The sequence below is a fragment of the Streptomyces sp. NPDC003077 genome, from assembly GCF_040611095.1.
GTDB lineage: Bacteria > Actinomycetota > Actinomycetes > Streptomycetales > Streptomycetaceae > Streptomyces.
On record NZ_JBEXNM010000032.1, the window covers coordinates 1 to 90,168 of the forward strand.

Genomic DNA, 90,168 nt, shown 5'->3' on the forward strand with positions numbered 1-90,168 from the left:
CCGCGATCGGTGCACCGCCCGCGCGAGCCCACCCCGGCCGGCCCGCCGCCCAGCCCCCCCCACCCGGGGGCGCCGGGGGGCGGCGCGGGGGGGGCCCCCCCCCCCCCGGGGGGCCCCCCCCCCCGACTCCCACCCCCACCGGGAACGCCCACCTCCCCACCCCCCACCTCCTCCCCCGCCCCCCGGCCCGCTTCCTCGGCCGGGAGCGGCAGCTCGCGGCGCTCTCCGGCGTCCTGGCCCACGACCCGCCCACCGGTGACAGCCCGCTGGCCGTCGTCACCGGCCCGGCCGGCGTCGGCAAGACCGCCTGCGCCGTCCAATGGAGCCACCTCCACGCCGCCGCCTTCCCCGACGGGCAGCTCTTCGCCGACCTGCATGGTTTCGGGGACGGTGACGAGGCCCGGCCGATCGACGTCCTGCGCGACTTCCTCCTCGCCCTGGGCACGCCCCCGGACCGGGTGCCCTCCTCCGCGCCCGCGGCCTCCGCCCTCTTCCGGTCGCTGGTCGCCGGGCGCCGGATGCTGGTCGTCCTCGACGACGCCGGCAGCTCGGCCCAGGTGCGCCCGCTGCTGCCCGGCGGGCCGCACTGCGCCACCGTCGTCACCAGCCGCACCCGGCTGGACGGGCTCGTCGCCACCGACTGCGCGCGCCCGGTCCCGATCCAGCCGCTCGGCGCGGACGAGGGCACCGCGCTGCTCGGCGCCGTCCTCGGCACCGACCGGGTCGCCGAGGAGCCGGACGCGGCCCGCGAACTCGTCGCCCTCTGCGACGGCCTGCCCCTGGCCCTGCGCGCCGCGACGGCCCAGCTCACGGCCCGCCCGCGCTGGCGCCTGGCCCGGCTCGCCGCGGCGCTGCGGGACGAACGCCGGCGGCTGGCGCTCCTGTCGGCCGAGGACACGGGGGTGGCGGCGGCGCTGCGGATGTCGGTCGCCCGGCTCTCCGCGGACGACGCCCGCCTCCTGCGCGCGCTGGCCGCCAGCGGCGGCGGCCGGCTCAGCACGTCACTGGCGGCCTCGCTCGCCGGGGCCGACGCCGACCGCATCCAGGACGGCCTGGACCGCCTCGCCGACATGCACCTGGTGGACGAGGAGGCCACCGACGTCTACACGATCAGCTCCCTCACCCAGCTCTTCGCCCGGGACGAGGGGGGCTCGGCGGACCGGAAGAAGGAGGAGTGACCCTGGGGGCGAGTGACCCCGGGGACGAGCGGGCGGTGACGGCCGGGGCCACGGCGAACGGGGGGCCACGGCGAGCGGGCGGGGCGGCCGGGGCCCGGGCCTGGGCGAACGGGCCGGGGACGACTGGGGACGGCTGCGGCCAAAGAAGCGCCGCCCGGGGCCGCCCGCGGCCAAAACCAACGGACCGGGGCCCCGCAGCCAAAGGCGGCCGGAAACAGCAGCCAGAAGCAGCGGCCAGGAACAGGGGTAGCGCGGACTGAGCGGGGACTGAGCACGGCCTGACCGGGGGCTGACCTCCCCCACCACCCCCACGTTAGGCGGGCGTTAGTGACACACCAACGCCCCCCGGCAGTCTTGTGGACGTACCGAGCACAGCACCCCAGTCGTCACCGCTCACCACACCCAACGGGGGACCCGCCATGCCGCGCAACGCCGCCACCGCCGACACCACCACCGCCGCCACCGCCGCACCCCGCGGCCCCCGCGCCCGCACGCTGCGGATCGCCGCCGCCGGCCTGACCGCCGTGGCCGCCCTCTCCCTCACCGCGTGCTCCGGCCAGGACACCACCAAGCCCGCCGCCTCCGGCACCCCCGCCTCCACCACCCAGGAGGCCACGCCCACACCCCCGGCACCGGCCGCCCAGGGCACCGGCGGCGCGCAGGCCGACGGCCGGCAGCAGACCGGCGGCCAGCACAAGGGCGGCGGCGCGGGCAGCCAGGCCTCCGGCGGGAACCACGCCGAGCAGGCGTCCACCGGCCACGGCACGACCGCCAAGCCGGGCACCCCCGCGGCCGGCGGCAAGGGCTCCGGCACCGCCACCACCCAGCGCGCCACCTGCGACCCGTCCAAGGTCACCATCGTCGCCAAGACCGTCAGCCGGCCGATCAACCACCTGCTGATCCAGGCCACCAACACCTCCGGCAAGAGCTGCGACCTGTACGGCTCCCCGTTCCTGAAGTTCGAGGACGCCCAGGCCCCGATCGCCCGCCTGGAGGGAAGCAAGCCGCAGGCCGTGGTCACCCTCGCCCCGGGCCAGTCCGGTTACGCCGGCCTCATGACCTCCTCCGGCGACGGCTCCGGCACCAACGGCCGCGACATGAAGAGCCTGACGGTCTACCTCTCCAACCGCGAGGGCAACGGCAGCGCCCCCGGCCAGGCGAACGTCGCCCTGCCCGGCGGCTCGGTCTACATCGACAGCTCCGCCTGGGTGACGTACTGGCAGCAGAACGTCGGCGACGCCCTCAACTGACGACGGACCGCGCCCCCAACCGGAACCCGCACCGCGAACCGGCCCAACCACCCCGCCTCCGCCCACGATTGGCCCCACCCGGCCCGGGTACCCGACCCGAGGACCGGCCGGAAAGCCAACCATGTACGGAGGCGGAACCATGGGCATCGGATGGTGCATCGGTCTGCTGGCGGTGGGAGGAATCCTCACCTTCGCCGTGGACTGGGACCTGGCCGGGGTCAACGTCCACCTCGTCGGCCTGATCCTGATGGCGGCCGGCATCATCGGCATCGCCGCCTACGTCAGCATCTTCAAGCGCCGCCGGGTCCAGCCCCCCAAGCCCGGAGCCCCGGTGGTGGAGGAACACCACCGCATGCACTACGAGGACTGATTGATCACCGGTCAGCAAACGACCACCGGCATCGGGAACGACCACAGGCGACAGAAACGACCACCGGCAACACGAAGGGCCGGGCCACCGCGACAGTGGCCCGGCCCTTTCGTTCACATGCGAGGACGCTGATACGAGCGCCCAGCGGAGCGGAAGGGACGGAAGGCCGTGGCCCTCACTCCCCCTCGGCACCCCCGCTGTCCATCCCCGCCAGCACCAGCCCCAGCCGCCGTTCGCCGTCCGGGACGACGCGGATCGGGACGCCCCAGTCCTGCTGGTGGACGTGGCAGGCCGGGTACTCGATCGACGGGTCGTCGTCGCAGGAGGCGGCCATGGCGGAGACGTGCAGGACGCCCTCGGTGACGCCGTCGGCGAGGACGAGTTCGCGGGTCAGGTCGGTGTCGGCGCCGTCGCCGGAGGCCAGGAGTTCGGGCGGGGTGGCGCTGACCAGGAGGCGGGTGGACGGGCCGTAGCGGGTGTCCAGCTTCTGGCCGGCCGGGGCCTGGAAGACGACGTCCAGGCGGAGGGTGCCGGGGCCGACCTCGGTCGCCGCGCGCTGGGTGCGGTGGGCCACCGACGCGACGCGGACCGCCTCCTCGGGCAGGCGGAGCCGGGTCAGGCGGTGGCGGGCCGACTCGACGACGACGATGTCCTCGTCCACCAGCACCGCGTCCGAGGGCTCGCGCAGGTCGGTCGCCAGGGTCGTGACCTCGCCGGTCGCCGGGTCGTAGCGGCGCAGCGCGTGGTTGTAGGTGTCGGCGATCGCCACCGAGCCGTCCGGCAGCGCCGTGACGCCCAGCGGGTGCTGGAGGAGCGCCTGCTCGGCGGCGCCGTCGCGGTGCCCGAAGTCGAACAGGCCCGTGCCGACCGCCGTGTGGATCCGCCCCTCCCGGTCGAGCCAGCGCACCGCGCTGGTCTCCGAGTCGGCGATCCACAGCCGATCCTCGGTCGCGGCCAGCCCGGAGGGCTGCGCGAACCACGCCTCCTCGGCCGGGCCGTCCACCAGGCCCTCGTTCGTCGTACCGGCCGCGGCCCGGACCGTGCCGTCCTGGGGGTCGTACGTCCACAGCTGGTGGACGCCGGCCATGGCGATCCACACCCGCCCGTCGAAGTACGCCACGTCCCACGGCGAGGACAGGTCCACCTCGCGCGCCGGGCCGGAGGTCGGTGAGCCCTGCCACCACTGGCGTCCGGTGCCCGCGACCGTCGCCACCTCGCCGGTGGCCGGGTCGAAGGTGCGCAGCGCGTGGTTGACGGTGTCGGCGACGATCACCAGACCGTCCCCGCCCTCCCCGCCGTCCGTGGCATCCGTCGAGGGCAGCAGCGCCAGGCCCTGCGGCTCGCTGAACGCGGCGCGGTCGGCCGGGCCGTCCACGAGCCCGCGCTCCCCGGTGCCGATCCGGCGCAGCACCCGCTCCCCGTCCGCGTCCAGTTCGACGAGCTGGTGCCGGGTGGAGTCGGAGACCAGGAACGTGCCGCCGGGCAGCCGCAGCGCCTTGCCGGGGAAGCGCAGGTCGCTCGCGACCGGCTCCGGCGGAACGTACGGCCCGTCGCCGCGCCGCAGCGTCCCCTTGGCCTCGTGCTCGGCCTCCAGCTCCTGGACCAGCTTCTCGATGGCGTGAGCGTGCCCCTCGCCGGCGTGCTGGGCCACGACGTAGCCCTCAGGGTCGATGACGACGAGCGTCGGCCAGGCCCGGACGGCGTACTGCTTCCAGGTGGCCAGCTCGGGGTCGTCCAGGACAGGGTGCTCGACCTCGTACCGCTCCACCGCGTCGACGACGGCCTGGTGCTCCGCCTCGTGCACGAACTTCGGCGAGTGCACACCGACGATCACCACCGTGTCCCGGTGACGCTCCTCCAGCTCGCGCAGCTCGTCCAGGACGTGCAGGCAGTTCACACAGCAGAAGGTCCAAAAATCGAGGATGACGATGCGTCCCCGCAGGTCAGCGAGGGACAGTTCCTTGTTGCCGGTGTTGAGCCAGCCGCCCTTGCCGATCAGCTCGGGGGCCCGGACGCGTGCGCGGGAAGCCATGTACGCATTCAACGTCATGGTGGCGCCGTGGCATTCCAGGGGGGTGTGGTGTTCGGCCACGGGAGGGAGGGGCGGGGGTGACGGGTGGGGCTCAGGAGGAGGACGGGAAGACGATGCCCCCGGCCGGGGTGGTCACGGTCGGGGGTGTCGTTTCGTACGGCGGGTACGGGCCCGGGGTCAGAAGGCGCCCGGGCCCGGAGGGAACCCGGGATCGGAAGGAACCCGCGTTCAGAAGGCGCCCGGGTTCAGAAGGCCCCCTCAGAAGTCCAGCAGCTCCCCCGGCAAGTCGAAGGTCTTGCTCTTCCCGCTCGTCAGGTCCACGCGGGTGACGGTCTTCTCGGTGAAGACGAGCCAGCCGGAGGGGGTGTGGCGGATGCCGAGGGAGTCGGGGAGGTCGGGGAGCTTGGTGCGGTGGAGTTCGCGGCCGGTGGTGGCGTCGAGTTCGACGAGTTCGGTGTGGCCGGCGGTGGCGATGGCGGCGACGACGGAGTTGCCGGTGGCGGCGACGCCGTCCACGCGTCCGCCCTGGGCGGTGAGGACGCTGTGGTCCGCGTGCCGCTCCAGGGTGACCTTCAGGGCGCCGGAGCCGGCGGGCTTGTGGGTGCCGGCGAGGACGGGGTGGCCGTTGGGGCAGGCCAGTTCCTGGACGTCGGCGCCGGAGGGGGCGGTGATCGTGCGGGTGGCGCCGTCGGTGAGGTCCAGGACGGTGACGGTGGTGCCCGAACCCGAGCGGGCCCCGAGGCACACCTTGTCGGAGGCGGCGGGGTCGGAGGCGGTGAGGGTGATGGTGCCGGGGATCTTGGCCTCGCGCTGGGTGGTGCGGTTGGCGGCGTCGCGGATCAGGACGCTGGTGTCGCCGCCGGAGCCGCCCTGGCGCTTGCCGGGCAGGCCGGCGACGGCGGCGATGCGGGTCTTGCCGGGGACCAGGTCGCGCAGGCCCTCGGTGTCGCCCTTGCCGTCCAGGGTGTGGTCCTTGCGGTTGACCTCGTAGAGGCGGTCGGGCTTGCCGTCCTTGCGGGGGACGGAGAGCAGGCGGCGGCCGTCGGCCAGCTCGGTGATCTGCGGGCTGATCACCTCGTCGTCGTCCTCCTGGGTGGGGACGGCGACCAGGCTCTCGGCGGTGGCCTTGCCGGGGTTGATGCCGACGACGGTGACCAGGCCGGAGACCTTGGCCAGGGCGAAGGTCTGGGCGCCCTTCCAGTCGGTGCCCAGTTCCACGCCGCCGGGGCCGCCGCATCCGGTGGTCAGGGCGGCGGTGGCGGTGGTGGCGAGGGCGGCGAGGAGGAGGGCGGTGCGCCGGGGGGCGCGGCGGGGGGTGGCCATGGTGGGTGTCACCAGTCCTTCATTGCGTCGGTGGGGGACATCCGGGCCGCGCGGCGGGCGGGGGCGAGCGCGCCGGCGGCCACCACGAGCACGGTCAGGGCCAGGAGGAGGGCGAGGGTGCCCGGGGCGGGGAGGAGGACCCAGCCTTGTACGTAGGGGGCGAGGTCGGGGGTGCCGCGCAGGAGGGCGGCGCCGGCGGCGCTCAGGCCCGCGCCGAGCACGGTGCCGAGGACGGCGGCGATGGCGCCGACCAGGGCCATTTCGGTGATCAGCAGGCCGAGGACGGCGCGGGTGCGGAAACCGACGGCCTTGAGGATGCCGATCTCGCGGGCGCGCTGGCGGGAGAGGGCGCCGGTGACGGTGACGGCGCCGGCGAAGGCCAGGACGCCGAGGACGGCGAGCAGCAGCAGGCCGGCCACGCGGATCAGTTCCAGGACCGAGGGCAGGGCGCTGAGCTGCTGTTGCAGGGTGGTGGCGGGGTGGCCGCGGTCCTGGATGGCCGCCATCACGCCCGGCACGTCGGCCGCCGTCTTCGCCACCACGGTCAGCTGGTCGTAGCCGGTGGTGTGCACGTAGTCCTTGAGCGGGACGCCGGAGCGCGCGGCGGCCCAGCGGATGACGGTCGCGTCGTCGGCGTACGCAGCGTCGGGGCCGTCGAGCTGCCAGCTCGGGTCGTACAGGCCGACCACCTTGACGTGGTCGGTGGCGCCGGTCCCTTCGCCGGGGCGGACGTAACGGGTGGTCTCCACCTCGATGCGCTTGCCCAGCGCGCTGCTCAGGTCCACGCCCTGGGAGACGGCGGGCAGGACGGCCTCGCCGGGCTTCAGGGGGAACAGGTTCTCGCGGACGGACTTGGTCACCGGCGGGGTGAGCGCCGCGCGGTAGGTCGTCGCGTAGAGCAGGGCGGTGTCACCCGCGGGCACGTCGAAGGCGAAGGAGACCTGGGCCCGGTGCTGGACCTCGGCGACGTGCGGCAGCTTCGCCAGCCGCTGTTCGGTGCGGTCGGTGAGCTTGGGGGTCTCGGGCCGGTCGTCGGCGCGGTCGACGGTGATGCTGCGGTTGGCGACGCTCTCGCGTACGCCGCTGTCGGTGGCGCCCTGCGCGCGGTCGGCGATGCCCATTGCGCCCAGGCACACGGCGGCGGCCACCGCGACCATCGCGATCAGTCCGAAGAGGCGGCGGCGCAGGGCGCGGATGTTGGCGAGGGCGAGTCGGAGGAGGTTCACGGGGTGGTCTCCGTCTCGGGGTCCTGAGCGGTGGCGGTGGACTCGCGCCGTTCCGTGGCCGGTGCCTGGGTGGCCAGGCGCCCGTCCTCCAGCCGGTGGACGGTGTCGGCGAGGTCGCACACCGTCTGGTTGTGGGTGACCAGGACCACCGCGCGGCCCTCGTCCGCCAGCTCGCGGAAGAGGTCCAGGAGCAGGCGCTCGCTGTCGGTGTCGAGGTTGCCGGTGGGCTCGTCGGCCAGGACGACCGGCGGGTCGTTGATCAGCGCGCGGGCCAGCGCCACGCGCTGCTGCTCGCCGCCGGACAGTTCGCCGGGCTGGTGGTCGGCCCGCTCGGCCAGGCCCACCCGGGCCAGCAGGTCGCGGGCCCGCGCCTCGCCCTCGCGGTGGCGGCCGGTGAAGGGCAGCGCGACGTTGCGCAGCGCGGAGTGCTGCGGCAGCAGGTTGTAGGACTGGAAGACGAAACCCAGTTTGGCCCGGCGCAGATCGGCCAGGGCCGCGTCCGGCGACCCGGTGGTGTCGGTCCCGTCCAGCAGCACCTGCCCTTGGTCCGGCGGCGTCAGCAGCCCCAGGATGTGCAGCAGCGTGGACTTGCCCGAGCCGGAGTGCCCCACCAGTGCCGTGATCTCACCGCCGTGCACGGCCAGGTCGACGTCCCGCAGGACATCGACCCTCTTCCCGCGCAGGGAATAGGACTTGCCCACCCCCACGGCCTTCAGCAACGCGCTCACGAACCCTTACTCACTTTCCTTGTCCTCCGCGGACCCCGCCGGCAGGGCGTGCAGCGCCCCCTGAAGTTGCCGGTCCAGTGTCCACACCGCCCAGGTGGTCTTCAGGTCGCAGCCCGGGTCGTCCCCGCCGATGCGGTACAGGTCGGGCAGGCCGGGGCAGCCCCGGTAGGGGGTGATGCCGCGCCGGAGGGCGTCCCGCATCGCCGCGTCGGTCTTCCCGTTCCCGGCGCCTTTGTCGTCCGTGTCGTCCGTGCCGTCCGCGTCGGGATTCCCGCCGAGCAGCGCGTGCGCGCGGGCGACCAGCGCGTAGTCGTACACCGAGGTCAGCCGGTCGGGGTTGGCGGCCCAGTCGGCCAGCGCGTCCGCGGTGATCCACGACGGGACGGCGTCCTCCACCCCGGCGTCGTGCAGCCCCACCACCACCGTGGCCGCCGCCGCGACCCGCTCGGGGGTGTCCAGCCGCCAGCTCGCGATCTGCGGCGCCTGGACCGTCACGCCCGCGTCATGGCAGGTCAGCGCGGTGCGCTGCCACTGGGTGGCGTTCTGCTCGGTGACCTGGCGCGGCAGCACGGTCGCGTCGGCGCACAGCTTCCCCGCCGCCTCCGAGGTGTCCTGGTCCCCGGCGACCGCGCGCAGGGCGGCCCGGTTCAGGCGCTCGGCGCCGTCCCGGCCGGCGTCGGGGGACTTCTCCTCCCGCTCCAGCGCGGTCAGCAGCTTGGGGTCATCGGTGCGCCAGCCCGCCACGGACCGCAGTCGCTCCACGAACAGGGACGCGTCCGGATTGCCCAAGTAGGCAGACGGGTCGCGGACCGTCCCGTCGTCCAGCTGGTTGCCCCCCAGCCGCTTGCGGACCGCCGCGAACGCGGACGTCGGCGTGCCGGCCGCCTTCAGGACGTGCACCAGATAGAAGAGCTGCTCGTAATCGAGGGCCTCGGTGTTGTGCGCGAGGACCTGCTCCCAGGCCGTGCGGTCCAGCGCGGGCCGCCGCCCGGCCGCCTCCTGCACCAGGACGTAGCCGTAGGTGTCGCGCAGCCGCGTGGCCCGCGCATCGGGCGCCAGCTCCGCGAAGTCGTCCATGCGGGGCGCCTTGGTACGCGTCAGCGCCTCCGGCACCGGGGCACCCAGCAGGTGCAGCGAGCGCGCCAACGCCCCGGCTTCCTCGAATTCCCGTGGCTTACCGGCCAGCGAGCGCAGCCAACGGACCGTCAATTCCTTTTCGTCATCGGGGAGTTCTTTGAGTTTTCCCAGAGCTTCCAGGACTTCCAGCGCGGCCCAGGTTGCGCCCAATCGCTGCGCGTCCCCGTCGTCCCCCAGAACGGGATCGGCGTACCAGCCGCCCTTTTTCCGCAGCTTTTCGACGTCCCGCGCGTCCTTCGCGCCCAGGACCTCACTCACCCCGCCCCGCAGCAGCGGAATCAACCAGTAACGGCCCCACAACGGCGAGGCCTCCAGCGCACCGTTGCGGAAGGAGGACACCCGGGCACCGGCGGAGCTGATCTTCGGTTCCGATCCGAGTGCGGAAAGGGTGCGCAGCGCGTAGGACTCGGCTTCCGGCCCGGCGGGTTCCTCGCGGAGGAACGGGTGGTAATACAGCCCGTTCTGTTCGCTCACCAAAACGTCGAATTGCCGGGCAGCGGCCGGGTTCTTCCCGGCGCCATCCGGCGAGGCACCACACGAGGCGACGAGTACACCGCACAATGCCGCTCCGACGATTCGCGGAGCCAATGCCCCGCGTCGTTTCACTCCCCCGAACTTCACCGAACGCCCCCGTGCGTCGTACCCATCCGTGCTGTCCGTGCCGTTCCGCTGTCGTTTACGTGCTGTCGTGCCGGTGCTTGTTACGTAGCTGTCGTGCCGGTGCGTGTTGCGTACCGTCGCGCCGATGCGCGTTTCGCGGCGCCGGCGCCGCACCGCGCCGCCGTTTCCCTGCCGCGCTCCGCCGCGCCGATGTCCTCGTCGATCTTCTCGTCGCACTTTTCGCCGTCTTGCCACGGAGGGCACTCCTCATGCCGAGGGAGTGCCCTTTTCTTTTTCCGTGGGGGGAGGACGCCGAGCCCGCCGGGCCCTGGCGGTACGGCGCCCTCCCTCAGCTCACGCGACGGCCGACCGTCAGGCGGCGCCCGCGTACACGCACTTCTCGCTGACCTTGATCTTGCTGGTCACCTGGGCGGAACCGCAGCTCTTGGTCGAGACGTAGACCGTGCTCTTGCTCGGGCGCATCTGGCCGTGCGTGTCGGAGATCTTGGCCTTGGTGTTCTTCCACCGGACCTCGCCCATCGACTTGCTCTTCATCGTGAGCGTCGCCTCGGGGTTCTTCGAGATCTTGATGGAAACGCTGACACCGTGCGCGGCCAGCTCGGCGCGGTTCTGGATCCACTTCGCCTTGGTCGGCTTCGAACCGCTCATCTTGGTCGAGGCCTTCCAGTCACACGCGTTCACGTAGAAACCGCAGTGCCAGGCGTTGACCGAGATCTTGTTGCCACCCGGAATGCCCCAGGAACCGGAGGCGGAGGTGGCCTGCGCGGGCGACGCGGCCAGCACGAGAGCCCCGGCCGCGAAAACGGCGGCGCTACCGGACAGCAGGCGCGAGCGTATGCCCATCTTCATTGAATTATCTCCCCGTCGTTACCAACAGCCCCGAGGTCCCGGGGCCACGCGCACCCCGACCCGGTTTTCCGGAGCAACCTTCCGAAGCAACCGGGAGCGGCATGCGCGCGTCATTTCTACGTGCTGGTGATCTCGCTACGCAATCGAGGACGGCGGCACCAAGCGTGAATTGGGTCACAGCCGCAAGACGCGGTCCAGGTATGGACTAATTCCACAAAGCGCCGACCCGTTAGCGATTTCCCAACTGCCTTTTTTTATCGGCAAGTTACGACGCCGAGCGGCGATAGGCACCGCACCACTACGCATCGCTTTTCCCCATCCCCGCACATTCACCCCATGGAAGAGAAAGCGGTAAATCAACCGGTACGAGCGCCGGAAAGCCGTACTCGGGCCGATATACGACAAAACCCGGGTCCCGGCCAGAGGGGGTGAGGCCGGAACCCGGGGAGGAAACCCGGGCACGCACGGATGGGGCCATACGTGCCCGGGAGATACGTGTCCGGGAGAAGGGGCGGTGCGCCGGCTGATGGCGCGGCGGGTCAGGGAGCGGACGGGCCGACCCCGGCGGGGGTCAGCGGGAGCTGCACCAGCTCGGACGCCGGGTCGTACTGCTCGGCGCCGACGTGCTTGTCCGACGGGCGGGTGCGGCCGTTGATGTCCTCGGTCACGTCCGGGTACGAGCCCGCCGCGCGGGCGATGGCGGCCACCTTCAGGGAGTCGGCGGTCAGCCGCCGCACCCCGTGGTCGTCGGCCTTCAGCTTCGGGTCGGCCTTGACGAACCCGTCGGCCGGGATGTCGCCCGGCTTGCCGGTGGCGCCGCCCCAGAAGACGTTGCCCTCCCAGGTGAAGCCGTTGCCCTGGGTGATCCGCACGGTCTTGCCGCCGGTGCCGAGGATGAGGTTGTTGGCGATGGTGTTGTCGGACGCCGCCACGCCGCGCGAGTTCGTCCGCAGCACCTCGGCGTCCCGCCCGACCAGCGTGTTGAAGGCGACCAGCACGCCCGACGACGCCTCGTGCGCGTCGTCACCGGTGCCCAGGACGAGCTGTCCGGTGCCGTCCAGGTAGTTGTTGAGGACCTTGTGACCGGCGCCGTAGACCTGGAGCTTGGCCGCGCCGATCAGGAAGTTGCCGCTGACGGTGTTGTCGTTGCCGGCGCGAAGGGTCACCGAGCCGCGGGTGAGGTCGGTGAAGGTGTTGCGCTTGACGGTGTTCCCGGACGCCTTGACCGAGACCGTCTCCTCGTCCCCGTTCGTCTTCGTGAACAGGTTGCCCTCGATCACGGCGTTCGCCCGGATGTGGCCCTTGTCGCCGTACCCCAGGCGGATCGCTTCGCCGCCGTTGTCGCCGGTGAAGGCGTGGTCGTAGAAGTAGTTCTGGTCGACGCGGGTGCGCTGGGCGTAGTGCGTGTCGTCCGGGCCGTCGACCTGGAGGAAGACGCCCTGGGACTTCTTGTGCCGAAAGGTGTTGCGGTCCAGCCGCACGTCGTCGCCCTCGACCGCCACCCAGTTGTTCTTGGTGGTGGGCTCCTCGAACTCGAAGACGTTGCGCGTCAGCCGCACCCGCGAGGCCGAGCCGGGGATCAGGAGCTGGTCCCGCTGCCGGAACTCGAAGCCGGTGATCGTGATGTACGACGCGTTCCCGAACGTGAAGGTCTTCGCGCCCTTCAGGATCGCCTTGCCCCGCGTGGCGGCGGCGATGGTGATCGGGGCTTCCTTGGTGCCCTTCGCATCGATCTTCACGGCGGAACCGAAGGTGTACGTGCCGTCGGCGAGCTCGATGCGGTCGCCGGGCTGGGCGTCCTTCACCTTCGCCGCGAGGTCCTGCACGGACGAGACCGTGAAGGTCCGACCGGCCGGAGCGGCGGCCCGCGCCTTCGCGGTGGCCGGTGTCTTCGCCGTGGCCTGCGCCTTCGCGGTGGCCTGCGTCTTCCCGGCGGCCTGCGCCTTCGCGGTGGCCTGCGTCTTCGCCGTGGCGGCCGTCGCCTGACCGGACGCGGCGGCGGCCGGCAGCGTGCCCGCCGCCAGGGTGCCGGCCGCCACGGCGCCGGTGAGCAGCAGCCGGGTCATCCGCCCGGCCGACCGGCCTTCGTCGTTCCGGTTGGCACGCTGCGAGTGGGTCACGGGTCCCCCTGAGTGGTGACGACGAGCAGGACGAGCCCCGACCGCCCGCCCCCGGGGCGAAGCGACCCCGGGCGCCGTGCTCATCCGGCGCCATGGGTCACTGGGGGCGGGTGGCCGGTGCAACGGGACCAGTTTTGGGGCGGTGGCTAACGTCGTGCTGACGTTTGGCTGATGGGGTGGCGCGCAAGCACGCGGAACCGGGATGACGTCCCCCAGCACCCGCCCACAGAGAACCGGCGCCTACAACACCCGATCCCGCAGCACCGGAAAGTCCTCCCGCGTCTTCGCCACCTTCGCCGGGTCGAGCTCCGCCGTCAGGACCTCCTCGTACGGGCCCGCCTCCGCGACGACCTCGCCCCACGGGTCCACGATCACGCTGTGCCCCGCCTGCTCCACGCCCCCGTTCGTCCCCGCCGTCCCGCAGGCCAGCACGTAGCACTGGTTCTCCACCGCGCGCGCCCGCGCGAGCAGCGACCAGTGCGCGCGGCGCCGGGCGGGCCACCCGGCCGGAATCACCAGCATCTGCGCCCCCGCGCTCGTCAACTGCCGGAACAGTTCGGGGAACCGCAGGTCGTAGCAGGTCGCCAGCCCCAGCGTCGTCGTGGGCAGCGGCACCGTGACGACGTCCTTCCCCGCGCCCATCAGCACGGCCTCGCCCCGGTCGAAGCCGAAGCGGTGGATCTTCCGGTAGGCGGCGGCGAGTTGGCCGTCCGGGGAGAAGACCAGCGAGGTGTTGTAGAGGGTGCCGTCCGGGTCGCGCTCGACGAGGGAACCCGCGTGCAGCCAGACGCCCGCGTCACCGGCCGCGGCGGACATCGCGTCGTACGTGGGGCCGTGCAGCGGTTCCGCCGCTTCCGCGAACGACTCGAAGGCGAAGGCTCCGACCGGCCACAGCTCGGGGAGGACGACCAGATCACTGCTCGCGCGCTCGCGAATCAGCGAACCCGCGCGCTCACGGCGCGAGATGACGGACTCGTCCGGGTCCACGTCGAGCTGGATCAGTGAAGCGCGCACAGTACCACCGCCATAGCTTCCGAGCCGGTCGGGCGTCAAAGTTCCACCTACGATGGTCACCCGAAAGCGCTGCCGGGGTGCCCGTGCGCAGCGTAACTTAACTGCACAGAGCGCAGCCCACGACTTCACCGCACCGAAAACGCACCGAGCGACGCACCGCGAAAGGCACCGAGCGACGCACCGCCGCCCGCACCGTTCACGACCGGAAATCGCCCGGCCGCCGACCGCCACCGTCATCACAACCGAACCCACCGCACCACGCACCACCACGCAGCACGCCACCGCACCGCTCACCACCACGCCACGCCACACCACACCACGGCAACAGATCGCAGCACCGAGCCGGCAACGGCCCGTGTACGAACCGTTCGAGGGGTCCCGTGATCGTCCATCCCAGTCTTCAGTCCTACGCCGACGCCTGGTCGCACTCCATCGACGCCATATCGGAGCTGGTCAAACCCTTGGTGGAAGGGGAATGGAGCAGGCCGACGGAACTCCCGGGGTGGTCGGTGCGCGACATCGTGTCGCACATCATCGGCCTGGAATCCGAGATGCTCGGCGACCCGCGGCCGATCCACTCCCTCCCGCGCGACCTCTTCCACGTGAAGACGGACTTCGCCCGCCGGATGGAGCTCCAGGTGGACGTCCGCCGACACCACACCGGCCCGGAGATGACCGCGGAACTGGAGTACATCGTCCTGCGCCGCAAGCGCGCCCTGCGCGAGGACACCCGCGACCCGGAAACGGTGGTGCGCAGCCCCCTGGGCGAGGACCGCAGCCTGAAGTACATCCTGCGGCAGCGGGCGTTCGACGTATGGGTCCACGAACAGGACCTGCGCCGCGCACTCGGCCACCCCGGCAACCTCGACTCCCCCGGCGGCCAGCTCACCCGCGACCTGTTCCTCCTCGTCCTCCCGAAGGTCGTCATGAAGGACGGCGGCGCGCCCGCCGGTTCCAGCATCGTGTTCGACGTCAGCGGACCGCTGGAGTTCATGCGGACGGTCCGGGTGGACGAGACCGGCCAGGCCACGCTGGACAGCAGCGTCTCCCTCGGCCCGACCGCGACGATCGCCACCGACTGGGAAACGTACCTCCGCCTGGCCTGCGGCCGGGTCAAGCCCGCCGCCGTCGCCGACCGCGTCAAGATCGAGGGCGATCGCGATCTGGCCCAGGGAATCTTGGACCGGTTCGCGTTCACGCCGTAGGGGGTGGTCCCGTAGGGGACGCGGGACGGGCAGGGCCCGTAAGGGAGGCGACGGGCTGGGGGTGCGCCCGTAGGGGACGGGACGGGCATGGCCCGTAAGGGACAGGACGGGCCAGAGATGGCCCCCTATGGGACGGGACGGGCCCGGCCCCTCCCAAAAACCGGACGAGGCGGGCCCACCCCTCCCGGAAACCGGACGAGGCGGGCCCGCCCCAAACCTCCCCCCCACGGGCTCACACCGGCACGTGCACCGTCTCCACCCGGCTCGCCACGATCCGCTCCCGCTCCCGGCTCACGGCCCGCTTCCGCAACCGCAGGATCTGCGAAACGCCCAGCGCCTCCAGCACGAAGACCGACGCGAAGGCCACCCGGTAGTTGTCACCGGTCGCGTCCAGCAGCACACCGATCGCCAGCAGCGTCGCGATCGAAGCCGTGAAGCCGCCCATGTTGACGATGCCGGAGGCGGTGCCCTGCCGCTCCGGAGGGTTGGCCGGGCGCCCGAAGTCGAAGCCGATCATCGAGGCCGGTCCGCAGGCGCCGAGCACCACACACAGCGCGATCAGCAGCCACAGCGGCGCGTGCGCACCCGGCCACAGCAACGTGGCCGCCCAGAAGACCGCCGTCACGCCCACCGTCCCAAGCGCCAACGGCAGCCGCGCCGCATGGTGCCGAGCGATGATCTGCCCGTACACAAGACCCACCGCCATATTGGACAGCACGACCAACGTCAGCAGCTCGCCCGCCTCCCCCCGCGACATCCCCTGCGCCTCGACCAGAAACGGCAGCCCCCACAGCAACAGGAACACCATCGCCGGGAACTGGGTCGTGAAATGCACCCACATCCCCAGCCGCGTCCCCGGCTCGCGCCACGCGTCGGCGATCTGCCGCCGCACGAAGCCCCGCCCGGCGGGCACGGCGGCCGGCGCCGGCTCGAACCCCTTGGGGTGGTCCTTGAGGAAGACGAGCATCAGGACGAGCACCAGCACGCCCCCCGCCGCACTCCCCGCGAACGTCGGCGTCCACCCGAAGGCATGCAGCAACCGGGCCAGCACCAACGTCGAGACAAGATTGCCCGCCATCCCCACCAGCGCGGCGACCTGCGCGATCAGCGGCCCGCGCCGAGCCGGGAACCAGCGCGCGCCCAGCCGCAGCACACTGATGAACGTCATCGCGTCACCACAGCCCAGCAACGCGCGGGAGCCGAGCGCCGTGGCATACGAAGCGGACAGCGCGAACCCGAACTGCCCCAGCGTGTACAGCACGACGCCGATCGCCAGCACCTTCTTCGTCCCCAGCCGGTCCACCATCAGACCCACCGGAATCTGCATCCCGGCGTACACCAGCAACTGGAGGATGGAGAACGTGGACAGCGCCGAGGCGTTGATGTGGAACCGCTCGGCCGCGTCCAGCCCGGCCACACCCAGACTCGTCCGGTACGTGATCGCCACGAAGTAGACGGCGACACCGAGCCCCCAGACGCCCACGGCCCGGGGGCCGCCGGGTGGGTCTCCGGGCAGGGATATGGAACTGCTGCTCTTCGCACTCATCGGGACTCCCCCTGCGCCAGGTTCCGCACCCAGCTCACGTGCCGGTGCACGGCGTCGGCGGCGGCCTCCGCGTCCCCGGCGCGCAGCGCGTCCAGGATCTCCCCGTGCTCGGTGATGTTCTTGGCGATCCGGTCCGGGTGGGCGTGCATCACCGCGACGCCCATCCGAAGCTGCCGGTCCCGCATCTGCTCGTACAACCGGTCCAGGATCTGGTTCCCGGCACTGCGGACGATCGCCGCGTGGAAGCACCGGTCCGCGACCGACGCAGCCGCCAGATCCCCGGCCGCCGCCCGCTCCCGCATCAGCTCAAGCTGCTCCTCCAGCTCCTTGATCAACGCCGCCGGCGCGGGCACGGCCTTCCGCGCCGCGTGCATCTCCACCAGCAACCGCGTCTCCACGACATCCGCCACCTCCTGCGCGGACACCGGCAGAACGAGCGCCCCCTTCTTCGGATAGAGCTTGATCAGCCCCTCCGCCTCCAACCGCAACAACCCCTCCCGCACCGGCGTCCGCGACACCCCCACGGCCTCCGCCAGCTCCCCTTCGGTGAGCAGCGTGCCGCCGTCGTAGCGGCGGTCGAGGACGGCTTGTTTGACGTGGGTGTAGACGCGTTCGGCGGCAGGGGGGCGTTTGGTCATGGGTACAGGATAGATACAAGAGGGATGCGTGGGTAGCGGTGTCCGGTGCGCGTCCCCATGACAGCAGCCGGACTTACACGGACACCGGACTTACGCGTACAACCGACGGCTTTCCGTCACCACACGACCGCGAACAGCGAGCGGCAACCCCATTGACACCCCCTGCCGTTAGGGTTTCCCCGTGGCAACCCTCGCGCTCTTCGGCACCGACGACCTCACGGTTCCCGGCTCTCTGGAAGAGGCCGTGGAGCACGGCGAGGTGTTCACGCGCGAGTGGGTGGTCGAGCTCATCCTCGATCTCGTCGGGTACACCCCCGATCGCGATCTCGCCGCCTTGCGGCTCGTCGAGCCGGCGTGCGGCGCGGGAGCGTTCCTCGTGCCCGTCGCCCGGCGGCTCGGGCTTTCCTGCCGGGCCCACGGCCGCCCGCTCACCGACGCCATCAACGCGATCCGGGGATTCGATCTCCTGAACCGTCACGTCCTCGACGCCCGCGACGCACTGCGTGAGGAATTGTCGCGGCAGGGCTGGAAAGAAACGGCCATCGAAGCCGTCCTGCACACCTGGGTTCGTAAAGGCGACTACCTCCTCCAGGGATACCGTGACGACAATCCGGCCGACTTCGTCGTCGGCAATCCGCCGTACGTACGCATAGAGGACGTCCCCGACGACCGCATGGCCGCTTATCGCGATGCGTGCGTCACGATGGGCGGCCGGGCCGATCTGTATATCGGTTTTTACGAGACGGCCTTGCGCGGTCTGCGCCCCGGCGGGCGGCTCGGGTTCATCTGCGCCGACCGGTGGATGCGCAACCAATACGGCCGGAGACTACGACAGCTGATTTCCGACCGTTACAGCATGGACCTCGTCCTGACGATGCACGACGTGGACGCCTTCCACGAACAGGTCTCCGCCTACCCGGCCGTGACCGTCATCAGTAAAAAGGCACAGGGAGGCGCGGTCGTCGCGGATACGACACGCGCCTTCGACGCGTCCGCGGCCGGCGATTTCCTCAGCTGGGTCCACCGGAATGACGAAACGGGAGCGGAAGAGGCCGCCTATCAGGCAGCCCGCCTGCCGCACTGGTTCTCCGGCGGTGATTCCTGGCCCGCGGCATCACCGGCGCGCCTCGCGCTCCTGGAAGACCTCGGTGAACGATTCGGTCAGCTGGAAAACCCGAGCAGCCGCACCCGGGTCGGCATCGGCGTCGCGACCGGAGCCGACAAGGTCTTCCTCACCGACGACGCCGAGCTGGTCGAGCCGGACCGGCTGCTCCCCATGGCCATGGTGCGCGACACCGTCAGCGGCCACATCGACTGGAGCGGCACCTACCTCGTCAATCCCTGGTCGGCCCAAGGCGACCTGGTGGACCTGGCGCACTACCCCCGCATGTCCGCGTACCTGCGGAAACACGGCAGCGTTCTCAAAAAGCGGTACGTGGCGACGAAGCAGCCGACGCGTTGGTACAAGACCATTGACAAAGTCGACCACGCCTTGCTCCGCACGCCCAAACTGCTATTCCCCGACATGAAGTTGTCGATTCACCCGGTACTGGACGAGGGCAACCTGTACCCGCATCACAACCTCTACTACATCGTGTCGGACACCTGGGACTTGTCGGTACTGGGCGGCCTGCTGCTGTCCAAGGTCGCCCAGGCTTTCGTCGAGGCCTACGCGGTCAAGATGCGCGGCGGTACGCTGCGTTTCCAGGCCCAGTACCTGCGCCGCATCCGCGTTCCGGACCCGGCGCAAATCACTCCCGAAGACGCCGAAGCCCTTTCCCGGGCCTTCCGCAATCGTGACGTAGAAGCGGCCACACAGGCCGCCCTACGGGTATACGGACTCACCGAACTCCCCGACTAGGAGGAAGAAAACTTGACGGTCACCCGCCAAGATTTCGAAGACGCCGTTGCCCAATACTGGGGGAAGAAGAGAACACAGAACGACCTGTCGGCCATCAGGGATGCGGTCAGCACCGGAACCGCGGGCACAGTACGCGGCGGAAAGCATTTCGACCCGATCGCCGGGTTGATCGCCAAGTTCTTCCTCGACGCCGGATACCCGAAGGAATCCATCCGCGTCGACCAGGGCTTAGAGCTCCCCGGCTATTACCGCCCCTTGAAGAAGTGGGACATAGTGGTCGCCCATGAAGGGCACCTGGTCGCCGCATTCGAGCTGAAGGCCCTCGGCGGCCCCTCCTTCGGCAACAACTACAACAACAGGGTCGAGGAGGCCCTCGGAAGCGCGGTGGACCTGCGGCGCGCCGCTCTCGCCGAGCTCTTCCCCGGCTCCCGACCGTGGCTCGGGTACTTCTTCATCATGGAGGACCACGAGAAATCCCGGAGTCCCGTACGCCTCGCCAACCATTCGGCTTTCGCCCCGGAGGCCATCTGGCAGGGCACCTCTTACCAGGACCGCTTCGCGATCTTCTGCCAACGGCTCGTGGACGAACGGCTCTACAACGCGGCGTGCTACATCACGTCCTCCGAGCAGGACCCCGGCCCGAAGGAACCTGCCGAGCTGCTGGACTGGCGTCACTTCTCCGCCTCGATCACGGGACGCCTTGCGGAACTGAAGGCGCTCGGGATTCCGTGGTCGGATGGCCCGCCGTAGTCGGAAGGCCACAACCCCTACTGACCACCATCTGGGCATCCCCGTTCAGGTATCGGCCCAAATCGGCCGGGACCTGAGCCGCGCTGTTGCCGCAGTACTTCGCCGTGTTGCCCGAGCACAGGGGGTACGGACACGGCCGCACCCTGTGGCGAGCCGCCATGGCCTGGGGCGTCACCCACGGCGCCGACTACCAACTCCTCCAAACCGAAACCCCCAGAGCCTCCGACCGGCTCTGCCAGGCCGAGGGCCTGACCTCACTCGGCTTCGTGATCACCACGTTCTGACGGCGCGGACCAGCGACATCGTTCACGCCGGCTACAGGCGCTGAAACCCGGGTGTCGCCTTGCCGCAGTTGCATTCCGCAGAGCCAGGCCAACAGGCGTCGGCCGTTGTCCGCCCCGCCGGCCGCCTTGTTGAGGGTGCGCCTCATGGAGGGCGCGAGGAACCCATCCCATAAGGCCTCGGTTACCGCTGCCGTACCGAGAAGGTGCGACAGGAGCAGGTTCTTCGTACCACCGGCCCTTCTCCTCGGTTACCCCACAGAGCCGCAATGCCCGCGGTGACGTCCAGCCCTGCATCGCCACTGGGTGCCGCGTTGCCCGTCACAACCCCTCGCTTATATATGCTCCACTTGCACGTACGCTTGTTGAGCACCTTGCGCCCGGCCACCGATAACCGGCCGGGACGATCACCCGAACGCCGATCGGCTTGCCCACGGGGACCTCGCGTCGGCCGATCGAACGCGAATCGAACTGATTGGGGAACGGGAGGTGCCGGGAGAAACGCCCAGGTCGGGAAGCGTCGGCCCCGCGCGTGCGGGGATGATCCGCCCCAGCGTTGTTACCTGAACGGCTTCAACATGTCGGCCCCGCGCGTGCGGGGATGATCCCCCGACGCTGCTCGCCAGGGCGCCGGCGGGGCCGTCGGCCCCGCGCGTGCGGGGATGATCCGGCGGCCACGCCGGACCGGCCTTCTCGGTGCCGGTCGGCCCCGCGCGTGCGGGGATGATCCGCTCGGCAACGAGTTGAGGGACGGCTGGCTCGGGTCGGCCCCGCGCGTGCGGGGATGATCCGGTCAGGGTCGCCAGGATGGGGGCCGGGCCGGTGTCGGCCCCGCGCGTGCGGGGATGATCCTCCGTAGACGCTGACGGCGACGCCACCGAGCGCGTCGGCCCCGCGCGTGCGGGGATGATCCCACGCTCCCGGCGGGGCGAGGTGCTGACGCTGCGTCGGCCCCGCGCGTGCGGGGATGATCCGTCGTCGTAGGTCATCAGCCGGAGACTAGCCACGTCGGCCCCGCGCGTGCGGGGATGATCCGGCTGCCGCGCGCCTCAACGGCGTTCTCGCCAAGTCGGCCCCGCGCGTGCGGGGATGATCCGTCGACTGCCGCGTACAGCCCGAGCGCGGGCCGGTCGGCCCCGCGCGTGCGGGGATGATCCGGTCCGCATGTGTGCCTCCGTGGCGGCGCGGCCGTCGGCCCTGCGCGTGCGGGGATGATCCCCTCTCCAAGGATGACTACTGCGATGTGTGCCGGTCGGCCCCGCGCGTGCGGGGATGATCCCACCCTCGTTAGCCCGTTCTGCGTGTCCGGTGCGTCGGCCCCGCGCGTGCGGGGACAGTCCGATCGGCCAGCTCACCGCGTATCCACGCGCCGTCCCACTGACCGACGTTCTGCGGTTGGCCGTGCTCCCCTCCCGTTCCTTCCTCCAGCACGTTCAGCCCCGGCCGCAGGTCGGCGGCTCGCAGCATCTCGGCGACGGCGGCCGGCATGGAGGACGAGGAGGTGGGGACGCCGGTGCCGTCGGGCTTCCCGTCGTCGAGTTGCGTCACCAGGACGGCACGTGAGTTGACCAGCCGCTCCCACTTGCGCGGGGCTCGATGCCGGTCAACTTTGCGGTATCCGCCGCTTTCGCGCACCCACACCACCTCCGGAACGAACCCGGCCCGGGGCGTGGACAGGAACACCTCGTGCCAGCGGTCATCAATCGTTCCGGCGGCGTGGAGTTCGTTGACGAGTCGGGTGTAGGGGTCCACGTGTGTCCCTCGGTCTCCCGCGTGCACGGCTGGCCCGCGCTTCAACCGCGAGCTTGTCCTCCTTGGAGGCTCCCGCTCGTCACGGCAGATCGGAAGGATTCCCATGCCGCCACCCCAAAATGAAGTATTGGCCCATGAACATCCTTGGAATCTCGAACGGCTACAAGGCCCGGTACGTTCACAGCAACTTCTATACATTCGAGCTCGGCGCTGCTGTAACTCGACTTAACGAAGCTCAGTGGATACACGCTTCAGGTTTCCTCACGAATCCGGTGAATAAGGTCGACGCTCGAACGCTCGGAAAGAGCCAGGTGCACTGTTCCGTCGAAGAGCTCGCCGTGCAAAGCGGCTTGCGCCTCACTTTCCAGCCAAACCGTGCCAGATGTGCTGTCGGCGTACACCACATCGATGGCATCACTCTCCGCGAAAGAGACGATGCTGAAGGCACCGGGCATGCCCGGAAATGCGCCAGCGCTGAGGGGTAGTACTTGGAGCCGTACGTTGGGCTTGTCAGCCATCTCCAGCAAGTGCCTGAGTTGTTCACTCATGACGGCACAGCCCCCGACCTGCTGACGAAGGGCGGGCTCCCACACAACCGCCCAAAGCGACAACGGCTTGTCCCCGCTGAGCCTCGCCTGCCGGTTCTGCTTGATCTCAACCGACTGCTTAATGAGGTCAGCATCCATTCCGATCGCCTGCCCCCCGCCTAGGGCTGCTGTGTAATCAGGCGTCTGCAGCAGGCCGGGCACAAGGCTCAACTGCCACGACCTGACCCTGACAGCAACATCTTCCATGCCGATGTACTCAGCAATATCCGCCTTCTCTGGATACTGTTTCCACCAGCCCTTGGCTTTACGTCGCTCGCGATCGAGTTTGGCCATATGCAGGAGACCAGCGACCGTATCCGGATCCGTCACCTCGTACAGGTGGCACAGCGCACGCACATCCGGGTCTCTCACCGGGACCAATCCGCGCTCTATTTTGGCAACTTTGGGCACGGAGGCAGTCAGCGCCTCGGCAGCAGCCGCCTGGCGCAGCCCGCGTGCCTCGCGCATGCGCAGCAGTTCACCGCCCAACCGGCGTCCGAGCACCGTTGACACTGACGTTCCCCGATCCGGCCGGTTGCCCGCCATCACGCGCCTCCCCTGCTGGCAGTTGCCTCAGTCTGCGACGGAGAGAGATCGGCACACAACTCAGTTCGCAGAAATTTTTCTGCCCGAACCACTTGCTGCCCGCGTGATCGAGTCACTACGGTACGTGGTCAACCGCTCGCTCAGCGAGCCCATTCGGCACCCTCAGTGGAGGCGATGAGCCATGGCCGTTCCCCAACTCATCCGGGAAGACACGCTCGACTACACCCCCACCGCCCGCAGCGTGACCCTGGCCCGGCGGAGAGTGGCACGGCTGGTCGCGGAGTGGGGGATGGCGGAGCGGGCCGGGGATGTGGGGCTCGTGGCGTCGGAGTTGGCGTCCAACGCGTTGCTGCACGGGTGCCTGCGCGGGCGGTTGTTCCGCGTACGGATCTGCGCGCGGGGGCGGACGCTGCGGATCGAGGTCAGTGATCCGCGCGGGGAACGGCTGCCCCGGCAGCGGCCCGCCGGGTGCGTCGGCACGTCGGGTTACGGGCTGGTGCTCGTCGGGCAGCTCGCGAATCGGTGGGGCATCGAGGAGCGGACCGTCGGGAAGACGGTGTGGGCGGAATGGGACCTGGGGCCGGAGGAGGACATCAGTCCCCCGCAGCCGGAGACCACGTCCTCGGCCGCCCCCTCGCCCCCGTCCCTCAGCCCGCCATCCGCCCCGCCGCGATGAGCCGTTCCACGACCTGGGCGTGGGCCGGGGCGCAGCGCGTCAGGGACTGTTCGCGGTCGAACCAGGCGTATTCGGCGATCTCGCGGCCCGGGCGCGGGGTGATGTTCTGGGGGCCGCCGGTGAAGCAGGTCATGTGGAGGCGGCGGCCGTTCTGGCCGTGGGCGACGTCGTGGATGGTGAACGCCTCGGTGAGGGAGGTGGCGGGGATGGTCAGGCCCAGTTCCTCGGCGAGTTCGCGGGAGAGGGCTTCGGCCGCCGTCTCGCCGGGCTCGTACTTGCCGCCGGGAAGGTAGAACGTGTCCTTGCCGTGGGTGCGGACGCTCAGCAGGCGGCCGTGGCGCACATGGAGCCAGCTCACGGACTTCAGCGGCGCGGCGCGTTCGAGGGTGATCACGATGTGGCCGGTGTCCTCGTCGGGGTGCCGGTCGCGCTCGGTGAAGCCCATCAGCTCGTAGAAGCGGCGGGAGCGGGCGTTGCGCTCGTACACGTCGAGGGTGAGGGCGCCGTGCAGGGCCGCGGCGTGCTCGATCAGGGCGCGGCCGGTACCGCGGCCCTGGGCCTCGGGGGCGACGAAGAGGCCGCCTATCTCGGAGCCCAGCAGGCCGAGCAGGCCGACGACGGTGCCGGACTCCTCGGCGACCCAGTTCTCGGCCTGGACGAGGTAGATCTCGCGGAGCTTCCGGAGGCGGTCGCCTTCGCCCTCGCCGTCGATGAAGGGGTGGGCCTCCTTGGAGGCCCGGGACCAGAGATCGACCACGGCCGCTTCGTCGGTGGGCCGGTAGCGGCGGATGGTCATCTCGTTGCGCATGGGATGACGGTAGGCAGTTGTTCTGTGACCAGGCAAGTTCTTATACGTCCCATACTTCCGGCGCAGTCTGTGTACGACCTGAGAGGGACATGAGTGAGTACCTGACGCTGACGCGGGACCCCTGGGACGCATGGCGTAATGGAGATCGAGAAGCCGTCGCGGCTTCCGTGTCATACGTAGGGGAGAAGAGATGGAGACCAGGACGAACGCCGGCCGGCGCGTACGCAAGGCCGTGGTGGTCGCCCTGATCGTGGCCGGGCTCTGGGCGGGCACGGCGGTGACGCGCGGCATGGCGCGCGGGGAGGACGGCGCGCCGAACGGGCCGATGGGGCACATCAGCCGCGCGGTGCAGGTCATCCGGGGCTGACACCCGAGGAGCAATCGTGAGGGCCTGGGGCCGGGGATCTTCCCGGCTCCGGGCCCTTTTCCGTTCTCCGTGTCGTTCCCCGTGGCGGCGCTTCCGTTCTCCGTGGCCGCGTTTTCGTTCTCAGTGGACGCGATCGACGGCCATCAGCACGGGAGGTCCCAGTGCGGACCGTCCGGGCTGCCCAACCACACCACCTGACGCTCGGTGGTCGCCGTCACCCCGAAGCCCGTGTGATCGGGTTTCCCGGCTCCGAGCCAGCGGGCCCACGCCTCCTCGACCTGGCTCCACAGGCGCAGGGGGCCGTCCTCGTGCACCGTCCAGCCGGAGCCGTCGGGTTCGAGCCACGCCTGTGAGCCGGTGGCCACGTCCCACAGGATCACCGTGCCATCGGAGCAGCGCATCAGTACGGCGGACGGTGCGCCGAGCTGGGCGACGAGGTGGCCGACGGGCTCTTTGAGGAGATCGGGACCGATGTCGGCAGGGCGCGTGTGGCCGGGGTGGCGGTGGAAGGTGGGGTGGGGCGGAGGCTGGTGGGGGCGGGCGGACATGTAGGAGATGGATTCGCCGACGTCGACCAGGCGCCCGTGCGCGGTGCCGGTGTCGTCCACGGTGAGGTGGAGCAGGGCGAAGGCGCCCAGCCAGCCGCCGAGGGTGGCGGTGATCGTGCCGCCGTCGCGGAGCTGGAACAGCCAGGACGGGGGCAGGGAGCGGATGGCGCAGGTGGCCACCACCGCGTCGTACTCGGCGTCGGCCGGGTGCCCGCGCAGGCCGTCGCCGGTGGCCAGGTGTGGCGCCGGATATCCGGCGGCGGTCAGGTGGCGGGCCGCGCGAGCGGCCACGGCCGGGTCGTACTCGACGCTGGTGACGTTCTCCTGGCCCAGGCGGTGGCACAGCAGGGCGGTGGAGTAGCCGGTGCCGGTGCCGATCTCCAGGACCCGGTCGCCGGGCTTGATACGCACGGTCTGGAGCATCCGCACGACCAGGGAGGGCTGGGTGGAGGAGGAGGTGGGAACGCCCTGGACCGGGCCGGTGGCGTCGGCGGCGTGGTGGCCGTCCACCTGCGTGACCAAGGTGCGGTCGGAGTGGACGGTGCGCAGCCAGTCCTCCGGATTCAGCTCGTCGCGGCGTACGGGGGTGTAGCCGTATCCGGTGGCGTCGTGGCGGAAGTAGGCGTCGTCGATGAAGAGTTCGCGGGGGACGGCGGCCACTGCGGCGCGCCAGGCCGGGTCGACGGGTTCGTGGGGGTTGGTGATGCGGTCGGCCAGTTCCCGCCGGGCGGCGGAGCCGATCTCTCTGGCAGTGGTGGTGTCGGTCGTCATGGCGGATCTCCCGCGTACTGGAGCTCGTCGGCCAGGGCTTCGGCGATCTGCCCGGTGATGGCGGGCGGGAACCACGCCCACTGGCCGTTCGGATTGCATTCGTACAGCCAGGCCCGGCCGTCCGCGTCCACCCCGAAGTCGAACGCTCCGAAGACCAGCCCGAAGGCGTCCAGATAGGCGCGTACTCCCTTGGCCAGGTCCGGCGGGGTGTCGATGAGGGTATAGCGCAGGGACTCGTAGTGCCGACGCCAGTCCAGCCCCGGAGCGCCCTCGATGCGCACGGTGAACAGCCGCTGACCCACGGCCGTCAGACGCAGGTCGGTGACCGCGGGCACGCGGCGCTGAAACAGGTGCGCAGTGTGCCCGACCCCCTCGTCCAGGTCGGTGGGGGCGGCTTCTTCCACCCAAACGGTGAGCATGCGGTCGTCCACGCTGACGTAATCGGTGTGGAAGAGAGGCTTGTAGATCACCGAATCGTGTGCCTCGGCGAAGGTGCGGGCGTGCTCGGGGTCGTTGGTGACGAGCGTGGGCGGAAGGCGCAGCCCGCACCGGGCGGCGGTGGCGAGTTGCGCCGGCTTGTACTCGGCGTCCCGGTTCCGCCAGGGATGGTTGACGTAGTGAGCGCCAGGCAGCGCGGCCAGAACGCCGCCCAACCCGTACCGGGCCTGTTCGACGCACCAGCGCGCGTCCTGCCCGGCCATGGCGGCGGAGGGAGCCGCGTACGCGCGCGGTCGGCGCCAGTACACAGCCCGCACCGCTGCGAGATCGACTTCCCGAGTGGCGGTGCGGACGCTGCCGACAAGTCCGGTCTCGTCCAGGTGAGCACCCAAAGCAACCTCTGCCGGAAAGTCGCCCGGGTCCAAGCGGACGACTGGGACCGCGCGCCGGTTCAACTCCTCCACCACGACATCGGCCGTCGCGTCACGGAGCCGGGTGATCACCAGGACCGGTGGGGTCAATCACTGTCCCCTTCCTGATCCGAGCCCTGGTCCCAGTCTTGCCCGTCCCCGCTGGTCGTGACGTCCGTCTCGTTCGAGGTCTCGGATGCCTTGTGCTTGTCCAGTACCGGCACCAGCCGCCCGTCCGGTCCCCGGTACACCGCGATTTGCCGTTCCGCGTCCAGCTCCAATGTGGTGGGCACGACCACCGACCGGGGGTACGGCCTCATCCGGGACAGCCCCCACGGGGCCACGGTCTGCTCGCTTGACATGGCGATGCCTCCAGTGCGTTAAGGATCTACCACGCAGTGTGACCGGAGGCGGCTGTCCCTGACAGGTGATTAGATCGGCACTCTGGTTCTTCCTCCAGCGCAGGGAAGCACGGGAGTGCGCACAAGAGCATCGATGCACTGGCGTACGCGACCCGGGCTGAGCCCACCCGCACCGCGAAAGCCGGAGGCCCGGCGGCACAAGCCGCCAGGCCCCAGCCCCTACACCCGGCGTGCCTGAACGTTCCGCCCAGGCCACCGGACGAACAGCCCTACCCCCAGGTCATCAACCTCTTCGGCTGCTCCAGCACCGCCGCGATGTCGGCGAGGAGGCGGGAGCCCAGTTCGCCGTCGATCAGGCGGTGGTCGAAGGAGAGCGCCAGGGTGGTGACGTGGCGGGGCTTGACCTTGCCCTTGTGGATCCAGGGCTGGAGCTTGATGGCGCCGAAGGCGAGGATGGCGGACTCGCCCGGGTTGAGGATCGGGGTGCCGGTGTCGATGCCGAAGACGCCGATGTTGGTGATGGTCACCGTGCCGCCGGACATGTCGGCCGGGGAGGTCTTGCCCTCGCGGGCGGTGGCGACCAGGTCGCCGAGGGCGGTGGCCAGTTCCGGGAGGGTCTTGGCCTGGGCGTTCTTGATGTTCGGGACGATCAGGCCGCGCGGGGTGGCGGCGGCGATGCCCAGGTTCACGTAGTCCTTGCGGACGATCTCCTGGTTGGCCTCGTCCCAGGACGCGTTGACGTCCGGGTTGCGGCGGATGGCCAGGAGCAGCGCCTTGGCGACGATCAGGAGCGGGTTGACGCGCAGGCCGGCCATGTCCGGGTCCTGCTTGAGCTCCTGGACGAGCTTCATGGTGCGGGTCACGTCGACGGTGACGAACTCCGTGACGTGCGGCGCGGTGAACGCCGAGTTCACCATGGCCTGGGCGGTGGCCTTGCGGACGCCCTTGATGGGGATGCGGGTCTCGCCCAGGACCGGGGCCGCAGGCGCGGGAGCGGGGGCGGTGACGGGCTCGGCGACCGGGGCCGCCGCCGGGGCGGGGGCCGCCGCGGCGTGCACGTCCTCGCGGGTGATGATGCCGTCCGGGCCGGTGGGGGTGACGCCGGCCAGGTCGATGCCGAGGTCCTTGGCGAGCTTGCGGACGGGTGGCTTGGCCAGCGGCCGGGCGCCGGGGGCGGCGGGGGCTGGTGGCGCGGCCACCGGGGCCGCGTGGCCGTTCATCTCGGCCTGAATGGCCGCCGCCGCGGGCGTGGCCTCCGGGGCGGCCTGGCCCTTGCGGGCGCGGCGCTTGGTGGAGGACTGGGCGACGCCGTAGCCGACGAGGACGGCCTGACGGCCCTCGGGCTTCTCCTCGGCGGGCGCGTCCGCGGCCGGAGCCGGGGCGGCCTCGGGAGCGGGGGCGGCGGCCGGCTCGGCCGGGCCCGCGCCCGGCGTGGTGTCCACCGTGATGATCGCGGTGCCCACGTCGACCGTGGCACCCTCCTCGAAGCGGATCTCGGCGACCTGCCCGTTGAAGGGGATCGGCAGCTCCACGGCGGCCTTGGCGGTCTCCACCTCGCAGACGACCTGGCCGTCGGTGACGGTGTCGCCCGCCTGGACGTACCACTTGAGGATCTCGGCCTCGGTGAGCCCCTCGCCCACGTCGGGCATCTTGAACTCGCGGAAGCGCTCGGCGGTGTTCGCAGTCATGGTCACGAATCTCCTCAGGCCTCAGTACGCGAGCGCGCGGTCGACGGCGTCGAGCACCCGGTCCAGTCCGGGGAGGTACTCCTCCTCGACGCGGGACGGCGGGTAGGGCGAGTGGAACCCGCCGACGCGCAGTACGGGCGCCTCCAGGTGGTAGAAGCTGCGCTCGGTGATCCGCGCCGCGATCTCCGCGCCCGCGCCGAAGAACACCGGGGCCTCGTGGACGACGACCAGCCGGCCGGTCTTCTCGGCGGAGGCCTGGACGGTGTCGAAGTCGATGGGCGAGATGGAGCGCAGGTCCACGACCTCCAGGGAGCGGCCCTCCTCGGACGCCGCCGCGGCGGCGTCCAGGCACACCTTCACCATCGGGCCGTACGCCGCCAGCGTCAGGTCGCCGCCCTCGCGTACGACCTGGGCCTTGTGCAGCGGGGCGGGGATGGCCTGGGTGTCCACCTCGCCCTTGTCCCAGTAGCGGCGCTTGGGCTCGAAGAAGAGCACCGGGTCGTCGCTCTGGATGGCCTGCTGGAGCATCCAGTACGCGTCCGAGGCGTTCGCCGGGGAGACGCATTTGAGGCCCGCGACGTGCGCGAACAGCGCCTCGGGGGACTCGGAGTGGTGCTCGACGGCGCCGATGCCGCCGCCGTAGGGGATGCGGATGACGACGGGCAGTTTGACCTTGCCCAGCGCCCGGGCGTGCATCTTGGCGAGCTGGGTGACGATCTGGTCGTAGGCCGGGAAGACGAAGCCGTCGAACTGGATCTCGGCGACCGGGCGGTAGCCGCGCAGGGCCAGGCCGATGGCGGTGCCGATGATGCCGGACTCGGCGAGCGGCGTGTCGATCACGCGCTCCTCGCCGAAGTCCTTCTGGAGCCCGTCGGTGACGCGGAAGACGCCGCCGAGCTTGCCGACGTCCTCGCCCATGACGACGACCTTGGGGTCGGCCTCCATGGCCGTGCGGAGCGAGGCGGTGATCGCCTTGGAGAGAGGCATCTTGGTGACGGCCATGATCAGTTGCCCTCCTCGGCGAACGAAGCCTGGTACGCCGCGAACTGCGCGCGCTCCTCGTCGACGAGCGCGTGCCCGTCGGCGTAGATGTTGTCGAAGATCGACAGCGGGTCGGGGTCCTTCATCGACCGGATGACGTCTCGGGTGCGCTGCCCCAGCGCCTCGCTCTCCTCGTCCACGGCCGCGAAGAAGTCGGCGTCCGCCAGCTTCTCCGCCTCCAGGTAGGTGCGCAGCCGCGAGATCGGGTCCCGGGCCTCCCACGCCTGGCGCTCCTCGTCCCGGCGGTAGCGGGTGGGGTCGTCGGAGGTGGTGTGCGCGCCCATGCGGTAGGTGAACGCCTCGATGAACATCGGGCCCTCGCCGTTGCGGGCCCGCTCCAGGGCGGCGCGGGTGACGGCGAGGCAGGCCAGCACGTCGTTGCCGTCCACCCGGACGCCGGGGAAGCCGTAGCCCTGGGCGCGCTGGTAGAGCGGGACGCGGCTCTGCCGCTCGGTGGGCTCGGAGATGGCCCACTGGTTGTTCTGGCAGAAGAAGATCACCGGCGCGTTGTAGACGGCGGCGAAGGTGAACGCCTCGGCGACGTCGCCCTGGCTGGTGGCGCCGTCACCGAAGTAGGCGATGACGGCGGAGTCCGCGCCGTCCTTGGCGATGCCCATCGCGTACCCGGCGGCGTGCAGCGCCTGCGAGCCGATGACGATCGTGTAGAGGTGGAAGTTGTTCTCGTGCGGGTCCCAGCCGCCGTTGTTCACGCCGCGGAACATGCCCAGCAGCGTGGTCGGGTCCACGCCGCGACACCAGGCCACGCCGTGCTCGCGGTAGGTGGGGAAGACGTAGTCGTCGGGGCGGGTGGCCCGGCCGGAGCCGATCTGGGCCGCCTCCTGGCCGAGCAGCGAGGGCCACAGGCCCAGCTCGCCCTGGCGCTGGAGGGTCACCGCCTCGCCGTCGAACCGGCGGGTCAGCACCATGTCGCGGTAGAGGCCGCGCAGTTCCTCGGCGGTCAGGTCGATGGTGTACTCGGGGTGCTCGACCCGCTTGCCCTCGGGGGTCAGCAGCTGGACGGGCTGGTGCTGCTCGTCGGCTGAGGCCTTGGCGGTCTTCGCGGTCTTCGCCGACGAGGTCTTCTTCGCGGCGGCGCGCTTGCCTCCCGTGCGGGCGGTTTTCCGCGCGGCAGTGCTCTCCACGGTCACGTGTTGCTCCTCCGTCTGTCCGGCCCCCGGGGTCCGCCGGTGGCCGCAATGCGGCTCACCCGATTCCGATTCGGCGCACGGGGTGGGTGCGAACGCGTCCGGATCCGGGTGGAACAAAGCGTCCCGGAACAGTGGCCCGCTCTTCGCAAGATACCCACTGCCGGAGCCTAAGTGGAAACGGCCCTGACCTGCGATTTTGCTTGGATTTCCAAGTAAATCGCGAGAGTGGGAACAACTCCTGGTCACAGCGTTGCAGGCCGCCGGGACAACGGCACGTTATATCGGTTACCTGGAGCACGGGAAGACTTCGTATGTGAGACTGGGAAGGTGCCCGTAGACGGAAAAATCACTGTTTTCCTGCTGGATGACCATGAAGTCGTCCGGCGGGGCGTCCACGAAATGTTGACGGTCGAATCGGACATCGAGGTGGTCGGCGAGGCCGGTACGGCGGCGGACGCGCTGGTCAGGATCCCCGCGACGCGCCCCGACGTGGCCGTGCTGGACGTCCGGCTGCCGGACGGCAGCGGCGTGGAGGTGTGCCGCGAGATCCGTTCGCGGGACGAGAACATCAAATGCCTGATGCTCACCTCGTTCGCGGACGACGAGGCCCTTTTCGACGCGATCATGGCGGGTGCGTCCGGGTACGTCCTCAAGGCCATCCGCGGCAACGAACTGCTCTCCGCCGTGCGCGACGTCGCCGCCGGAAAGTCCCTGCTCGACCCGGTGGCCACCGCCCGCGTGCTGGAGCGGCTGCGGGCCGGCGGCAGCCGCGGCGACGACCGGCTCGCCCAGCTCACCGACCAGGAGCGCAGGATCCTGGACCTCATCGGCGAGGGCCTGACCAACCGCGCCATCGGCGCCCGCCTGCACCTCGCGGAAAAGACCATCAAGAATTACGTCTCCAGTTTGCTGTCCAAGCTCGGCATGGAACGGCGCTCGCAGGCGGCGGCGTATGTCGCCCGCCTGAAGGCGGAAAGGCGCTGAGAGGGGACGGCGGTGCGCGTGATGAAGAGAGGACTTACCCGGGCTTCCGAGGAACTCTTAGGTCTTCCTAGGACTTCCCCTCGGATCACCTCTCGGCCTCTTGGACTCCCGGACTCTTGGGCTCTTCGGTTCTTCGCTTCTCGGAAGAACCGAAGAGCCCTTTCTGTAACCACGGAATTCTTGGGAATGCAAGAGTCGTGCGGGAAGTGGGGGAGGGGATTCCGCCGGAGTGGGGGTGAAATGACCTGATGTCGGGTTGGGGTGAGGGTGGGGCTTGCGGACCCTGGATGGCCCGCAGGGCTTCCGAGTCGGCGGCGTCGAGGCACCTAGTGGGCACACCGCTCTCGGCACCCCCCATACGACGCGCCACTCAGGCGATGTGGCAGGCGCTCTCACACAAGGTCCCGGGCCGCGTCACCGACGGACCGAGGCTGATCGCCACCCACTCGATGACCTTGGCTCGGCGCAGCGTCTCCACCTCGGCCGTCGGAGAACGCAGAAGCTTCCCGTATCCCTTCTTTTCCATGCGGAACTGTGCTGCCATGTGCCACCAGGTCAACTCGAACGCGCGTGGGGGCAGGCATGGAGGTGCGAGGTGTACAGGGATCGATCCACTTCGACGACGGATGGATCACCATCGTGAAGAAGGCATTCGGGGAGCGGCCGGTGGAGCACCGGATCAGCGTGCGGGATGTCTCCGGCACCACGTTCAAGCCTGCCACGCGGCTGTTCCACGGCTATGTGCAGTTTCTGCTGCCCGGGGCGCTCGCCGCGCCCGAGAAGAAAGGGCTGGTGCTGGGCGGCCGTCCGCCCCAGGACGACCGCAACAGCCTGTCGATCCCCTACCGCTCCAATGACACTGCAGCCAAGCTCGTGGCTGCAGTGGAGGAGGCACGGGGGCGGCTCGGCCGGTGACTCTGCCGTCGGCGACATCGGCCCCCGTGTCGGCCCATATGTCGGCCGGTGGCCCTGTACCCGCCCCGTACCGCCGCATTCGGGACCAACGTCCCGTCCCCGTGGGGCGGGCGCCCCTACTTCGCTCCCGCGGGCCGGGAGAAGGTACTCCCATGGCCCCCGACGATCACCGCTGCCGCGCCCTGGACCTGCTCAGCCGCACCGCCTACGGCCGGGTCTCGGCCAGCCAGCGGGCGCTGCCCTTCACCACCGTCACCCGGCACCTGGTCGTGGACGGACGGCTGCTGCTGCGCCTGCACCGCGGGCACGGGTACCACCCGGCACTGGACGGCAGCGTCGTCGCGTACGAGGCCGACAACGTGCACGAGGCCGGCGCCGACACCTGGTCGGTGCAGTGCACCGGCACCGCCCGGCTGGCCGACCCCGGCCCCGCCGAGCTGGCCCGGTTCGGCCCGGCCCCGCGACTGGCGGACGGGGAGCCGTACGACGCGGTGCACTTGAGCGTCGAGCCGCTGCTCGTCAAGGTGCATCGCCTGCACGATGCCCCTGTGTTCCGATACGCGCACTCTGTGTGACCGTCGTCATCTAACATCTGGCGGGTGCCTGGCTCATCCGCCGTACGCGTACGGGAGACGCCGCCCGACGGCCGCTCCCTCGGTTCACTGCTGCGCCGTTACGAGCACGCCGGGGAGCCGCTGACGTGCGAGCCGGTCGCCGAGGGGCTCCTCAACCACGGCTACCGCCTCGCCACCACCCGCGGCCGGTTCTTCCTCAAGCACCATCTCGACGGGGACCGCGCCGCCATCGTCCGCCAGCACCGCGCCACGCTGCGGCTCGGCGCCCTCGGCCTGCCGGTCGCGCCGCCGCTGGCCGACGCCGACGGGCAGACGGTCGCGGTCATCGGCGGGCGCTGCTACGCGCTGCACCCCTGGGTCGAGGGCCGGCACCGCGACGGGGCCGCGCTCACCCGCGCCCAGTCGCGGCGGCTGGGGGCGCTCCTCGGGCTCGTCCACGTCGCGCTGGAGCAGGTGATAGCGGCCGATCCGGAGGCGCCCGGCCCGCCCTACGAGCACGCCTGCGCGGACCCGGCCCGCACCTTCACCGTCATCGAGGAACTGCTCGCCCTGGCCCGCGCCGCCCGTCCGCGCACCAGCTTCGACGAGCTCGCCGAACACCGCCTCCTGGAACGCCGCGGCCTCCTCGAACGCACCGCCCACCTCCGCCCGGCCGCCACCGCCGAACCCGTCACCGGCTGGGTGCACGGGGACTTCCACCCGCTCAACCTCCTCTACCGGGGCGCCGAGCCGGCCGCGATCGTCGACTGGGACCGGCTGGGCGTCCAGCCCCGCGCGGAGGAGGCGGTCCGCGCCGCCGCGATCTTCTTCGTCCGGCCCTCGGGGACGCTGGACCTCCCGAAGGTCCGCGCGTACGCCGCCGCCTACCGCCGCGCCGCCCGCGCCGGGGCGGCCGAGCTGGCGGCGGCGGTCCACCGGGTCTGGTGGGAGCGCCTGAACGACTTCTGGATGCTCACCTGGCGCTACCGCCGAGGCGACCGCCGCGCCGACCCCCAGTTCCCGGCCGCCGCCGCCCTCGTCGTCTGGTGGACCCGCGAGTACGAGGCGGTGCGGGAGGCGTTCACGGGGTGAGGGGGGCGGGTGGGGAGGGGGCGAGGGCCTCGGGGCGGTCGGTCGTCGCATTCGGTCACACGCGGTCAGCCACGGCACTTGGCTGCCGGGCGGTGGGCCGTCCGGTCCGGTTTCAGGGCGGTCGGCCGCGGCACTTGGCTGCCAGGCGGTCGGCCGCGCTATCCGGCTGCCGGGCGGTGGGCCGCGACATCCGGCTGTCGGGCGGTCGGCCGCGACATCCGGCTGTCGGGCGGTCGGCCGTCGATATCAAGCCCGTCCGGCGATTGAGGACAACGCCCCCGGCGTTCACCGGCACCCGAAAACGATCCCGCACCCGGACACACGGGCCCCGGAAACGCCAACGGGCGGCCCGCCCGCGAACCCGCGAGCCGGACCGCCCGTCAAAACCCTTCCGGTCAGCCTCCCTCGGTACCGGCGACGGTGCCGGTGCCACCCTGGCCACCGTCCCCACCGGTGTTCCCGCCCGTGTTCCCACCCGTCGGCGGCTTGTCACCCCCCGGGTCCGTCGTCGGATCCGTCGTCGGCTGGCCCGTCGGCGCCGTCGGCTGCCCCGTCGGCGCCGTCGGCTCCCCCGTCGGCTCCGTCGGCGGTGTCGTCGTCGGGTTCGTCCAGCGCGGCGACGGGCGGTAGGTGTACGACGGGCGGTGGGTGTACGTCCCCGAGCCGTCGTTGCCCGTGTTCCCGCCCGGCTGGGTCTCCGTCGACGCGGACGGCGACTCCGTGGGCGGCTCGGTGGTCTTCTCCTCCGCCGTCGCGGTGGGCGCCTTGGTCTTCTCCGGCTGCTTCTGCTCCTTGTCCGAGCCGAGCTGGTTGAACGCGACCGCCGCGCCCACCACGATCGCGATCACCGCGAGCGCCGCGAACAGCCAGATCCGGCCGCGTCCGCCGCCGCCCTTGCCCGGGCGCGGCCCGCCGTCGAAGCCGCCGTCACCGGCGCCCATGCCGGGCGGCAGTATCGGCTGCGCGGCGGTCTGGCCGTGGTCCGGGTGCGGCAGCGCGGTGGTGGCGGCCATGCCCATGGCCGGGGAGTGGCCGCGCTCGTGGGCGGCGACCGGGCCGGTGTCCCAGGTGCCGGTGTGGGCGCCCTGCTCGTGCAGCATCTGGAGGGCGTACTGGACCAGGCCGCGCATCTCCTCGGCGGTCTGGAACCGGTCGTCGGGGTCCTTGGCGAGCGCCCGCATCACCAGGCCGTCCAGCTCCGGCGGCACGCCCTGGGCGACCTCGGACGGCGGGATCGGCATGTCCTGGACGTGCTGGTAGACGACCGACAGCGGCGTCTCGCCGGTGAACGGGGGGCGCAGCGCGAGCAGTTCGTACAGCAGGCAGCCGGTGGCGTACAGGTCGGAGCGGGTGTCGACGGTCTTGCCGAGCGCCTGCTCGGGGGAGAGGTACTGGGGCGTGCCCATGACCATGCCGGTCTGCGTCATCGTGGAGGCCGCGCCGTGCAGCGCGCGGGCGATGCCGAAGTCCATCACCTTCACGGCGCCGTTGTTGGTGATGATGACGTTGGCGGGCTTGATGTCGCGGTGGACGATGCCGTGCTGGTGGCTGTAGGCCAGCGCCTCCAGGACGCCGGAGACGATGATCAGGGCCTGCTCGGGCGGCGGCGCGTCCGCGTTGAGCAGCAGGTCGCGGATGGTGCGGCCCTCGACCAGCTCCATGACGATGTAGGGCACGGTCTGGTGGCCGACGAGGTCCTCGCCGGAGTCGTACACCGCGACCACCGCGTGGTGGTTCAGGCCCGCGACGGACTGGGCCTCACGCGTGAAGCGGGCCTTGGACACCGGGTCCTCCGCCAGGTCCGCGCGCAGCAGCTTCACGGCGACCGTCCGGCCCAGGCGCACGTCCTCGGCGGCGAACACCTCGGCCATGCCGCCGCGGCCGAGCCGGTGCGTGAGCCGGTAGCGGCCGTCCCCGACCAGTCCGCCGTTGCCCCACATCTCCGGTGCGTCCGGGACGTTGGAGCCCCCCGCGGCGTCAGGATCGGACGGGCCCTGGGGGCTCTGCGTCGGTGCCATCGGTCCTCGCCGTCGAATCAGTTCCGCATTGCAGCGGTAAGGTCTCGGTCTTCGCTAGAGCACGCTACAGGCTCTGCGATGGCCTCTGGTCCCTGATGGACCGGCCGTCGGGCCTTCCCGTACCGAGTGTCGCAAGTGTCGCCTGTGAGGGGTGACGGAGCGCACGGGGGGCAGGGGCGGCGCCCGGTGGCGCGGCCCCGGCGCCTCATTGTGCCGAGAGATTGTGCCGAGCCCGTGACGGGATCTTGCACATCTGGTCACGGAACGGGCATCCGGCTTGACGTGTCACTGCCCTGGGGCAGACTTGGCCAGGAAATTCGGACACTGATCGGTTACTGATCGGAAAACCGGCCCGGAGAACGGTCTGGGATCGAGCCGAGACCGAGCCGGGAGGGGGCCGGGCACGGTCCGGAAGCGGCACGGGAACGGCCCGGAAGCGACCCGGGAACGGGCCCGGGACGGTCCGGGAGCCGATCCGTATCGGACCTCCGTCGGATCGCTCCGGCCCGCCATCGGATACTGATCACGACAGGTCTCCACCGAGTACGGGGCACAGCGCGCCGCGGCGCGCCTCAAGGGGGAAGCGGAACGATGAGCCAGGACGGCGCTCAGCAACACCACGAGGGCCGTTCGGTCGGCCACGGGCGCTACCAGCTCCGTGACCTCCTCGGCGCCGGCGGCATGGCCTCGGTGCACCTCGCGTACGACACCGTGCTGGACCGCGAGGTCGCGGTGAAGACGCTGCACACCGAGCTGGGTCGGGAGCCCGCCTTCCGCGAGCGGTTCCGGCGCGAGGCCCAGTCGGTGGCCAAGCTCGCGCACACCAACATCGTCTCGGTCTTCGACTCCGGCGAGGACGAGCTCGACGGCGCGATGGTGCCGTACATCGTCATGGAGTACGTCTCCGGCCAGCCGCTGCGCTCCGTGCTGGACGCCGACATCGCCGAGCACGGCGCGATGCCGGCGCAGAAGGCGCTGAAGATCGCCGGCGATGTGCTGGCGGCGCTGGAGGTCAGCCACGAGATGGGGCTGGTCCACCGCGACATCAAGCCCGGCAACGTGATGATCGCCGCCAAGCGCGACGTGGTGAAGGTCATGGACTTCGGCATCGCGCGGGCCATGCAGTCCGGCGTCACGTCCATGACGCAGACCGGCATGGTGGTCGGCACCCCGCAGTACCTCTCCCCCGAGCAGGCGCTCGGCCGCGGCGTGGACGCCCGCTCCGACCTGTACTCCGTCGGCATCCTGCTCTTCGAGCTGCTGACCGGGCAGCTCCCCTTCGACGCGGACTCCCCGCTGGCCATCGCGTACGCGCACGTGCAGGAGGAGCCGCCGGTCCCCTCCAGCATCAACCGCTCGCTGCCACCGGCCGTGGACGCCCTGGTGGCCCGCGCGCTGAAGAAGAACCCCAACGAACGGTTCCCGACCGCCGAGGCCATGCGGGACGAGTGCCTGCGGGTCGCGGGCTCCGCGTCGTCCGGCAGCACCCCGCTGATCATCAGCGAGGGGCCGCGGGCGCGCACCAGCGGCGCTTCGGTGTCCTCGGCGGTGTTCCCCTCCGCGCAGGGCGCCGCGCCGCGGACCCCGCCGCCGCCGAACGTGCAGACGCCCTACCAGCCCACGCAGGCGGCCCCGTCGTTCGGGCCGGGCCCGGCGGCCGGGCCGGCCACGCCGCCGCCCGCCAACGGCCCGTTCCCGCCCTCCACGCCGACTCCCGGACCCGCGCCCGCGCCGTTCGGCAACGGGTACCGGACGCCGCCGCCCTACACGACCCCGCCCCCGGCGCCCGCGCCCGCCCCGATCCCGACGGTGCCGGTCGGCGCGCCAGTCGGCGGGCCGGTCGGCGGGCCGGTCGGGGGGCCGCCCGGCGGCCGGTCGGGGAGCGGGAAGAGCAACACCTCGGTCATCGTCGCCTGCGCCGTGGTGGGCGTGATCGTCGTCACCGCCATCGCGCTCGTCATCGGCCTCAACACCGGGGGCGGCGGCGACAAGCCGCTCGTGAAGCCCACCACCACGTACACCGTGTCGCCGGGGGAGTCGGTCAGGCCCGAGGACAAGACGGCCACGGTCCCGCTCAGCAAGTGCACCCAAGCGGATCAGTACCGCCGGGACGACACCAGGGTCTACATGCCGTCGTTCTTCGGCAAGAACCTCGGCTCGGTGAAGAAGTGCCTGGAAGCGGCCGGCTGGAACTACACCGTCAAGGAGGTACCGGACTCGCTGTGGGAGAAGAACGCCGTCGTCAAGCAGTACCCGGAGGCCGTCGACCCGTTCGACCCGAAGGGCGGCGACATCATCGAGCTGACGGTGTCCAACGGCCGGAGGCCGTGAGCGGCTGAGACCGCCCACGGGCCGGTCGGCCCAACAGGCCGGTCAGCCCACGGGCCGGTCAGCCCGCGGCCCACGGCCCACGGTCTCCCGGGCGTCCGCCCGGCGGTCGTGTGCCGGTTCCGCCGAGTACGGGTACGAGCGAGGGCCCGGCGCGCGGGTGCGCGGCGGGCCCCTCCGGGTGTTCGCGGGTTACAGGTACGGGCCCGAGCGGGCGCCGCCGTGGCCAGGGCCCCCGTCGCTCTCCTCCGTCGGCACGGCGCCCGGCGGCAGGGCGCGGCGCATCTGCTCCAACTGGGCGCGGGCGGCCATCTGCTGGGCGAACAGCGCCGTCTGGATGCCGTGGAACAGTCCCTCCAGCCAGCCGACCAACTGGGCCTGGGCGATGCGCAGTTCCGCGTCCGTGGGCACCGACTCGTCGGTGAAGGGCAGGGACAGCCGTTCCAGTTCCTCGACCAGTTCGGGAGCCAGCCCGTCCTCCAGCTCCTTGACCGAGCTGGAGTGGATCTCCTTGAGCCGCACCCGGCTCGCCTCGTCCAGCGGGGCGGCCTTCACTTCCTCCAGCAACTGCTTGATCATGCTGCCGATGCGCATGACCTTCGCGGGCTGTTCGACCATGTCCGTCACGGGCACCTCGCGGGACTCGTCCTCACCGTCTCCGCCACCGGATCCGGTGGTGCCGAGAGCCATCCCGTCCGGGCCTACCACCAGGACGTGTGGGCTCTCCTGCGACCGTTCGTTCATCGGCATATCCATGCGGGCCATTCTCTCGTACAGCTGACTAGGAACGGTTGTGCCCCCGCACGCAGTTGATCCACCCTTCCGGCGGGACGCAATACGGGCCGTGCGGGTGGGAGCGCGGGGCACGAAGGGGCCGAGCGGGGCACGTCATCCCGGGTTGGCGAGCGGTGCGGCCGGGGCGGCGCTTCACCGGGTGCGGCGGCGCAGGCGGAGGCCGAAGTAGGCCAGGCCCAGGCCGGTGAGGGTCAGGCCGGCGCCCAAAGGGAGGACCCGGTGCACCCGGTTGGCGGAGCGCCCGAGCGCGTACGGACGGACGGCCCCGGTGTCGCGCGCCGCCGCGTGCTCCCTGGTCGGGCCGCGCGAAGGCGCGACGGAGGTTTGCAGCGGCGGCAGCGCCGCATACGGGCGCGGAGCCGGCCGGGCCGCACCGGCACCTGCACTGGCGCCGGGCCGCGGCGCCAAGGGGACGGAAGGCGGTCGCAGCGGGGGCGCGGCGAGGATCGTGGGGAGGGAGGGGGTGGGGGTGGGCGAAGGTCCCGGGTCGGGGGTGGGTGAGGCGGGCGGGGGTGCTTCGGCCAGGGGGCCTTGGTGGCCGGGACGGTCGGGGTGTCCGGGGCGTCCGGAGTGGGCGGACGGGCCGGGGGCGGGGGAGAGCGGGCCTCGTCCGGGGGGTGTCGGGGCGTCCGGCCCGTTCGAGGGGGACGGGTCCCCTGAGGGGGGAGACGGATCGCGGCGGCCGGGGTGGTGGCGGCCTTCTCCGGCGTGGTTTCCGGCGAGGGAGGTGTCGGGGTGCCCGTCGGCTTCGTCGTTCGCGTGGTGCCCGTCGTTCGCGTGGTGCCCGTCGTCCGCGTGCTCGTCGTGCGTGGGGGCGTCGTGCGTGGGGGCGATGACGGGGACGGGCGTCAGGGGAAGGCCCAACGCCGGGGCGGCCATCGCGGGGAGGGCGGCCGGGACGGGGAGCAGCGCCGCGGCGAGGATCGTCACCGCCGCGGCGCGCGAAGAGAGTCCCGCGCTGATGCCCATGACCCTCCCGTACCACTGCTCCGGCTCCCGGACCGGACCACCGGGGGCCTGCCCGCCCAGCGTCACACGGGGCGCCGGGCGCGGCATCCGGGGCGGGGCGGACGGGGGAGTCGGACGCGTGGCCTGTAGGCACGTGCCTGGAGGCACGTGCCTGGAGGCACGTGCCTGGAGGCACGTGGCCTGGAGGCACGTGGCCTGGAGGCACGTGGCCTGGAGGCACGTGGCCTGGAGGCACGTGGCCTGGAGGCACGTGGCCTGGAGGCACGTGGCCTGGAGGCGCGTGGCCTGGAGGCGCGTGGCCTGGAGGCGCGTGGCCTGGAGGCGCGTGGCCTGGAGGCGCGTGGCCTGGGAGGCGCGTGGCCTGGAGGCGCGTGGCCTGGGAGGCGCGTGGCCGACAGGTGCCCTCAGCCGGTCGTCAGGATGACCTTGCCGATGTGGGTGCTGGCCTCCATCACCCGGTGGCCCTCGGCGGCCTGGGCGAGCGGCAGCGTCCGGTCGACGATCGGGCGGACCTGACCGTTGGCGATCAGGGGCCAGACGTGTTCCCGTACGGCCGAGACGATGGCGGCCTTCTCCTCGACCGGGCGGGCGCGCAGGCTGGTGGCGGTGACCGCGGCCCGCTTGGTCAGCAGCGCGCCGATGTTCAGCTCGGCCTTCGCGCCGCCCTGGAGGCCGATGATGGCCAGCCGTCCGCTGGTGGCCAGCGCCTGGACGTTCCGGTCCAGGTACTTGGCGCCCATGATGTCGAGGATGACGTCCGCGCCCCGGCCGCCGGTGGCCTCGCGCACCTCGGTGACGAAGTCCTGCTCGCGGTAGTCGATGAGGATGTCCGCGCCGAGTTCGGCGCAGCGGGCCAGCTTCTCGGGGCCGCCCGCCGTCACCGCCACCTTGGCGCCGACGGCCTTGGCAAGCTGGATGGCCATCGTGCCGATGCCGCTGGAGCCACCGTGCACCAGCAGGGTTTCACCCGGACGAAGGTGCGCAACCATAAACACATTGGACCAAACGGTGCATACGACCTCGGGCAGCGCCGCGGCCCCGATCAGGTCCACACCCTCCGGAACGGGCATGACCTGGCCCGCCGGCACCGCGACCCGCTCCGCGTACCCGCCGCCCGCCAGCAGCGCGCACACCTCGTCGCCCACCGACCAGCCGTGCACGCCGGGGCCCACGGCGGCGATCCGGCCGGAGCACTCCAGGCCCGGATACGGGGACGCCCCGGGCGGCGGATCGTAGAAGCCCTGGCGCTGGACGACGTCGGCCCGGTTGACGCCGGTGGCCACCACGTCGATCAGGACCTCGCCCTCGGCCGGCCGCGGATCGGGGACCTCGGTCCAGACGAGGACTTCGGGGCCACCTGGTTCGGGAATGGTGATCGCTCGCATGTGCGCGAGGCTACTCCGCCGCGTCCGGTGGTGCCGGGGGCGGCGCCCGGCCGGTCCGGATCGGTTCCTGGGCAGTCTTGCTCGGTTGCTGCTCGGTTTTCGCTCGGTTTCCGCTTCGTTCTGCTCGGTTCCTGCCGGGTTCCCGCTTCGTACCGCTCGGTTCCTGCCGGGTTCCCGCCCCTTCCGCTCGGTTCGGCTCCGGCTCCGTCCTGGCGCGCTCCGTCCTGGCGCGCCGCCTCCGGAGCGGGTCAGTCCTGGGGCCGGCGGACCCGGGATATCGGGGACATCGAGGCGACGCCGTGGCCGGGGAGGCCGGGGTGGGTGCCGGGGCCAGGGCGGGGCTCGTCCTCGTCCTCCGTGGGAGCGGCGCGGACGATGGTGATCAGCCGGTCGGCGGTCTGGAGCGGGCTGGCCGCGGGGTCGTCGTAACCGAGCAGCCGGTGGCCGCGCAGCACCGCGACGATCAGGTCGTCCGTCTCCCGGACGGACTTGCCGACCTCGGAGCGGACCACCGGCCGTTCGACCAGGTCGAGGCCGCTGCCCTGCTGGATCAGGTCCTCCATGACCGTCCCGGCGCTGGGGCTGTGCACCGACAGGCCGAGCAGCCGCCCGGCGGCGCTCGCCGAGGTGATCACGGAGTCGGCGCCGGACTGCCGCAGCAGCGGCGCGTTCTCCTCCTCGCGGACGGCGGCGACGATGTTCGCCTTCTTGTTGAGCTGCCGGGCGGTGAGGGTGACCAGGACGGCCGTGTCGTCGCGCTGGGTGGCGATGACGATCTGCCGGGCGCGCTGGACCTCGGCCCTCAGGAGGATGTCGCTGCGCGTGGCGTCACCCAGCACGCCCGCGAACCCCTCGGCGAGGGCGACGTCGATGACCTTCGGGCTCGGGTCCACGATGACGATGCGGTCGCGGGTCAGCCCGGTCGCGCACAGGGTCTGTACGGCGGACCGGCCCTTGGTGCCGAACCCGACGATGATGGTGTGATCGCGCAAGGCTTTCCTCCAGCGGTTCAGTCGCCACTGCTCGCGGGTGCGCTCGGTGAGCACTTCGAGCGTGGTGCCGACCAGGATGATCAGGAACAGCACGCGGAGGGGCGTGATGAGCAGGATGTTCAGCAGCCGGGCGCCGTCCCCGTAGGGGACGATGTCGCCGTATCCGGTGGTGGAGAGGGTGACGGTGGCGTAGTAGACGCAGTCGAGGAAGTCGACGGTGTCGTCCGCGTTGTCGTGGTACTCGTCCCGGTCCACCCAGACGATCAGCACCGTCACGACGAGGACGAGCAGCGCCATCAGCAGCCGGCGCACCACTTGCCGCAGCGGGGCGACCGGGGCCCGGTGCGGGATCCGCACGCGGCGGGACAGATCCTCCGGGGTGTCCCGGGCCGCGGCATCGTGCAGGGGCAGCTTCACGCGGGGCCTCCGGGGGAGGGGGTGGTGCGGCTTTCGGGCTTCTCGTCGGGGGCGGGTTTCCGGTCGGGGGCGGGGCACCCGGGACGTTTCGCATCGGGGGCGGGGCGCCGGTTCCGGCTCGGCTCCTGGCCCGGGTCCGTCCGCCGGCCCCACTCGCACTGGTCGTTCCAGTCCGCCGACCAGGGGAGATCGAGGATGTCGGCCTCCTGGCCACGCGCCGTGCCGCCCGGGGGGACGACGGCCAGCGCGTCCGCCACCGCGACCCCGCGCAGCATCGCCGGACCGTTGAACCGCAGCGGTACGGCCACCACCCCCTCCCGCACGTCGTCGCGGTAGGCCACCGGCACGAGACGGGTGTCACGGGGGTGGCCGGGCACGGCGGTGGTCAGCGGCGCCTTGTAGGAGTCGGGCTGCCGACGCGCTCCCAGCGTCCGCAGCAGCGGCTCGGCGAGCGTGACCAGCCCGGACACGGCGGCGAGAGGGTTGCCCGGCAGGCCGACCAGGTGCTGGTGCGCGCTCAGCCGGGCCAGCAGCATCGGGTGCCCGGGGCGCACCGCCACGCCGTCCACCAGGATCTCCGCCCCCAGCCGGTCGAGCGTGGCGTGGACGTGGTCCCGGGGTCCGGCGGCCGTACCGCCCGTCGTGATCACCAGGTCGGCGGTGGTGGACGCGATGGCCTCGTACAGCGCCTCGGCGTCGTCGGCGAGATGGCGGGACGGGGCCGCCTCGGCGCCCAGCGCGCGCAGCCAGGGACCGAGCATCGGGCCCAGCGCGTCCCGGATGCGGCCCCCGCGCGGCAGCCCCTCGTGCAGCAACTCGTCACCCAGGACGAGGACTTCCACGCGGGGGCGGCGGTGCACCACCAGTTCGTCGTAGCCGGACGCGGCGGCCAGGCCGAGGACGGCGGGGGTCACCAGGGCGCCCGCGGGCAGGAGTTGATCACCGCGGCGGCACTCCTGGCCGCGCGGCCGGATGTCCTGCCCCGGGGGAGCGGGGTCGTGGGCGTGCAGCCGGGCGGTGGGGGCTGGGGCGCCTGTGCCGGGTGCGGTCGTGTCTTCGGGGCCGGGTGCGCGTCCGCTGTGGGGGCGGGGTGACGGCTCGCCTCCGTGCCGGGAACGGGGTGAGTGCTCGCGGACCTCGCCGTGTTCGCTGCGCAGGACGGCGGTGGCGCCGAACGGGACGCGGGCCCCGGTGGCGATGCGGATGGCGTGGCCGTCCGGGAGGGGCGCGGTGGGTTCGTGGCCGGCGAGGATGCCGGGGTCGTTCTCGTCGTCGGTGGTTTGGGCTTTGGTGGTCCGGGTTTCGGGGGTCCGGGTTTCGGTGGCCCGGTTCTTGGCCGGGGTGTCGGGGTCGTCCGTGCCGGGGGCCTCGTCGTCGTGGGCGGGGCCGACGATGTGCCAGGGGCCGGGTCCGGAGACGGCCCAGCCGTCCATCGCGGAGGTGTCGAAGGGCGGCAGGTCCGTCAGGGCGGTGACGGGCTCCGCGAGCGTGTGGCCGAGCGCCTCGTCCAGCGGACAGGCCGCCGCCTCCAGCGCGCCGTACGCCGCCCGGGCCGCCACGGCGCGGGCGTGACGCCATGAGACGGGGGCGGGGCGGGCGGGGGCGGGACTGTGGTTGGGGCTGGGGTTGGGGATCACGGGGGCGTCGGGGGGTGCGGTGGTTCGGGAGGGGCGGTTCGTTGGGGTGGGGTGGGGGGTGCTGGTGGGGGTGTTGGTGGGGGTGCCGGTGGGCCTGCCTGCGGGCCCGCCGGTGGGCCCGCCGTTCAGGAACGGGAGGTCGTCGTCGAGGTCGTCGTCGGCGAAGTGCTCGTCGGCGAAGTCGTCGTCCGCGAAGTGCTCGTCGGCGAACGCGTCATCGGCCTCATCGTCGAGTCCGATGATGAGACCGGTGTCGCGGCCGAGACCGGTGCCGAGACCGGTGCCAAGGCCAGTGCCGAGGCCGGATGTCTGCCTCTTCTCCTTTTCCGGCGTCCCGGACCGTTTCTCCTGGTCCGACGTCCCGGACCGTTTCTTCTTCTCCGGTGCCGTGGCCCGTCGCGGCTCGCCGGGCGGTTGCCGGTGCGCCCGGCCGTTTGCCGTATCCGGCTGCCCGTGGGCCCAGTCGTCGGTGTCCGGGTCCCAGGGGAAGCCCGGCACCGGTTCCGGCAGACCGTCCTTACGGCGGGCGGCCGGACGGTCCTCCTCGGGGTCCCTGGCTACCGGGCGCCGGCGCGCGCTGCTGCCCCGTTCGCCGAAAAGGTCGTTGACCAGCGCCAACGCATCGTCGAACTCGCCGTCATTCATGGCCCTGATTCGCTTCCGGCTGCACGTCGTGAGGTTGTCCGTCCGTGGGCTTCCCGGGGGCGCCCGGTGGGCCGTCCGACGCCGTACCCGCCTCCTGCCCTTCAGCGGCCCACCGATTGGCCAACGCCGCCAGGACGCCCGCCAGTTCCGACACCTCCCGGCCCTGCTGGGCGGCGGCGTAACCGACCAGGAAGGTCGTCAGCGGCGCGGCCGGGCGGGCGACGCCGTGTGCGGCGTCACGCGCGAGGTCGAGAAGTGCCGCCGTGTCCACGTCGAGCTCGATGCCCAGCTCGGCCTTGGCTGCGGTGATCCATTCGTCCAACACGCTTCCATGCTCCCTGATGCGGCGGCGCGCCGTGCTCAGGTCCTCCCAGGTGTCGCAGTCGAAGGCCGCCGTGGCCGTGGGGTCGGGAACGCGCCGGAGCGCCAGCCGGGCCGTCAGCGCCCGGAGGGGGAGGCCGTGCAGGGTCCCGTGCTCGGCGCGGAGCGCCGCCAGCTCACGGTGCAGGGACGCGGAACGGTAGGCGGCGACGAGCGGCTGGTCCCGGCCGTGGGCGTCACGCAGTAGCGCGCCGTCGGGGGTGGTGGAACGGCTGGGTAGCGGGGGCGTGCCGGGGCTGCGGTCGTGGTGCCGGTCGTGGTCCTGGAAGGGCCTGCGGTTTTTTACGGGTACGGGGACGGGGGCGCGGTGATCATCGCACCCCGAGCCGGGCCCCTCTCCGATCCCGAACCTCGCGTCCGGGCCGGGGACGACCGCCGCGAGCAGGCTCCGCACCGTCCCACGGGTGAGGAACGGCAGGTCGGCGGAGAGAACGAGGACGACCGGGGCCGAGGTGTGACGCAGACCGGCGCCCAGCGCGGCGAGCGGGCCGCCGCCCGGTGGGTCCTCCCGTGCGTGGACGACCTCGCGGACGGTGGGCCGGGGCGGCCCGACGACGACGGTCGTCGCCGCGTCCGGGCAGGCGGCCAGCACCCGGTCCAGGAGGGGGCGACCGCCGACCGGCAAGGCCGGTTTGTCCGCACCGCCCAGCCGCTTCGCGGCGCCCCCGGCCAGCACGAGCGCGTCGTAGGGGTCGTGGTCGCTCATCCGGCCAGTATCCACCGCCGTGCGCCGGAGGCCGGGGGGTGGCCGGGGGTGGCCGGGGGCGGGCCCATGGGCCGCGTCCTCGTCCCGGGCCCGTATCTCTGCCGAGTGGCGGACGACGGGCCGGACGCGCACCGCCCCGGCCCAGCCCAGCCCGGACCCACCAGCGCCCACGTCAGCCCGCAGCACCGCCCCGCCAGGCCGCCGGACGGGCCCAGCGCCGCCCCCTCAGCCCCATAGGCCCCCGACGATCACAGCCCCCGCAGCAGCAGCGCCGGCCGTTCCACGCAGTCGGCGACGAACCGCAGGAACCCGCCCGCCGTCCCCCCGTCGCACACCCGGTGATCGAAGGTGAGCGACAGCTGCACCACCTGACGCACCGCCAGCTCACCGTCCACCACCCAGGGCTTGGGCGTTATTCGGCCCACACCGAGCATCGCGGCTTCCGGGTGGTTGATGATCGGCGTCGAGCCGTCGACGCCGAAGACGCCGTAGTTGTTGAGGGTGAAGGTGCCGTGGGTGAGCTCGGCCAGGGTGAGCAGCCCGTTGCGGGCCGACTCGGTCAGGCGGGCGATTTCCTCGGACAGCCCCTCCACCGTGCGGGCCTGGGCGTCGCGCACCACGGGCACCACGAGTCCCCGGTCGGTCTGTGCCGCGAAGCCCAGGTGGATGCCGGAGAGCCGGACGATCTCGTTGGTCTCCGTGTCGACGGTGGAGTTCAGCATCGGGTAGCGCGCCAGCGCGGCCGTGCAGACGCGGGCGAGCAGCGCCAGGAGGGAGACCTTCGGGGCGCCGGGAACGTTCATCGCCTTCCGCGCCGCGAGCAGTTCGGTGGCGTCGGCGTCGACCCAGCAGGAGGCGTCGGGGATCTCGTGGCGGCTGCGGCGGAACTTCTCCGCCGCAGCGCCCCGCATCCCCCGGAGCGGGATGCGCTCGGCCTCGCCCGGCAGCCGCCCGTAGGTGACCGGCTGGCCGGCCGGTTCGGCGACCACGGTTGCGGTGCCCGCCGCCATCGGCGCCCCGGTCGGCGCGGACTCGCGCTCCCGGGCCGCGCGCTCCACGTCCGCGCGCAGGATCAGCCCCTCCGGGCCGGTGCCCCTCACGTCCCGCAGGTCCAGGCCGTACTCGCGGGCGAGTCGCCGGACGAGGGGGGAGATGACGGCGACCGCCCCCCGGACGCCGCCTCCGTGCGGGGCGGTGCGGCTCGCCGGTGCGGTGACCTGCTGCACCTCCGGGGCTATCGCCGCGGTGCCGGACCAACGGGTGGACGGCGCCTCGGGCGCGGTCGGCCGGGCGGTCTCTCCAACTGGGTGGGGAGCCACCGGCCGGGTCCGGCGGCGGCGCCCGGTGGCGGCCGTGGTCCCGTAACCGACGAGCACGTTCCCCGACCCCTCGTCCGCGGAGGTGCCCGCCGTCCCTTGAGGCGCGCGCCCGTTCACCGACGCTCCACCGGACGCGGCCCCGGCACCCCGTACGGCCGTCCCACCGGACGCGGCCCCGCCGCCCCCACCAGAAGCAGACCGAACGCCAGAAGCAGCCCCGACACCGGAAGCAGACCCAACGCCGGAACCAGCCCCGACCGCCCCACCAGAGTCGGCGGCCCCACCGGCCACGCCTCCCGACGGCTCCCCGGGCGGCATCGCGCTCTCGCCGACCGCCACCGTCAGCAGGGGCGCCCCGACCGGCAGCTCCTCGCCCTCGTCACCGAGCCGTGCGGTGACCACGCCCTCGTAAGGGCACGGCACCTCCACCAGCGCCTTGGCGGTTTCGACCTCCACGACGGTCTGATCGACCGCCACCACCTCACCGATCTCGACCAGCCATCGCACGATCGTCGCCTCGGTGAGCCCTTCGCCCAGGTCGGGCAGGGCGAATTCACGGACCTCGGCCATCACGAGCCGCCCCCTTCGGTCCAGTCCGATTCCCACTGCAACCGGGCCACCGCGTCCAGCACGCGGTCCACGCCCGGCAGGTGGTGCCGTTCCAGCATCGGCGGCGGGTACGGGATGTCGAAACCCGCGACCCGCAGCACCGGCGCCTCCAAGTGGTGGAAGCAGCGCTCCGTCACCCGCGCGGCGATCTCCCCTCCAGGACCGCCGAAGCCGCTCGCCTCGTGGACGACCACCGCCCGCCCCGTACGCCGGACGGACGCCACGACCGTCTCGTCGTCGAAGGGCGTCAGCGACCGCAGGTCCACGACCTCCAGGTCCCAGCCCTCCGCCGTGGCCGCCTCCGCTGCCTCCATGCAGACGGGGAGCGAGGGCCCATAGGTGATGAGCGTGGCGCTGCTACCGGGGCGCCGGACCTCGGCCCGCCCTATGGGGGCGACGGGCGCCGGGTCCTCGGGGGACCAGTCCGCCTTGGACCAGTACAGGCGCTTGGGTTCGAGGAAGACCACCGGGTCGTCGGAGGCGATGGCGGCGCGCAGCAGGCCGTAGGCGTCGGCGACCGTGGCGGGCGTGACCACGTGGAGGCCGGGCGTCGCCATGTAGTACGCCTCGGAAGAGTCGCTGTGGTGCTCGACGCCGCCGATCCCGCCCCCGTAGGGGATGCGGATCGTCAGCGGCAGCGGCATGGCGCCCCGGGTGCGGTTGCGCATCCGGGAGACGTGGCTGACCAGTTGCTCGAAGCCGGGGTAGGCGAAGGCGTCGAACTGCATCTCCACCACCGGCCGCAGCCCGTACATGGCCATGCCGACGGCGGTGCCGAGGATGCCGGCCTCGGCCAGCGGCGTGTCCGTGCACCGGTCGTCGCCGAACTCCCTGGCCAGGCCGTCGGTGATCCGGAAGACGCCGCCCAGGGTGCCCACGTCCTCGCCCATGACGTGGACGGACGGGTCCTGCGCCATGGCGTCGCGCAGCGCCCGGTTGAGCGCCTGGGCCATCGTGGCGGGTTTGCGCCCGGTGGTGGACGGGGTCTTCGTCGTGGACGTCGTCATGGTCATGGCCGGGCCTCCCGTCCCGGGTGCGCCGCGCCCCGCGCCTGGGGGACGGCCTGGACGCGCGCGCCGCCTCGGGTCTCGCCGCCGTAGGGGTCCCGCGCGGGTGCCGTGTCGCCCGTGGAGCCGTGCGGGCCGTCCCCGGCGTGGACCTCCTCCTCGGCGGCGAGTTCGGCCCGCAGCAACGCGGCCTGCTCGCGCAACTGGCCGGTCTGCTCGGCGTAGACGTGGGCGAAGAGGTCCATCGGGTCCAACCGCGGATCCTGGTGCATGCGGGTGCGCAGGTCGGCCGCCATCTCCTCGGCCTCCTTGCGCACGCTCGCCGTGAACTCGTCCGTCAGGAGGCCGCGTGCGGTCAGTTCGTGTTCCATCAGGGCTATCGGGTCGTGTCCGCGCCACGCCTCCACCTGCTCGTCGGTGCGGTAGCGCGTGGCGTCGTCGGCGTTGGTGTGCGCCTCGACGCGGTAGGTGACGGCCTCGATCAGGGTGGGGCCGCCGCCGCGGCGCGCCTGCTCGACGGCGGCGGACAGCACCTCCAGGACCGCCGGGGCGTCGTTCCCGTCCACCAGGCGGCCCGGCATGCCGTACCCGACCGCCTTGTGGGCGAGGGTGGGCGCGGCCGTCTGCTTGGCGAGCGGCACCGAGATCGCGAAGCCGTTGTTCTGCACCAGGAAGACGACGGGGGCCTGCCATACGGCGGCGAAGTTCAGCGCCTCGTGGAAGTCGCCCTCGCTCGTCCCGCCGTCGCCGACCAGCACCAGGGCCACCACCTCGTCACCCTTCAGGCGCGCCGCGTGGGCGAGCCCGACGGCGTGCGGGAGTTGGGTGGCCAGCGGGGTGGACAAGGGTGCGACGCGGTGGGCGTAGGGGTCGTACCCGGTGTGCCAGTCGCCGCGCAGCAGTGTCAGCGCCTGCACCGGGTCCAGCCCGCGCGCCACCGCCGCCAGGGTGTCGCGGTAACTGGGGAAGAGCCAGTCCTGCTCCTTGAGGGCCAGCGCGGCGGCGACCTGGCACGCCTCCTGGCCGGTGGACGAGGGGTACACCGCGAGCCGGCCCTGCCGGGTCAGCGCGGTGGCCTGGGTGTTGTAACGGCGGCCACGGACCAAATGGCCGTACAGGTCGGTCAGCAAACCGCTGTCCAACCGCTCGGCGGCGTCCGTGCCCAGCACGCGGTGGGGCTCCGGGTCGGGGAGGAGGGCGGTGGCGTCCGCGCGCGGCTTCCAGGCGGGAGGCGGCGCGAGCCACTGTTCCCTGCTCCTGCTGCCGCCGGACTGCTCAAGAACCGTCATGACGAGCACCTCCTCGTTCGGAAGGGGTGGGCGCGGGGCGCCGCGTGGGGGTGGTGGCGGGCGACGGGCGGGAAAGATGCGAGAGACGAGGGCCGGTCGGCCCTTCCCTACCGATTGTTCGGTCGTTGGCACATTTTGGCTACAGGCGGCCCGAGGCTGTGGACAAACGGTTCTGCAAAGCCTGAGATGCATACAGGGCGTCCATAAAGGGGAGGCGGGACGGTATGCCGGACGAACAGATGGCCACCTCCGGTGCGCACCCTCCCGTACGCCCGTTGGACACCATCGACCGCGCGATCCTCCGTATGCTGCAGACCGACGGACGGGCCTCCATACGCTCGGTGGCCGAGCGGGTCCACGTCTCGCGCGCCAACGCCTACGCCCGGATCAACCGCCTGATCGACGACGGCGTGATCCGCGGCTTCAGCGCCCGCATCGACCAGGAACGGGCAGGCCAGGGCGCGTCCGCGTACATCACCTTGAGAATCGTCCAGAACTCCTGGCGCACGGTGCGCAAGCGCCTCGAAGCGCTCCCCGGCGCCGCGCACATCGCCCTGGTGGGCGGCGACTTCGACGTCCTGCTGCTGGTGCACACCAAGGACAACCGCGAGCTGCGGGAGCTCGTCCTCAGCCGGATCCAGTCCATCCCGGAGGTGCTGGGGACCCGCACGCTCCTGGTCTTCGAGGAGTCGGATCTCAGCCCGGAAAACCCGTGAGGGGGACGGATTTATCCACAGGGAGCCGTCCCGGGGACGGAACCGGGGGTCGCGCCGGAGGCGGGCCGGACGTCAGCGGACGGCAGGTCGGGAGCGGCAAGACCGGCCGCCGGCCGCCAGCGTGCCGGGACGAGGGCGGAACGAGGACGGAGCCCAGGCCGGACGCCCCCGATTCCCCACGGAAGCCGCCCGCAGCCCCCTACGTCCCCGAACCCCTCAGGCCCGCAACCCCGCGAACGCCGTCCGCACCACCGCGTCGGCGATCTCCTCGCTGCTCGCCGAGCCGCCCCTGGACGGCCGGTACCACTCCACGATGGAGTTGACCATCCCGAACAGCAGGCGGGTCGCCAGCCGGATGTCCACGTCCGGGCTGAGGTCGCCGTCGGCCGCCGCTTCCTTGAGCAGGTCCGCCACCCGCTGGTCGAACTCGCGGCGGCGTTCCATGGCCCAGCGCTCGGTGTCCGTGTTGCCGCGCACCCGCAGCAGCAGCGTCACGTAGGGCAGCTCCGCCACCAGCACCTCGACCTCGCGGCGGGTGACGTACTCCAGGCGCTCGATCGCCCGCCCCTGCACGGCACCCGGCTCGTCCAGCACCGCGAAGAGGCCGTCCAGCGCGCGCCTTATGGCCCGCTGCAGCAGTTCCTCCTTGCTGCGGACGTGGTGGTAGATGGAGGACTTGGAGATTCCGGCGGCCTTGGACAGGTGCTCCATAGAGGTGCCGTCGTAACCGCGCTCGTTGAACACGTCGACGGCCACCGCGAGCAGCGAGTCGGGCGTGTAGGTGTCGCGCTTGGCCATGGTCATGATTAGAGCACCCGCTTCCGCCCGCGCGCACGGCGCCGCAGTTCCCGGCACGGCACGTACCGTCCACCGCCGTACTGGCGGCTCAGCGCGGTCAGGACCGCGCACACCCAGGGCGCGCCGAGCCGGTCGAGCCACTCGAAGGGCCCGCCGGGGTAGTTCACGCCCCGGCGCATGGCCGTGTCGATGTCCGCTTCCGCGGCGACACCGCGCGCCCGGGCGTCCACGGCCAGGTCGATGATCATGGCGACCGTACGGGCCACGACCAGGCCCGGCACGTCCTCGATGACGCTCACCCGTTTCCCGAGCGCCTGGAAGAGGCCCACCGCCTCCCGTACGTCCCCGGGGAGCGCGGAGTCGGAGGGCGCCAGCGCGATCCGGGACGCGGACCGGTAGTCGAACGCCAGGTCGAACTGGATACGGCGCCCGGCGGCCTCCCCGGCGGGCGATCCGTCCGCCAGGGCGAGCACCGCGCCCCCGGGGAGCCGCAGCGAACCCCCGGGCTCCTCGCCGTCCCGCTCCCGTACGACCTTGATGCCCGCCTCCTCGATCAGCGCGGGCAGCTCCCCGACGGGTCCCGCGCCGCCGTCCCGTACGACGACCACGGCGGGTGGCGGGCACGGCTCGGCCGTCGCCGGCTCCGGGCGGGCCGCGCCCTCGGCGTGGTCGTACCAGCCGCGTCCCGACTTGCGGCCCAGCAGCCCCGCCTCCACCAGGCGCCGCTGCGCCAGAGAGGGCGTGAACTTCGGGTCCTGGTGGAAGCCCTCCCACACGGAGCGGGTGACGGCTTCGTTGACGTCCTGCCCGATGAGGTCGGTCAGTTCGAAGGGCCCCATCGGAAAGCCGCCGCCCTCGCGCAGCACGGCGTCCAGGGTGGCCGGGTCGGCGGCGTTCTCCTCGTACAGGCGCAGCGCCTCGGCGTAGAAGGGGCGGGCGAGGCGGTTGACGAGGAAGCCGGGGGTGTCGGCGCAGCGGACGGGCGTCTTGCCCCAGGCGGCGGCGGTGGCATACGCGGTGTCGGCCGCGGCCGGGTCCGTGGCGTACCCGCTGACCACCTCCACCAGGGGCAGCACGGGCGCCGGGTTGAAGAAGTGCAGGCCCACCAGGCGCCCCGGGTGGCGCAGCGCGCCCGCGACGGCGGTGACGGAGAGCGAGGAGGTGTTGGTGGCCAGCAGGGCGTCCTCGGCGATGACCGCCTCCAGGGCCGCGAACAATTCCCGCTTGACGTCCAGCCGTTCCACGATCGCCTCGGCGACGAGCGCGGCACCGGCGAGGTGGGCGGGCTCCGTCACCGGCACGAGCCGGGCGCGGGCGGCGTCACGGTCGGCGGCGGTCATACGGCCCTTGTCCACCAGGCGGTCCAGGCGGCGGCCGATCGCCGCGGCGGCCTCGGCCGCGCGGCCCGGCGCCGCGTCGTAGAGCCGCACCGGATGGCCCGCGACCAGCGCGACCTGGGCGATTCCCTGCCCCATGGTGCCGGTGCCGACGACGGCGACGGTGCTGCCCGGATCGATGGCTGTCATGGCGCGGGTCCTCCCCGACGGAAGTTGTCCACAGGTTCGGGGACGGCCCTTGCCCCGACCGATCGTTCGGTTACTCTAGCTGCGTTGCCGTTGTCGTCCCAGTCCCCGACGTATCCGTCCGCAGCGGATTCCCCGGATCCCCGCAGCGGGCCGACGTCCTCGCACCCTCCCTTGTACCGGCCCGGCTCGACGAGGAGTTGGTCATCAATGGCCGCCGCACCGACCACAGCGAAGCTGTTCGACAAGCACCGCCCGACGCTCGACCAGGCGCTGGAGGCCATCCGCACCCGCGCCTACTGGTCCCCGTACGCGGAGCACCCCAAGGCGTACGGCGAGACCGCCGCGCCGGACGGACAGGCCGCCTTCGACGCGCTGCGCGACCAGCGCTTCGCCCTGGACCAGCCGGGCACCGACGACTGGGTCGGCGAGGAAGTCTCCCCGTACGGCCCCGCGTTGGGCATCACCTACCCGCACCCGGACGCGGACCGGCTGCTGCCCGCCATGCGCGCGGCGATGCCCGCCTGGCGGGACGCCGGGCCGCTGACCCGGGCCCTTGCCTGTCTGGAGATCCTGGCCCGGATCAACGCCCGCTCCCACGAGTTCGCGCACGCCGTCATGCACACCAGCGGCCAGGCGTTCATGATGGCCTTCCAGGCGGGCGGCCCCCACGCGCAGGACCGCGGTCTGGAGGCGGTGGCGTACGCGTACGCCGAGCAGGTCCGCACCCCGGAGGCGGCCAACTGGTCCAAGCCGCAGGGCAAGCGTGACCCGCTCAACCTCAGCAAGTCCTTCACGTCCGTCCCCCGCGGCGTCTCCCTGCTCATCGGCTGCAACACCTTCCCCACCTGGAACGGCTACCCCGGCCTGTTCGCCTCCCTGGCGACCGGCAACGCCGTCCTGGTCAAACCGCACCCGCGCGCCGTCCTGCCGCTCGCCCTCACCGTCCGGGTGGCCCGCGAGGTCCTGAGCGAGGCGGGCTTCGACCCCGACCTGGTGTGCCTGGCCGTCGACCGGCCCGGCGAGGGGCTCGCCAAGACGCTCGCGGTGCGCCCCGAGGTGCGCCTGATCGACTACACCGGTTCCACCGCGTTCGGCGACTGGCTGGAGGCCAACGCCCGCCAGGCGCAGGTCTTCACCGAGAAGGCCGGCGTCAACTCCGTCGTCATCGACTCGACGGACGACTACAAGGGCATGCTCGGCAACCTCGCCTTCTCGCTGTCCCTGTACACCGGCCAGATGTGCACCACCCCGCAGAACCTCCTCATCCCCCGCCAGGGCATCACCACCGAATCCGGCCCGAAGTCCTACGACGAGGTGGTCGCCGACCTCGCCGGCGCCGTCGGCAAGCTGCTGGGCGACGACGCGCGGGCCAACGCGCTCCTGGGAGCCGTGGTCAACCCGCAGGTCAAGGAGCGCATCGACGCGGCCCCGAAGCTGGGCGAGGTGGCCCTGCCCTCCCGCCAGGTGACGAACCCGGAGTTCCCGGACGCCACCGTCCGCACGCCCGTGATGGTCAAGCTGGACGGCGCCCGCAAGCTCTGGGACAGCCCCGGCGCCGACGCGCCGTACCTGTCGGAGTGCTTCGGCCCGATCTCCTTCGCGGTGGCCGTCGACTCCACGGCGGACGCGGTGGACCTGCTGCGGCGCACCGTCCGCGAGAAGGGCGCCATGACGGTGGGCGCCTACACCACCTCGCCGGACGTCGAGCGGCTGGTGGAGGAGGCGTGCCTGGAGGAGTGCGCCCAGCTCTCGCTCAACCTGACGGGCGGGGTGTACGTGAACCAGACGGCGGCGTTCTCCGACTTCCACGGCTCGGGGGGCAACCCCGCGGCGAACGCGGCGCTGTGCGACGGGGCCTTCGTGGCGAGCCGGTTCCGGACGGTGGAGGTGCGTCGGCCGGAGTGATCACGTAGGTGCGATGTGCCGGGCGGGGCGCCCGGGATCGTGTGCCCCGCCGGGACGCTGCCGCCTGCCTTGCGACGACACCAGGGTTGCTCCCGGGTGGTGGCCGCGCGGCGTCTTCGTCTCACGCCGCCAACGGCCCGACGGCCCGCGTCCGAAGCACTCCCGTCGGGCCGTCGGGCCGTCGGGCCGTCAGGCCGTTGCCCCTCCACCTCAGGCCGCCATCGGCGTCCCGTTCCCCCGGGACATCCAGTGGAAGAGCCCCATGGCGACACTGGTGGCGAGGTTGAAGCTGGACACCTGGGGCCGCATCGGCACCGCGACCAGGGCGGTGGCCCGCGCCTTGAGCTCCGGGGAGATGCCCTGCCGCTCGGACCCGAAGGCGAGCACGGCGTCGTCGGGGAACGCCATCGTCCGGATGTCGGCACCGTCGGGGTCCAGCGCGTAGACCGGGCCGGGCGGCAGGTCGTCCGGCTCCACCCGGCGGACGGCGGTGGCGAAGTGCAGCCCGGCCCCGGCGCGCACGACGTTGGGGTGCCAGGGGTCCTGCGTCCCCGTGGTGACGACACCGGTGATGCCGAAACCCGCCGCCAGGCGGACGACGGCGCCGATGTTGCCGAGGTTGCGCGGGTTCTCCAGGAGGACGACGGGGGCCGGGCGGGGCGAGCGCCACAGGGCGCCCCGGGTCTCCTCGTCCGCGGGCCGGGTGGCGAGCGCGGCGACGCCGGTGGGGTGGGTCCGGGGCACCAGCGCCCGCATGACCTGCTCCGGGACCTCCACGGCCAGCGCGTCCACGGACGCCCGGACGTCCTCGGCGAGGCCGGCCGCCAGTTCCAGCAGCCCGGCCTTGTCCGTGGTGATCACCTGTCGCACGTCGCCGCCGAAGCGCAGCGCGTGCTTGAGCGCGTGGAACCCGTCGAGCAGTACCGCGTCCGGCCCCTCCGCGCTCGCGCGCCAGCCCCGCTTCAACGCGTCCAACGTGCCGTTCTCCTTCATGCCGTCCACTATCTCCTGCCTCGTACGGCACAGACGCACCGGAGGGGCGGGACGGCCCGCGTTCCACCAGGGGGCGCGACCAGCCCGGCAGACACCCGGTGGTCGGCTTCGCACGCGTCCCGTTCCCCGGAGTGCCCGGGGCCCGGTCAGCCGACGGTCGCCCGCGTGCCGTCGCCGCCGTCCTGAGGGGCGTTACGGGCCGGCCCGTCGACGCCACGAGGGGCTGACGGCACCCGTACGTCCGTCCCTCCTGGCGCGCCCCCGGCACTCCCGCCGCCCCGGCCACGGCGCAGCCGGTTCCCCACGCGCGCCGCACGGGCGCCCAGCCTGGTCAGGAAGGCGGTCGGCAGGAACACCGCGTCGGCCGCGACCATCGCGAGCGAGAAGAACGGCAGCCCCAACAGGAACGCGATCGCCAGGTGCTCGCCGATCATGGCGACGAGCAGCACGTTCTTCAGGCGCCGGTTGAACACCGTGAAGGGGAACGCCACCTGCACGATCACCGTGCCGTAACTGAGCAGCATGATCAGCAGGCCGTTGCCCGCCAGCGCCCGGGACAGATCGGGCCACGGCGAGAAGTAGTCCAGGTGCAGCGGGTAGTAGACGGCGGTGCCGTCCTGCCAGCGCGAGCCCTGGATCTTGTACCAGCCGGCGGTGGCGTAGACGAGGCAGACCTCGACGAGGATCACCAGGAAGGCACCGTTGTGGACGAGCTTGGCCAGCATGTCCAGCACCGCCCGCGGCTCCCCGGGCGCGTACCGCTCGGCCAGCCACCACACGGCGTGGACGGCCCACAAGCCCCACAGCGCCAGGCTCCACCCGACACCCGGGCACGGCCCGTGCGCGAACCAGGAGAGCCCGTACGCGCCCCCGAATTGCGCGGTGGCCAGCACGAGGCCGAGCACGGCCCACAGGACGATGCCGGGCAGGTCCCGCCCCGGACGGGTGCCCCCTCCAGGTGCCTCGGCCGCGCGGCGGGCGCGGCGGGCGTCCAGGGACCACACCTGGCCGCACCGGGTGAGGACGAGGTACATCGCCATCAGGTGGATGACGTTGTCGCCACCGTCACCGGCGTAGATGCTGCGGTTCTGGAGCGAGAGCACGCCCACCATGAACAGCACGGACATCGTGCGGGTGCGCCAGCCCACCAGGAGGAGCGCGCTGGAGACCACCGCCAGCCCGTAGACGGCCTCGAACCACGCGGTCGAGCCGGACCAGGGCAGGACCGAGAAGGCGTGGTTGTTGTCGAGGAACGGGCGTGCCAGCTCCAGGCTCCACGGCCCGTCCGGCCCGTACAGCTCGCGCCGGTGGGGGAACTCGCGCAGCAGGAAGAGCAGCCAGGTGGTGGCGAACCCGATGCGCACGACGGCCGTCTGGTACGGGCCCAAGGCGAGGGTGCCGACGCGGGCGAAGCCGCGGCGGATGGCGCGCTCGATCCGGGTTTCGTCGGGGAGGGGGGCGGCCTCGGGGGCGCGCACGGGGGGCTTCCGGGCGGGGGACCCGTTGGGCCCCGGGACCCGCGGGCCGCCGACGGCGAACGCCGAACCGGCGGCGCTCGGAGCGCCCTTCGGGGCCGACGGACCGTCGAAGGCGGGCATCGGGTGGTGACCGTCCGGCGTGGCCCGGGGCGGCTGCGGCGGAGTGCTCACTGGTGCGTCGCCCCCTCGGGCAGGTCGGCCGCGGTGACCGGCCACCAGGGCACGACGCGGTACACGGGCTGGGTGGCGACCTTCTCGGCGCTCCACGGCGGTGGCCCGACCGGCGTCGTCATGGAGCGCACCTGCACCCGCTCGACCGCGCCGCCGGCCGCCCATTCCGCGCCGAGCCGCGCCATGACGATGCGCCGCACGTAGCGTTCGGAGAGCCGGCCGCGCGGCCCGGTGGCCCGGTTCTGCGCGTCGTGCGAGGTGACGAAGAACTCCCAGGCGCGGCGCAGCACGTTCTGCTGGGTGTGGCTGGGGAACAGGTTGTGCCGGATGGCCTGCCCGTCGCGCGCGGAAAGGTCGGTCCAGCCGGTGGTGCGTGTGCCGCCGTCCCGGGTGCGGAGCTGGGCGCGCGCCTGGACCGCGATGTTCTGCTGGAGCGGGTTGGGCGCGAACAGCTTCCAGTTCTGTTCGTACTCGGGGTAGACGTAGTCGCCTATCTCCTTGCTGTACTGCTTGCTGACCGTGTTCGGCGGCGCGACGTGCAGGAACGTCATGCCCAGGTGGATGGCGAGCGCGAGGGCGACCGCCCCGGCCGCGACGACCACGATCACGCGCGAGGGCAGCGAGAGCGCGACCAACGGCCGCGGTTCGTCCCCGTATGACTGCATTGGTGCCCCGTTCACAGAATCCCGTACGGCTCCGCGCCGCCCCCGGAACCGTACCTAGCGGACCCCATCGGACACACCCTGCTCCGGGTTATCCACAGGCTTGACACCCGCGCCACCGCCGACCCACCATTGAACCGAACGATCGGTCGGTCGGGAGCGAGGGGGCACACATGACGACGACGATCGCGCCGGACGAACCGGGACAGGAAGCCCTGGCAGCCGTCTTCGAGGCGACCGTGGCCGCCGACGAACGCGTGGAGCCACGCGACTGGATGCCGGACGCCTACCGCTCGTCCCTGATACGGCAGATCGCCCAGCACGCGCACTCGGAGATCATCGGCATGCAGCCGGAGGCCAACTGGATCACGCGCGCGCCGTCCCTGCGCCGCAAGGCGATCCTGATGGCCAAGGTCCAGGACGAGGCGGGACACGGCCTGTATCTCTACAGCGCCGCCGAAACCCTCGGCGCCGACCGCGCCGACCTTCTGGACAAGCTCCACTCCGGCCGCCAGAAGTACTCCTCCATCTTCAACTACCCGACCCTGACCTGGGCCGACGTCGGTGCCATCGGCTGGCTGGTGGACGGCGCCGCCATCACCAACCAGGTGCCGCTGTGCCGCTGCTCCTACGGCCCCTACGCCCGCGCCATGGTCCGCGTCTGCAAGGAGGAGTCCTTCCACCAGCGCCAGGGGTACGAGCTCCTGCTCGCCCTCAGCCGCGGCACACCGGCCCAGCACGCCATGGCCCAGGACGCCGTGAACCGCTGGTGGTGGCCCTCCCTGATGATGTTCGGCCCGCCGGACGACGAGTCGGCGCACTCCGCCCAGTCGATGGCCTGGAAGATCAAACGGCACTCCAACGACGAGCTCCGCCAGCGGTTCGTCGACATCTGCGTCCCCCAGGCCGAATCGCTGGGCCTGACCCTGCCCGACCCCGACCTGACCTGGGACCCGGAGCGCGAGCACTGGAACTTCGGCCCCATCGACTGGGACGAGTTCCGCGAGGTCCTCAAGGGCAACGGGCCCTGCAACGACCAACGGATCGGCCAGCGGCGGCGGGCCCACGAGAACGGCGCCTGGGTCCGCGAGGCCGCCGCCGCCTACGCGGCCAAGCACGGAGAGGCGACCCGATGACCACGACCCTCTCAACGAGGCCCGCACAAAGGAGGGTCCACCAGTGACCACCCCCGGACCCGACACCCCCAAGGGCCCGGACCGGCCGGACGCGCCGGCCCCGGCGAACCCCGACCGCCCGGATTCCCCGGCCCGGCCCGGTTCCGACCGCCCGCAGGCACCGGCCTCGTCACAGCCCGCCCCCACGGAGCCCCGGCCGCAGACCGCCGCCACCGGCCAAGGCGACCAGGGCGACGACCCAGGCACCCCGGGCCGCACCGAATGGCCCCTGTGGGAGGTCTTCGTCCGCAGCCGCCGCGGCCTGTCCCACACCCACGCCGGGAGCCTGCACGCCCCCGACGCCCAGATGGCCCTGCGCAACGCCCGCGACCTCTACACCCGCCGCTCCGAAGGCGTCTCCCTCTGGGTGGTGCCCTCCACCGCGATCACCGCCTCCTCCCCGGACGAGAAGGACCCGTTTTTCGCCCCGGCCGCCGACAAGCCCTACCGCCACCCGACCTTCTACGACATCCCCGAGGGGGTGCGGCACCTGTGACCACCGCCGCCCCGTCCACCGCCCTCGCCCTGGCCCTCGGTGACGACGCCCTCGTGCTCTCCCACCGGCTGGGGGAATGGGCGGGCCACGCGCCCGTCCTGGAGGAGGAGGTCGCCCTCGCCAACATCGCCCTGGACCTGCTCGGCCAGGCCCGCGTCCTGCTCTCCCTCGCCGGCGACGAGGACGAACTGGCCTACCTGCGCGAGGAACGGGCCTTTCGCAACCTCCAGCTCGTCGAGCAGCCCAACGGCGACTTCGCCCACACCATCGCCCGCCAGCTCTACTTCTCCACCTACCAGGAACTCCTCTACGCCCACCTCGCCCAGGAAGGCGGCCCCCTCGCCCCCCTGGCCGCGAAGGCGCTCAAGGAGATCGCCTACCACCGCGACCACGCCGAACAGTGGACGCTGCGCCTGGGCGACGGCACCCCGGAAAGCCGCACCCGCATGCAGCGCGGCCTGGACGCCCTGTGGAAGTACACCGGCGAACTCTTCGCCCCCCTGCCGGAAATGGACCTCCCCGCCACCCTGCGCGACGACTGGACCGCCCGCGTCACCGACGTCCTCACGCGCGCCACCCTCCACCTGCCCCAAGGACCGCGGCAGGCCGCCTGGGCCGCGGGAGCCGGACGGCAGGGCATCCACACCGAACCGTTCGGACGGATGCTCGCCGAGATGCAGCACCTGCACCGCAGCCACCCGGGAGCGACATGGTGACCGCCACCTCCCTCGAAACGCGGCTGCGCGAACTGGCCGGCGCGGTGCCCGACCCGGAGCTGCCCGTCATCACCATCGCCGAGCTGGGCGTCCTGAGGGACGTACGCCTCACCGCCCCCGGCCACGTCGAAGTCGACCTCACCCCCACCTACACCGGCTGCCCGGCCGTGGAGACCATGTCCGCCGACATAGAGCGCGTCCTGCGCGCGCACGGCATGGCGCGGGTCGAGGTCCGCACGGTCCTCAGCCCGCCGTGGAGCACCGACCACATCACGGACACCGGCCGCCGCAAACTCGCCGAGCACGGCATCGCCCCGCCCCGCCCCGGCCACCTGACCGGCGGCGGACACGCACCCGGCCCGATACCGGTCGGCCTGGCCATCCGCTGCCCGCACTGCGGATCCACCGAGACCACCCTGCTGAGCCGGTTCTCCTCCACCGCCTGCAAGGCACTGCGCCGCTGCACCACCTGCCGCGAACCGTTCGACCACTTCAAGGAGTTGTGATGTTCCACCCGCTCCGGGTCGCGGCGGTCGAACGGCTCACGGACGACGCGGTGGCCGTCACCTTCGACGTCCCACCCCACCTGCGCGACACCTTCCGGCACACCCCCGGCCAGCACATCGCCCTGCGCCGCACCGTGGACGGCCGGGAAATCCGCCGCACGTACTCCGTCTGCACCCCGGCCACCGCCGACCCCGTCCTCCAGGTGGGCATCCGCCTGGTCGAGGGCGGCGCCTTCTCCCCGTACGCCCTCAAGGAACTGGCGCCCGGCGACACCGTCGAGGCGATGGCCCCCGCCGGACGCTTCGTCCTGGAACCCCGGCCCGGTCACTTCGTCGGCATCGTCGGCGGCAGCGGCATCACCCCGGTCCTGTCCATCGCCGCCACCCTGCTGGCCCGCGAGCCACGCGCCCGGTTCTGCCTGGTGCGCAGCGACCGGACGGTGGCCTCGTCGATGTTCCTGGAGGAAGTGGCCGACCTCAAGGACCGCTACCCGGACCGCTTCCAGCTCCTGCACTCCCTCTCCCGCGAGGAACAGCAGGCCGGACTCCCCACCGGCCGGCTGGACGAGCCCCGGCTGCGCGCGCTCCTCCCCGCGCTGCTGCCCGTGGCCTCCGTGGACGGCTGGTTCCTGTGCGGCCCGCACGGCCTGGTGCAGAACGCGGAACGGGCCCTGCGTTCCCTCGGCGTCGCCCGGCAGCGCATCCACGAGGAGATCTTCCACGTCGACGACGGCACCGCCCCACCGGCCTCCGCCTCCGCGTCGGCCCCCTCCATCCCCCCGCGCGCCTCGCTGGCCGGCACCGTCACCGCCACCCTGCACGGGCGCTCCGGAGCCTGGCCGGGACGGGACGGCGAGACGCTGCTGGAGACGGTGCTGCGCCACCGCGCCGACGCCCCGTACGCGTGCAAGGGCGGAGTCTGCGGCACCTGCCGGGCCTTCCTGGTCGACGGCGAGGTGCGGATGGACCGCAACTTCGCGCTGGAGGACGAGGAAGTGGCCGCGGGCTACGTACTGGCCTGCCAGTCGCACCCGGTCACGGAGGAGGTGGCGGTGGACTTCGATCGGTGAGGCTCGGTGAGGCGACGCCCGGGGGACGGTGCGGGCCGGGGGACAGTCCAGGCCGGGGGGCAGTGCGGGCCGGGGACGTCGAGCTCCGACGGCTGAGGCGGCGCCCTGTGCCCGGGTGAGGCTGGGGCGGCCGGGCTCCGAGAGAGGCCGTCCGACGGCGAACGCGGCGCACAGCATGTGCGCCCAGGGCCGTTGGACCCGTGCGCAGGCTCCACGAACGGACCGGCGCGCGCACGCCCCCCTACGTACGCGCACCCTCCTGGGCGCTTGGGGCGGGCAGGCGCCACCCCGTGCCCACAGGCCCGCACACGTGCCCCGCGCACCCGTGAGCGCGAGCCGTAACCGGCGTCAGATGACCGTGCCCGTGCCGCCCTTGCCGTCCGTGACCGGCCGCCCCGCGGCCTCCCACGCCTGCATCCCGCCCTCGACGTTCACCGCGTCGATGCCCCGCTGGATCAGGTACTGGGCGACCTGGGCGGACCGCCCACCGACCCGGCACATCACATAGACCTTGCCGCCCTCGGGCGCCTGCTCCACCAACTCGCCGTAACGGCCCACGAAGTCGCTCATGGGAATGTGCAGGGCACCCTCGGCGTGCCCCGCCTCCCACTCGTCGTCCTCCCGCACATCCAGGAGGAAGTCATCGGAGGTAAGAGCGTCGACACCGACCGTGGGCAGAGAACCGAAATCCATGGCTCGACGCTACCCGACAAGCTGTGCGAGATATGCCTCGCGCTCCGCGACATCGGCGAGCAGCTTCTCGGCGATCTCGTTCAGCAGCGCGTCCGGGTCGTCCGGTGCCATCTTCAGCATCGCCCCGATGGCGCTGCCCTCCAGCTCGGCGGCCACCCCGGCCAGCATCTCCTTGCGCTCCGCCAGCCACTCCAGCCGCGCGTACAGCTCCTCGCTCTCGCTCGGCCGCTGGTCGCGGTGCGCCGGACCGGCCTCCCACTCGTCCGCCAGATCCCGCAGCGCCGCCTCGTTCCCGCTCGCGTACGCCGCGTTGACCCGCACGATGAACGCCTCCCGCCGGGAGCGCTCCGCCTCCTCGCGCGCCAGGTCGGGGTGGGCCTTCCGCACGAGGTCGCGGTAGGTCCGGCGCGCCTGGTCGCTGGGCCGCACCTTCTCGGGCGGTCGCACCTGCTGCTCGGTGAGCATCGCCTCCGCCTCGGGGAAGAGTCCTTCCGACCCCACCCACCCGTGGAAGAGCTCCTCCACGTTCGGCATCGGCAGCACGGCGGCCCGCGCCTCCCGGGCCCGCCGGATGTCGTCGGGGTCTCCCGTACGGGCGGCGACCGCCTCCGCGATCCGCGCGTCCAGCTCGTCCAGCCGCGCGTACATCGGACCGAGCCGCTGGTGGTGCAGCCGAGAGAAGTTGTCCACCTCCACCCGGAAGGTCTCCACCGCGATCTCGAACTCGATCAGGGCCTGCTCGGCGGCCAGCACCGCCTGGGCCAGCCGCCGCGTCGCCGCGTCATCGGCCTCCCTGGCGTCGGTGTCCGGGGCCTCGACGCGGCCGGCCGGCCCATCCGATCCGTCCTGCGCGTTCTCCGCTTGCGAGTTCGTCACCCGGCCACCCTACGACCCGGGGGGATGGGGGTTGGGGGTGTGGTGGGGGGTGGGGGCGTTCGATGTTCTCGCCGTCTTCGATGTTCTCGCCGTCTCGGGGGGGGGGGGGGGGGGGGGGGGGGGGGGGGGGGGGGCCGCGGGGGGGGCGGCGCGGGGGGGGCCCCCCGCGGGGGGGGCGGGGGGGCGGGGGGGCGGGGGCGGGCGGCGGGGGGGGCCGTTCGATGTCCCCCCCCCCCCCGCCCCCCCCCCCCCCCCGGGGGGGGGGGGGGGCCCCTCCCCCTCCCCCCACCCCTCCCCGCCCCCGCTCACCCCACCCCCTCACCCACCCACCTCACACCCCCATCTCCCCCTCGATCCGCCCCTCGCGTATCGCCGCGACCAGGTCGGCGTGGTACGACTCCGTGCGGTCCGCGTACGCCACCGCGAAGGTCGTCAGCGCGTCATCCAGGGCGGTGCTCTTCCCGCAGTACCCGGCGACGGTGCGGGGGTCGGCGCTGTGCGCGTGCGCCCGCGCCAGCAGTGCCCCGGTCATCCGGGCGTAGTCGTCTATCTGGTCGGCGGCCAGCACCGCCGGGTCGACGCTGCCCTTGCGGTTGCGGAACTGCCTGACCTGGAAGGGAATCCCCGCGCCTTCCCGTCCCCGGGCCGTGCTCCGCCCCGCCGCGCCGCCCTGCTTCCTGCCGCCGCCGACGCGGCCGGCACCCGTGGCACCGCCTACCGCCTCCGCGTCCTCCGGTGACGTGCCCGTCCGCGTGCTCGTCCGCGCGCCTTCCGCCTCCGATTCCCCCGTCCGCCCCTTCCCCCGAGACCCGCCCGCTTGCCCGCCGTCCGCCCGTCCCTCCCGTATCCGTACCGTCGTCCACCCCAGCAGGGTGTCGCTGACCACCTGCATGCGGCGCTGGCCGAGCACCACCCGGCGCCCCTCGTGCGCCACCGCCGGCACCGGGAAGCCGGTCTTCTCCACGTACGGGGCCAGTGCCGAGCCGCGTACCTCCTTGACCTGGAGCACCAGCGGCTCCCCGAGGTGATCCAGCAGCAGCACCACGTACGAGCGCAGTCCCACGCTTCCCGTGCCCACCACCCGGAAGGCCACGTCCTGCACGGTGTACCGGGCCAGCAGCGGCAGCCGGTCCTCCGGCAGGGTCTCCAGGTAGGGGCCGAGCGAGCGGACCACCGCGGCGGCCACCTCGTCCGGCACCCGTCGCAATATGGGCGGCGCGTCGACGAATCGCCGGCCGCCCCCGGGTATGGACTCGGTGGCCTTGGCCGCGAACCGCGCGCTGGTGTTCTTCCGGGCCTTCTGCGCCACCTGCTCCAGCGTGCCGGCCAGGTCGCGGGCGTCGGCGTAGGAGACGAGCCGTTCGTCGGCGATCGCGTTCCAGGCGTCCGCGGCCGGCATGGTCGCCAGCAACCGCATGGTGCGCCGGTAGGCACCCGCCGCGTCCCGCGCCGCCTCGACGCAGCGCTTCTCGCCGACGCCCGCCTCCCGGCCTGCCAGGACCAGCGAGGTCACCAGCCGCTTCAGGTCCCACTCCCACGGGCCGTAGACGGTCTCGTCGAAGTCGTTGAGGTCCATCACCAGGCCGCCGCGGGCGTCGCCGTACAGACCGAAGTTGGCCGCGTGGGCGTCCCCGCATATCTGGGCGCCGATGCCCGTCACGGGGGCCGACATCAGGTCGTACGCCATGAGTCCGGCGGTGCCGCGCAGGAACGCGAAGGGGCTCGCGGCCATCCTGCCCACCCGGATGCGGGCCAGTTCCGGTATCCGGCCGGCGTTGGACTCCTCGATCATCGTCACGACATCGGGCCGCCCCGTCTCGGGGCCCAACTCGCCCAGCGTGTCCCGGGGCACCCGCTCGCGCAGGGCCTTCCCCGCGGCCTTGCCCTCGGCCGGCTCGTCCTCCCGCCGCGTTCGCGGCTTGCGGGCACCGGCTCCGCCGGCCCGCTTCCCCCCGGATTCCGAGGGCCGCGCGAACCCCGGTACGTACGGCAGTCGTGTCACCGCGCGCCACCTCCCCCTTCGGCTGTGCGCCGGTTCTTCCGTTCGCTGCCGACGGTACAGACAGGCCCCACCGCCCGGCAGGGCCTGTGGACAACTCGGGTGAGGGCCTTGGCACACAGTCGCCAAGGCCCTCTTGATCTGCGGTTTCAGGAAAAAGCGCGCGGCAGCGTCAGACGCCGACGGCCTCTTCCATCTCCTCTTCCGCGTCCCCGTCGCCGGTGTGGCCCTTCGCGTCCGCGCCGGCGGCGTGCCGCCGCTTGCCCACCGGCGCCGTCGCGGCCACCGCGGCGTCGGCCTGGGCGTTCGCCGCCGTCTCGGCCTGGGCCCGGCGCCGCCGTGCCTCGGCCAGCCCCGCCACGCCGATCACCACGGCACCCGCGACGAGCCACAGCACCAGCGTCCAGACGTGTCCGGCCAGCCCGTGCCCGTCGAAGTAGACGTGGCTGCGGACGCCCTCGACGAAGCCCGCGCCGTTCCAGAAGGAGTGCAGCGCCGCGAAGAAACCGTTCTGCATCTCCGGCCGGAAGACCCCGCCCGCCGTGGTGAAGTTCAGCATCACGAACAGGGCCATCACGCCGAGCGTCGTCCACCGCTTGAGGAAGGTGTGCAGCCCCGTGCCGATCAGCAGGATGCCCGCCGAGTACAGCCACGCCATGCCCCACAGGCCCCACAGGCCGTGGTCCACCAGGTGGAAGAGCGGCCCGGCGAAGAGGGTGCCGATGATGCTGACGACGAAGGAGGTGCCGACCGCCAGCGCCGCCCGCAGCCGGATCGGCAGGGTGCCACCGGCGCCGCCGATCACCGCGACCGAGGCGTAGGAGCCGATGCTGATCGCGACCATCAGGAAGAACAGGCCCTGGGCCGTCGGATCGTCCTTCGCCGGCGGCGCCACGTCCGTGATCTTCAGCGGCGCGCCCTGCTGGGCCGCGATCGGCGTGAAGATCTTCTCCACGACGGTGGCCGTCGTGTCGGAACCGGCCGTGGCGACGACGAGCTCCGGCGCCGCCCCGGCCGCACCGGACCGGGCCCCCGCGGCCTTCGCGTCCATCACGTACGCGCCGAAGATGTCCTGGTGACGAAGCTGGTCGACGGCCTGGTCACGGCTGTCGAGGGTGCGTACGTCCAGTTCGTCCCCGGCCTTGTCGTTGATCGTCTGCGCGAGCACCTGCGCGCTCGGACCCGGTCCGACGACCGCGACCGGCAGGTGGTGCGGCTCGGGATGGGCGAACGCTCCCAGGTACGCCAGTCCCATGCCGACGCACATCAGCAGGGGAGTGATCAGGTGGGTCAGGACGTGCCGCAGCGCGGGGGCGTGACCGGGTCGGTGGTGATCGGGACGTCGGTCCGAACTCATGGGGAAGGCCTTCTCAAACTAGACGCTCGACAGTCAGGTAGTTGGCTTATACAACTCTCACTTCACGTTGTACTGTACAACCACTTCTAGGAAAGGCGGTACCGTGGCCAACCGGGACGAGTCCATCGAAACCATCCAGCAGGAGATGACCGCGTTCGCCCGGCGCGCCCGCGCCACCGCCGCGCGGATGCACCCCGAACTGTCCCTCGTCTCGTACACGCTGCTGGCCCACCTCGACGACCAGAAGGGCTGCCGCGCCACCGACTTGGCCGCGCACTACTTCCTGGACAAGTCCACGGTCAGCCGGCAGATCGCCGCCCTGGAGAAGCTGGGCTTCGTCGAACGGCGGCTGGACCCGCACGACCACCGCGTGCAGGTCCTGCACCCCACCGAGCAGGGCGCGCAGGTGCTGGCCAACGTCACCGCCAGCCGCCGCCAGGCGTTCCACGAGCGCCTCGGCGACTGGGACGAGGCGGACCTCGCCCGCTTCGCCACCTACCTGAGCCGCTACAACAGCGCCCAGGAGCGCCTGGGCTGACCCCTCAGCCCAGGCGCTCCGCACCGCCCCGCGGCGTCAACGGCCCTCATCCGCTCACGCCGCCCGCCCGGCCCCCACCCCTTCAGGCCCGCGCCCGGCTTCCCCTCCCCGCCAGGTCGGCGGGCGGCTACGCCGACGCCCCGGCCGCCTTCGGTGCCCGGCCCGCCAGTACCGCCACCACGGCACCGGCCGCCAGCGCACCACCGAGCCACATCGCCCCGCTCACGCCCCACCCGTCGGCGGCCAGGCCGCCCGTCAGCGAACCCAGCGCGATCGCCAGGTTGAACACCGACACGAACAGGGCGGACGCCGCCTCGCGCGCCTGGGGCACCGCCGTCATCAGCCAGGTCTGGCTGCCGACCGACACCCCTCCGTACGCCAGCCCCCACACGACCAGCAGGGCGCTCGCACCGGCCACGCCCACCCCCAGCACCGGCACCAGCAGCACCGTCCCGGCCAGCACCGCGCTCAGGGTCAGGAGCGTCCCGCGCGGGGACCGGGCCGCACCGTTGCCGGAGGCGAAGTTGCCCGCCACCCCCGCCACTCCGTAGGCCAGCAGCAACATGCTGATCAGTGCGGGAGCGGCACCGGAGATCTGCTCCAGCACCGGCCGCACATAGGTGTACGCGGCGAAGTGGCCCGTCACCAGGAGCGCCACGACGATCAGACCGGTGGCCACCCGCGCGTCCCGGACGAGCCCGAGCAGCCCGCCCATCCGTACGGCCCCCTGGGACGGCAGTTTGGGCAGGAGAACGGCCATGCCGACGGCCACCACCGCCGCCAGCACGCCGGTCACGACGAACGCCATCCGCCAGCCGACCGCCTCGCCGACGAACGTGCCCGCCGGCACGCCCAGCACCGAGGCGACGGCGACCCCGCTGAAGATCAATGACGTGGCCGCGGCCACCGACCCGGCCGGCACCAGCCGCACCGCCAGCCCCGCCGCGAGCGCCCACACCCCGCCCATGCCCAAGCCGACCAGCACCCGCGCCAGCATCATGACGGCGAACCCGGGCGCCGACGCCGCCAGGAGGTTGGCGCCCGCGAGCACCACCATCAGGACGCACAGCACGACGCGCCGGTCCCACCGCGCCACGGCCGGGGTGAGCACCGGCGCGGCCAGCGCCGCCACCAGACCGGTGACCGTGAGGGTCAGCCCCGCCGTGCCCCCCGTGACGCCCAGCGCGCCCGCCATCGGCGTCAGCAGCCCCACCGGCAGCATCTCCGACGTCACCACGGTGAACGTGCCGAGGGCCACCACCCCCACCCCGGCCCACCGGGCCCGTGCGGGGGCCGCTTCGGCGACGCCCGGTTCGTTCGTTCCCCGCGTCTCAGTGCGGTCAGACTTCAGCATGGGTCCATGCCACCGCCCGGCCGGACCGGGAACAACGGCGATGTTCTCAGCCTTCCATTAGCGAGATTCATCGATCTCCGGCCAAGGGCTCCCACCCCCGTCACGCCCTGCCCCGACAACCACCGCGAGAGGAAACCCGCATGAGCGCCCCCGCGAACGGCCCCGCGACCGACGCCATGCGCGACTCCGCGAGCGCCCCCACAAGCAACGCCCTACGCAGCCCCACGCCCGACCCGACGGACACCCCTCCAACCACCACGGGGAACACCACCCCGAACACCCCGAACACCGCGGACAGCGCCCCGCCCAACGTCCTCCCCGGCGGCTTGGAGATCCGAGAGCTCGAATGCTTCCTCGTCCTCGCCGAAGAGCTCCATTTCGGCCGGACCGGCGAGCGCCTGTACGTCTCCCAGAGCCGCGTCAGCCAGCTCCTCCGCGCCCTGGAACGCCGGATCGGCGCCCGCCTGGTGGAGCGCACCAGCCGCCGGGTCCGCCTCACCCCGCTCGGCGAGGACTTCCTGGGGTCCCTCCGCCCCGCCTACGAGGCGCTGCGCGCCACCGTCGAGGCCACCGCCACCGCCGCCCGTGGCATCGAAGGCCGGTTGCGCCTGGGCTTCCAGGGCACCGTGGACGACCGCATCCTGCGGTCGATCACGGCCTTCCAGCACCGCCACCCCGGTTGCGTCGTGGAGGTCAGCGAGATCCCGTTGCACGATCCGTTCGGTGCGCTGCGGCGCCGGGAGGTGGACGCATCCGTCGTCCTGCTTCCCATGAGGGAGCCCGACCTCGTCCTCGGGCCGGTGTTCTCCCGGCAACGGTTCACCTTGGCCGTTTCCCTGGAGCACCCCTTCGCACGCCGCTCGGTGCTCGACGTGGAGGAGCTGGCCACGGTGCCGCTGGTGTCGATCGACGAACCGGCCCCGGAGTACTGGCGCCTGGCCCAGGCCCCGAACGCGACGCCGCGGGGCCGCCCGATCCCGTCCGGCCCCCGCGTCCGGACGCTCCAGGAGGGCCTGACGCTGGCCGCGACACGGAGCGGGGGCATGCTGCTGTGCCGCCCGACCGCGGACTACCACGCCCGTCGCGACCTGGCCTTCGTGCCGGTCACCGGTCTGCCGGACTCCCGGCTGGGGATGGTCTGGCACCCGGCCCACGAGACCGCGCGCATCCGCGCCTTCGGCGCCACCATCGCCGAGGTGAACGGCACCGGGTCCACTGCCGGGCCCGCCGCAGCCGACGCCTATACCCCCCGCAGCCACCACGAACCCGCTCAACGCTGACCCAAGCCCACCTTCGGACAGCCCCGGCCGACTCGCGTCCCGTTCCGGCCCCCACCGTTCATACCCTCATGACGAAAACCGACCGGGTGTGACGTACCCCTCACTCACCCGCCCACCAGCCCCCGCCCGGGCCCCAGCCCCGGCGACGCACCCGAACAACGCGAAACCCCCGGTCCGGATATCTCCGGACCGGGGGTCTCATCTGTGCGCGAGGGGGGAGTTGAACCCCCACGCCCTTTCGGGCACTGGAACCTGAATCCAGCGCGTCTGCCTATTCCGCCACCCGCGCATTGGGTGTTGTCTTCTTGATTCTCTCACGAACCTCGGGCTGTTCTGTCCGGTGTTTCGCGGGAGCGCCTTCCGACATGCAGAACATTAGCACGGTGCGGAGGGTGTCTTCACCCTCCTCCCCCTCCGCCCCGCTCGAAGCCCGAATCGAAGCCCGGCTCGAAGCCACGACAGAAGGCCAGGTCGCAGCCCTCTTCCGGACGGGCGTACGGGTCGGCCACCGGTCCCGTAGCCGGTCCCCACCGACGTCCGGGCGGAACACGGACGGATCCCGGGCGGAACACGGACGGATCCCGGACGGAACCCGGACGGAACGCGCGAACAACCCCTCCCGGGGACACGCCCGCGAATCCACCCCGGTACCGCCCCCGACCCCACCCGGAAATCCCCCCGGAAACATCCCGGAGCCCGATCCCCGAAACATCCCGGACGCCACCCCGGAAACCTCCCGGAACCCGGGGCACGCACCACGCCCCGCGCCCGTCCCGTTCCGGCCCCCGCCCCACCCCGTCCCCGCGCAACGCCTCGCCCCCACAACGCGCCGCCCCCTGCGGCACCGCTCCCGCCCTCTACCGCACCGTCCCTTCTCTCCCTCTTTCCACCGGCCCGTCCACCGCCGGGTCGCCCCGCCGGAAGGGTCGGCGCGGCGGTTGCGGGACACTGTGAGGGGGGCACATCTACGATCGCAGGAACGCGTCTCCCGGTGGTCGACCGGCGGCCGAACGGCCCCGGGCCCCGCGAGGACGCGAGGGTGCACGGCCGGGAAAGAGCGGCGGCCGGGCACCGGCCCGGCAGCACCAGCAGTGAGATCAGCGGCACCAACGTCGAGCAACCAGTGAGGGGCGACACTCGTCCTCAGGGCGGGAAAGGGGAACCAGCCGATTTCCCGAGGCGTGGATACGATCAGTAAGCAGTATCAGGACGAGCATCAGGACGACCCTGACGAAGACTGAGGAAGGAGGTGCCCCGTGGGAGTACTGAAGCGCTTCGAGCAGCGACTCGAAGGTCTCGTCAACGGCACCTTCGCCAAGGTGTTCAAGTCCGAGGTGCAGCCCGTTGAGATCGCCGGCGCGCTGCAGCGCGAGTGCGACAACAACGCCACCATCTGGAACCGCGACCGCACGGTCGTCCCCAACGACTTCATCGTCGAACTGAGCACCCCCGACTACGAACGTCTGAGCCCGTACAGCGGCCAGCTCGGCGACGAGCTCTCCGGCATGGTCCGCGACTACGCCAAGCAGCAGCGCTACACCTTCATGGGCCCGATCAAGGTGCACTTGGAGAAGGCCGACGACCTGGACACGGGGCTGTACAGGGTGCGCAGCCGCACGCTGGCGGCGAGCACCTCCCAGCACCAGCCGCCGGGTCAGCCCGCGGCGGCGCAGCGGCCCACCGCGCCGCGCACCCCGCCGCCCGGCGGGCACGTCAGCCCGCCCCCCATGCCCGCGTCCCCGCCGCCCGGCGCGCCCGCCGCGTACCGGCCGGCGTCTTCCGGGGCGTCGTCGTACGCGCAGACGAGGCGCTGGATCGAGATCAACGGCACCCGCCACCAGATCTCTTCGCCCTCGCTGGTCCTGGGCCGCAGCACCGACGCGGACGTGCGGATCGACGACCCGGGAGTGTCCCGCCGTCACTGCGAGATCCGGGTCGGAACGCCCTCGACGATCCAGGATCTCGGATCCACCAACGGGATCGTGGTGGACGGGCAGCACACCACCCGCGCTACGCTCCGCGACGGCTCGCGGATCGTCGTGGGCAGTACCACCATCGTTTACCGGCAAGCCGAAGGGTGAAGCGGGGGCAATGTCAGAGCTGACCCTCACGGTCATGCGGTTGGGTTTCCTCGCCGTACTGTGGCTGTTCGTCATCGTGGCCGTACAGGTCATCCGCAGCGATCTGTTCGGCACCCGCGTGACGCAGCGCGGCGCGGCCCGGCGGGGCGGACAGGAAACGCGTACGCAGCGACAGGCGGCTCCGCCGCAGCAGCGCCGCCAGGAGAGCGGGCGCGCCGCCAACCGGCAGCGCCGTGGCGCGCCCACCAAGCTCGTGGTCACCGAAGGGTCCTTGACGGGCACGACGGTCGCCCTGCAGGGGCAGACGATCACGCTGGGCCGGGCGCACGACTCCACGATCGTGCTGGACGACGACTACGCCTCCAGCCGGCATGCCAGGATCTACCCGGACCGTGACGGCCAGTGGATCGTCGAGGATCTCGGGTCCACCAACGGCACGTACCTGGACCGGACCCGACTGACCACGGCGACGCCGATTCCGCTGGGAGCCCCGATCCGCATCGGAAAGACCGTCATCGAGCTGCGGAAGTAGTACGACAATGAGCGAGCGGAGCGAGCGAGCCGCGGCGGTCCACTCGACGGACCCGAGCGTGCTCCCGACCGGAGGGTGGGCACCGTGCGGATGTATCCGGAGCCGACGGGCGAGGTGCGCATGAGTCTGTCACTGCGCTTCGCCGCCGGATCGCACAAGGGCATGATCCGGGAGGGCAACGAGGACTCCGGTTACGCCGGCCCGCGCCTGCTCGCCATCGCCGACGGCATGGGCGGCCAGGCCGCCGGCGAGGTCGCCTCGTCCGAGGTGATCTCCACGCTCGTCCAGCTCGACGACGACGTTCCCGGTTCCGACATCCTCACCTCGCTCGGCAGCGCCGTGCAGCGTGCCAACGAGCAGCTGCGCGTGATGGTCGAGGAGGACCCGCAGCTGGAGGGCATGGGCACGACGCTGACGGCCCTGCTGTGGACCGGCCAGCGGCTCGGGCTCGTGCACGTCGGCGACTCGCGCGCCTACCTGCTGCGCGACGGCGTGCTCACGCAGATCACGCAGGACCACACCTGGGTGCAGCGGCTGGTGGACGAGGGCCGGATCACCGAGGAGGAGGCCACCACGCATCCGCAGCGGTCGCTGCTGATGCGCGCGCTGGGCAGCGGCGACCACGTGGAACCGGACCTGTCCATCCGCGAGGTGCGGGCCGGCGACCGGTACCTGATCTGCTCGGACGGGCTGTCCGGGGTGGTCAGCCACCAGACGCTGGAGGAGACGCTCGCCGGGTACGCGGGGCCGCACGAGACCGTGCAGGACCTGATCCAGCTCGCGCTGCGCGGCGGCGGCCCGGACAACATCACCTGCATCGTGGCCGACGTCCTGGACGTCGACGCCGAGGACACCCTGACCACGCAGCTGAACGACACCCCGGTCGTCGTCGGCGCGGTGGCCGAGAACCAGCACCAGCTCAGCGACCCGAGCACCCTGCAGACCCCGGCGGCCCGCGCCGCCGAGCTGGGCCGCGGCCGGGACGTGCCGCCGGGTGCCGGGGGCTTCGGTCCGCCCGGCAGCGGGGACGCCGACATGGCGGGCCCGCCGGGCGGGTTCGGCGCGTTCGAGGACGAGGAGTACCTCAAGCCGGAGCGGCGCGGGAAGTGGGTCAAGCGGTCGCTGATCATCGCGCTGTCGCTGGCCGTGGTCGGCGGCGGGCTGTACGCGGGGTACCGCTGGACGCAGACGCAGTACTTCGTCGGCGCCAAGGACGACCACGTCGCGCTCTACCAGGGCATCAGCCAGGACCTGGCGTGGATCAAGCTCAACAAGGTGGACGCCGACCACCCCGAGATCGAACTCAAGTACCTGCCGCTGTACTGGCGCAACCAGGTCAAGGAGACCATCGCCGTCGACAGCCGCAATCAGGCGCTCGACAAGGTCTCCGAACTGGGGCGGCAGGCCGCGGCCTGCCGCGTCAAGGAGCAGCGGGAGGCCGCCGAACGCGACGCGGCGCGCGAAAGGAACGAGGGCCAGGCCGGCGGCACGACCGGCCAGAAGCCCGGCAAGCCGGGCACGCCCACGTCGTCGCCCACCGTGCCGCCCCAGTTCACGGCACCCGGCCAGACCGGGACGCTGGGCGTCCGCACCGCCGCGGTCGTGCCGTCACCATCTCCCACCAGCCAGGCCCCCTCCACCGAGGAACAGCAGAAGCTGGAAAAGAATTGCAGCAGCCAGCAGTGAGGGCGCAGGGGGCCGCATAACCATGAGCAGTACCACCACCACGACCACCATCGGCACCATCGGCGCCCCGAACCGCCGCAACACCGAGCTGGCGATGCTCGTCTTCGCCGTGCTCATCCCGGTGTTCGCCTACGTCAACGTGGGCCTGGCCAAGGAGGACAAGGTCCCGGCCGGCGTGCTGGGCTACGCGCTGGGGCTGGGCCTGCTGGCCGGCGTCGCCCACCTCGTCGTCCGCAAGTGGGCGCCGTACGCCGACCCGCTGATGCTGCCGATCGCCACCCTGCTCAACGGGCTGGGCCTGGTGTTCATCTGGCGGCTGGACCAGGAACCGCTGATCACCACGAAGGCGCTGGGCGGCGCGATGGCGCCCAACCAGCTCATGTGGTCCACGATCGGCATCGCCCTGTTCCTCGGCGTGATCATCTTCCTCAAGGACCACCGCGTTCTGCAGCGCTACACCTACATCTCCATGGTGGTGGCGCTGGTGCTGCTGGTGGCGCCGCTCTTCTTCCCCGCCAAGTTCGGCGCCCGCATCTGGATCACCATCCCGGGCGTGGGTTCGCTGCAGCCCGGCGAGTTCGCGAAGATCATTATTGCGATCTTCTTCGCCGGCTACCTCATGGTGAAGCGCGACGCCCTGGCGCTGGCCAGCCGCCGCTTCATGGGGATGTACCTGCCCCGTGGCCGCGACCTCGGACCGATCCTGGTGATCTGGGCGCTGAGCCTGATGATCCTGGTCTTCGAGACGGACCTGGGCACCTCGCTGCTGTTCTTCGGCCTGTTCGTGATCATGCTGTACGTCGCCACCGAGCGCACCAGCTGGATCGTCTTCGGCCTGCTGCTCAGCGCGGGCGGCGCGGTGGCCGTGGCCTCCTTCGAGTCGCACGTCCAGACCCGCGTCAACAACTGGCTCAACCCGTTGGCGCTGGCCCCCAACGGCGGCGTCACCGAACCCGCCAACGCCATGTACTCCTTCGGCTCCGGCGGCATCCTCGGCTCCGGCCTCGGCCAGGGCTACTCCCGCCTCATCGGCGGCATCGCGGCCAAGAGCGACTACATCCTCGCCACCGTCGGCGAGGAACTCGGCCTGGCCGGTCTGATGGCGATCCTGCTGCTGTACGGCCTGCTCATCGAGCGCGGCATCCGTACGGCGCTGGCCGCCCGCGACCCGTTCGGCAAGCTGCTGGCCATCGGCCTGTCCGGCGCGTTCGCGCTCCAGGTGTTCGTCGTCGCCGGCGGCGTCACCGCCCTGATCCCGCTCACCGGTATGACGATGCCGTTCCTCGCGCAGGGCGGTTCGTCCGTCATCGCCAACTGGGCGCTGGTCGCGATCCTGTTGCGGATCAGCGACACCGCGCGGCGGCCCGCACCGGCGCCCGCACCGTCCACCGACGCCGAGATGACCCAGGTGGTACGCCCGTGAACAAGCCGCTGCGCCGGGTCGCCATCTTCTGCGGCCTGCTCGTCCTCGCCCTGCTGGTCCGCGTCAACTGGGTCCAGTTCGTGCAGGCCGACGAGCTGAAGAACGACGACAACAACCGCCGCGTCGCCATCGAGCGATACAGCATCCCGCGCGGCAACATCATCGTCGACGGCAAGGCCATCACGGGGTCCACCGTCACCGACAGCGGCGACTTCAAGTACAAGCGCGTCTACAAGAACGGGCCGATGTGGGCGCCCGTGACCGGGTACGCGTCCCAGGCGTTCGGCGCCAACCAGCTGGAGAAGCTCAACGACGACATCCTCTCCGGCACCAGCGACAAGCTGTTCTTCAGCCGCACCGTCGACATGTTCACCGGCGGCAAGCGCAAGGGCGGCGACGTGGTCACCACCCTGGACGCCAAGGCGCAGGAGGCCGCGTTCAAGGGCCTGGGGAAGAAGAAGGGCGCGGTCGCCGCGATCAACCCGGAGACCGGCGCGATCCTCGCCCTGGCCAGCACCCCGTCCTACGACCCGTCCACCTTCGCCGGCATGAGCGCCAAGGACTCCAAGGCGTACAACGGTCTCCTGAAGGAGAACAACCCCAGCGACCCGATGCTCAACCGGGCGCTGCGCCAGACCTACCCGCCGGGCTCCACCTTCAAGGTCGTCACCGCCGCCGCGGCGCTGGAGAACAACCTCTACACCGACCCGGACGCCAAGACGAACTCGCCGATGCCCTGGACCCTCCCGGACACCGCGGGCCTCCCGCTGCCGAACGAGGGCAACATCCCCTGCGAGAACGCCAGCCTGCGCGAGGCGCTGCGGCTGTCCTGCAACACGGTCTTCGGCAAGATCAGCGCCGACCTCGGCAACAAGAAGATGATGGCCGAGGCGGAGAAGTTCGGCTTCAACAACCCCAAGGTCGACACGCCCGTCCGGGCCGCCGAGAGCGTCTACCCCAAGGACAACCGGCCGCAGAACGCGATGGCCGGCATCGGCCAGGCGTCCAACCGCGCCACCCCGCTCCAGATGGCCATGGTCGCCGCGGCGGTCGCCAACGGCGGCAAGCTCATGAAGCCGTACATGGTCGACCAGCTCGTCGCGCCCAACCTCAACGTGGTGCAGCAGCACACGCCGGAGGAGATGAGCCGCCCGCTGACGCCGCAGAACGCGCAGAAGCTCCAGTCCATGATGGAGACCGTCGTCAAGGAGGGCACCGGAACCACCGCGCAGATCGACGGCGTCACCGTCGGCGGCAAGACCGGTACCGCGCAGCACGGCGAGAACAACAAGGACAACCCGTACGCCTGGTTCATCTCCTACGCCAAGACCGCGAAGGGCACCCCCGTCGCGGTGGCCGTGGTCATCGAGGGATCGAACACCCTGCGCGGTGACATCGCGGGCGGCAAGCTCTCCGCACCCATCGCCAAGAGCGTCATGGAAGCGGTGCTGGGCAAGAAGTGATCCCCGTCTCGCCCATACCGGTCGGGTATCGGCTGCCGGTTGCGAACGGGCCCCGTGAGGCGTGCCGGGTACGGTATGCCCGAACAGCACACCGCCGGACCACACACGGGTGCGGTCGGGACTGACGGAGAGGGCTGGAGAAGCTTATGGAAGAGCCGCGTCGCCTCGGCGGCCGGTACGAGCTGGGTTCGGTGCTCGGCCGGGGTGGCATGGCCGAGGTGTATCTCGCCCATGACAGCCGTCTGGGCCGCACCGTCGCCGTGAAGACGCTGCGGGTGGACCTCGCCCGTGACCCGTCCTTCCAGGCCCGGTTCCGTCGTGAGGCCCAGTCGGCCGCCTCGCTGAACCACCCGTCGATCGTCGCGGTGTACGACACCGGCGAGGACTACGTCGACGGGGTCTCGATCCCGTACATCGTCATGGAGTACGTCGACGGATCCACGCTGCGCGAGTTGCTGCACTCCGGCCGCAAGCTGCTGCCCGAACGGTCGCTGGAGATGACCATCGGCGTGCTCCAGGCCCTGGAGTACTCCCACCGGGCCGGCATCGTGCACCGCGACATCAAGCCCGCCAACGTCATGCTGACCCGCACCGGCCAGGTCAAGGTCATGGACTTCGGCATCGCCCGCGCCATGGGCGACGCCGGCATGACGATGACGCAGACCGCCGCCGTCATCGGCACCGCCCAGTACCTCTCGCCCGAGCAGGCCAAGGGCGAGCAGGTCGACGCGCGCTCGGACCTGTACTCCACCGGCTGCCTGCTGTACGAGCTGCTGACGGTGCGCCCGCCGTTCGTCGGCGACTCCCCGGTCGCGGTGGCCTACCAGCACGTGCGGGAGGAGCCGCAGCCGCCGAGCACCTTCGACCCCGAGATCACGCCGGAGATGGACGCCATCGTCCTCAAGGCGCTGGTCAAGGACCCGGACTACCGCTACCAGTCGGCCGACGAGATGCGCGCCGACATCGAGGCGGCCCTGGACGGCCAGCCGGTCGCCGCCACCCAGGCGCTCGGCTCCGCCGGCTACGGCCAGGACACGCCCACCACGATGCTGCGCGCCGCGCAGGACCCGGCGGCGGGCCAGACCTCGATGCTGCCGCCGGTGAACCCGGACGACGGCGGTTACGGCTACGACGAGCGGCAGGACCGCCGCCGCGGCGGGCAGAAGAAGAGCCACACCTCCACGATCCTGCTCGCCCTGGCGGGCATCCTCGTCCTGGTCGGCGCGGTCTTCATCGGCAAGGTGCTCTTCGAGAGCACCGACCACGACAACCAGGTCTCCGTGCCCAGCCTGTCCGGCAAGACGCTGGCGGAGGCCAAGGAGTACGGGAAGAACGGCGGCTTCAAGGTCGTCAAGGGCGAGGACAAGCCCTGTGACAACGTGAAGAAGGGCCAGGTCACCGAGCAGGACCCGGCGGTCGACACCAAGATCGACAAGGGTACCGAGGTGAAGGTCACGCTCTGCTCGGGTCCCGAGCTGGTGTCCGTGCCGAGCGTGAAGGGTCTGACCGAGGCCCAGGCCAAGTCGGAGCTGGAGGCCAAGGGCTTCACCAAGATCGAGACCAAGCAGGTGGTCTCCGAGCGGGACCCCGGCACGGTCGCCGAGCAGGACCCGGCCCCGGGCACCGAGAAGCCCAAGGACACCACGATCACGCTGTCCATCGCCCAGGCGACGCCGAAGAAGAACGTCCCGGACGTGCGCGGCCACGACGTCAACGCGGCGTCCAAGCAGCTCACCGACTACGGCTTCAAGGTCAGCACTACCGAGCGGGAGACCTCCGACCCGCAGCAGGCCGGCAAGGTCATCGAGCAGTCCCCCGAGGCCAACACGCCGGCCGAGGACGGCACCACGGTCAACCTGGTCGTCGGCAAGGCGGCCGAGCAGGCCAAGGTCCCGGTCCCCGACGTGGTCACGAAGAAGCTCAAGGACGCCAAGAAGATGCTCACCGACGCCGGACTGGCCGTCGGCACCATCGGTCCCGCATCGGACGACGACGCCCTGGTGATCACGGCCAACCCCGGCCCCGGCACCCAGGTCGACAAGAACACCCCCGTCAACCTCACCACCCTGCCGCTCGGCGGCGGGAACAACGACGGTGGCGGCGGTGACGAGGGTGGCGACAACAACGGCGACCACGGGGGCGGTGGCCTCTTCGGCGGCCCGTGGGGGCGCCGCCACTGATCCGGTAGCGCCACGTCGTGTCGGAGCCCCGGCGTCCGTCCCTGGTGAGGGCGGGTGCCGGGGCTTCGGCGTGGGGATGGGGCTTCGGCGTGGGGGCGGGGCTTCGGCGTGGGGGTGGCCGCGGGGCCGGTACGAAGACGTGCGGGGCGGACTGGGTCCGGGAGGCCGTGGCGGAGGGGAGTCGGGCGTCGGCGGCCGGGCTTGCGGGCGTCAGGCGAGGGCTCGGCTCGCGGCCTGGGGCCCTGCCTCACCGGTGGCCTCGGCCCCCGGTCGGCTGGACAGCCCGGCGTCCTCGTCGCTCGGCGGGTGCGGGGCGCGTCGCTCGGCGGTGCGGAAACCCCGGCGCTTCCGGAGCCGGGGACGTCCCGCGCGCCCGGGGCGTCAGCGCAGTTCCGCGGGCGGGGTGCGGTCGGCGTCGACCTTCTCGGTGCGGACGAGTTCGCCCCACACGATGTACCGGTAGTTCGAGGTGTAGACCGGGGTGCAGGTCGTGAGCGTGATGTAGCGGCCGGGCTTGCGCTTGCCCGACTCCTTGGGGACGTTCTGCAGGACGTCCACGTTGAACTTCGAGGTCTCCGGCAACGTCGCGTAGACCTTGTAGACGTACCAGGTGTCCTTCGACTCGAAGACGACCGGATCGCCCTTCTTGATCTTGTCGATGTTGTGGAACTTCGCCCCGTGCCCGTCGCGGTGCGCGGCCAGGGTGAAGTTGCCCTTCGCGTCCTGCGGCAGCGCGGACTTGATCGGGGCGGTGTAGTAGCCCGCCACGCCCTTGTTCAGGACGTCGAGGTCGGTGCCCTTCTCGACCAGGATTTCGCCGCCGGTCATGGACGGCACGTGCAGGAACCCGATGCCGCCCTGCGTGTCGAGGGCACCCGGCCCCTTCGGCTGCTGCGCCCACTGCTTCCGCATCTGGTCGCCCTGCTCGTTCGCCTCGCGGTCGGCGAGCACGTTCGTCCACCACAGGGCGTAGACGACGAACAGCGCCATGATCACGCCGATCGTGATGAGCAGCTCGCCGAACACGCTGACCGCGGTGGCTATCCGCCCGCGCGTGCGGCGCGAGGGGGGCGGGGGTGCCGACGGCTCCGTGGCCTCGTCGTGTCCGGTCGCAGTCACCGCGGTGTACCCCTCTTAGTCCCTCAGCTGACGAGCGCGTCCGGTTTGCCTTCGCTCCGTGGCCGCTCCTCGACCATCTTGCCCCAGACGATCATCCGATAGGTACTGGTGAATTCCGGGGTGCAGGTCGTCAGCGTGATGTACCGTCCCGGGCCGGTGAACCCCGAGCCCTTCGGGACCGGGTCGACCACCCGGATGTTGCTCGGCGTGGTCTGCGGAAGGATGCTCGTCATCTCGTAGGTGTAGAAGCGGTCCCGCGTCTCCACGATGATCTTGTCGCCCTTGGTGAGCCGGTTGATGTACCGGAAGGGCTCGCCGTGGGTGTTGCGGTGACCCGCCACCGCGAAGTTGCCCTGTTTGTCCCAGGGCATCGCCGTCTTCAGGGAATCCTCGCCGTAGTGGCCGACCATGCCCCGGTCCAGGACGCCCGCCTTGCTGATGCCCTCGGCGATCGGGACCTTCACGTCCAGCTTGGGGATATACATGATCGCGAACCCCTGGCCGGGCGAGAAAACGCCCGCGTCGCGGTTCTTGTCGCCCTTGTCCCACTCCTGCTCCAGCGTCTGGGTCGTCCCGTCCGCGTCCCAGTTGGCCCGGAGGTTCGTCCACCACAGCTGGTAGGTGACGAAGAGCAGCATCAGCACGCCGAGAGTGATGAACAGCTCTCCGGCGAAACGGCTCAGGATGACGCCGGGGCCGTCCTTGGCCGCGCGCTCGGCCCGCCGCGCCTCCAGCCGCGAGGCGGGAGCGGGCGTGGGCGGCTGGGGGCTGTGGCCTCGTTTGCCGCCGCGCTTGGCCGCCTGCTGCGCGGCCTTGCGGCGGGCCGCACGGCCGCCGGGTATGGGCGGCCCACTCGCCTCGGTTTCACGTGAAACGCCGGTGGTTTCACGTGAAACGGGCTGCGTCAGGTCTGTTTCACGTGAAACGGGCAGTGGCGGGCCGGTTTCACGTGAAACGGGCCGCGTCCGATCGGCAGCGGGTGGTTCCTCGATCCGCGGCAGCACCGCGGTGTCGCCGGGCGAGCCTCCGGCTCGCGGCCTCTCCTGCTGCGCGTGGACGGTGGCGGCCGACACCACGCCCGGTTCCTGCGTTCCGTACGCATACGAGCCGGCTGCCGCCCCTTGTGCTCCGTACGCGTCCGGGCCCGGGCCCGCGTACGCCGTGGCGCCTTTTTGCTCCTCGTGGCCGTCCTGCCCCGCGTGGCCACCAGGCGGGGCGTCCCCCTCACGAGAGGTACCGGACTGCGGAGGCAAGGACGCCACCGGCTGCTCGGCGGACGGGGACGGAGCCTGGTTCGGCGCCGGGGGCTGATGCGGCCGGAACCACGGCGAGCCCTGGCGGCCTGCCTGTGGCCCGGCGGAACCGGCGGGCCCGACAGACCCCGCGCCGTCGGACCCCGCAGGGCGGGCCGCCTGGCCGGGAACCTGCCCACGGGCGGCGTCCTGGGCGGGCGTCCGCCGGGAAGCCTCGGGGGACGGTTGGGAGCGGGCCGGCGGACGTCCGGGGAGCGGGTCGGTCAGAGGGTCGTCGAGCTGCCTGACGGCCGCTTCGAACGCCGCCGTGTCGTCGTACGCACCCTGCGCCGCGTACGGCTCGTCGGGTCGCCGCGCCCGCTCGGGGCGGACGTCCGTCACGCCCCGGCCTTGCCGACCACCGGCGCGAGTCCCGCCGACCGGGCCACCGCGTCCCTGTCTCCGCACTCGACCAGCCAGTTGGCGAGCATCCGGTGGCCCCACTCGGTCAGCACGGACTCGGGGTGGAACTGGACGCCTTCCACGGGCAGTTCCCGGTGCCGCAGCCCCATGGGGATGCCGCTGTCCGTCCAGGCCGTGATGGTCAGCTCGGCCGGGACGGTGTCCCGCTCGACGGCGAGCGAGTGGTAGCGGGTGGCCGTGAACGGCGAGGGGAGGCCCGAGAAGACCCCGGCTCCCTCGTGCGTGACCGAAGAGGTCTTCCCGTGCAGCAACTCCGGGGCCCGGCCCACCACACCGCCGTACGCGACCGCCATCGACTGCATGCCCAGGCAGACCCCGAAGACGGGAACGCCGGTGTCCGCGCAGTGCCGGACCATGTCGACGCACACGCCGGCCTGCTCGGGGGCGCCGGGGCCGGGGGAGAGCAGCACCCCGTCGAAGCCGTCCTGGGCGTGGCCCGGGACGACCTCGTCGTTGCGCAGGACCTCGCACTCGGCGCCGAGTTGGTAGAGGTACTGGACGAGGTTGAAGACGAAGCTGTCGTAGTTGTCGACGACGAGGATGCGCGCGCTCATCGCAGTGGTGCCATCCCCTCGTCGAGCGTGACGTCGTTGAAGGGGAGCAGCGGCTCCGCCCACGGGAAGACGTACTGGAAGAGTACGAAGACGATCGCCAGTACCAGCACGAGCGAAGTCAGTGCCTTCACCCATGTGTTGCCCGGCAGATGCCGCCAGATCCAGCCGTACATGCTGTCGCTGCCCCTACGTGCCGATGACGATGACCACGAGATGTCGATTGCCCCACCAGACTAAAGGGCGTTTCCGGCAATCGGCGGGCCCGCCGGGGAAAGACCGCGCCCGGACCGCCCGCCGGACGTCGGCCTACACCCGTCCGGGACGGGCGGCGCGACCGGTCACCCGGGCGGCGCCGGCGGCCTTCCCCGGGTCGCGGGACGAGTCGATTCCAGGTGGGCCCAGACGATCAGCCGGTGGCTGTGGCCCCATTCCGGCTCGCAGGTGGTGAGGGTGAGGTAGCGGCCGGGCCGGGTGTGGCCGGACCCGCGGGGGACGGGTGCGATGACCCCGATGTCGGTCGGCGGCGTCGTGTAGGGCCGGTGGTCGACCCGGTAGGTGAACCAGTGCGTGCCGTCCGCGAGGACGACGGCGTCACCGGGGCGCAGCCGCGGCACGTCCTTGAACGGGTCGCCGTGGGTGCGCCGGTGTCCGGCCACCGCGAAGTTCCCCGTGGCACCGAGGCGGGCGGTCCGTTCGTAGTGCCCCAGGCCCCGCTTGAGCACGTCGTCCGAGGTGCCCTCCAGCACGGGCTTGGCCCAGTCCGCGCCGAAGCGCGGCACGTACATCACGGCGAACGGTTTCCCGTACGGGTACGGCGTCGCACGCTCCCGCGGCGCCGTACCCGAAGCGGCGGTGGACGGACCGCGGGCGTCCCCCGGCGACCGGCCTCCTGGGGGCACCGGCCCGGCGGACCAGCCGCCGCGCAATCCGGCGATCTCGCGGTCCATGGCCCGGTCGGCCCGTACGCCCGTCCAGAACACGACGTACACGACGAACAGCGCGACCAGGACGCCGAGTGTGAGGCAGATTTCGCCGAGCGTCCGGACGATCCACCGCACCGACATGGCGGTCCCGCCTCCTCCCGGCCGGCGCCCCGGGCGCGACGGCCCGCGGGCTCACGGCTTCGTGGGCCGTGCGTAGTGGAGGTCCACGGTGCCGGAGTAGCCGGGCAGCGTCACGGTGTCGTGCCGGTCGACTTTCCAGCCGAGGCCGTAGGCGGCGACGTACTGGAGGTAGTTCTGGATGGCCGGGGCGTCGGACAGCGCCTTGTTGAGCGCGTCGCGGTCGCCGACGGCGGTCACCTTGTACGGGGGCGAGTAGACGCGGCCCTGGAGGATCAGGGTGTTGCCGACGCAGCGCACCGCGCTGGTGGCGATCAGCCGCTGGTCCATGACGCGGATGCCCTTGGCGCCGCCCTGCCACAGGGCGTTGACGACGGCCTGGAGGTCCTGCTGGTGGATGACCAGGTCGTTGGCGTGCGGCTCGGGGACACCGGGGATCTTGGCGGTGGCGTTGGGCGGGGCGTCGGTGAGCGTGACCGTCAGGCCCTCACCTTGGAGCCGCTGGGTGCCGGCGTCCTTCTCCAGGGCCTTGAGCTTGGCTTCTTGGGCGCGGGAGGCGCCGTTGTCGCGCTGGGCGAGGCCGTCGACCTCCTCCCGCAGCGTGGCGTTGCGCTCGTCGTGGGCGCCGTTCTTGTGGCTGCGCTCCTGGATGAGGTCGGACAGGCGCAGCATCGAGTCGTCGGAGCGAAGGTCGGTGCCGCGCGCGGTGTCGAAGCTGATCCAGAAGATGAGGCCGGCGAGCGCGAAGACCGCCAAGGTCAGCAGCCGAACGGGCCGCAGACGGGGACGGAAGGGGCGGCGGGGCGAGTCAGCGGAAGTGCTCAACGTACCCTTACTCCTTACGACGCCGCGGAACCACTACGCTAACGGACGCCCTGGGGGCGCACCGTCGCTCCCCCGCCCGGCTTCCGTCCGTACAGCCCGCCCCCCGCGCGGTCACGCAGCGCATCGACAGGAGAGTTCCTCGTGCCGAAGTCACGGATCCGCAAGAAGGACGATTACACGCCGCCGCCCGCCAAGCAGCAGACGAACCTGAAGCTGAATTCCGGGCGCCGCTGGGTCGCTCCGCTGATGCTGGCCATGTTCCTGATCGGCCTGGCGTGGATCGTGCTCTTCTACGTGACCGAGGGCGACATGCCGGTGAAGGCCATGGGCAACTGGAACATCGTGTGCGGCTTCGGCTTCATCGCCCTGGGGTTCGGCGTCTCCACGCAGTGGAAGTAGCCGCCGCGTCCGGGTGAGCGTCCCGGCGCCGGGCCGGGACGCGGATGTCGGTCCCGGCACCGCGCGGCGGGAGCGGTGCGGGCCCTCTGGTCCTGCACAGCGGCGGCCCTGTTGGCAAGCCGTAGCCAAGACCATCCACATTGTTATCCACAGCCGGGGAAAACTTCAGAAGATCTGTGGATAACTTCCCGGATGTTGACGCCGGTGTGACCGGTGATCCGCGTCACGGGCCACTGCCACGCTTCACTCTTTCGAGAAAACCGCAGATCAGAGCCGGTCCGTAGGATCGGCTCCGACTGCTACCCGGATCATGCACAAGATCCGGCACGCGCTGTGGACAACTGTGCTCATCCCGTGAGCTGAACCGTCCGTACCCACACCACCGCGACGATCGCGAGCAGCGCCACCACACACGTCGCCGTCTGCACCAGCGTCCGGCGGTCCCGCGGCGCGTGCACCATTCCGAACGCCACCGCGGCGCCCACCACCAGGCCCCCGATGTGCGCCTGCGAGGCGATGCCCGGCAGGAACGTGATGACCAGGTTGATGCCGAGCAGGATGAGGACCGGCCGCATGTCGTAGTTGAGCCGGCGCATCAGGACGGCGGTCGCGCCGAGCAGGCCGAAGATCGCGCCGGACGCCCCCAGGGACGGCTGGTTCGGCGCGGCCAGCAGGTAGGACAGCGCGCTGCCGCCGAGCCCGGACAGCAGGTACAGGGCGAGAAACCGCGTCCGCCCCAAAGCCGCCTCCAGGGACGGCCCCAGCCACCACAACGACAGCATGTTCATGGCGATGTGCGGCACCTCGGTGTGCAGGAACATCGCCGTCAGCAGCCGGTACCACTCGCCGTGGGCGACACCGACCAGCTCGTACCGCTGCGGGTCGACGGCCAGGCCGATCATCGCGTAGTCGTCCGCCAGGGTCCGCACCGCCAGCGTGGCCGCGTACACCACGAGGTTGAGCCCCAGCAGGATCTTGGTCACCAGCCGCGGGTCGGCGGCGATCGGGCCGCCCGCGATCGTGCGCGGAGCCGTCGCCCGCGTCGGGTGCGCCGTCCCGGCACCTCCCCGCACGCACTCCGGGCACTGGAAACCGACGGAGGCGTTCACCATGCACTGGGGGCAGATCGGCCGGTCACAGCGGGCGCACCGTATGCCCGTCTCCTGCTCCGGGTGGCGGTAGCAGCCGGGCAGACCGCCGCTCTCATCCGCGCGCCGCGGCTCCTGTGGGCTGCCTGACACCTGGTCCATCGTCCCTTCGATCCCTCGTCCTGGGCGTCGGTGGGCGGACGCGACGCCGTCGCGGCGCCGCCGCGCCCACGGCCGTCGGGCGGGCGCGGACACCGCGCCGCCTGGTCTTGAGAAGGCGTCCGTACGCACGGCACGCCCCACCCGATCTACGACCGGACGGGGCGCGATGGTTCCCCGCGTCCGGCACGCCCGGAACCGCCCTGGTCAGGGGACCAGTGTGGGCCGGGACGCGGCCGGTCCGCGGGAGGCGCACCACCGGATGCGGTGGGGCGCCAGGCTCCGGCCCGGGCCCGGACACCGGGTAGGCGCGCACCCCATGGGTACGCGCCTACCGGAACGGCACCGGGCCCGGCCGGGGAGCCGGCCGGCGGTCTCAGCCCTCGCGGGTCTCGACGACGACCGACTCGATGACCACGTCCTGGACCGGACGGTCGGTGCGCGGGTTGGTCTGCGTGCCGGCGATGGCGTCCACGACCTTCTTGCTCGCCTCGTTGGTGACCTCACCGAAGATGGTGTGCTTGCCGGTCAGCCACGCGGTCGCGGACACCGTGATGAAGAACTGCGAGCCGTTGGTGCCCGGGCCGGCGTTGGCCATGGCCAGCAGGTAGGGCTTGTTGAAGGCCAGGTCCGGGTGGAACTCGTCCGCGAACTCGTAGCCCGGGCCGCCGGTGCCGTTGCCCAGCGGGTCACCGCCCTGGATCATGAAGCCGCTGATCACCCGGTGGAAGACGGTGCCGTTGTACAGCGGGTCCGTGGTCTTCTTGCCGGTCGCCGGGTGGACCCATTCGCGCTGGCCCTGCGCGAGCTCGACGAAGTTCTTGACCGTCTTCGGGGCGTGGTTCGGCAGGAGCCGGATCTCGATGTCGCCCTGATTGGTCTTCAAGGTGGCGTACAGCTGCTCAGCCACGATCTACCTTCCATAAGTCTTCACTGACGGTTCCCGATCCTCGCACGGACGGGCCCGCGCGTCGCCTGGCTACGGCCTCTGTACGCGCGGCGCGCATTTTTCTCCGCCTCTTGCCGGTCGGGCCCGCCGCCGTCAGGGCTGTCTCCCGCCCGTCAGGTGCTCGTCCGCGCGCGTCGGGTGCTCGTCCGCGCCCGCCCACTCGCCGGGCACGCGCCCGCCCGTCAGGCCCGCCCACTCGTCAGGCTCGCGTTCGTCTGCCGGATCCACCGCCCACGCGCCAGACCCGCGTCCACATGCCGGTTCCGCCGCCCGCCCCGAAGGCCCGTCGCCCGGCCGGGAACCAGAACCGGCCGAACAGGCGCGCGGCACGGCAAACCGTGGCATTGTCATCGGAAGCCCGAGAAGACTCCGGAAGGTCCCCAATGACCCGGATGCCCGCTCACACATGCCGGACCGTGCACCAACAGGCATGATCTTCGAACGGGTGGACAGTCGAACACAACAGACGTGGGGAACACCCCCGATCCCCGGACACGCCACCGATGAGGAGGATCCCGTGACCCGCAAGGACAGCGTGCGCGCCGCGACCGGCACGGCCAGGGACAGCGTGCGGCACGCCGCGGAGGTGGTGGCTCCGTATGCCGGTACGGCCAAGGACACCGCCGTCCACTACGCGCAGGAGGCCCGTACGCGGCTGGCGCCCAAGGTGGCCGAGGTCGCGCACCAGGCCCGCAGCCAGTACGACACCCACGTACAGCCGCGCATCGACCACGCACGCGGCACGCTGCCTCCCAAGGTGGACGCCGCGGCGAACTGGGCCGCCGAACGGACCCGCCAGGCCGCGCGCCAGGCGGCCGACTACACCGCCCCGCGCGTCGGGCACGCCGTGCAGAGCGCCCGGGCCGCCGCCGAGCCGGTGCGGGACGAGGCGCTGGCACGCGGCACCGCCGCCTGGGCGGCGCTGCGCGGCCAGGTCTCGGCGGCCGAGGTCGAGAAGATGATCCGCAAGCACCGGCGCCGCGCCCGCGCGGGGCGCGTCGCCAAGCGCGTGACGGTGGTGGGTCTGCTGGTCGGCGGCGCGTTCGTGGCGTGGAAGTGGTGGGACAAGCAGGCCAACCCGGACTGGCTGGTCGAACCCCCGGCGCCCACCGAGGTCACCGACCGCGCGCCGCTCACGGCCGTGGACGGCACCCCCGAGGCCGTCCTGGACCCGGAGGTCCAGGCCAAGCAGGCCGAAGCGGAGGCCGAGGTCGAGGACCGCGGCGGGGCCTGATCGGGCACGCGCCACGACCGGGTACGCCTGGTCCGTCGTCATCGGGCGCCGTTTCACGTGAAACCGCATGTTTCACGT

79 protein-coding genes, 1 tRNA gene, 1 pseudogene and 1 CRISPR repeat array are annotated in these 90,168 nt (G+C 71.9%); of the genes and pseudogenes, 31 read left to right on the forward strand and 50 right to left on the reverse strand.

Features of this window, described 5'->3' with window-relative positions:
* From ABZX96_RS21295 to ABZX96_RS21305, 3 genes are all read left to right on the forward strand, one after another.
* Nucleotides 1–1,178 (forward strand): NB-ARC domain-containing protein (locus ABZX96_RS21295; protein WP_355546658.1); only part of this gene is annotated, 1,178 nt, incomplete at its 5' end.
* A gap of 419 nt (nucleotides 1,179–1,597) precedes the next feature.
* The gene (locus ABZX96_RS21300) at nucleotides 1,598–2,428 is read left to right on the forward strand and encodes a DUF4232 domain-containing protein (RefSeq protein WP_355546660.1); all 831 of its coding nucleotides are present in this window, start codon (nucleotides 1,598–1,600) and stop codon (nucleotides 2,426–2,428) included.
* A 139-nt stretch (nucleotides 2,429–2,567) separates the two neighbouring features.
* The gene (locus ABZX96_RS21305; RefSeq protein ID WP_355546662.1) at nucleotides 2,568–2,798 is read left to right on the forward strand and encodes a hypothetical protein; all 231 of its coding nucleotides are present in this window, start codon (nucleotides 2,568–2,570) and stop codon (nucleotides 2,796–2,798) included.
* 175 nt (nucleotides 2,799–2,973) lie between these two features.
* Here the strand turns inward: ABZX96_RS21305 and ABZX96_RS21310 are convergent, their stop codons facing one another.
* The 8 genes from ABZX96_RS21310 to ABZX96_RS21345 all read right to left on the reverse strand — a co-directional run bounded on the left by ABZX96_RS21310 (nucleotide 2,974) and on the right by ABZX96_RS21345 (nucleotide 13,848).
* Nucleotides 2,974–4,830, reverse strand: a complete 1,857-nt coding sequence (locus ABZX96_RS21310) for an NHL domain-containing thioredoxin family protein (RefSeq protein ID WP_355546664.1) — start codon at nucleotides 4,828–4,830, stop codon at nucleotides 2,974–2,976.
* Nucleotides 4,831–5,088: 258 nt separating this feature from the next.
* Complete coding sequence (locus ABZX96_RS21315) at nucleotides 5,089–6,165, reverse strand: hypothetical protein (RefSeq protein ID WP_355546666.1); 1,077 nt, start codon at nucleotides 6,163–6,165, stop codon at nucleotides 5,089–5,091.
* The gene (locus ABZX96_RS21320; protein WP_355546668.1) at nucleotides 6,162–7,379 is read right to left on the reverse strand and encodes an ABC transporter permease; all 1,218 of its coding nucleotides are present in this window, start codon (nucleotides 7,377–7,379) and stop codon (nucleotides 6,162–6,164) included. Before ABZX96_RS21320 ends, ABZX96_RS21315 begins: the two co-directional genes overlap by 4 nt.
* Nucleotides 7,376–8,107, reverse strand: a complete 732-nt coding sequence (locus tag ABZX96_RS21325) for an ABC transporter ATP-binding protein (protein WP_355546670.1) — start codon at nucleotides 8,105–8,107, stop codon at nucleotides 7,376–7,378. Before ABZX96_RS21325 ends, ABZX96_RS21320 begins: the two co-directional genes overlap by 4 nt.
* A 6-nt stretch (nucleotides 8,108–8,113) precedes the next feature.
* Entirely contained in the window at nucleotides 8,114–9,718 is a 1,605-nt protein-coding gene (locus ABZX96_RS21330) for a hypothetical protein (protein ID WP_355546672.1), read from the reverse strand.
* A gap of 498 nt (nucleotides 9,719–10,216) precedes the next feature.
* Nucleotides 10,217–10,714, reverse strand: coding sequence for a hypothetical protein (locus ABZX96_RS21335; protein WP_355546674.1), 498 nt, complete (start codon nucleotides 10,712–10,714; stop codon nucleotides 10,217–10,219).
* A 539-nt stretch (nucleotides 10,715–11,253) separates the two neighbouring features.
* A complete protein-coding gene (locus tag ABZX96_RS21340) occupies nucleotides 11,254–12,834 on the reverse strand; it encodes a polysaccharide lyase 6 family protein (protein ID WP_355546676.1) in 1,581 nt (526 codons plus the stop codon).
* Between the two features lie 240 nt (nucleotides 12,835–13,074).
* Nucleotides 13,075–13,848: a carbon-nitrogen family hydrolase gene (locus tag ABZX96_RS21345; protein ID WP_355546678.1), complete on the reverse strand. Its 774-nt coding sequence runs from the start codon at nucleotides 13,846–13,848 to the stop codon at nucleotides 13,075–13,077.
* Nucleotides 13,849–14,228: 380 nt separating this feature from the next.
* On the opposite strand from ABZX96_RS21345, the gene ABZX96_RS21350 reads away from it, so the two are divergent.
* Entirely contained in the window at nucleotides 14,229–15,053 is an 825-nt protein-coding gene (locus ABZX96_RS21350; RefSeq protein WP_355546680.1) for a maleylpyruvate isomerase family mycothiol-dependent enzyme, read from the forward strand.
* Between the two features lie 232 nt (nucleotides 15,054–15,285).
* Here ABZX96_RS21350 and ABZX96_RS21355 read toward each other — a convergent pair whose 3' ends face one another.
* Both ABZX96_RS21355 and ABZX96_RS21360 read right to left on the reverse strand, forming a co-directional pair.
* Nucleotides 15,286–16,599, reverse strand: a complete 1,314-nt coding sequence (locus ABZX96_RS21355) for an MFS transporter (RefSeq protein WP_355546682.1) — start codon at nucleotides 16,597–16,599, stop codon at nucleotides 15,286–15,288.
* Entirely contained in the window at nucleotides 16,596–17,237 is a 642-nt protein-coding gene (locus ABZX96_RS21360; protein WP_355546684.1) for a GntR family transcriptional regulator, read from the reverse strand. Before ABZX96_RS21360 ends, ABZX96_RS21355 begins: the two co-directional genes overlap by 4 nt.
* A 181-nt stretch (nucleotides 17,238–17,418) precedes the next feature.
* Here ABZX96_RS21360 and ABZX96_RS21365 point away from each other — a divergent pair, with 181 nt between their 5' ends.
* The 3 genes and pseudogenes from ABZX96_RS21365 to ABZX96_RS21375 all read left to right on the forward strand — a co-directional run.
* Nucleotides 17,419–19,098, forward strand: coding sequence for an Eco57I restriction-modification methylase domain-containing protein (locus tag ABZX96_RS21365; protein ID WP_355546686.1), 1,680 nt, complete (start codon nucleotides 17,419–17,421; stop codon nucleotides 19,096–19,098).
* Between the two features lie 12 nt (nucleotides 19,099–19,110).
* Entirely contained in the window at nucleotides 19,111–19,848 is a 738-nt protein-coding gene (locus ABZX96_RS21370) for a PaeR7I family type II restriction endonuclease (RefSeq protein WP_355546688.1), read from the forward strand.
* 83 nt (nucleotides 19,849–19,931) lie between these two features.
* Nucleotides 19,932–20,132, forward strand: a pseudogene (locus ABZX96_RS21375) (GNAT family N-acetyltransferase); the annotation flags it as partial.
* Here ABZX96_RS21375 and ABZX96_RS21380 read toward each other — a convergent pair.
* The 3 genes from ABZX96_RS21380 to ABZX96_RS21390 form a co-directional block, all read right to left on the reverse strand.
* The gene (locus tag ABZX96_RS21380) at nucleotides 20,036–20,350 is read right to left on the reverse strand and encodes an HD domain-containing protein (RefSeq protein WP_355546804.1); all 315 of its coding nucleotides are present in this window, start codon (nucleotides 20,348–20,350) and stop codon (nucleotides 20,036–20,038) included. The pseudogene ABZX96_RS21375 and the gene ABZX96_RS21380 sit on opposite strands and share 97 nt — an antisense overlap.
* 298 nt (nucleotides 20,351–20,648) lie before the next feature.
* Nucleotides 20,649–21,469: a CRISPR direct-repeat array (repeat unit 28 nt; unit sequence GTCGGCCCCGCGCGTGCGGGGATGATCC).
* Nucleotides 21,470–21,922: 453 nt separating this feature from the next.
* Nucleotides 21,923–22,129 carry a DUF397 domain-containing protein gene (locus tag ABZX96_RS21385; protein WP_355546689.1) on the reverse strand — a complete coding sequence of 69 codons (207 nt, stop codon included), beginning with the start codon at nucleotides 22,127–22,129 and terminating at the stop codon, nucleotides 21,923–21,925.
* Between the two features lie 3 nt (nucleotides 22,130–22,132).
* Nucleotides 22,133–22,981, reverse strand: coding sequence for a helix-turn-helix transcriptional regulator (locus ABZX96_RS21390; protein WP_355546691.1), 849 nt, complete (start codon nucleotides 22,979–22,981; stop codon nucleotides 22,133–22,135).
* Nucleotides 22,982–23,195: 214 nt separating this feature from the next.
* Between ABZX96_RS21390 and ABZX96_RS21395 the strand changes: the two genes are divergently transcribed.
* Nucleotides 23,196–23,690, forward strand: a complete 495-nt coding sequence (locus tag ABZX96_RS21395) for an ATP-binding protein (protein WP_355546693.1) — start codon at nucleotides 23,196–23,198, stop codon at nucleotides 23,688–23,690.
* Here the strand turns inward: ABZX96_RS21395 and ABZX96_RS21400 are convergent.
* Complete coding sequence (locus ABZX96_RS21400; RefSeq protein ID WP_355546695.1) at nucleotides 23,662–24,498, reverse strand: GNAT family N-acetyltransferase; 837 nt, start codon at nucleotides 24,496–24,498, stop codon at nucleotides 23,662–23,664. The genes ABZX96_RS21395 and ABZX96_RS21400 overlap by 29 nt on opposite strands.
* A 190-nt stretch (nucleotides 24,499–24,688) precedes the next feature.
* Between ABZX96_RS21400 and ABZX96_RS21405 the strand changes: the two genes are divergently transcribed.
* Entirely contained in the window at nucleotides 24,689–24,865 is a 177-nt protein-coding gene (locus ABZX96_RS21405; protein ID WP_355546697.1) for a hypothetical protein, read from the forward strand.
* A gap of 143 nt (nucleotides 24,866–25,008) precedes the next feature.
* Here ABZX96_RS21405 and tgmC read toward each other — a convergent pair whose 3' ends face one another.
* From tgmC to pdhA (ABZX96_RS21435), 6 genes are all read right to left on the reverse strand, one after another.
* Nucleotides 25,009–26,184 (reverse strand): ATP-grasp peptide maturase system methyltransferase, encoded by a 1,176-nt coding sequence (gene tgmC, locus ABZX96_RS21410; RefSeq protein ID WP_355546699.1) that lies wholly within the window; start codon nucleotides 26,182–26,184, stop codon nucleotides 25,009–25,011.
* A complete protein-coding gene (gene tgmB, locus ABZX96_RS21415; RefSeq protein ID WP_355546701.1) occupies nucleotides 26,181–27,143 on the reverse strand; it encodes an ATP-grasp ribosomal peptide maturase in 963 nt (320 codons plus the stop codon). The genes tgmC and tgmB overlap by 4 nt, the downstream gene beginning before the upstream one ends.
* The gene (tgmA, locus tag ABZX96_RS21420; protein ID WP_355546703.1) at nucleotides 27,140–27,394 is read right to left on the reverse strand and encodes a putative ATP-grasp-modified RiPP; all 255 of its coding nucleotides are present in this window, start codon (nucleotides 27,392–27,394) and stop codon (nucleotides 27,140–27,142) included. The genes tgmB and tgmA overlap by 4 nt, the downstream gene beginning before the upstream one ends.
* Before the next feature lie 269 nt (nucleotides 27,395–27,663).
* Complete coding sequence (locus ABZX96_RS21425) at nucleotides 27,664–29,082, reverse strand: dihydrolipoamide acetyltransferase family protein (RefSeq protein WP_355546705.1); 1,419 nt, start codon at nucleotides 29,080–29,082, stop codon at nucleotides 27,664–27,666.
* A gap of 21 nt (nucleotides 29,083–29,103) precedes the next feature.
* Complete coding sequence (locus ABZX96_RS21430) at nucleotides 29,104–30,084, reverse strand: alpha-ketoacid dehydrogenase subunit beta (protein WP_355546707.1); 981 nt, start codon at nucleotides 30,082–30,084, stop codon at nucleotides 29,104–29,106.
* Nucleotides 30,085–30,086: 2 nt separating this feature from the next.
* Nucleotides 30,087–31,271: a pyruvate dehydrogenase (acetyl-transferring) E1 component subunit alpha gene (gene pdhA / locus ABZX96_RS21435; protein ID WP_355546709.1), complete on the reverse strand. Its 1,185-nt coding sequence runs from the start codon at nucleotides 31,269–31,271 to the stop codon at nucleotides 30,087–30,089.
* Between the two features lie 327 nt (nucleotides 31,272–31,598).
* Here pdhA (ABZX96_RS21435) and ABZX96_RS21440 point away from each other — a divergent pair, with 327 nt between their 5' ends.
* On the forward strand, nucleotides 31,599–32,255 hold the full coding sequence (locus tag ABZX96_RS21440) for a response regulator transcription factor (RefSeq protein WP_355546711.1): 657 nt from the start codon (nucleotides 31,599–31,601) through the stop codon (nucleotides 32,253–32,255).
* A gap of 370 nt (nucleotides 32,256–32,625) precedes the next feature.
* On the opposite strand, the gene ABZX96_RS21445 is transcribed toward ABZX96_RS21440, so the two are convergent.
* Complete coding sequence (locus ABZX96_RS21445) at nucleotides 32,626–32,799, reverse strand: hypothetical protein (RefSeq protein ID WP_355546713.1); 174 nt, start codon at nucleotides 32,797–32,799, stop codon at nucleotides 32,626–32,628.
* Nucleotides 32,800–32,837: 38 nt separating this feature from the next.
* Between ABZX96_RS21445 and ABZX96_RS21450 the strand changes: the two genes are divergently transcribed.
* The 3 genes from ABZX96_RS21450 to ABZX96_RS21460 all read left to right on the forward strand — a co-directional run bounded on the left by ABZX96_RS21450 (nucleotide 32,838) and on the right by ABZX96_RS21460 (nucleotide 34,816).
* The gene (locus tag ABZX96_RS21450) at nucleotides 32,838–33,170 is read left to right on the forward strand and encodes a DUF4429 domain-containing protein (RefSeq protein WP_355546715.1); all 333 of its coding nucleotides are present in this window, start codon (nucleotides 32,838–32,840) and stop codon (nucleotides 33,168–33,170) included.
* A gap of 152 nt (nucleotides 33,171–33,322) precedes the next feature.
* Nucleotides 33,323–33,745, forward strand: a complete 423-nt coding sequence (locus ABZX96_RS21455) for a pyridoxamine 5'-phosphate oxidase family protein (RefSeq protein WP_355546717.1) — start codon at nucleotides 33,323–33,325, stop codon at nucleotides 33,743–33,745.
* 24 nt (nucleotides 33,746–33,769) lie between these two features.
* Nucleotides 33,770–34,816, forward strand: a complete 1,047-nt coding sequence (locus tag ABZX96_RS21460) for a phosphotransferase (RefSeq protein WP_355546719.1) — start codon at nucleotides 33,770–33,772, stop codon at nucleotides 34,814–34,816.
* A 395-nt stretch (nucleotides 34,817–35,211) separates the two neighbouring features.
* Here ABZX96_RS21460 and ABZX96_RS21465 read toward each other — a convergent pair whose 3' ends face one another.
* Nucleotides 35,212–36,834, reverse strand: a complete 1,623-nt coding sequence (locus ABZX96_RS21465) for a protein kinase (RefSeq protein ID WP_355546721.1) — start codon at nucleotides 36,832–36,834, stop codon at nucleotides 35,212–35,214.
* Between the two features lie 591 nt (nucleotides 36,835–37,425).
* Here ABZX96_RS21465 and ABZX96_RS21470 point away from each other — a divergent pair.
* The gene (locus ABZX96_RS21470) at nucleotides 37,426–39,165 is read left to right on the forward strand and encodes a protein kinase (RefSeq protein WP_355546723.1); all 1,740 of its coding nucleotides are present in this window, start codon (nucleotides 37,426–37,428) and stop codon (nucleotides 39,163–39,165) included.
* Nucleotides 39,166–39,354: 189 nt separating this feature from the next.
* Here the strand turns inward: ABZX96_RS21470 and ABZX96_RS21475 are convergent, their stop codons facing one another.
* The 9 genes from ABZX96_RS21475 to pdhA (ABZX96_RS21515) all read right to left on the reverse strand — a co-directional run bounded on the left by ABZX96_RS21475 (nucleotide 39,355) and on the right by pdhA (ABZX96_RS21515) (nucleotide 51,313).
* Entirely contained in the window at nucleotides 39,355–39,918 is a 564-nt protein-coding gene (locus tag ABZX96_RS21475) for a bacterial proteasome activator family protein (RefSeq protein WP_355546725.1), read from the reverse strand.
* Between the two features lie 171 nt (nucleotides 39,919–40,089).
* Nucleotides 40,090–40,926 (reverse strand): hypothetical protein, encoded by an 837-nt coding sequence (locus ABZX96_RS21480; protein ID WP_355546727.1) that lies wholly within the window; start codon nucleotides 40,924–40,926, stop codon nucleotides 40,090–40,092.
* A 404-nt stretch (nucleotides 40,927–41,330) separates the two neighbouring features.
* Entirely contained in the window at nucleotides 41,331–42,311 is a 981-nt protein-coding gene (locus ABZX96_RS21485; RefSeq protein ID WP_355546729.1) for an NAD(P)H-quinone oxidoreductase, read from the reverse strand.
* A 248-nt stretch (nucleotides 42,312–42,559) separates the two neighbouring features.
* Nucleotides 42,560–43,720 carry a potassium channel family protein gene (locus ABZX96_RS21490; protein ID WP_355546731.1) on the reverse strand — a complete coding sequence of 387 codons (1,161 nt, stop codon included), beginning with the start codon at nucleotides 43,718–43,720 and terminating at the stop codon, nucleotides 42,560–42,562.
* Nucleotides 43,717–46,002, reverse strand: a complete 2,286-nt coding sequence (locus ABZX96_RS21495) for a molybdopterin molybdotransferase MoeA (RefSeq protein WP_355546733.1) — start codon at nucleotides 46,000–46,002, stop codon at nucleotides 43,717–43,719. The genes ABZX96_RS21490 and ABZX96_RS21495 overlap by 4 nt, the downstream gene beginning before the upstream one ends.
* A complete protein-coding gene (locus ABZX96_RS21500; protein ID WP_355546735.1) occupies nucleotides 45,995–47,089 on the reverse strand; it encodes a DUF6457 domain-containing protein in 1,095 nt (364 codons plus the stop codon). The genes ABZX96_RS21495 and ABZX96_RS21500 overlap by 8 nt, the downstream gene beginning before the upstream one ends.
* Before the next feature lie 248 nt (nucleotides 47,090–47,337).
* Nucleotides 47,338–48,978, reverse strand: coding sequence for a dihydrolipoamide acetyltransferase family protein (locus ABZX96_RS21505; protein ID WP_355546737.1), 1,641 nt, complete (start codon nucleotides 48,976–48,978; stop codon nucleotides 47,338–47,340).
* Entirely contained in the window at nucleotides 48,978–50,024 is a 1,047-nt protein-coding gene (locus ABZX96_RS21510) for an alpha-ketoacid dehydrogenase subunit beta (protein ID WP_355546806.1), read from the reverse strand. The genes ABZX96_RS21505 and ABZX96_RS21510 overlap by 1 nt, the downstream gene beginning before the upstream one ends.
* Nucleotides 50,025–50,026: 2 nt before the next feature.
* Nucleotides 50,027–51,313, reverse strand: a complete 1,287-nt coding sequence (gene pdhA / locus ABZX96_RS21515; protein WP_355546739.1) for a pyruvate dehydrogenase (acetyl-transferring) E1 component subunit alpha — start codon at nucleotides 51,311–51,313, stop codon at nucleotides 50,027–50,029.
* 224 nt (nucleotides 51,314–51,537) lie between these two features.
* Between pdhA (ABZX96_RS21515) and ABZX96_RS21520 the strand changes: the two genes are divergently transcribed.
* A complete protein-coding gene (locus ABZX96_RS21520) occupies nucleotides 51,538–52,029 on the forward strand; it encodes an Lrp/AsnC family transcriptional regulator (RefSeq protein ID WP_355546741.1) in 492 nt (163 codons plus the stop codon).
* A 216-nt stretch (nucleotides 52,030–52,245) separates the two neighbouring features.
* Here ABZX96_RS21520 and ABZX96_RS21525 read toward each other — a convergent pair whose 3' ends face one another.
* On the reverse strand, nucleotides 52,246–52,833 hold the full coding sequence (locus ABZX96_RS21525) for a TetR/AcrR family transcriptional regulator (protein ID WP_355546743.1): 588 nt from the start codon (nucleotides 52,831–52,833) through the stop codon (nucleotides 52,246–52,248).
* A gap of 2 nt (nucleotides 52,834–52,835) precedes the next feature.
* Nucleotides 52,836–54,353 carry a 3-hydroxyacyl-CoA dehydrogenase gene (locus ABZX96_RS21530; protein WP_355546745.1) on the reverse strand — a complete coding sequence of 506 codons (1,518 nt, stop codon included), beginning with the start codon at nucleotides 54,351–54,353 and terminating at the stop codon, nucleotides 52,836–52,838.
* A gap of 207 nt (nucleotides 54,354–54,560) precedes the next feature.
* On the opposite strand from ABZX96_RS21530, the gene paaN reads away from it, so the two are divergent.
* Nucleotides 54,561–56,258, forward strand: coding sequence for a phenylacetic acid degradation protein PaaN (gene paaN / locus ABZX96_RS21535; protein ID WP_355546747.1), 1,698 nt, complete (start codon nucleotides 54,561–54,563; stop codon nucleotides 56,256–56,258).
* Nucleotides 56,259–56,468: 210 nt separating this feature from the next.
* Here paaN and ABZX96_RS21540 read toward each other — a convergent pair whose 3' ends face one another.
* From ABZX96_RS21540 to ABZX96_RS21550, 3 genes are all read right to left on the reverse strand, one after another.
* Complete coding sequence (locus ABZX96_RS21540; RefSeq protein WP_355546749.1) at nucleotides 56,469–57,251, reverse strand: RNA methyltransferase; 783 nt, start codon at nucleotides 57,249–57,251, stop codon at nucleotides 56,469–56,471.
* Between the two features lie 146 nt (nucleotides 57,252–57,397).
* On the reverse strand, nucleotides 57,398–58,900 hold the full coding sequence (locus ABZX96_RS21545) for an HTTM domain-containing protein (RefSeq protein WP_355546751.1): 1,503 nt from the start codon (nucleotides 58,898–58,900) through the stop codon (nucleotides 57,398–57,400).
* On the reverse strand, nucleotides 58,897–59,565 hold the full coding sequence (locus ABZX96_RS21550; RefSeq protein ID WP_355546753.1) for a DUF5819 family protein: 669 nt from the start codon (nucleotides 59,563–59,565) through the stop codon (nucleotides 58,897–58,899). Before ABZX96_RS21550 ends, ABZX96_RS21545 begins: the two co-directional genes overlap by 4 nt.
* A gap of 170 nt (nucleotides 59,566–59,735) precedes the next feature.
* Here ABZX96_RS21550 and paaA point away from each other — a divergent pair, with 170 nt between their 5' ends.
* The 5 genes from paaA (at nucleotide 59,736) to ABZX96_RS21575 (ending at nucleotide 63,525) form a co-directional block, all read left to right on the forward strand.
* Nucleotides 59,736–60,698, forward strand: coding sequence for a 1,2-phenylacetyl-CoA epoxidase subunit PaaA (gene paaA, locus ABZX96_RS21555; protein WP_355546755.1), 963 nt, complete (start codon nucleotides 59,736–59,738; stop codon nucleotides 60,696–60,698).
* 268 nt (nucleotides 60,699–60,966) lie between these two features.
* Nucleotides 60,967–61,233 (forward strand): 1,2-phenylacetyl-CoA epoxidase subunit PaaB, encoded by a 267-nt coding sequence (paaB, locus tag ABZX96_RS21560; protein WP_355546808.1) that lies wholly within the window; start codon nucleotides 60,967–60,969, stop codon nucleotides 61,231–61,233.
* Nucleotides 61,230–61,949, forward strand: coding sequence for a 1,2-phenylacetyl-CoA epoxidase subunit PaaC (paaC, locus tag ABZX96_RS21565; RefSeq protein ID WP_355546757.1), 720 nt, complete (start codon nucleotides 61,230–61,232; stop codon nucleotides 61,947–61,949). The genes paaB and paaC overlap by 4 nt, the downstream gene beginning before the upstream one ends.
* A complete protein-coding gene (paaD, locus tag ABZX96_RS21570) occupies nucleotides 61,943–62,455 on the forward strand; it encodes a 1,2-phenylacetyl-CoA epoxidase subunit PaaD (RefSeq protein WP_355546759.1) in 513 nt (170 codons plus the stop codon). Before paaC ends, paaD begins: the two co-directional genes overlap by 7 nt.
* Nucleotides 62,455–63,525, forward strand: a complete 1,071-nt coding sequence (locus ABZX96_RS21575) for a 2Fe-2S iron-sulfur cluster-binding protein (protein ID WP_355546761.1) — start codon at nucleotides 62,455–62,457, stop codon at nucleotides 63,523–63,525. The genes paaD and ABZX96_RS21575 overlap by 1 nt, the downstream gene beginning before the upstream one ends.
* 348 nt (nucleotides 63,526–63,873) lie before the next feature.
* Here the strand turns inward: ABZX96_RS21575 and ABZX96_RS21580 are convergent, their stop codons facing one another.
* From ABZX96_RS21580 to ABZX96_RS21595, 4 genes are all read right to left on the reverse strand, one after another.
* Nucleotides 63,874–64,218, reverse strand: a complete 345-nt coding sequence (locus tag ABZX96_RS21580) for a rhodanese-like domain-containing protein (protein ID WP_355546763.1) — start codon at nucleotides 64,216–64,218, stop codon at nucleotides 63,874–63,876.
* Nucleotides 64,219–64,227: 9 nt separating this feature from the next.
* Nucleotides 64,228–65,094 carry a hypothetical protein gene (locus tag ABZX96_RS21585; RefSeq protein WP_355546765.1) on the reverse strand — a complete coding sequence of 289 codons (867 nt, stop codon included), beginning with the start codon at nucleotides 65,092–65,094 and terminating at the stop codon, nucleotides 64,228–64,230.
* A 331-nt stretch (nucleotides 65,095–65,425) separates the two neighbouring features.
* Nucleotides 65,426–66,886, reverse strand: a complete 1,461-nt coding sequence (locus ABZX96_RS21590) for a DUF2252 family protein (protein ID WP_355546810.1) — start codon at nucleotides 66,884–66,886, stop codon at nucleotides 65,426–65,428.
* Between the two features lie 379 nt (nucleotides 66,887–67,265).
* A complete protein-coding gene (locus tag ABZX96_RS21595) occupies nucleotides 67,266–68,450 on the reverse strand; it encodes a hypothetical protein (RefSeq protein ID WP_355546766.1) in 1,185 nt (394 codons plus the stop codon).
* Nucleotides 68,451–68,553: 103 nt separating this feature from the next.
* Here ABZX96_RS21595 and ABZX96_RS21600 point away from each other — a divergent pair, with 103 nt between their 5' ends.
* Nucleotides 68,554–68,988: a MarR family winged helix-turn-helix transcriptional regulator gene (locus tag ABZX96_RS21600; RefSeq protein WP_355546768.1), complete on the forward strand. Its 435-nt coding sequence runs from the start codon at nucleotides 68,554–68,556 to the stop codon at nucleotides 68,986–68,988.
* Nucleotides 68,989–69,115: 127 nt separating this feature from the next.
* On the opposite strand, the gene ABZX96_RS21605 is transcribed toward ABZX96_RS21600, so the two are convergent.
* Entirely contained in the window at nucleotides 69,116–70,255 is a 1,140-nt protein-coding gene (locus ABZX96_RS21605) for an MFS transporter (RefSeq protein WP_355546812.1), read from the reverse strand.
* A 227-nt stretch (nucleotides 70,256–70,482) separates the two neighbouring features.
* Here ABZX96_RS21605 and ABZX96_RS21610 point away from each other — a divergent pair, with 227 nt between their 5' ends.
* Entirely contained in the window at nucleotides 70,483–71,622 is a 1,140-nt protein-coding gene (locus ABZX96_RS21610) for a LysR family transcriptional regulator (RefSeq protein ID WP_355546770.1), read from the forward strand.
* 205 nt (nucleotides 71,623–71,827) lie between these two features.
* On the opposite strand, the gene ABZX96_RS21615 is transcribed toward ABZX96_RS21610, so the two are convergent.
* Nucleotides 71,828–71,911 (reverse strand) — tRNA-Leu (locus ABZX96_RS21615).
* A gap of 967 nt (nucleotides 71,912–72,878) precedes the next feature.
* On the opposite strand from ABZX96_RS21615, the gene ABZX96_RS21620 reads away from it, so the two are divergent.
* From ABZX96_RS21620 to pknB, 6 genes are all read left to right on the forward strand, one after another.
* The gene (locus ABZX96_RS21620) at nucleotides 72,879–73,703 is read left to right on the forward strand and encodes a DUF3662 and FHA domain-containing protein (protein WP_355546772.1); all 825 of its coding nucleotides are present in this window, start codon (nucleotides 72,879–72,881) and stop codon (nucleotides 73,701–73,703) included.
* Between the two features lie 10 nt (nucleotides 73,704–73,713).
* Entirely contained in the window at nucleotides 73,714–74,235 is a 522-nt protein-coding gene (locus ABZX96_RS21625) for an FHA domain-containing protein (RefSeq protein WP_355546774.1), read from the forward strand.
* A 120-nt stretch (nucleotides 74,236–74,355) separates the two neighbouring features.
* A complete protein-coding gene (locus ABZX96_RS21630; protein ID WP_355546776.1) occupies nucleotides 74,356–75,921 on the forward strand; it encodes a PP2C family serine/threonine-protein phosphatase in 1,566 nt (521 codons plus the stop codon).
* A 22-nt stretch (nucleotides 75,922–75,943) separates the two neighbouring features.
* Nucleotides 75,944–77,344: an FtsW/RodA/SpoVE family cell cycle protein gene (locus ABZX96_RS21635; RefSeq protein ID WP_355546778.1), complete on the forward strand. Its 1,401-nt coding sequence runs from the start codon at nucleotides 75,944–75,946 to the stop codon at nucleotides 77,342–77,344.
* Complete coding sequence (locus ABZX96_RS21640) at nucleotides 77,341–78,807, forward strand: penicillin-binding transpeptidase domain-containing protein (RefSeq protein WP_355546780.1); 1,467 nt, start codon at nucleotides 77,341–77,343, stop codon at nucleotides 78,805–78,807. Before ABZX96_RS21635 ends, ABZX96_RS21640 begins: the two co-directional genes overlap by 4 nt.
* 146 nt (nucleotides 78,808–78,953) lie before the next feature.
* Entirely contained in the window at nucleotides 78,954–80,987 is a 2,034-nt protein-coding gene (gene pknB, locus ABZX96_RS21645) for a Stk1 family PASTA domain-containing Ser/Thr kinase (RefSeq protein ID WP_355546782.1), read from the forward strand.
* A 381-nt stretch (nucleotides 80,988–81,368) separates the two neighbouring features.
* On the opposite strand, the gene ABZX96_RS21650 is transcribed toward pknB, so the two are convergent.
* The 6 genes from ABZX96_RS21650 to ABZX96_RS21675 all read right to left on the reverse strand — a co-directional run bounded on the left by ABZX96_RS21650 (nucleotide 81,369) and on the right by ABZX96_RS21675 (nucleotide 86,261).
* Nucleotides 81,369–82,106, reverse strand: coding sequence for a class E sortase (locus ABZX96_RS21650; RefSeq protein WP_355546784.1), 738 nt, complete (start codon nucleotides 82,104–82,106; stop codon nucleotides 81,369–81,371).
* Between the two features lie 23 nt (nucleotides 82,107–82,129).
* On the reverse strand, nucleotides 82,130–83,740 hold the full coding sequence (locus ABZX96_RS21655; RefSeq protein WP_355546786.1) for a class E sortase: 1,611 nt from the start codon (nucleotides 83,738–83,740) through the stop codon (nucleotides 82,130–82,132).
* Nucleotides 83,737–84,375, reverse strand: coding sequence for an aminodeoxychorismate/anthranilate synthase component II (locus ABZX96_RS21660; RefSeq protein ID WP_355546788.1), 639 nt, complete (start codon nucleotides 84,373–84,375; stop codon nucleotides 83,737–83,739). Before ABZX96_RS21660 ends, ABZX96_RS21655 begins: the two co-directional genes overlap by 4 nt.
* Entirely contained in the window at nucleotides 84,372–84,548 is a 177-nt protein-coding gene (locus ABZX96_RS21665) for a hypothetical protein (RefSeq protein WP_355546790.1), read from the reverse strand. The genes ABZX96_RS21660 and ABZX96_RS21665 overlap by 4 nt, the downstream gene beginning before the upstream one ends.
* 165 nt (nucleotides 84,549–84,713) lie before the next feature.
* Nucleotides 84,714–85,439, reverse strand: a complete 726-nt coding sequence (locus ABZX96_RS21670; protein ID WP_355546792.1) for a class E sortase — start codon at nucleotides 85,437–85,439, stop codon at nucleotides 84,714–84,716.
* 51 nt (nucleotides 85,440–85,490) lie between these two features.
* On the reverse strand, nucleotides 85,491–86,261 hold the full coding sequence (locus tag ABZX96_RS21675) for a DUF881 domain-containing protein (RefSeq protein ID WP_355546794.1): 771 nt from the start codon (nucleotides 86,259–86,261) through the stop codon (nucleotides 85,491–85,493).
* Nucleotides 86,262–86,402: 141 nt separating this feature from the next.
* On the opposite strand from ABZX96_RS21675, the gene crgA reads away from it, so the two are divergent.
* Nucleotides 86,403–86,660, forward strand: a complete 258-nt coding sequence (gene crgA / locus ABZX96_RS21680) for a cell division protein CrgA (RefSeq protein ID WP_355546796.1) — start codon at nucleotides 86,403–86,405, stop codon at nucleotides 86,658–86,660.
* 347 nt (nucleotides 86,661–87,007) lie between these two features.
* Here the strand turns inward: crgA and ABZX96_RS21685 are convergent, their stop codons facing one another.
* Nucleotides 87,008–87,910 carry a rhomboid family intramembrane serine protease gene (locus tag ABZX96_RS21685; protein ID WP_355546798.1) on the reverse strand — a complete coding sequence of 301 codons (903 nt, stop codon included), beginning with the start codon at nucleotides 87,908–87,910 and terminating at the stop codon, nucleotides 87,008–87,010.
* A gap of 373 nt (nucleotides 87,911–88,283) precedes the next feature.
* On the reverse strand, nucleotides 88,284–88,817 hold the full coding sequence (locus ABZX96_RS21690; RefSeq protein ID WP_355546800.1) for a peptidylprolyl isomerase: 534 nt from the start codon (nucleotides 88,815–88,817) through the stop codon (nucleotides 88,284–88,286).
* A 556-nt stretch (nucleotides 88,818–89,373) separates the two neighbouring features.
* Between ABZX96_RS21690 and ABZX96_RS21695 the strand changes: the two genes are divergently transcribed.
* A complete protein-coding gene (locus ABZX96_RS21695; protein WP_355546802.1) occupies nucleotides 89,374–90,090 on the forward strand; it encodes a DUF5324 family protein in 717 nt (238 codons plus the stop codon).
* The last annotated feature ends 78 nt before the right edge of the window (nucleotides 90,091–90,168 follow it).

What these genes read in the sequence shown, in the direction of transcription:
- ABZX96_RS21300 (WP_355546660.1), top strand. Translation starts at nt 1,598, where the DNA reads ATGCCGCGCAACGCCGCCACCGCCGACACCACCACCGCCGCCACCGCC.
- ABZX96_RS21305 (WP_355546662.1), top strand. Translation starts at nt 2,568, where the DNA reads ATGGGCATCGGATGGTGCATCGGTCTGCTGGCGGTGGGAGGAATCCTC.
- ABZX96_RS21310 (WP_355546664.1), bottom strand. Translation starts at nt 4,830, where the DNA reads ATGGCTTCCCGCGCACGCGTCCGGGCCCCCGAGCTGATCGGCAAGGGC.
- ABZX96_RS21335 (WP_355546674.1), bottom strand. Translation starts at nt 10,714, where the DNA reads ATGAAGATGGGCATACGCTCGCGCCTGCTGTCCGGTAGCGCCGCCGTT.
- ABZX96_RS21355 (WP_355546682.1), bottom strand. Translation starts at nt 16,599, where the DNA reads ATGAGTGCGAAGAGCAGCAGTTCCATATCCCTGCCCGGAGACCCACCC.
- ABZX96_RS21360 (WP_355546684.1), bottom strand. Translation starts at nt 17,237, where the DNA reads ATGACCAAACGCCCCCCTGCCGCCGAACGCGTCTACACCCACGTCAAA.
- ABZX96_RS21395 (WP_355546693.1), top strand. Translation starts at nt 23,196, where the DNA reads ATGGCCGTTCCCCAACTCATCCGGGAAGACACGCTCGACTACACCCCC.
- ABZX96_RS21400 (WP_355546695.1), bottom strand. Translation starts at nt 24,498, where the DNA reads ATGCGCAACGAGATGACCATCCGCCGCTACCGGCCCACCGACGAAGCG.
- ABZX96_RS21405 (WP_355546697.1), top strand. Translation starts at nt 24,689, where the DNA reads ATGGAGACCAGGACGAACGCCGGCCGGCGCGTACGCAAGGCCGTGGTG.
- tgmC (WP_355546699.1), bottom strand. Translation starts at nt 26,184, where the DNA reads ATGACGACCGACACCACCACTGCCAGAGAGATCGGCTCCGCCGCCCGG.
- tgmA (WP_355546703.1), bottom strand. Translation starts at nt 27,394, where the DNA reads ATGTCAAGCGAGCAGACCGTGGCCCCGTGGGGGCTGTCCCGGATGAGG.
- ABZX96_RS21425 (WP_355546705.1), bottom strand. Translation starts at nt 29,082, where the DNA reads ATGACTGCGAACACCGCCGAGCGCTTCCGCGAGTTCAAGATGCCCGAC.
- ABZX96_RS21430 (WP_355546707.1), bottom strand. Translation starts at nt 30,084, where the DNA reads ATGGCCGTCACCAAGATGCCTCTCTCCAAGGCGATCACCGCCTCGCTC.
- ABZX96_RS21445 (WP_355546713.1), bottom strand. Translation starts at nt 32,799, where the DNA reads ATGGCAGCACAGTTCCGCATGGAAAAGAAGGGATACGGGAAGCTTCTG.
- ABZX96_RS21450 (WP_355546715.1), top strand. Translation starts at nt 32,838, where the DNA reads ATGGAGGTGCGAGGTGTACAGGGATCGATCCACTTCGACGACGGATGG.
- ABZX96_RS21455 (WP_355546717.1), top strand. Translation starts at nt 33,323, where the DNA reads ATGGCCCCCGACGATCACCGCTGCCGCGCCCTGGACCTGCTCAGCCGC.
- ABZX96_RS21465 (WP_355546721.1), bottom strand. Translation starts at nt 36,834, where the DNA reads ATGGCACCGACGCAGAGCCCCCAGGGCCCGTCCGATCCTGACGCCGCG.
- ABZX96_RS21470 (WP_355546723.1), top strand. Translation starts at nt 37,426, where the DNA reads ATGAGCCAGGACGGCGCTCAGCAACACCACGAGGGCCGTTCGGTCGGC.
- ABZX96_RS21475 (WP_355546725.1), bottom strand. Translation starts at nt 39,918, where the DNA reads ATGGATATGCCGATGAACGAACGGTCGCAGGAGAGCCCACACGTCCTG.
- ABZX96_RS21480 (WP_355546727.1), bottom strand. Translation starts at nt 40,926, where the DNA reads ATGGGCATCAGCGCGGGACTCTCTTCGCGCGCCGCGGCGGTGACGATC.
- ABZX96_RS21485 (WP_355546729.1), bottom strand. Translation starts at nt 42,311, where the DNA reads ATGCGAGCGATCACCATTCCCGAACCAGGTGGCCCCGAAGTCCTCGTC.
- ABZX96_RS21495 (WP_355546733.1), bottom strand. Translation starts at nt 46,002, where the DNA reads ATGAATGACGGCGAGTTCGACGATGCGTTGGCGCTGGTCAACGACCTT.
- ABZX96_RS21500 (WP_355546735.1), bottom strand. Translation starts at nt 47,089, where the DNA reads ATGAGCGACCACGACCCCTACGACGCGCTCGTGCTGGCCGGGGGCGCC.
- ABZX96_RS21505 (WP_355546737.1), bottom strand. Translation starts at nt 48,978, where the DNA reads ATGGCCGAGGTCCGTGAATTCGCCCTGCCCGACCTGGGCGAAGGGCTC.
- ABZX96_RS21510 (WP_355546806.1), bottom strand. Translation starts at nt 50,024, where the DNA reads ATGACGACGTCCACGACGAAGACCCCGTCCACCACCGGGCGCAAACCC.
- pdhA (WP_355546739.1), bottom strand. Translation starts at nt 51,313, where the DNA reads ATGACGGTTCTTGAGCAGTCCGGCGGCAGCAGGAGCAGGGAACAGTGG.
- ABZX96_RS21520 (WP_355546741.1), top strand. Translation starts at nt 51,538, where the DNA reads ATGCCGGACGAACAGATGGCCACCTCCGGTGCGCACCCTCCCGTACGC.
- ABZX96_RS21525 (WP_355546743.1), bottom strand. Translation starts at nt 52,833, where the DNA reads ATGACCATGGCCAAGCGCGACACCTACACGCCCGACTCGCTGCTCGCG.
- ABZX96_RS21530 (WP_355546745.1), bottom strand. Translation starts at nt 54,353, where the DNA reads ATGACAGCCATCGATCCGGGCAGCACCGTCGCCGTCGTCGGCACCGGC.
- paaN (WP_355546747.1), top strand. Translation starts at nt 54,561, where the DNA reads ATGGCCGCCGCACCGACCACAGCGAAGCTGTTCGACAAGCACCGCCCG.
- ABZX96_RS21540 (WP_355546749.1), bottom strand. Translation starts at nt 57,251, where the DNA reads ATGAAGGAGAACGGCACGTTGGACGCGTTGAAGCGGGGCTGGCGCGCG.
- ABZX96_RS21550 (WP_355546753.1), bottom strand. Translation starts at nt 59,565, where the DNA reads ATGCAGTCATACGGGGACGAACCGCGGCCGTTGGTCGCGCTCTCGCTG.
- paaA (WP_355546755.1), top strand. Translation starts at nt 59,736, where the DNA reads ATGACGACGACGATCGCGCCGGACGAACCGGGACAGGAAGCCCTGGCA.
- paaD (WP_355546759.1), top strand. Translation starts at nt 61,943, where the DNA reads ATGGTGACCGCCACCTCCCTCGAAACGCGGCTGCGCGAACTGGCCGGC.
- ABZX96_RS21575 (WP_355546761.1), top strand. Translation starts at nt 62,455, where the DNA reads ATGTTCCACCCGCTCCGGGTCGCGGCGGTCGAACGGCTCACGGACGAC.
- ABZX96_RS21580 (WP_355546763.1), bottom strand. Translation starts at nt 64,218, where the DNA reads ATGGATTTCGGTTCTCTGCCCACGGTCGGTGTCGACGCTCTTACCTCC.
- ABZX96_RS21590 (WP_355546810.1), bottom strand. Translation starts at nt 66,886, where the DNA reads ATGATCGAGGAGTCCAACGCCGGCCGGATACCGGAACTGGCCCGCATC.
- ABZX96_RS21595 (WP_355546766.1), bottom strand. Translation starts at nt 68,450, where the DNA reads ATGAGTTCGGACCGACGTCCCGATCACCACCGACCCGGTCACGCCCCC.
- ABZX96_RS21610 (WP_355546770.1), top strand. Translation starts at nt 70,483, where the DNA reads ATGAGCGCCCCCGCGAACGGCCCCGCGACCGACGCCATGCGCGACTCC.
- ABZX96_RS21625 (WP_355546774.1), top strand. Translation starts at nt 73,714, where the DNA reads ATGTCAGAGCTGACCCTCACGGTCATGCGGTTGGGTTTCCTCGCCGTA.
- ABZX96_RS21630 (WP_355546776.1), top strand. Translation starts at nt 74,356, where the DNA reads ATGAGTCTGTCACTGCGCTTCGCCGCCGGATCGCACAAGGGCATGATC.
- ABZX96_RS21635 (WP_355546778.1), top strand. Translation starts at nt 75,944, where the DNA reads ATGAGCAGTACCACCACCACGACCACCATCGGCACCATCGGCGCCCCG.
- pknB (WP_355546782.1), top strand. Translation starts at nt 78,954, where the DNA reads ATGGAAGAGCCGCGTCGCCTCGGCGGCCGGTACGAGCTGGGTTCGGTG.
- ABZX96_RS21660 (WP_355546788.1), bottom strand. Translation starts at nt 84,375, where the DNA reads ATGAGCGCGCGCATCCTCGTCGTCGACAACTACGACAGCTTCGTCTTC.
- ABZX96_RS21665 (WP_355546790.1), bottom strand. Translation starts at nt 84,548, where the DNA reads ATGTACGGCTGGATCTGGCGGCATCTGCCGGGCAACACATGGGTGAAG.
- ABZX96_RS21670 (WP_355546792.1), bottom strand. Translation starts at nt 85,439, where the DNA reads ATGTCGGTGCGGTGGATCGTCCGGACGCTCGGCGAAATCTGCCTCACA.
- ABZX96_RS21685 (WP_355546798.1), bottom strand. Translation starts at nt 87,910, where the DNA reads ATGGACCAGGTGTCAGGCAGCCCACAGGAGCCGCGGCGCGCGGATGAG.